This window comes from Arthrobacter sp. AQ5-05, assembly GCF_003287975.1.
Taxonomy (GTDB): Bacteria; Actinomycetota; Actinomycetes; order Actinomycetales; family Micrococcaceae; genus Paeniglutamicibacter.
In genome coordinates, this window is record NZ_QMKQ01000010.1 from 1 (window position 1) to 115,343 (window position 115,343).

The following is a 115,343-nucleotide window of genomic DNA, read 5'->3' on the forward strand; positions in this document are numbered from 1 at the left end:
CGATCACGAAGTCCGCTCCTGCGGCCGCCTCATCGAGGTCGGTGCTGTAGGCCAGGGCGCCCAGGGCCGCGGTGGCGGCATCCTGCTCCAGCTTGCCCTTGGCCACCCGGGAGGCGGCCCAGCCCTCGAGTTCGGTGCGTGCCGCGGCCAGGCCCTCGGCGGAAATGTCCTGGATGGTGGTGGAATACCCGGCCAGGGCCGCACTCATGGCGATCTGGCGTCCCATGGTTCCGGCGCCAATGACCAGGATGTTGGAAATGTTTTCGATGCCGATCTCTGTGCCCATTCTTGGCTCCGCGCTTTCATCAATTGTTCGCTGGCTCACGTTTGGTGCCCAGGCTCGATGTTCATCCTAGGCACCAGTCGGGGCGCCGGCCGCATCCGGTCCTGCCAGATGACGGCGGGTGCCCCGAACCGGGTGTTGCTAGGCCCCGCGCAGGTACACGGTGGTGGTGTGCGTGAAGAATTCCTTCGCTGCGCCGCCTTGTTCCTTCGGGCCGTAGCCGCTCTTCTTGGCCCCGCCGAAGGGCACATGCGGATCGGCGCCGGCCGACTCGGAGTTCACGTGCAGGATCCCCACGTCAATGGACTCCATGGCGGCCAGGGCCTGGGTCAGGTCCCGGGTGAACAGGGCGCAGCTCAGGCCGTATTCCGAGTCGTTAGCCAGCTCAAAGGCTTCCTCGGTGGTGGCCACGCGGCGTACCGCGAGGACCGGTCCGAAGAATTCCTCGCGCCACGCGTCGTTGCCCGCGTCCGGGACCTCGAGCACGGTCGGGGCCACGAAGGCATCCCCGAGGGACGCAACGTCGCCCTCGAAGCCCACGGTGGCACCCTGGGCGATCGATGCGGCAACGCCGTCGCGGATCTGCTGTGCGGCGGCCGGGGAGACGACCGGGCCCATGTGCACCGACGGATCGGTCGGATCCCCGGTCTTCCACTGGCCCAGGCGCTCGCGCAGGCGTTCCAGGAATGCGTCGGCGATGGATTCCTGCAGGATCAGCCGCGAGGTCGCGGTGCATTTCTGCCCGGTGGAGCGGAAAGCGCCAAAGAGCACCTGTTCGGTTGCGAGGTCGAGGTCTGCATCTTCCAGCACGACAGAGGCGTTCTTGCCGCCCATCTCGGCCTGGATCGGCACCCCGGCGCCGGCGGCCAAGGCGGCGAGCTTGCGCCCCACACCGGTCGATCCGGTGAAGGTGAGCCCGTCCAGGTCCGGGTGGTTGACGATCTCGTTGCCCAGCGCACCGGATCCGATGACCAGGTTCAGCACGCCGGCCGGCAGGCCCGCCTCGACGAGGGCCTGGGCCAGGCGCATGGCCAGCAGCGGCACCGCGGAGGCCGGCTTCCACACCACGGTGTTGCCGAAGACCAGCGCCGGGGCGATCTTCCAGGCCGGGATTGCGATGGGGAAGTTGAAGGGCGTGATGACACCCACGACGCCCAGCGGCTTGCGGGTGACCAGGATCTGCTCGCCGCGGCGCGGGGAGGAGAAGACCTCTCCGGCCAGCCGGTCGGACTCGGCCGAGTAATAGGTGAGGATCTGCGCGGCGCGCAGCACCTCGCCGCGGCCCTCGGCGACGGTCTTGCCCTCCTCACGTGCCAGCTCGGTGCCCCACGCATCGGCGTTGGCGGTGACGATTTCAGCGGCGCGGGACAGGTATCCCCCGCGTTCGGCCATCGGGGTCGCGGCCCAGCCCGCGGCCGCGGCTCGTGCTGCGGCCATGGCGGTGCGCACGTCGTTCACGGTGGCTGTGCCTCCGGCTGCGACAACCCGCCCGGGGTCGGTCGGCGAAGCGGATTCGAGGTCCGTGCCGGTGCCCTTGATCCAGGCACCGTCGATCAGCAGGCGCAGCGGGACGGTTTCGGTGTGCGTCATGGTTTCGGTCATCTCAATGCTCTCGATTCAGGGGTGCCGGGGGTTAGCGGAAGGCCGGGACGCCGGTGAGCTTGTTGCCCAGGATCAGGGTGTGGACCTCGTCGGTGCCCTCGTAGGTGCGCACCGATTCCAGGTTGTTGGCGTGGCGCAGCGGCGAGTAGTCCAGGGTGATGCCGTTGCCGCCCAGGATGGTGCGGGCCTCGCGGGCGATCTTGATGGCCTCACGGCAGTTGTTCAGCTTGCCGACCGAGATCTGGTGCAGGTCAAGGGTGCCGGCATCCTTCATGCGTCCGATGTGCAAAGCCAGCAGGTAGCCCTTGTTGATTTCCAGGGCCATGTCCACCAGCTTCTGCTGGGTCAACTGGTAGCCGGCCAGCGGCTTGTCGAATTGCAGGCGCTGCTGCGAGTAGGCCAGCGCGTCCTCGAAGGCGTCGCGGGCAGCGCCCATGGCGCCCCAGATGATGCCGTAGCGGGCCTCGTTCAGGCAGGAGAACGGTCCCTTGAGTCCCGTGACGTTCGGCAGCACCGCGGAGCCCGGCAGGCGCAGCTCGGTCAGTTCGATCTCGCACTGGATGGAGGCCCGCATCGAGAGCTTCTGCTCGATCGGGGTCGCCTTGAAGCCGGCGGTCTGCGTGGGGACCACGAAGCCGCGGATGCCCGCATCGGTCTGCGCCCAAATGACCGCAACCTGCGCGACATTGGCCAGGCCGATCCAGCGCTTGGTGCCGTTGATGACCCAGTCGTCCCCGTCGCGTCGGGCGAAGGTCTTCATGGCGGAGGGATCCGAGCCCGCTGTCGGTTCGGTCAGCCCGAAGCAGCCGATGGCTTCGCCCGCGGCCATTTTCGGCAGCCATTCGTTCTTCTGCTCCTCGGAGCCGTGCTTGTAGATGGCGCTCATGGCCAGGGATCCCTGCACCGAGACGAAGGTGCGCAGGCCCGAGTCGCCGGCCTCCAGCTCGCTGCCGGCGATGCCGTACTCCACGGCGCTGGCACCGGCGCAGCCATAGCCCTTCAGGTGCATGCCCAGCAGGCCGAGCTTGGCCATTTCCGGGACGATTTCCAGCGGGAAGACCGCGTCGGCGTACCAGCCTGCGATGTTGGGTTTGATGGCTTCGTTCACGAAGCTGCGGACCTTGGCGCGCAGCGCGAGTTCCTCGGCGGAAAGCAGCGCGTCGAAGTTGATCAGGTCGGCCGGGTCCAGCTGGTGGGATTCGTGGGTGGTGATGGTCATGGAATGCTCCTTGGAGAAAGAGGGTCGGGAAGTCCGGGTGCCGGGCAGGCTACTTGGCGGCGTCGGCAATGGCCCGGGCCAGGACGTTCAGTCCGTCGCGCAGCAGTTCTTCGCCGATGACCAGCGGAGGCAGCAGGCGCACGACGTTGCCGTGGGTGCCGCAGGTCAGGGTCAGCACGCCGGCGGCGTGGCAGGCCGCGGAGATCTCCTTGGCCAAATCCGCGCGCGGTGCCAGGGTTGTGGCATCGGCGAGCTCGATGGCGAGCATGGCGCCGCGGCCGCGGACCTCGGCAACGATGGAAGTGGAGGACAACAAGGGCTCCAGGATCTCGCGGGCCACGGCCTCGATGCGCTTGGCCTTGTGAAGCAGCGTGCCGTCCTCGAACTGTTCGAAGACCGCCAGTGCGGCCTCGCAGGCCAGCGGGTTGCCGGCGTAGGTGCCGCCCAGCCCGCCGGCGTGCGGTGCGTTCATCAGCTCTGCGCGTCCGGTGACCGCGGAGAGCGGGACGCCGTTGGCCAGTGCCTTGGCGGTGAGGATCAGGTCCCCGGCGACACCCTCGTGTTCGGAAGCGAAGAGGGTTCCGGTGCGGCCCATGCCGGCCTGGATTTCGTCGATGACCAGCACGATGCCGTACTTGTCGGCGAGTTTGCGCAGGCCCGGGATGAATCCTTCGGCCGGGACGATGAAGCCGCCCTCGCCCTGGATCGGTTCGATGACCATGGCGGCGAAGGTTTCCGCGCCGTGCTCGAGGATGGTGGCTTCGACCGATTCCAGCGCGGTCTCGGCGCCGGCGGCCAGTCCCTGGGCGGGACGCAGCGGGTTGGCGGAGGCCGCGCGGATGATCTCGGCCGGCAGCGGGCCGAAGTTCAGCTTGTAAGGGTTGACCTTGGCGGTCATGGCCATGGTGAGCAGCGAGCGGCCGTGGTAGGCCTCGTCGAAGACCAGCACGTTCGCGCGTCCCGTGGCGGCGCGGGCGATCTTGATGGCGTTTTCCACGGCCTCGGCACCGGTGGAGAACAGGCCGGTGCGCTTCTCGAAGTCGCCCGGGGTGTTCTCGTTGAGCCACTTGCAGACCTGGGTGAAGGATTCGTATTCGGTGACCATGAAGCAGGTGTGGGTGAAGGCCTCGAGCTGCGCCGCGACGCGCTGCGCCACGCGCTTGTTGCTGGCGCCCAGCGAGGTCACAGCGATGCCCGAGGCGAAGTCGATGAGCCTGTTGCCGTCGACGTCCTCGATGATGCCGCCGTCCGCGCGGGTCACGAAGACCGGCAGGGCGATCCCGAAGCCGTTGGTCACCTGTTCCGTGCGTTCGGCGTGCAAGGCGACCGAACGCGGGCCGGGGATGGCGGTGGCGAGGTGGCGGGACTGGGCAATGGTGGCGGCATCGACGGCCGGGAGCGTTTCGGTCATGCGCTCCACGTTATGCCAGGGCGTGACACGCGTCATTGGATGATTTGCCCAAGGAGCCCGTACGTGTTGGATAATTCAACCCATGATCTCCTTGTTGCAGATGGGTGCCGAGCTCGGGCCCGAGCTGGTGCCCGCCCCTGGCGCGCAATTCAGCGCCAAACCGGTGACCGGCGTGCACGTCTCCGAGCTGGAGGACCCGACCCCGTACCTCGAGGGCGGTGAGCTGCTGCTGACCACCGGCATGCCCTTTGCCAAGTCCGCGGCGCTCTCCGTCGCCTACATGGCCCGGCTCGGCGCAAACGACGTGCGGGCCGTAGGCCTGGGCCTGGGGCCGTGGCTCACCGAGGTGCCCGGGCACGTGCTGAAAGCAAGCCGGGCTGCGGGCATCGAGCTGGCGATCGTGCCCGACGGGGTGCCGTTCCAGCACGTCTCACGCGCCTATTGGCGTCTGTCCGCCCGGGACGACACCGCCAACCTGATGGATTCGCTGGGTACGCAGACCGCACTGGCCCGGGCGGCGATGCGTCCGGATGCCACCAACGCGGTGGTGCGCGGGCTGGCCCAGGCGCTGGGCGGGTGGGCAGCGTACCTTCCGGCGGATGCCGGGGCCGAGACCGTGTGGCCGGCCTCGGCCGGTTCGCTGGTGGGGCACCTGCGCGCCGAATCGATCCGCTTCAACAAGGCCGGGGTTCCCTCGGCCGCCACCTTCGAGGTGCAGGGCCAGCCGGTGGTGCTCTACCCGATCCTGCTGGGCACCCGGATCCACGGGTTTCTGTGCATCGGCTCGGGGCGCACGCTGACCCGCGCCGACCGACAGGTCATCATGACCGTCTCCACGTTGCTGGCCCTGCGGGCGAGGCAACGGGAGGTCGTGGTGGGCACCACCCACGCACTGGGCGCGGCGACCACCAAGCTGTTGCTGCACGGGCAGACCGAGGCGGCCCACATGGTGGCCGAGGATGTGGGCCTGGCCGAGCTTCCCAACCGGGTCCGGCTGCTCGGGGTCCGGCTCTCCCCCGGGGACGATCCGGGACTGGCGGCGCGGGCCGCCGCGAAGCTGGTGGCCGATCCGGGATTGCCCGATTTGGCCGCCGCGGTGGACGCCTGCACGCTGCGCCACGTGCAGGACGAGATCCTCTACCTGGTGCTGCCGGCCTCGGGGATCGGCAGCAGGCCGGCGGACGGGCGCGGGCGGTCCCTGGAGGAAGATGCGCTGCTGGGGATCGCCGGGGCTGCCGAGCCGGAGGACTTTGGGTCGCTGGCCGCGGCACTGGGTGATCCGGTGTCCCTGGGCGAGATCCCGGGGAACCTTGCGGTGTTGCGCCGGGCCGTGCTGCAGGCCCCGGCCGGGCACCTGGTGGCGGTGGACGCCAGCGAGGACGCCAAGGCCGCCGGCTGGGTGCGGGCGCTGGCGCAGTATCCGCGCGCCGACCTGCTGGCCACCGTGCGTGCCTACCTCGGGGCCCGCGGCACCTGGGAAGACGCGGCGAGGGCCCTGGACATCCACCGAAATTCGCTGCGCCACCGGATTTCGGTGGCATCCGGCCTCCTGGGCGTGGACCTGGACGATCCGGATGTCGCCGCGCACCTGTGGCTGGCGTTGCGCCGCGAGGAATCAGGGGTTCAGCTGCGCCACGCCCCGTGAGCCGGGGACGGGTTCGGTAGTGCTTCCCAGCCAGGCGCGGATGCTCTCGGTGTGCTCGCCCAATTGCGGCGGGGCCAGGGTGGGGGCATCGAGCTCCGGGGTCCAGGTGATCGGATGGCGCACCTGCTTCCCCGCGGGGATGCCCGCGGCGGTGTGCACCTCGATGACAGGTTCCAGTCCCAGGGACTCGGCATAGGCCAGGCCCTCGTCGATGCCCGCGACCTTTCCGGCCGGCACCCCGATGCCGGTGAAGCGGGACTGCCAGTTGGCGCCGGTGTCGGCACCCAGCGCGTCTTCGAGCAGCGGGATGAGCACCTCGCGGTTCGCCACGCGGGCCGAATTGGTCGCGAAGCGCGCATCGGAGGAAAGCTGCGGTTCCCCGATCTCGGTGCAGAGCCTGGCGAACTGGCGATCGTTGCCGCAGGCCACGGCGACGGATCCGTCGGCGCACGCCAGCAACTGGTAGGGAACGATCGAGGGGTGCTCGTTGCCCATGCGCGTGGCGACCTTGCCCGCCCCCAGGTACGCCTGGCCCTGGTTGGCCAGGGCTCCTTGCAGGCTGGAGAGCAGGTTGACCTCTACGTGCGCGCCGTGCCCGGAGGCGTTTCGGGCTGTCAGTGCCGCGAGGACCCCGATGCTTGCGTCCTTGGCGGTGAGCACGTCCACCAACGCGACCCCTGCCTTCATCGGGTCGGCGCCGGCCTCCCCGGTGATCGACATGAGCCCGCCCAGGGCCTGGACGATGAAGTCGTAGCCGGGCAGGTGGGCTCCCCCGGTGGAGCCGAAGCCGGAGATCGAGGCGTAGACCAGTCCGGGGTTCTGCGCGGAGAGCTCCGCGTAGCCCAGGCCGAGCTTGTCCATGCCGCCGGGCTTGAAGTTTTCCACCAGCACGTCGGCACGCAGCGCCAACTCCCTGGCCACGTCCCTGTCCGCGGGGTCGGAGAGGTCCAGGGCGACCGACTGCTTGTTGCGGTTCACCGATTCGAAGTAGGTCGAGCCGGTGGCCGAGAAGGGCGGCCCCCAGCTGCGGGTGTCGTCCCCGGTTCCGGGGCGCTCGACCTTGATGACGGTGGCACCGAGGTCGGCCAGCGTCATGGTGCACAGCGGGCCCGCCAGGACCCGGGAGAAGTCGGCGACGATGATTCCCTCAAGGGGGCGGATCCTGCTCATGCGCGTTCGGATTCCTTCACGTTGTTTTCGGCGGGGACAATCTGCGGGGCTTGCCCGAATACTGCCTTGGCCTTGGCCGCCTTGCGCATTGCCAGGCGGGCCAGCAGTTCGTCCTCGGCGTTGATGCCCGGTTCGATGCCGCGCGGCACCCGCACCAGGAAGGCGAAGCCCATGGCCCACCAGGCACCGAAGAGCAGCCACGGCTGGATCCCGATGGCAGCGGGCATGCCCGGCAGGTAGAGGCTGATCAGCCCGGCACAGAAGATCACCGAGGTGATGCCGATGGCCTTGCCGAAGTTGCCCTTCCCGCCGATGCGCAACGGGCGCTCCATCATCGGTTCGCGCTTGCGCAGGATCACGAAGGCGACGCCGACCAGCAGGTAGGCGATCACGATGGACGGGGAGCCGGAGTCGACCAGCCAGCCGAGCATGGCCGAGCCGAAGAACGGGGCCAGCACCGAGAGCCCGCCGATGAACAGCAGCGCGTTGACCGGGGTGTGGAATCTTGGATGCAGCTTGGCGAACCAGGCCGGCAGCATGCCGGAGGCGGCCATCGCATAGAGCAGCCGGGAGGCGCCCATGAGCAGCGAGTTCCAGGAGGTCAGGATGCCCGCGATGCCGCCGGCGATCAGCACCTTGGCCATCATGGCCGAGCCGAAGAGCGCGCCCATCGCATCGGCGGTGGCCAGGTCCGAGGTGGCCAGGGCCGCGGGACCCATGCCGGAGGAGGTCGCCAGGATGACCATGACGTACCAGGCGGTGGCAATGAGCACGGCGATGACGACGTACTTCCCGATGCGCCTTGGCTCGATGTCGCATTCCTCGGCGGACTGCGGGATCACGTCGAAGCCCACGAACATGAACGGGACGATGATCATCACGCCGAAGAACCCGGCGACGCCGTTGTTGAAGAACGGCTCCATGGTTTGCGTGGAGCCGCCGGTGAAGGACCCGAAGAGCAGGACGGCGCCGATGGCGAAGAGGAAGAGCACCACGAAGGTCTGCACGACCCCGGCGGTCTTGATGCCGCGGATGTTGATGGCCGTGATGGCCACCCCGCCCAGGACGCCGACCAGCGCCCAGGTCAGGTAGACCTCGGATCCGGCGATGTCCCAGAGGTGGACCTTGTTCAGGTCGGGGAAGAGATAGAGCGCGGTCTTGGGCAGGGCCACGGCCTCGAAGGCGACGATGGTGATGTACCCGCCCACGATGGCCCAGGATCCGGCGAACGACCAGCGGGCGCCCATGGCCCGCAGCAGGTAGTTGTGCTCGCCACCGGCCCGCGGCATCGCTGCCACCAGTTCCGCGTAGGTCAACCCGACCACGGCCATGATGCCGCCGCCGACGACCATGGCCAGGGATGCGCCCAGCGGGCCCGCGGTGGTGATCCAGTCGCCGGTGAGCACCACCCAGCCGAAGCCGATCATGGCGCCGACGCCGATGGCGAGGGTGTCCCATCGGCCCAGGACCTTCTTGAGCGCGGGTGCTGCGGTGCTGCCTTGCGTGGGGGTGCTGGTCATCGCGGTTCCTTCCGTGGGTACGACGCAGCTCACATTACGCAAGGGGCGTGACCGAAGTCTCGGATACACCATCCAAAGCCCGGGTCACTTCATCCGAAACGACCGGTCTTTGCCCACGTCAACCAGCGATAACACATTTACACGGTTCGGCGCAGCGGCACTTCCTTGATGAACAGGATGCACACCAGGCCGACGACGGCGACGATGGCCGAGGTCATGAACACCACGCCGGTGGCATCGCCGAGCGCGTTTTCATACATGAGGCGCACCGCCGGCGGCATCTCCGTGAGATTCAGCGAGGTTCCCCCTGCCGCGACCCCCGTGGAACCGTCCGGCGAAACCAGGTGCGCGGATTTCAACGCATCCAGCACCAGCACCGAGACCTTGTCCGAAAGCATCGCACCGAGCACCGCCACGCCGGCGGCGCCCCCGACGGCCCGGAAGAAGGCCACCGAGGAGCTGGCGGTGCCGATATCGGTGACCTTCACGGTGTTCTGCACCGCCAGGACCAGGTTCTGCAGCATGAACCCCATGCCCAGGCCGTTGAAGAACATGCCGGTGGCCAGGATCCAGTAGTTGGTGTCGTGGGACATCATGCCCAGCAGGCCCAGTGCGCCGACGTTGAGGATGGCGCCGATGACCAGGAAGATCTTCCAACGCCCGAAGCGCGAGATCAGCTGGCCGGAAAAGACCGAGCCGAAGAGGTTGCCGGCGATCATCGGCAGGGTCATGACCCCGGCCAGGGTGGGGCTCGCCTCGCGGGCCACCTGGAAGTACTGGCCCAGGAAGGCACCGGATCCGAACATGGCCACGCCGATGGAGATCGAGGCCAGGATCGCCAGGGCGGTGGTGCGGGTGGCGATGATGCGCAGCGGGATCACCGGCTCCGGGACCCGGCCCTCGACCCAGAGCAGCAGCGCGATGAGCACCAGCGAGCCGCCGACCATCGCGTAGGTCTGCCAGGAGTTGAACTCGTAGAAGCCCTCCTTGCCCACGTAGGACACCCAGACCAGCAGCACGGAGACCGAAATGGTCACCAGCACCGCGCCGGCCCAGTCGATGTAGACCTTGCGCGGGATGTGCGCGATGTGCAGGGTCTTGTGGATCAGCCACATGGAGATGATGGCGATGGGGATCCCGATGAAGAAGGTCCAGCGCCAGCCCAGCGGGGAATCGACGATCAGGCCGCCCAGCAGCGGTCCGCCGGCCGTCGCGGCCGCCATCACCCCGCCGAAGTAGCCGGAGTACTTGCCGCGCTCGCGCGGCGGGATGACTGTGCCGATGACCGCCATGCCCATGGCGGTCAGCCCTCCCATGCCGATGCCCTGGATGACGCGGGCGCTCATGAGCATGGGGATGTTGATGGCAAATCCCGCCAGCATGGAGCCGGACACGAAGATGACGATGCTGATTTGCAGCAGCTTCTTCTTGTCAAAGAGGTCGGCGAGCTTGCCCCAGATCGGGGTGGTGGCGGCGTTGGCCAGCAGGGCCGCGGTGATGACCCAGTTGAAGTCGGTCTGTGTGCCATCCAGGGCATCCATGATGGTGGGCAGGGCGATGGCAACGATGGTGGTTGCCAGCATGGCTGCGAAGAAGGACGCCAAGACACCGGTGATGGAGCGCAGCACTTCCTTCTGGCTCATCTGCGCTTGGTCGCCGTGGCGCTCCCGCGTCAGGTCGACCGACTGCTGCTCAGACATTGGGGTTCTCCTCTGGGCCCCGCGGGGCCATGGTGGTCTTGCCGCCACGGGCATCCAGGCCGGCGCGAAGCACGCCCTGGATTTCGTTCACGGTGGCTGCGGCAGCGGAGATTTCCGCCTCGTCCCAGTCCTTGAGCAACCCCGCGAGCAGGCCGGCGCGCCTGATGTAGGCCTGTCCGATCTCTTCCGCACCCCTGGGGGTGAGCGAAATCAGCTGGGCCCGGGCGTCGGTGGGGCTCGGCGCGCGCACGAGCAATCCCGCACCCTCGAGTTCGGCGACCTGACGGCTCAGCGCTGCGGGACCGATGCCGATCCATTGGGCGACGTCGGTGGCACGGGTGGGCTGGTGGCGCTGGATGTAGGCCAGCACGCCCAGTGCGGCAAACCCCAGGGATCCGTTGGCCTCCCCCGCGTGCTCGACGCATCGCAGCGTGCGCCGCAGCGCCATGAGGCTTTCGACCAGTTCAAGGGTTGGTGTTTCGCCGCGCGACAAGGAATCGAGCTCCTTCAAGAATATGGTTGACCAAGGCAAATGTTGCCCGGGGCAACCATATTGGCAATTTAGTTGCCTAGTCAAACTAATTTGATGCTTCTCACAGCGGCGCTAGGCTGGTGGATCGTGAGCACCGCAAACTTCAGCACCTCCGATATCGACCTGGCCGCACGATTGCGCACCATTGCACTGGACGCCGCGCGGCTGGCCGCACCGATCCTGCGCGAGGCGTTTCGATCCGGGGTGGAACGCGAGAACAAGACCAACGCCCATGACCTGGTCACGGCCTTCGACAGGCGCAGCGAGGCGGTGATCCGCGAACACCTCCTGGCGGCCGAACCCGACTCCTGGGTGCTGGGCGAAGAGGGCGGTCGCACGGGCACCGGCTCCATCCAGTGGATCGTGGACCCCATCGACGGCACCAGCAACTTCACCCACGGAGTCGCCTTCTTCTGCATCTCCATTGCCGCGGCCCGCAACGGGGAACTGCTCGCCGCCGTCGTGCTGGACCCGATCGCCGACTTGGAGTTCACCGCCGATGCCGAGCATGCCTACCTGAACGGGAGCATCCTGGCCCCCTCGCCCAGGCCCGAGCAGCGGCACGCGAACATCATGACCGACTACCCCTCGGCCGAGGCAATCGCCCGCGACGGGGAATCGGCCCTGCGCGAGTTCGGCTCCTGGGTCTCGTCCTTTGCCACGGTGCGCCGAAAGGTATCCGCGGCCCTGGCGCTGGCCCACGTGGCCGCCGGATGGTGCGATGCAACCATCGGCTTTGACACCAGGGCCTGGGATGTCTCCGCCGGCGCACTGCTGGTGCGCCGCGCCGGCGGTCGATACCGGGGCTTCCGCTACGACGGGCTCACGCTCCCGGACCACGAGGCCCCGTGCTTCATGGCGTTGGGACCCGGTGCCGACTACCCGGTGCTGGATCTCTCGATCCGCCGGGTCATCGAGGCCCGCAAGAACCGGGACGCCGGAAAATAGTCAGTCCAGCTCGCGCGCGTTGACCTGGTCGGGAAACTGGATGTCCTCGACCTTGCGCACCAGCACATCACTGAGCTCGCATACGGCCACCGCATGGGGGCCGGATTGTGCGTCCTCCACCAGCAGGTTTCCCGCCGTGTCGTGGATCCGGCAACTGACGTCCTCGTCGCTGCCTCCCGGGTTGGTGGCGGTGATGCCGCCGAAGAGCGTGGAGGCTTCCACCGTCTGCGCGTAGGTCCCGCGCTGGTTGGTGGTTTCCGGCGGGTCCGCGGTCTTCGCCACGGTGATCTGGTATTCCCCGGTCCCGTTGGCGCTGAATTCAAAGCTTTGGGTGTTGTCGAAGTACGAGAGCATCGTGGAGAACAGCACCGCGTAAAGGATCGACACCAGCAACGCGAAGGTCCCTGTCACCAGGGCCGTGACGCTGAAGCCGCGGCTGCTGATCCGCTTGGCGATGCCCACGATGCCCAGCACCATCGCCAAGGGTCCCAACACAAAGGATACAAAGCCCACAAAGGGGACCAGCGAGAGGACCGCGGCCACGATGCCGGTGACCATCGCGAAGACCGTCATCCCGTGCGTGCGCGGGGGCAGGTAGCCGCCGACGGTGCCGTGGTGGCCCCGGGGAGGGTAATGCCCCGGATAGGGCTGCTGGTTCTGGGCGTATTGCCCCGGGTGCCCGCCGGGGGTCGGCCACGATCCATGGCTCGGATCGCCACCGGGGCGGGCATAGGGGTCAGACATGGGGCTCCTGGAACGCGGGGACGGAAGGTGGCAAATGCCGGAAACCGTTCACAAAGAAATTACCCCGTGGGGACGGTTGACACAATTTCCACTCCTAATCGGAGCCGTCGGCCAAGCGATACACCGAGCCATCCGGCTGGCGCAGCAGCATCCCGTGGTCGACGAGGTAACGGCGCAGCAACACCGGGTTGTCGGTGAACTCCGCCAGCCTGGCGGTCAGTTCCACCTCGGTGAGTTGCTGCCCGTGGACCATGACCTTGCCTGCCACCACGCGCAGCAAACCCAGGCGCTCCTCAAGGTTCTTGGGGTAGCGATCGATGCGTCCGGCGGCGTCGAGGAAGCGGTCGGTCCCTTCCTTCGGGGCCTTCCGTGCGCCGGAGGCCAAGACGCGCGCAAACAGGCGGTTATCCACCGCTCCATCCCCGTCCAAGAGTCCCGCGTTGGCGAGATTGGCCCTGGCCTTGGCCGCGCGTTCGGGCCGCAGGTCGCTGTCCAGGCCCAGGACCTGCTGGGCGTAGTAGCGGCGGGTCTCCTCGTTGGCCAGGGCACCAAAAACCTGGCGCCAGTCACCGGTCGTTGCCTGCATTGGATCCTTCATGATTTCTTCCCTCGTATTTCCCGGTTCTTCGGCCTACCCTGAGGTTATGGCTACTCTATTTCATCGAAATGTACAGACTGCCGTGCACCACCACGGCGGCGGATCGATCATCCTCGGCGGCATCCTGGCGACATTGCTGTTTACGACGTTCGCCGTCTTCTTGATTGCCGTCCAGGGGACATGGGCACCGATGATGATCGGCGTCGCGTTCAGCGTCTCGGCGGTGCTCTTCGGAACGGTGTACCACTTCACGCACTGACCGTTCCGCCCACCCTCGAGCCACCGGCTCCCAGCACCTTCAAGGGGATGTTGGTGGCTCGACCCATGCCCGCGCCTGGGCCGCTGCTGCATGCCGGCCGGCAGCCCTTCCGCTGAAGAGGCATCCGCCCAGGAACGTTCCCTCCAGCGCACGGTAGCCGTGGTATCCCCCGCCGCCGAATCCCGCGGCTTCGCCCGCCGCGTAGAGCCCGGCGACCCGGTTCCCCGCAGCGTCCAGCACCCGCGAATCCAGGTCGGTCTGGATGCCTCCGAGCGACTTGCGCGTCAGGATCCTCAGCCGCACCGCAACCAGCGGACCGGCCTGGGGATCGGTGATCCGGTGCGGCTTGACGCTGCGGACCAGCTTGTCGCCCAGGTACTTCCTGGCCGAGGTGATGGCCGCGATCTGTCCGTCCTTGCCGAAGGGGTTTGCCACCGCCGAGTCCCGGGCCTTGAGGACCTCTGCCACCTTGACGGGATCCAGGAGGCCGGAGCCGGTGAGCCGGTTCATCTTGGCCACCAGTTCGTCGATCGTCGACGCCTGGAGAAAGTCTTCCCCGTGGTCCAGGAACGCCTGGACCGGACCGGGAACATCCACGCGGGCCCGTGCCAGCACCGCACGGATGTCCTTGCCGGTGAGGTCCGGGTTCTGTTCCGATCCGGAAAGCGCGAATTCCTTCCCGATGATGCGCCGGTTCAGGATGAACCAGCTGTGGTCGTGCCCGGTGGCGCGCAGATGCTCCAGGGTGCCCAGGGTGTCGAAGCCCGGCCACAGCGGATCGGGCAGCCGCTTGCCGGTTGCGTCCAGCCACAGCGAGCTGGGTCCGGGCAGGATGCGGATCCCGTGGTTCTCCCAGACGGGGTTCCAGTTGGCGATGCCCTCGGTGTAGTGCCACATCCGGTCCTCGTTGACCAGCCGCGCGCCGGCCCTTTGCGCGATGTCCAGGCCACGCCCGTCCACGTGGGCGGGCACCCCGGACACCATGGCTTCGGGAGGGGTTCCCAGCCGCTGCGGCCACGCGGCGCGCACCTTGCCCAGGTTTCCCCCGATGCCGCCGGTGGCGATAACAACCGCCGGGGCGAAGTACTCGAAGTCCCCGGCCTTGATGCGGTTGCTGGCCATGCCCCGAGGTGACGGGTCTGGTTCCAGCACCGTGCCTCTCACCCCGGTGACGGCTCCGTTTTCGGTGTCCAGCTCGTCGAGCCGGTGGCGCCAGAGCATCGTCAGCTGGCCCTTGGCCTCGGCCGTGCGGGCGGCCCGGATGAAGGGCTCGAGCAAGCCGGGCCCGGTGCCCCAGGTGATGTGGAAGCGCGGCACGGAGTTGCCCGGGCCCTGGGCACCGGCCCCGCCGCGTTCGGCCCATCCGACCACGGGGAAGAAGCGGATGCCACGTTGGTGCAGCCATTCGCGCTTGCCGCCGGCAGCCCACCTCACGTAGGCCCGCGCCCATTTGCGCGCCCAGTCGTCCTCGGCACGGTCGAAGCCCGCGGTGTTCTCCCAGTCCTGCAGGGCCAGGTCCTCGGAGTCCTTGATGCCCAGCCGGCGCTGTTCCGGCGAATCGACCAGGAAGATGCCGCCGAAGCTCCAATGTGCCTGGGCCCCGAGGTTCGTCTCGGGTTCCTGGTCCAGCAGCAGCACGCGCGCTCCGGCCGCCGTGACTTCGGTGGCGGCGACGAGCCCGGCCAGGCCGGCGCCGACGACGATGACATCGAAGTGTTGCGAATGCGGGGTGTTCGACATGGATCCACACTATCGCCGAAGTGGTCCGGACCACACCGGTCGCAGCGCAAGCCGCGCCCGATACACGGAACCATGAATACAGGTTTCGGTGTACTACCGGCTCATGGAAACCCCGATGCACGCCCCGGTCCCCGCATAGCGCGACGCCCCGGCCTGCCCGGCGGGCTGCTAGCGTGCAGGGGTGCACTTTGTCGAGTTTGGCTCCGGAACACCGATCCTCATGATCCACGGACTGTGCGTGGACCACCGGCTGCTGCTCGGGCTCGACCCGGTGCTTGCCGCGCGGGGCACATGGCGACGGATCTACCTCGATCTGCCGGGAATGGGCCGTTCCGTTGCAGGGCCGCAGATCCGCAGCTCCGACGCGGTCGCCGAGGCCGTGGTGGACTTCGTCCGCGAAAATCTTGGAGGCCAGCACTTCGCGGTCCTGGGCAATTCGTTTGGCGGAATGCTTGCCCGCCACCTGGTGGCCGAATTTGGCCACCGGGTCATGGGCCTGGGGCTGCTGTGCCCGGTGGTCGTGGCCGAGAAGTCCCGCCGCACACTGCCGCCCCGGAGGATCCTGCACGCCGACCCGCACCTGTTGGCATCCTTGGACCCGGCGGACGCGACGGACTACGCGGAGCTGGCGGTCATCCAGTCCCGCGGGAACTGGGAGCGCTTCCGCGATTGCGCGCTTCCGGGACTGCGCGCCTTTGACCGCAGGGCCGTCGGCCGGATAGCCGGGAACTACCCGTTGGCCGTCGAACCCGAGGATCGGGTGTCGTCATTCGGCGGACCCGTGCTTCTCATCGCGGGCCGCCAGGACCACGTGGTGGGGTTCGAGGACCAGCTGGCGCTGGCGGGGCGCTATGGCAACTGCACGGTATCGGTGCTCGAGGAGGCCGGCCACAACGCGCACCTGGACCAGCCCGGGCAAACCGGCGCGCTGCTCGATGGGTGGCTCGCGGACATGGAAGACATCCGGCGCCCGGGCGCCGCCGGAGCGCACCGGGCGCCGTGATTCAGGGCTTCGTGCCCCGGGCCGCCAGCGCCCCGGCCAGGGACCCGAACGAGGAGAAGTCCTTGTGCCCGGCTTCGCCCCAGACCACCAGGACGCGCAGCACGCCGTCCCCGGTGTTGCGCAGATCGTGCTCCACGCCGGCCGGGGCCAGGACGCTGTCCCCGGCACGCAGCTGGTGGTGCTCGGCCCCGACCTGCATCCGCGCGGTGCCCTCGAGCACCAGGTAGAACTCCTCCAGCGCGATCGTTTCCGGGTCGTGGGAGTGCATGCCCTCGTGTCCCCCGGGGTCCAGTTCCCAGGTCTGGATGGCCACCGGCATGGCCATGGAGTCGGCAAAGTGGAATTGCATGCGCGTCGGCGTGCCTTCGTGCAGCGAGTAGTCGAAGGTGTGCGCACCACGTGGTTCAAACATGACAGGTTCCCGTCCCTAGGTCACCTGGGCGCCCAGGCGAAGGCTGATTTGCCGTGCGTTCCGCATGCAGGCGGCACCGAGCTGCTGGAGTTGTTCCTCGGAGACCCGGTAGTACGGGGCGGCGATCATGGCGCTGGCGACCACCGCGCCGCGGTGGTCGAAGATCGGGGCGGCCACCCCCACCTCGTCGGGCGAGGTCTCCCCGTGGTTGGCCGCATAGCCGCGGCGGCGCACGGCCTCGAGTCGCGTGAGGTAGTCGGCGCGGGCGCGGGCGGTGTTCTGGGGCAGCACCACGGCCCCGGATTCCAGCAGCGCCGCCGCGCGCCCCGCTTCCTCATGGGCCAGGAAGACCTGCACCGAGGCACTGAGCGCGGTGTTGTAGCGGCTGCCCATGGCCGAGGTGTGCTTGACCTGGTGGAGGCTGGGGATCTGTTCGACCGAGACGGATTCGAGCCCGTCCCAGATGGTCAGCACCGCGGTCTCACCGGTGCCCAGCGCCAACTCGTTCAGGAAGGGGAAGGACACCCGGCGCACGTCGAGGTTGGCCAGCAGCGGCCCGGCCACCGCGATGAGTCCCAGGCCCAGGGAGTACTTGCGGGTGGCCTCGTCGCGGGCCACGATGCGTTCCTGCTCCAGGGTGGCCAGGATGCGCGAGACGCTGGATTTGTGCAGTCCCACCTGCGCCGCGATCTCGGTGACGCCCAGCACCGGGTGCTCCACGGTGAAGCAGCGCAGCACGTCGACGACGTTGACAATGACCGAGGCGCCGCGCGGTTCCGCGGCGGGGGTTTCGGTCGTTTGGGCAACCATGGGGATTCCTCCGGTGGATGGTGTGTTGGTGGATGCGTTCACAGTTGTACGCTACTGCGCCTCGTCGACGCCGATGTCTTCGTTCCACAGTCCCGGGTTCCGGGTGGTGAACTCTTCCATCAGTGCGGTGGCCCGGGGATCGTCGATGACCACGACCTCCACGCCGCGGGACCGCAGCAGCTCGAGTTCCCCGGGGAAGGTCCTCTCCTCCCCGACCACGACACGCCGGATGCCGAAGAGGATGATCGATCCGGAGCACATGGCGCAGGGCGCCAGCGTGGAATACAGGGTGGTCCCGGCGTAGGAGGCACGGCGTCCGGCATTGCGCAGCGCATCGATTTCCGCGTGCGCCGTCGGATCCCCGTTTTGCACGCGGCGGTTGCGCCCGGCCCCCAGCATCACGCCGTTCTCGAAGATGCTCGATCCGATGGGCACCCCGCCCTCGCCTGCACCCAGACGGGCTTGTTCAAGGGCGGTGGCGTATCCGGCGCGGTCGTGTTCGTCCAGGATCATGGCGTGGGGCTCGATTCTTCGTCGGATGCAGAAATGACTGCGTAGCGGAAAGGGCGGTGGGGTGCACGCATGCATCCCACCGCCCCATCATGCCAGTTCGAGGCTAGGCATCGATGATGTTGTTCTCCGGGCCGAAGCCGAACTTGGTGATGTTCTCCACGCCGCCGTCCTCGCCGATGACCAGGATGTCGTGCTCGCGGTAGCCACCGGCACCCGGCTCGCCGTCGGCGATGGTGACCATCGGCTCCATGGAGACCACCATGCCCGGCTCCAGGACCGTGTCGATGTCCTCGCGCAGCTCCAGGCCCGCCTCGCGGCCGTAGTAGTGCGAGAGCACGCCGAAGGAGTGGCCGTAGCCGAAGGTGCGGTTGGGCAGCAGTCCGTGGCCGATGAAGATCTCGTTGAGCTCCGCGGCGATGTCCTTGCAGACCGCTCCGGGCTTGATCAGTTCCAGGCCGCGCTTGTGCACCTCGACGTTGGCGTTCCACACCTGCAGCGAGCGGGCATCGGGCTCGCCGAGGAACAAGGTGCGCTCCAGGGCGGTGTAGTAACCGCTGGTCATCGGGAAGCAGTTCAGCGAGAGGATGTCCCCGCGCTCCAGCTTGCGGGTGGTGGCCCAGTTGTGGGCACCGTCGGTGTTGATGCCGGACTGGAACCAGACCCAGGTGTCGCGCACCTCGCGGTGCGGGAAGGTCTTGGCGATCTCGTGGACCATGGCCTCGGTGCCGATCAGGGCCACCTCGTACTCGGTGATGCCTTCGCGGATGGCTGCCTTGATGGCCTCGCCGCCGAGGTCGCCGATGCGGGCGCCGTGCTTGATGACCTCGATCTCTTCGGCGGACTTGATCATGCGCTGGCGCATGGCATCCTGCGAGACATCGACCAGGGTCGCGCCGTCGAAGGTGGCGGCGATGGCCTGGCGGGTCAGCAGCGGCAGGGCGTCGTCTTCGACGCCGAGGCGCGCGGCCTTCACGCCGTTGCGCTTCAGGGCCTCCTGCAGGCCGTAGTAGAAGTTGTCGCGCTTCCAGTCGGTGTAGACGATGTTGTCGCCGTAGCTGGTGCGCCACGGCATGCCGGCGTCGATGTTCGCGGTGATGGTGGTCGAGCTGTCGGCGGTGACCACCAGTGCGTAGTTGCGGCCGAAGGTGGTGTAGAGGAAATCGGAGTAGTACTTGATGCCGTGGTAGCTGGTCAGGATGACCGCGTCGAGTTCCTTGGCGGCCATGATCCGGCGCAGGCCGGAAAGGCGGCGCTCGAACTCGGCGTCGGAGAAGGTCAGCTGCTGCTTGGTGCCGTTGTGCAGGGTCTTGAGGCGCTCAAGCTCGGAAACGTTGGTTGCATTGGCCGGGGTATCGGTCATGATGGTGTCCTTATGGCTGGGGCATTGCGGGGTGGGTGGATATGCGAATGGGTGCCGGCCGTCAGGCCAGGGCCTTCTTGCTGGTTTCCGCCGAGAGCGCCACGGCGACCAGCGAGATCACTGCGGCGGCCATCAAGTACCAGGCAGGAGCCAGGACGCTGCCAGAGGTGGCGATCAGCACGGTGGCCACGAACGGGGCGGTGCCGCCGAACAGGGCGTTGGAGAGGTTGAAGGACACGGCGAACCCGGTGTAGCGGACCCTGGTGGGGAACATCTCGGCCAGGTAGCTCGGCAGCGTGCCGTCGTTGAGGGTGAGCATGCCTCCAAGCAGGATCTGCACGAGCACGATGACCAGGAAGTTGCCGGTGTCCAGAAGCATGAAAGCAGGAACCGTGAGCACCACGAAGGAGATCGAGGCGCTCAAGAGGACCTTTTTGCGTCCGAAGTGGTCCGAGAGCATGCCGGTGAGGAAAATGAAGCCGATGTAGGTCGTCAGGGCCACGGTGGTCGCCACGTAGGATGCGGTTTCGTCCAAGCCCAGTTCCTGGGACAGGTAGGTGGGCATGTAGCTGAGGATGACGTAGAAGCCCACCGCGTTCAGCAACACCGCGCCGACCGCCTGGATGAGCTGGCGCCAGTGGTTCGTGAACAGCGTCTTGACGGGTGCCTTGATGACATTGTCTTCATTGGCAAGTTCCTTGAAAACCGGGGAATCCTCAAGCTTGGTCCGGATATAGCGACCGATCAGGCCCATGGGTGCTGCCAGCAGGAACGGCAGTCGCCAGCCCCACGACTGCATTTGCTCGGCATCCAACAATCCGGTCAAGAGCGCCGCGAGCAGTGAGCCCAGCAACAGGCCGGTGGCGGTGCTGGCCGGAACCACTGCCGCGTAGAGGCCGCGGCGGTTGGCCGGGGCGTATTCGACCAGGAAGGCCGAAGCCCCCGCATATTCCCCGGAAGCCGAAAATCCTTGGACCACGCGGATGATCAGCAGCAGGATCGGGGCCCAGACGCCGATGGTGTCGTAGGAAGGGATCAAGGCGATGCAGAACGTGGCCATCGACATGATCAGGATCGACCAAGACAAAGCTGTTCGACGACCGATCTTGTCACCCAGGTGCCCCCAGACGAATCCACCCAACGGACGGACGAAGAAAGAGACAGCGAAAAGAGCGAAGGTGAGCATCAAGCCGGTGGCCGGGTCGGAGTCGGGGAAGAAGACCGCGGTGATGGTGACCGCCAGGTAGCCGTAGACCGCATAGTCGAACCACTCGACGAAGTTGCCGATGAAGCTTGCGGCGATGACCTTTTGACGGGTCTTCTTGCCGACCCCGCCGGGGTGGGGACGTTCCTGGCCGCTGAGCGTGGGGCCCAGGTCCACACCCCTTCTTGCTGCGTGCGAGGTCGCACCGGCATGCTTCTCGGGAAATTCGCCGGTTGGAGTGTTGTTGCTCTGATTCATTGGGCTACCACCAGAATGAACAGGAGTTGCACTGATTGCAACTCGATTGCACTAGTATCTCCGTGTGACGGTCCTCACGTCAAGCTTTTACGTGGGCATCTTTCCAGAAACGCCCCCACCCAAACAAGCAGCCTCCGATACCCGCCCAACCCCCGGTCGCGTCCGAGGACCCTGACGCAGACCTGCCCGCTCATTTCGGCTCCAATGCTGCGCACGGGAGGCTTCACTGCAGTGCCGGCACCATCACCGGATGGATAGACCGGTACCCGCACGCCACGAGGGCGCCGAGGACGCGTTGCCGCGGGGCGTCCGGGGAATTCCAGACTTCCCGCCAGGGTATCCGTGTCGTCGGCCGATCCGATAAGGACGGTGGACGGTGGGGACCGGGACCAGCCATGCGGCTCCCAGTGCCCAGGCAGAAAGTAACTCGGTGAACCAGTGTCGTCCGAGGCAGACCCTGCCCGATGAGGCCGGGATCGGCTTCGGCCTCCGCAGGCACCCGGCCTTCGTGGGATCAAATGGCCAGGCAGGTGGCGGCCGTGACGACGCCGAAGCCCTTCATCCCAGGCAGCGGTGCGGCCTCGATGACCTTGACCGGTTCGGTGATCCGCGTGTTGTTGCCGGCCAGGTCCTTGTCGAGCTCACCGATCCGCTTCGCCAGCCGGACGACTTCGGCACTGGCCACCGAGAGCACCGGCTCCTCGTCGCGGGCACGCCACCGGGACACCTCGGCAATCTGCGCGGCGCTCAGGGCCTCGCAGGCGTCCAGGCCAGGCTCGTTGAGACGTACCAGCGCGGTCAACGCATTCACATCCCAGGTGAGTTCATTGGTCATCGAATCAAGTACAGGCACCAAGGACCGCACCAACGTCGCCAGCCTGCCGTGGGCGGCGCAATTGCTTGATATCCAGCGGGAGCACGCCCCGACGGCCCCTGGGCATCGATTTCGACTTGTTCGACGCCGGGGTACGTCCGGGCATCCATACATGCCGCCTTGAAGACCGGGCACCCCTCGGAGGCCACGGCACCGGCGAGGGCCGTAGGAGCCTAACTCTTCGATCCGGCGCGCAGCGAAGGCGGGGACGGTGCGCGGGACGCCCAGTCAGCGGCGCGGCTGGTTCCGGCGCTGGAGGCGGGGAACCACTTGGTGTCGATGAGCTCACCGGAGCAGGCCGCGAACATGGCGCAGAGGTGGCTGCGTGCAAGCATGTGAACGCCCACGGGAAACCCATGAGGAAGCGCGACGATGGGCCGACAGACCACTCGACCGCACCTCTTCAATGAGATGGCCATGGCCGCTGTCGGCCGGCTTCAGCGCTGGTAGTGGTTGCTTCGGAAAAATACTGTGACGAGCTCACCCCCCGGGGGAAGGCCAATCTCCCGGTCGGGCCTCACAGCGGTTGATGTTCCTCGGCGCGGGGTTCAGGCCCCGGCATCCTTCCCGTCCCAATTCGAGTTGACGAGGTTGCCATTGGACAGGAGTTGAATCATCTTCTGCGTCAAAGGACTTTCGCCTGCAAGCAAATTCCCATGCCGGGCGCATGGCAAAGGGCGGTGGGTTGCACGCATGCATCCCACCGCCCCATCATGCCAGTTCGAGGCTAGGCATCGATGATGTTGTTCTCCGGGCCGAAGCCGAACTTGGTGATGTTCTCCACGCCGCCGTCCTCGCCGATGACCAGGATGTCGTGCTCGCGGTAGCCACCGGCACCCGGCTCGCCGTCGGCGATGGTGACCATCGGCTCCATGGAGACCACCATGCCCGGCTCCAGGACCGTGTCGATGTCCTCGCGCAGCTCCAGGCCCGCCTCGCGGCCGTAGTAGTGCGAGAGCACTCCGAAGGAGTGGCCGTAGCCGAAGGTGCGGTTGGGCAGCAGGCCGTGCCCGATGAAGATCTCATTGAGCTCCGCGGCGATGTCCTTGCAGACCGCACCGGGCTTGATCAGTTCCAGGCCGCGCTTGTGCACCTCGACGTTGGCGTTCCACACCTGCAGCGAGCGGGCATCGGGCTCGCCGAGGAACAAGGTGCGCTCCAGGGCGGTGTAGTAACCGCTGGTCATCGGGAAGCAGTTCAGCGAGAGGATGTCCCCGCGCTCCAGCTTGCGGGTGGTGGCCCAGTTGTGGGCACCGTCGGTGTTGATGCCGGACTGGAACCAGACCCAGGTGTCGCGCACCTCGCGGTGCGGGAAGGTCTTGGCGATCTCGTGGACCATGGCCTCGGTGCCGATCAGGGCCACCTCGTACTCGGTGATGCCTTCGCGGATGGCTGCCTTGATGGCCTCGCCGCCGAGGTCGCCGATGCGGGCGCCGTGCTTGATGACCTCGATCTCTTCGGCGGACTTGATCATGCGCTGGCGCATGGCATCCTGCGAGACATCGACCAGGGTCGCGCCGTCGAAGGTGGCGGCGATGGCCTGGCGGGTCAGCAGCGGCAGGGCGTCGTCTTCGACGCCGAGGCGCGCGGCCTTCACGCCGTTGCGCTTCAGGGCCTCCTGCAGGCCGTAGTAGAAGTTGTCGCGCTTCCAGTCGGTGTAGACGATGTTGTCGCCGTAGCTGGTGCGCCACGGCATGCCGGCGTCGATGTTCGCGGTGATGGTGGTCGAGCTGTCGGCGGTGACCACCAGTGCGTAGTTGCGGCCGAAGGTGGTGTAGAGGAAATCGGAGTAGTACTTGATGCCGTGGTAGCTGGTCAGGATGACCGCGTCGAGTTCCTTGGCGGCCATGATCCGGCGCAGGCCGGAAAGGCGGCGCTCGAACTCGGCGTCCGAGAAGGTCAGCTGCTGCTTGGTGCCGTTGTGCAGGGTCTTCAGGCGCTCGAGCTCGGAAATCTGGGTTGCGCCAGCGGTGGTGTTCGACATGTTTGACTCCTTGGATGAGTTTTTTGTGATTGTTGTTTGGGAAGGAAGTTTGGTGTGGCCTAGGCCAGTGGCTTCTTGCTGGTTTCCGCCGAGAGCGCCACGGCGACCAGGGAGATCACTGCGGCCGCCATGAGGTACCAGCCGGGGGCCAGCAGGGATCCGGAGGTGGCGATCAGCACGGTGGCCACGAACGGGGCGGTGCCGCCGAACAGCGCGTTGGAGAGGTTGAAGGACACGGCGAACCCGGAGTAGCGGACCCGGGTCGGGAACATCTCGGCCAGATAGCTGGGCAGGGTGCCGTCGTTGAGGCTGAGCATGCCTCCAAGCAGGATCTGCACGAACACGATGACCAGGAAGTTGCCGGTGTCCAGCAGCATGAAAGCCGGAACCGTGAGCAGCACGAAGAGGATCGACGCCGTCATCAACACCTTCTTGCGGCCGTACTTGTCCGAAAGCATGCCGGTGACGAAGATGAAGCCGATGTAGGTGGCCAGGGCCACGGTGGTCGCCGCATAGGAGGCCGCCTCCGCCAGACCGAGCTCCTTCGACAGGTAGGTGGGCATGTAGCTGAGGATGACGTAGAAACCCACCGCGTTCAGCAACACCGCGCCGATAGCCTGGATGAGCTGGCGCCAATGGTTCTTGAACAGCGAGCTTACCGGGGTCGCCTCGGCCGTCTCCTGCTTCGCCAGCTCGGTGAAGACCGGAGATTCCTCGAGCCTGGTGCGGATGTAGCGGCCGATCAGGCCCATGGGAGCGGCCAGCAGGAACGGCAGCCGCCAGCCCCACGATTCCATCTGCCCCGCATCCAGCAAACCGGTAAGCACTGCAGCCATGAGCGAGCCCAGCAACAGGCCCGTGGCGGTGCTGGCCGGGACGACGGCGGCGTAGAGGCCGCGTCGGTTGGCCGGGGCGTATTCGACCAGGAAGGCCGTGGCGCCGGCGTATTCGCCCGACGCGGAGAAGCCCTGGACGACGCGGATGATCAGCAGCAGGATCGGGGCCCAGATGCCGATGGTGTTGTAGGAAGGGATGAAGGCCATGCAAAATGTTGCGGCCGACATGATCAGGATCGACCAGGAAAGCGCTTCGCGCCGCCCGATCTTGTCTCCCAGGTGTCCCCAGACGAATCCGCCCAGCGGGCGGACGAAGAACGACACCGCGAAGAGCGCGAAAGTGAGCATCAAGCCCGTCGTCGGGTCGGACTCGGGGAAGAAGACCGCAGTGATGGTGACAGCGAGGTAACCGTAGACCGCATAGTCGAACCATTCCACGAAATTGCCGATGAAGCTTGCGGCAACGACCTTGTTGCGCGTCTTGCTGTCGATGCCGGCGGGACCCGGTCCGCCCGATTGGAGTCCCGAGTCGATGGTGAGCGTACTCGTGGCAGAATCCGCGTGGACACCACTGCCGCCCGCGGAGTTTTTGCGCTGAATCATTTTTGAACCACCAGAAATGTTTTTGAGTTGCATTGCCTGCAACGCCGTTGCACCAACTGTATTTGTGCCCTGCATCACTGTCAAGGGCTTCGACCTCCTCGCGTCACACTCACTTCACGAAGGGGTCCAGCGCACCACCAGGCCCACCGCGACCGGACCCCGGGTAAATGCATCGCGGGGAACGCGCCCCACTGCCCGGAGCCGAGTTGACCGATACCCTGGACCCAAGATGGTCAACACCGGGACGACCCCTGATCAGGGACAATGAGGCTCGCCGCGGCTACGGCGTCCGACTGAAAAAGGCAGCGTCCCCGACGAATAGCATCTTCGCGCCTGGCCCAACCAAGGAAGCTGCCGGCCCCGGTCGCCACGACATGCAGAAATGCCTCCCAGGGTCGTCACGCAAGGACCCGGCACAACAACATAGGCCTGCCTCTGCGGCCGCGAGCGCTTGCAAAGCCCGCGACGGACCGACGGGACACCTAATGACAAGTGACGGGAAAGACATTGTCATCGGGCAGGTCAGAAAAGTTCCGATTCACGCCCGGCTCATGTGGGTCACCCCTGGCAGCCAGCTCCACGCTTGCCACAACCATTAGAAAAAATTACGGGCACGGGATTCGTTGCGGGGAAACCCCGGATGCGATCCCGGCCACCCAGGCGGCTACCCGTCCGATCGCAGGCACATGTTCTGCAGCTTCCAGGGTCGTGGCTACCCTGCACTGAGGGGCTCGCCACAGGGTATAAAGTCAATACCATCGTGGCGTCGCGAAAATCCTGCCGTCGCTCCCGCAGCAGGGTAGCCCGTGCCAGACACTCCCGTCGCCCCCTTGGGCCGGGCAAGCGCAGCGGACAGTGTCCCACCTATCCCCTCCAAGGCCATGAAGAGAGACGCTCTCGAAGGCGAAATCGATTCCGGGGCGCGGCAGGACACGCCGAATCCGGCGGACACACTCAGCAACATGGCTGCAACAGCCCCACGGTCCGCGCCTGCCTTGGGCCTTGCCTTGGGTTGTTTCCACTTGCCCAGCCGCGCTTCCGGGTCGCCCAGTACGGTGGGCCTGCAACCGCGGTTCTCCGTCCACTGGAGCTCCCAACCCAACGGCCACATGCTGGCCGCGATGCATTCCAACCTGTCGATGCCGGGCACCTGCCCCTTTCTGCCGGAACAATCCCCGGCCTGCAAACACTCAGGAGAGAGGCTCTCCGGAATGAGCGCGGTGTGCCGCCTGCGACTTCTGGTGCGCAGGGTGGACCTGGACCACGCCGCCGTACTTGGCATGGGCTACCGCTCGATCGAGCTACGGCATCCGGTCACGGTAAATGCAAATGATTCCTCATGCTGGTTCCCTGCGGCCAACCGGGTGCCAGCCCAGCGGATGCAGTGCACGCCGAAGGCCCCGGCGGACCGCAGGATCTGCGGTCCGCCGGGGCCTTCGGCACCCTCTTAGCGAGAAATGCTGCGGTTAGCCGCGCCCGGAAGGATCCGTCTCCGACGCGACCCCTGGCCCCGATTCGCTGACCAGCACGGCCTCCCCGCTGGGCAGGAATTCCACGCGCTTGGTCGGGCTGGGATCGTTGACTTCCTTTTCCAGCCGCCGGATGCTCTTGTCTCGCTTGATGAGCCGGCGGATGAGATTGGCAATCATCAACAAGATCACGAAGGAGAACGGGAAGGCACCGATGATGGTGCCGGTTTGCACCGTGTCGACCACCGCGGTTCCGCCCAGCGTCAGCAGGACGATGGTGACAGCGGCGATGCTGGCCACCAAGACCACACGGAACCCCGGACCGGATTTCTTGGGCGAGGAGACGAATTCCGCCAACGCGTAGGTACCCGAGTCCAAGGAGGTTACATAGTAGGTGGCCACCAGGACCGTGGCCACCACCAGCAGCAGGCCACCGACCACGGGGATGGACTGGAGCATCACGAACAGCCCGCTGGAGGTCTCCTCTGCCACCGAGGAGGAAACTCCCCCGCCGGACTTGTCATCGTAGTAGATGGCAGAGGACCCGATCACTCCGATCCAGATCATCACGATCAGCGACGGAATCACTGTCACGCCGATGACGAATTCGCGGATCGTGCGCCCGCGGGAAATACGGGCAATGAATCCAGCCACGAACGGCGAGAAGGCGATGACCCAGCACCAGATGAATACGGTCCACCAGCCGTTCCAGCTGTCCTGCCAGGATTCCAGCGGTTGGGCCGTGGTCGAAACGTCGGTCCAGAAGCTCATCGGGATGAAGTTGGTAAAGAACGAGCCGAAGGTCTGGGACAGGTTGGAGATGATGAACAACGTCGGGCCGAAGACGAACACGGCTATGACCAGCACGATGCTGAGAATCGAGTTGGTTTCACTGACGCGTCGCATGCCCTTGTTGATGCCGAAGAATGCCGAGACCGCGGTCAGCGAACCCAAAGCGAGGATCACGATCAGCCAGGTCACCGGGCTGGAAACCAGGCCAGTGAACGAAGTGATTCCGGAGCTGAATTGCATGGCGGCGAACCCGAAGGAGGTTGCCAGGCCCAGCACCGTGGCGATGATCGCCAGCAATTCCACGATAACACCGGCACCGCGCTGCGCCCACTTGGGCAGGATGTCGACAGTTGCCTCGCGGAACGTCAGGGTCTTGCCCAGGTTATGGTGCGAGTAGGCCAGGCAGACCGCCACCACGCAGTACATGGCCCAGGCGGTGAGTCCCCAGTGGAAGTAGGACCAGACCATGGCGCCTTCTGCCGGGCCCGCGTCACCGACGGGAATGACGGGGTTCTCCTCGCGAAGCATGATCGGCTCGGCCACCGACCAGAAAATCAGGCCAATGCCCTGCCCGCAAGCGAAGAGCATGGAATACCAAGCGAACTTGCTGTGCTCCGGCTTGGATTTCGGTCCCCCCAGACGGATCTTGCCGACCCGGCTGGTGGCGAGCCAGATGCATACAACTACCGCAATGACCGAATACAGGATGAACAGCCAGGTGAACTTGCCGGTGACAAAGGTGCGCATGTCGGAGATGACGTTTGCCGCGCCCTCGGGATTGAGTATCACCAAAAGGATCACCACGGCAATCAGCACCGGCGGGATGATCTTGATGAGCAGCCGGTCCACCGACGGAATGTTCCTCCCCATGAACCTCGGGACCTCAACGGGATCTGGCGCCACCTTGTTTTGCTGGACCCGGGTGTCGTTTGGGTTGTCGACCGACATCACTTCACCTCCAGTGCTGCCACGGGCAGCGAGTATTCGGCTTCGATGGCGCGAGCCACGCCATTGACGACTGCATCTAGCAAGAGCTGTCCGCGTTCGGCACTGGCACCCACCGGCGATGACAGGCATCCGCTGTCCGGGGTGCGTGCGGGATCTTCGGGGAAGATGTCATAGGGTTTTAGCTGCGCCGGCGGATGGCTCAGGGCACGGGACATATCGACTTTCTCCGGGTGTAGCAGCAACATCAGTGAAGTCTCCAGGACGCCCCCGTGCTCGATGTCCCAGCCAAGGAACCCGTCGGGGAAGACCCTCTCCAGGGTGCCCTCGTCAACGAAGTCCCAATAGGACAGCAGCATCGCACGCGCCTCGGAACCCGATTCCCGGGCACGGCCAACGGCGATCTCCAGGCCCTCATAAATGAACTGGTAGTTCTCGAAGTGTCCGTTGAGGATCACCACGTTGTTGAATCCCTGACCCATGAACGACCGGGAAATGTCCTCGACCTGGCCCGTGACGGTGGCCCCGCTCAGGCTCGTGGTGCCGATCCGGTGGTTTCCGCCTCCGGAGCGCGGTTGCGACTTGTAACCGTAGGCCAGCGTCGGGGCAACCAAAGCCCCCAGCCTCGTGGCGACGGCACCGGCAATCGCGCGCGAAAGCATCGCGTCGACACCCAGCGGCATGTGCGGCCCGTGCTGCTCCGTGGCTCCCGCGGGAATGATCACCGTGGCGTGGGATTGCGCCAGATAGTTTGCATAGCTCTCCGCATCAATCTCTTCCAGAAAGACCGATCTCATCTAGTGCTCCTTGCATTCGTGGGAGGAGGCGATTCCCTGTCGGATCACCCGATGTTCCGTGCTTGAGGCCTTCGCCAAGTAGTTGCAGTTAACGCAACTTCGTTGCATATATCATGACAGTGACCTGGCTCACGGTCAAGGGTTTTTCGTGATTCGTCCTTTATGACAAGTCTCGGTAATGCACCGCGGGCCACTCCACATGGGGTTGGGCCCGCGGCGAAGGTTATCGCCGCGGGCCCACAGAGTCATGCATGGCTAATGGTCGGTCTTGTGCCTGTCTAGTGGGGGCATCTCAGCAGGAGGCAAGTCTCCGGTCGCCGCCACGTCACCGATGCGCTGTTCGGCAAGCAAAAACTCGGCGCTACCGTGCTCACGGATGAATTGCGCGTCGGAGTAGTCCAGTTTCAGCCCCAAAGGCACACCTTGCTCGATGCGCGTGTTGAATCGACCGTATCCCAGTGCGTAGTAGATGCCCGCACTGGTGGCGGTGCCCGCCAGCCAGGAGAAGTCGATCCCGCCAACCGCTGTTGCAATGGGGCCCTGCAGCTCCGGAATCGAACCGTACATGCACATCCAGGTCATGAAGATGCCGCCGGCGAAGGCAAGGAACGCCGCGGGGTTAAAGGCCTTGAGCTTCGTCGACTTCGGGTCAAGGAAGAGGTAGGAGAAGTCCTTGTGGCGCCTCTCAAAGACGAAGTAGTGCACAGCCATGATTCCGCCCCACGTGGCCACCCAGGCGGCAATCGCAATGATCCAGTTGTGCAGGACCTCAGCGAAGTCGGTAGCGAAAAGGAAGGCAATGACCGCGGCCATGGACAAGACCCCGACGGCAATGGACAGCTTCTTGCGGGAGACATTGATGTCGAGGGCCTGTGTGGCGACGCCAAAGGTGTACATATTGATGATGTTGGTGGCGATTGGTCCGTGGATGACCAAGAGAATCACCGGTATGGATAGGGTCCCGAAGCTTTCAACAATCAGCTGCCCTGGATCGGCGGTGCCGTTCTTGGTGGCAAGGCTGGCGCCAAGGATCCCCAGCCACACAACGGGGAGGAACTGCCCCAAGACGCTGACAATGTAGAGTTTGTGCGGCTTGATGCGCTTGGAAACGAAACGGGAGTAATCCGGAGCGTAGGTGAACCAGCCGATCCCCCAGCCGATTCCAATAGCGGTCATGATCGAGGACATCGCCGCGATGCGCGGCATGCCGGTGAGCACTTCGCCGACCGGGCCCTGGTAGCTCCAATCGATATCCAGCTGCGTCCAAGCGAGGATCGACATGGCAATCAATACAATGATGGTTGGTGGCATCGTGATGCGTTCGAAGCGGGCGATGGCCTTGTAGCCACGGTAGCAAATCGCCACCTGGATGCTCATGATGACTGCCGCGGTGGCAATGCGCCAGCCGATGTTGCTGGCCGTAGGATCGACCCATCCGATCATGCCAAACAGTGCCATGATCAAGTCGAGGATGACCCAGGTGTTGACCGCCGACCAGCCAATGGCTATGACCGCCTGGATGGCGGCCGGCAGGTACGCGCCCCTTCGGCCGAATGCGCCTCGTGCCAGCAACATTCCGGTTGCGCCGGTCTTCTGGCCCAAGATGACGAAGAAGCCGAAGCCCAGCATGCCAATCACGTTGCCGGCAATCAGGACCGTCAATGTGTCGGCGAGGCCCAAGCCTAGGTGGATTCCTAGCGCCCCAAGGATCCAGTTGATGGGGGCAACGTTGGCCCCCGCCCAGATCCAAAACTGCCCGGACAGCTTGGTTGTTCTGGCGGACTCGGGAATCGGCTGCAGGGAGTCTTCGACTTCATGGGTCACCGCCTCTGACGAACTTGCTACATTTCTACTCATTTGTTTGCTTTCTTGGCTGCGAGGGTACTACAGGAACCTACCCGTTAAGCGTAAAAGTGATCCGCGCCACCCCGTATACTCAAAATGTATATTTATCCGATTAAGAAAACGACAGATCGTCATCGCCGGTCACGAGGAACCCTCCATGCTGCTGAACCTCAAAGACATTCTGGCCACACCCCTGTTCCTGAAGGCCAGCCCGCGGGTCGTGGCGGGGGCAGCAAACGTCGAGACCAGCAAGGTCCGCTGGGTACACTCCAGCGAGGTTTTGGAAATCGCACCCCTGTTACGGGGGGAAGAGTTGCTACTCAGCGGCGGGCAGACGTTGCTGGCCCTTCGGCCCGAGGCGCAGATCCACTACGCGCGCAGTCTAGCGGAGCGGAACGTTGCCGCCTTGGTGGTAGAGATCGCTGACCCAAACAAGGCGCTGTCCCCCGAACTCATTCGAGCCGCCGATGATGCGGGGCTGCCGTTGATCGAACTCCGCGTCACGGTTCCCTTCGTCGAGTTGGCCGAGACCATCAACCGCGAAATCGTTTCTGCCCAGGCCATGGCGTTGCAGCGCGCCGACGCAATATCGCAGCAAATGGCACACCGGATTGCCACTTCGGGGCCCGACTTGGTTCCGCTCTTGGCGCTCATCGCCCAAAGGATGGAGGTAAACGCATCAATGGCAGATATGGAGGGCATCACTCTGGCAAGGAGTGGCGACCTTCTGGAAGAAGAAACCGAAACAGAAGTCATAACAGACATCTATTTCGGCGATGTGGTCGCTGCGAGGCTTCACTTGCATGGACGGCACTCAACCGAACAGGAGCTACTGGCCACGGTTGCCGAGCGTCTCGGAAGCATCCTGGCCCTGGCCCTGGCCCAGCACCACCGTCCGACCCGAACGCAAATTGCCGATTCGGCTCTCATGCAGGCCATTCTCCGCGATGCCGGGGCCCGCGAAATCAGGGATATGTGCGCGCAGGTTGGCCTTGAACCAGGCACGCCCGTGGCCATGCTGGTGTTTCGCGGCGTCGAACTTGGCCGGGTTCGCAGCGCGCTGGAACGCATCTTGCGGCGCAACAGCCCCTCCATCAAAACCTATCTCAACGCCGAACACCTCTACGCCTTGGTCCCGGTCAAGGGCATCTCACCTGCCCAGGAGCGCCGAAGGATATTGGAGGGCATGCGCAAGGACGTCCTGCCCGTGGCCGTGCAGGGCACCATGGGTCCGTGGGCAACGGATGCCACACAGGCATCTTGGTCATTGCGCGAGGCCTTGCTGACCGAACGGCTTGCGCTGCCAGTTCCGAGTACCGGCGTGCTTCGGGATTCTGAGGATGCCTGGTTGGAACGCCTCTGTGTGCGTGAACTGAAACCGAAGTACGCGGAACGCTATATCCGTGAAATCCTTGCGGACCTGATCGCCCACGATGCGGTGCGTGGCGGCGACCTCGTAAAGACCCTCGATGCCTGGCTTACATCCGGCTGCAATTCCACCGCCACGGCAGCGTCCTTGTTCATGGAGCGTCAGACGCTGCACAAACGTCTGACCAAGATTTTCGACCTCATGGGCGGTGACCCGCGCGGCTCGTCGCGCCTCGCGGCCTTGCATCTTGCAACTCGTCTGGCAACCATGAACCTGACAGCAGATAAGTAGCGGATGCTGGACACCCTTGAGGGGCTTTGGCCTTCGAAGGTGTTCCGGTGTCCGCTGTCCCTCGATGGGGTGAGGGTCTCGCCCTTCCGGCAAGTCCCTCGTGTCCCGCCCGAGGCGGACTCCTATGCCCCCGGGACACTTTCTCGCAGTCCGCCCGACAGAGAATGCCTCGGCCTGTGGCATGATTTTATCGCGGTGGCTTCAATCTCCAAACGGCTCGCGCCAGCGGCCGGGATCCGAGCAGCAGGTTTCGCCCATGGCGGCGGCTGCGACAACAAGCTGGAGCACAAACAAAAATATTTCCGTCGAAGCTTTCCGACCGTGCTGCGTCGAATATCCACACGCCTCGGACCAACGTTCCACGGGCCACTCCGTTGGCCCCGGCGACGAGGCCAAAGCTGCTCTTGGCAGGCGCCAAAATTCCAGTCCGAAAGACGTTGATGACCCGTTTTGGCCTCCTCAAGCTCGAGTGTCCTTCCATGCTGGTCGTCTTCTCTTCCGACTTCGATGCCGCCCAGGTGAACCCATGACGAAGCGCCACCACGACGTGGTCCACCAGAAGCAACGCACGATGGACCAATCCGGGGCACGCCCCACAAAGCCGAGACCGACGAGTCGAACCTGTGCGACGCACGACCGGGCCGAGTGCCACGGGAATTATTCCGAACAAGGGACCTCGCATTCGGTGCACGTGCATCGACCATGAGCCAGGCGGGGTCCACCAGGGGGCAACCGAAGTCTCCTGACCCACGCTGCCTGTCGACCCTGAAGGTCGATGCAGCGTCGGTGAGGAAATTCTTCGCAGGACCGGGACCCGACGGAAAGACCTGAACCGACAGGAATCTCCATCGCGATTTTCCAGACACCCGCGTAGATCCATCCATGAAATCGACGTCGTGGAAGCTCAACAGCGCATGCAGGGAAAATGGCTTGCGGGAAGTTCTCCGCGCCAGCGGTCGTCCCGCCAAGCACTTCTTCGAAAGCATCGGGCAGCGCCAAGGCAGGGGCACCACGTCTGCCTCGCGCGGGATAGCTGGGGCGTCAGGCGCGGTTTCAGGAATGCCCCAGGGATGGTGTGCCGCGGAACGTGGCACAACCTGGAACTCAGCGCGGGAGCCGACCTGCGCACCGATGACCGGCGGGCGGGAGCAAACCTTGGGAACACCATTTCACCACGAGGCCGCAATGCCAGCTTCTTGGCCTGGTTTCCGAACTTTCTCCAAGGCCCAGGATTTCAAAGCACCCGGAATCTGCTGGGAGCCCATTGCCGAGGCCTATTTGTCGCGCCGGCCTCTGCCATGAGTTCGACCCAGCGTTTCACCGCAGCAATCTGCTGCCTGAACCTCCGGCTTGACGCGATGCGAATCCAGGTCGAACGGTGCTTGACGGTAAATTGGCCCAGATTTCCCCGTTCAGCTTCTCTAGGCGTGCCGCCGATTCAGTGTATCCCCGGTGGCACAGCGGGGACCGTCGTTTTCCGCCGACGCCATTTCCGTTTCCTGCTACGAAGCCGCGCTGAACGACGATGGTGGCCACGCTGGACCTTGGGAAGCGATGAGACCACCTTGTGCGGGATCACACGGCTTGGCCGCCGGTGGGTTACCCCTCGGATCAACCGCGGGCAGGAGGGATGACGCGGCACACCTTTGGCTATAGAACGGCGCGAATGGTCTGTTCAAAACTGACGATATGCGCCAGCGCCATGGCCTCGGCCGCTTCCGAGTCCCCCTCCACGATGGCATCGAGCAGCTCCACATGCTCCTCAATGTGTCCGGCCACCGATGGCACCTTGTCCAGTACCAGGCACCAGATGCGCGTGGCCAGGTTGTCCAGGCGAATCAGCGTTTCCTCGAGGTGGGGGTTCCCCGCCGCGCGATAGATCAGCCGGTGGACACTGAGGTCATATTGCATCAGCCCACGCTTGTCGACCTTCTTGTCCCCCAGTCGTTCGATATCACGGGCCAGGTCACGCAGTGCGTCACGATCAGCGTCAGAGGCACTGAGCGCCGCCTTGCGGGCGGCCAGGGGTTCGAGCGAACGGCGCAGTTCAGAGACGTCGGCCAGCTCGGTGATATCCACGATCGTGGCAAAGGTTCCGCGACGCGGATAGGAGATGACCAGGTGGTCTATTTCCAGGCGCTTGAGCGCCTCGCGCACCGGGGTGCGCCCGACCCCCAGCTCAAGCGCGAGCTGCCCGTCATTGATGGGTTCCCCGGGGTGGATATCCAGCATGATCAACCGGTCCCGGATGTCCCGGTAGGACTGTTCGGCCAGTGAAATGGGCTCGGCCAGCAACCCCGGGCCTACGGAGACTGCGCTCATGTGATTTTCTCCTTGCTGTCGCCGATCAACCTTAGTTCGACCGGCATGGCGACTCATTTCAGGCGGCTGTTGACACCGTGTGATCCTCATCATAACATTGTGTGTAGTTCTGATATATCAATCAGCAACAACTTGTACTTCAAGGAGTGAATACTGGATGACGGCCACGAACACCACGCTTGTCGAGTCGACGTTGACTGAAAGCATTGCCACCCTGGATCCGGAGATCGCGCAGCGCATCGACGCGGAGCTGGCCCGCCAGCAGCGCGGCCTGGAGATGATCGCCTCGGAGAACCACACGGCCCTGGCCGTGATGCAGGCGCAGGGCTCGGTGCTGACCAACAAGTACGCCGAGGGCTACCCTGGCAAGCGCTACTACGGCGGCTGCGAGGAGGTCGACGTCGTCGAAACCCTGGCCATCGAACGCGTCAAGGCCCTGTTCGGCGCGGCGTTCGCCAACGTGCAGCCGCACTCCGGCGCGCAGGCCAACGCCTCGGTGATGCACGCGTTGATCCGCCCGGGCGACACCATCATGGGGTTGAACCTGGCCCACGGTGGGCACCTGACCCACGGGATGAAGATCAACTTCTCCGGCCGCCTGTACAACATCGTCCCGTACGGTGTTGAGGAGGACTCCCTGGTCATCGACATGGACAAGGTCGAGGCCCTGGCCATCGAGCACCAGCCCAAGATGATCGTGGCCGGATGGTCCGCCTACCCGCGCGAACTTGACTTCGAGCGCTTCCGCGAAATCGCCGACAAGGTCGGCGCGTACCTGTTCGTCGACATGGCCCACATTGCGGGCCTGGTCGCCGCCGGCCTGCATCCTTCCCCGGTGCCGCACGCCCACGTGGTCTCCTCCACCACGCACAAGACCCTGGCCGGTCCGCGCGGCGGGATCATCCTCACCAACGATGCGGACATCGCCAAGAAGATCAACTCCGCGGTGTTCCCCGGGCAGCAGGGCGGCCCGCTGGAGCACGTGATCGCCGGCAAGGCCGTCGCGTTCAAGATCGCCGCGACCGAGGAGTTCCGCGAACGCCAGGCACGCACCATTGCCGGGGCCAAGATCCTGGCCGAGCGCCTCACCGCGCCGGACGTGGCAGCCAAGGGCATTTCCGTGCTCACCGGCGGCACCGACGTGCACCTGGTGCTGGTGGATTTGCGCAACTCGGAGCTGGACGGCCAGCAGGGCGAAGACCTGTTGGCCAAGGTTGAGATCACCGTGAACCGCAACGCGGTCCCCTTTGACCCGCGCCCGCCGATGGTCACCTCCGGGCTGCGCATCGGCACCCCGGCACTGGCCACCCGCGGCTTCTCCGAAGCCGCCTTCGTGGAGGTCGCGGACATCATCGCCGAGACCCTGATCGCCGGCACCACGGAAAACAACCAGGACACCCTCGCGGCCCTGAAGGACCGCGTCACCGCCCTGGCCAACGCCCACCCGCTGTACCCGAATCTCGCCCCGATTGGAGCATAAGAACATGGCTGACATCCTCCCCGAGCACCCGGAGTTCCTCTGGCACAACCCGGACCCCAAGCCGTCCTACGATGCAATCATCGTCGGCGGCGGCGGGCACGGCCTGGCCACCGCCTACTACCTGGCCAAAAACCACGGCATGACCAACATCGCGGTCCTGGAGCGCGGCTGGCTTGCCGGCGGCAACATGGCCCGCAACACCACCATCATTCGCTCCAACTACCTCTGGGACGAATCCGCTGGCATGTACGAGAAGTCCCTGAAACTCTGGGAGCAGCTCCCCGAGGAACTGGAATACGATTTCCTCTTCTCCCAGCGCGGGGTCATGAACCTCGCCCACACCCTGGGCGACGTCCGCGAATCCATGCGCCGTGTCGGGGCCAACCAGCTCAACGGCGTCGACGCCGAATGGATCACCCCCGAGCAGGTCAAGGAACTGTGCCCGATCATCAACATCGGTGACGACATCCGGTACCCGGTCATGGGTGCCACCTACCAGCCGCGTGCCGGCATCGCCAAGCACGACCACGTCGCCTGGGCCTTCGCCCGCAAGTGCGACGAAATGGGTGTCGACATCATCCAGAACTGCGAAGTCACCGGCTTCATCAAGGACGGCAACCGGGTCACCGGGGTGAAGACCAACCGCGGGACCATCAATGCCGGCAAGGTCGCATTGTGCGGCGCCGGGCACTCCTCGGTGCTGGCCGAGCAGGCCGGCTTCGATCTGCCAATCCAGTCGCACCCGCTGCAGGCACTGGTATCCGAACTGCACGAGCCGGTCCACCCGACCGTCGTGATGTCCAACCACGTCCACGTCTACGTTTCCCAGGCGCACAAGGGCGAACTGGTCATGGGCGCGGGCATCGACACCTACAACGGCTACGGCCAGCGCGGCGCCTTCCACGTGATCGAGGAGCAGATGGCAGCTGCCGTGGAGCTCTTCCCGATCTTCGGACGGGCCCACGTGCTGCGCACCTGGGGCGGCATCGTGGACACCACCATGGACGCCTCGCCGATCGTCTCCAAGACCCCGATCGACCAGCTGTACGTGAACTGCGGCTGGGGCACCGGCGGGTTCAAGGGCACACCGGGCGCCGGTTTCACCTTCGCCCACACCATTGCCAACGACGAGCCGCACGAACTCAATGCAGGATTCAGCATTGAGCGCTTCGAGACCGGCCACCTCATCGACGAACACGGCGCCGCAGCCGTGGCCCACTAGAAAGGGATCCACACAACCATGATGCTCATCGAATGCCCCTGGTGTGGGCCCCGAAACGAGACCGAATACGGCTACGGCGGAGAAGCCCACGTGGCCTACCCGGCCGACCCGAATGCACTGACCGACAACGAATGGGCCAAATTCCTGTTCTACCGCAAGAATCCCAAGGGGCTCTTCGCCGAACGCTGGGTCCACTCCGCAGGCTGCCGCCGCTGGTTCAACGCCGTGCGGGACACCCTCACCTATGAATTCAAGGCCGTCTACAAGCCAGGCGAACCGCAACCCATCGCCACCACCAACGCACCAGCACAGGGAGGAACCAAGTGAGCACCACTTCTTCGCACCGACTCGGCGCAGAAGCATCGGCATCCGCCCGCATCGACCGCGGGCGTGAAATCGCCTTCACCGTTGATGGCAAGGAACTTTCCGGTTTCGCCGGGGACACCGTGGCCTCCGCCATGTTGGGAGCCGGGCTCAAGGCCTGCGGCCCGTCGCTGTACCTGGACCGCCCGCGCGGCATCATGTCATCCGGCGTCGAGGAATCCAACGCGCTGGTCAAGATCGGCGCCCGCTACGCAGGGCACGTGAACGAATCCATGCTCCCGGCCACCACCGTGGAGTTGACCGACGGCATGGAGGTGACCCTGCTTTCGGGCCTGGGCCAGCTGGATCCGCGCACCGACGAGGCCATCTACGACCGCAAGCACGTGCACACCGACGTACTTGTCGTCGGTGCCGGCCCCGCCGGGCTGGCAGCTGCGCGCGAGGCCGCCAAGTCCGGTGCCCGCGTGATCCTCATCGACGAACAGCCCGAAGCCGGCGGTTCGCTGCTTTCGGCCTCGACGGAAACCATCGACGGCCAGCCGGCCGCGCAGTGGATTGCCGAGACCCGCGCAGCCCTGGATGCGGTCGAGGAATTCACCTACCTGGCACGCACCACCGCATTCGGCAGCTACGATGCCAACTACATCCTGGCAGTCCAGCGCCGCACCGACCACCTGGGCGGCGAGCTGGGTGCCGGGGTGTCCCGCGAACGCATCTGGCACATCCGTGCCGCACAGGTCGTGCTGGCCACCGGCGCGCACGAGCGTCCGCTGGTCTTCGAGAACAACGACCGCCCCGGCATCATGCTGGCCGCCGCCGCCCGCTCGTACCTGAACCGCTACGGCGTCCAGGTCGGCCGGCAGATCGTCGTGGCCACCACCAACGATTCCGCATACGCCCTGGTCGAAGACCTGTTGGCCGGTGGCACCAGCGTGGCTGCCGTCGTCGACGCCCGCGAGGAGCCCTCGATTCGCGCGACGGAACTCTCCGCGCGCGGCGTCCGGGTCCTGACCGGCTCGGTGGTCGCCAACACCGCGGCAGGCGCCGACGGTGCCCTGGCCTCGGTGACCGTCAGCGGCATCGACGCCCACGGCGCCCTGACCGGCAGCGTCGAAACCATCGACGCCGATGTGCTGGCCGTTTCCGGCGGCTGGAACCCGGTGGTGCACCTGCACTCCCAGCGCGAACGCCGCCTGGGCTGGAACGAGGCCCTCTCCGCGTTCGTCCCGACGCACCCGGTGGCCAACCAGCAGACCGCCGGCGCCATGAACGGGCGTCTGGAGCTTGCCTCCGCGCTGGCCGAGGGCGCCCGCGCCGGAGCCGACGCGGCAACGGCCGCCGGGTTCTCAAGCACCGCTTCGGTGCCCAGCGCCCCGGTGGAGACCCCGGGCGCTTCCCGCGCCCTGTGGCTGGTGCCTTCGCTTGACGGCGAAGCCGCCGACTACAAGAACCACTTCGTGGACTTCCAGCGCGACCAGACCGTCGCCGATGTGCTGCGTTCGGTCGGCGCCGGAATGCGTTCGGTGGAGCATGTGAAGCGCTACACCTCCATTTCCACCGCGAACGACCAGGGCAAGACCTCCGGGGTCAACGCCATCGGCGTGATTGCCTCCGCCCTGGACATCAACGACGTGGCCGGCATCGGCACCACCGCGTTCCGCGCCCCCTACACCCCGGTGGCCTTCGCGGCACTGGCGGGGCGCGAACGCGGGGAGCTCTTCGATCCCGCGCGCCTGACCTCCATCCACCCCTGGCATGTGGAGCGCGGTGCGCTGTTCGAGGACGTGGGACAGTGGAAACGCCCCTGGTACTACCCGCTGGAAGGCGAGGACATGGACACCGCGGTCTACCGCGAGTCCAAGGCCGTGCGCGATTCGGTGGGCTTCATGGATGCTTCCACCCTCGGCAAGATCGAGATCCGCGGCAAGGATGCCGGCGAGTTCCTGAACCGCATGTACACCAACGCTTTCAAGAAGCTCAAGCCCGGGCTGGCCCGCTACGGGCTGATGTGCAAGGCCGACGGCATGATCTTCGACGACGGTGTGACCCTGCGCCTGGACGAGGACAGGTTCTTCATGACCACCACCACCGGCGGTGCCGCCGGCGTGCTGGATTGGCTGGAGGAATGGCTCCAGACCGAATGGCCGGAACTTGACGTGAAGTGCACCTCGGTCACCGAACAGTACTCCACCGTTGCAGTGGTGGGACCCAAGTCCCGCGCCGTGCTGGCCAAGCTGGCCCCCGAGTTGGACCTGGACAACGAGTCCTTCCCGTTCATGGCCTTCAAGGAGACCGTGCTGGCCTCGGGCATCGCAGCCCGGGTCTGCCGCATCTCCTTCTCCGGCGAACTGGCCTACGAGATCAACGTGCCGTCCTGGTACGGGCTCAAGGTCTGGGAAGCAGTGGCCGCGGCCGGGGAGGAATTCAACATCACCCCGTACGGCACCGAAACCATGCACGTGCTGCGCGCCGAGAAGGGCTTCATCATCGTCGGCCAGGACACCGACGGCACGGTAACTCCGCAGGACGCCTCGATGGAATGGGTCGTCTCCAAGGTCAAGGACTTCGTGGGCAAGCGTTCCTTCGACCGCGTGGACAACAAGCGCGAGGACCGCAAGCAGCTGGTCACGGTGCTTCCGGAAGACAAGACCCTGCGGCTGCCGGAGGGCACCCAGCTGGTCAACTACGGAACCGCGCTGACCCAGGCCACCGAGCCGGTGCCAATGGAGGGGTTTGCGACCTCCAGCTACCACTCGCCGGCGCTGGGCCGCAGCTTTGCCATGGTCATGCTCAAGAACGGCCGGGCCCGCATCGGTGAAAAGCTGCAGGCCTTTGTCGATGGAAGCCTCGTTGATGTTGTAGTTTCCGAAACCGTACTGTTTGATCCCGAAGGGAGCCGTCGAGATGGCTGAGCAAGTTTTGACTGATATTTCCGCATTGCGCACCAGTCCGTTGGCGCACATGGCATTCGCGCTGCAGCAGGGCGCGGTGGCCGGGGAACGCGGTGTGAGCGCACGCGAGCTTGCGTTCACCACGCAGATCGGCCTGCGCGCCGAGCCCGGTTCCGAGGCCCACGCGGCCCTGGCTGCGGCAACCGGTGTCGGCCTGCCCGCATCGGTGGGCGAGGTCGCCGGGAACGCGGAGGGCACCGCCGTGCTCTGGAGCGGTCCGGACGAGTTCCTGGTGGTGGCGCCGGAAGGCACCGAGCTGTTCGACGACTTGGTTGCGGCGCTGGGCCAGTCCGCGGGCCAGGTCGTCGACCTCTCGGCAAACCGCACCGTCGTCGAACTCTCGGGCCCCAGTGCCCGGCTCGTGCTGGAAAAGGGCTGCCCGGCGGACCTGCACCCGCGCAGCTTCGGCGTGGGAACCGCGATCGCCACGGTGCTCGGCCCGGTGCCGGTGTTGCTGTGGAAGACCGCCGAAGACACCTTCCGGCTGCTGCCGCGTGCCTCCTTCGCCGATTACACGGCACGCTGGCTGCTCGACGCCATGACGGAGTTCGCTTCCCCAGAGGTCGACTAATGGCACTAAGTGCACTGGACCTGTTTTCCATCGGCATCGGCCCCTCCTCCTCTCACACGGTGGGGCCGATGAAGGCGGCGAAGCGGTTCACCGATGGTTTGCTGGCAGGCGGGCGCCTTACCCAGGTCGCCCGCCTGCGGGCGGAGCTTTTCGGTTCGCTGGGCGCCACCGGCCTGGGACACGGCAGCGACAAGGCCGTCATCCTGGGCTTGCAGGGACACGACCCGGCAACCGTGGACACCGCACTGGCCGATTCCTTGGTTGCGCAGTCCATTACGGCGGGGACCCTGCAGCTGGCAGATGGACACCGCATTGGGTTTGACGACGAAAAGGACGTCATCCTGCACCGCCGCAAGGCGCTGCCCGGGCACCCCAATGCCATGACCTTTGCTGCGTTCGATGCCGCGGGCACGCTGCTCCAGGAGCAAACCTACTACTCCGTCGGCGGCGGGTTCGTGGTGGACGAGCACGAATTCGGGGCCGAACGCATCGTGAACGACGATTCGGACCTGCCCTACCCGTTCACCACCGGGGCACAGCTCTTGGCGCATTGCTCCACCGAAAACAAGTCCATTGCGCAAATCATGCTGGCCAATGAACTCACCTGGCGCAGCGAGGCGGAATTGCGCGGACAGCTACTGGAGATCTGGGCCGTCATGGAAGCGTGCGTGGAAAACGGTTGCACCCGCACCGAGGACCTGCTGCCCGGCGGGCTCAAGGTCCGCCGGCGGGCACCGGCGCTGCGCGAGAAGCTGCGGGCCACCGAGGCCGCAGCTGCCGGCCAGGTCCCTGATCCGTTGTGGGCCATGGAATGGGTGAATCTCTATGCGTTGGCGGTGAACGAGGAGAACGCTTCCGGAGGGCGCATCGTCACGGCCCCCACCAACGGTGCCGCGGGCATCATTCCGGCGGTGATGCATTTCTTCATGCGCTTCATGCCGGGCGCCAGCCAGGACAAGGTGGTGGAATTCCTGCTCACCGCCGCGGCCATTGGGATCCTGTTCAAGGAGAATGCCTCGATTTCAGGGGCGGAGGTCGGCTGCCAGGGCGAGGTCGGCTCGGCCTGCTCGATGGCCGCCGGTGCGCTGTGCGCGGTCCTGGGCGGCACCCCGGCCCAGGTGGAGAACGCCGCGGAGGTCGGGATCGAACACAACCTTGGATTGACCTGTGATCCGATCGGCGGGCTCGTGCAGATCCCCTGCATCGAACGCAACGCGATCGCCAGCGTGAAGGCCATCAATGCGGCGCGACTCTGCTTGCAGGGCAACGGGGAGCACAAGGTGTCCCTGGATGCGGCGATCGAGACCATGCGGCAGACCGGCGCCGACATGAAGACCAAGTACAAGGAAACCTCGCGCGGCGGACTCGCCGTGAATGTAACGGAGTGCTGAGATGGATACGAAGTCCGAAGTTGAACACGTCCTGACCGTCGCCTGCCCCGAGCGACCCGGCATCGTCCATGCGGTGACCGGGTTCCTGCTGGACGAGGGCCGCGACATCGTCGAGCTCAAGCATTTCGGGGACCGCCGCGCCGGGCAGTTCTTCATGCGCATCGACGTAGCCGGCCCCGACGCGGAGGGCCTGACCGAGCGCATGCGCGGCGGATTCGAGGCGCTGGCCGCCGAGTACGGGATCACCTGGACGCTGGTCCCCAAGGGCACCAGGAAGCGGGTGCTGATCATGGTCTCCAAGTTCGACCACTGCCTCAACGACCTGCTGCACCGGGCACGCCTGGGCGAGCTGCCGATCGACGTGGTCGCGGTGGTCTCCAACCACACCGACCACCAGTCCCTGGCGCAGTGGCACAATGTGCCGTTCTTCCACGTGCCGGTCACCCCGGAGACCAAGCCGGCCGCCGAAGCGCGTCTGCTTGAACTGATCGACCAGTTCGATGTGGAGCTGGTGGTCCTGGCCCGCTACATGCAGGTGCTCAGCGACGAACTCAGCGCCAAGCTCTCCGGCATGACCATCAACATCCACCACTCGTTCCTGCCCTCCTTCAAGGGCGCCAAGCCCTACCACCAGGCCTGGGACCGCGGGGTCAAGACCGTGGGCGCGACCGCCCACTACGTCAACGCCGAGCTCGACGAGGGCCCGATCATCTCCCAGCAGGTCCAGGACGTCGACCACACCTACTCCCCCGCGGACCTGGTGGCTGCCGGGCGCGACACCGAGTGCAAGGCGCTGTCCAACGCGGTGAAGTGGCATTCCGAGGGCCGGGTGTTCCTCTACGGCAACCGCACCGTGGTGCTGCGCTAGGCATCCTTCGCACGTGATTCGCTTTCCGGCTTCGGGCCGGCGGGATCCCTTCCGGGGTTCCGCCGGCCCGAAGCCGTTTAATCGGCGGTCCTGCCGGCTCCCGCCTACTCCAAGCCGAAACACTGCACCACCCCTTGATCTATACCCCTACGGGGTATAGGTTATGGGCATGAACGATCACCAGCGCCACACAACCACCCCGAGGGAAGCCGGGCCCCGCCCACCCGGCGGGGGGACGCACGCCGCACACCCGGAACCCGGGCACACCGGCATGGACCACACGACACACGCGGGCCACGTCGCGGTCTTCCGGAAACTCTTCTGGACCATGCTTGCCCTCTCCCTGCCGGTGCTGGCCTTCAACTCCATGTTCACCATGCTCATCGGCGTATCCCTGCCCGAGAACCCCTGGATCCCCTGGGTCTCCCCCCTTCTGGGTACCGTGATGTATTTCTGGGGCGGGCGCCCCTTCCTGTCCGGGGCACGCGACGAGCTGGCGGCCCGCAAGCCGGGCATGATGCTGCTGATCGCCCTGGGCATCACCGTGGCCTTCGCGTCCTCCTGGGGCGCAAGCCTGGGGATCCTGGACCACGGCCTGGACTTCTGGTGGGAGATGGCCCTGCTGGTGGTCATCATGCTGCTGGGCCACTGGATCGAGATGCGCTCGCTGGCCCAGACCACCTCCGCCCTCGATTCCCTGGCCGCGCTGCTGCCGGACACCGCCGAACGGATCGTGGACGGAGTCGCCGAACAGGTCTCCCCCGGCGAGTTGGCCGTGGGCGACATCGTCATCGTCCGTCCCGGCGGGCGCATCCCGGCCGACGGGATGGTCACCGAGGGCACCGCCGAACTGGACGAATCCATGATCACCGGCGAATCCCGGACCGTGTCCCGCGGCCCCGGCGCCCGCGTGGTGGCGGGAACCGTCTCCGCCGACACCGCGATCCGCGTGAAGGTCACCGCGACCGGCGCCGACACCGCCCTGGCCGGCATCCAGCGCCTGGTCTCCGAGGCGCAGGCCTCCAGCTCGAAGGCACAGCGCATTGCCGACACCGCGGCCGGCTGGCTGTTCTGGTTCGCCCTGGGAGCCGCCGCCATCACCGCCACCACCTGGTCGCTGCTGGGCGATCCGGACGCCGCGGTCATCCGCACCATCACCGTGCTGGTCATTGCCTGCCCGCACGCCCTGGGCCTGGCCATCCCGCTGGTGGTTTCCATCGCCACCGAGCGCGCCGCCGCCGGCGGGGTGTTGGTCAAGGACCGCCTGGCCCTCGAGGGCATGCGCCAGGTGACCTCGGTGCTCTTCGACAAGACCGGCACCCTGACCGTGGGCAAACCCGTCGTCACCGCGGTGGCCACGGTGCCCGGCCACGACGAGGAACAGATCCTCGCCCTGGCTGCCGCGGCCGAAGCGGACAGCGAACACCCGCTGGCCAGGGCCGTCGTGCGGGCGGCGGCCGAACGCCCACTGGTTCTCTCCCCCGCCACCGGGTTCCGCTCGGCCGCTGCCGAGGGCGTGCGGGCCACCGTCGAGGGCATCGACGTCGGGGTCGGCGGCCCGCACATGCTGGCCAACCACGCGCTGACGCCGCTGGCCGCCAGCGAGGCCTGGAAGAACGACGGCGCAACCATCCTGCACGTGATCGCCGACGGGCGCATCATCGGCGCGCTGGCCCTGGGCGATGAGATCCGGCCCGAGTCCCGCATGGCCGTGGACGCGCTGCACGCCCGGGGCATCGAGGTCGTCATGATCACCGGCGACGCGGCCGCGGTGGCCGAATCCGTGGGCAGGGAGCTGGGCATCGACAGGGTCTTTGCCGGCGTCCGGCCCGAGAACAAGGCCGCCAGGGTCGCCGCCCTGCAGGCCGAGGGCCAAAAGGTCGCCATGGTCGGGGACGGTGTGAACGACGCACCTGCACTCGCGCAGGCCGATGTCGGAATCGCGATCGGCGCGGGCACCGACGTGGCCATCGCCTCGGCCGGGGTCATCCTGGCCAGCGACGATCCGCGCTCGGTGCTCTCGGTCCTGGACCTCTCCAACGCCAGCTACCGGAAGATGAAGCAGAACCTGTGGTGGGCCGCCGGGTACAACCTGATCTCGATCCCGCTGGCAGCCGGAGTGCTGGCCGGGGTCGGCTTCATCCTGCCGATGTCGGTCGGCGCGGTGCTGATGTCGATCTCCACCATCGTGGTCGCGCTGAATGCGCAGCTGCTGCGCCGGCTGGACCTGCGCCCCGGCGCCGGCTTCGAGACGGACCGCGGGTAGGCAACCGCCCGGGCCCGAACCGCCCGCGCCGCCCCTTGACATTGACGTTGCGTCAAGCTTTACCGTTGATTCCATGGAACGCTCGATTCAAGAGGTTGCCAAGCTCGCCGGCACCACCAGCCGCACGCTGCGACACTACGACGACATCGGATTGCTGCCGCCCAGCCGCATCGGACACAACGGCTACAGGTACTACGACGAGTCCGCGCTCATCCGCCTGCAGCGCGTGCTGCTGCTGCGCGAGCTGGGACTCGGCCTGCCGCAGATCGCCGAACTCATCGCGGCCGAGGCCAACGAGTCCCGGGCCTTGACGACGCATCTTTCCCTGTTGCGTGCCGAACAGGACCGCCTGGCCCGGCAGATCGCCGCGGTGCAACACACCATCAATTCGATCCAAGGAAGCGAAAAGCTCATGGCACAAGACATGTTTGACGGATTCGACCACACATTGCACCGGGACGAAGTGGAGCAGCGTTGGGGCAAGGAGGCCTACGCCAGCTCCGACGCCTGGTGGCGCGGGCTCGGCAAGGAAGGCCAGGACGACTGGAAGCGCCGGGCGAAGGAACTTGGCAAGGACTGGATCGCCGCGGCCCGCGATGCCGGGACCACCCCGGGTTCCCCGCGGGCCCAGGACCTGGCCCGGCGCCACGTCGAGTGGCTCACCGGCATCCCGGGAACCCCGGCCGCCGGCTCCCCCGAACACACCAGGGCCTACGTCCTGGGCCTGGCGGAAATGTATGTGGCCGACGAGCGCTTCGCGGCGAACTACGGCGGAACCGAGGGCGCATCCTTCGTGCGCGATGCATTGGGGGCCTACGTCAAGACCATGCCGTAGTCTGGCCGCATGGAAAGCCACACGTACACGCTGCAATATGCCGGCCAAGAGTTCACGCTCACCGAGGCCGACCACAAGAAACTGTCCAGGATCCACGGTTCGTGACTGTCCATCAGCAGCGTGTTGTACCGGTTCACTCCTTTGGGAGAGGACGGCGAGGTGGCCATTGCCGTGGGTGCCGGCGCGCAACCCTTGCTCCGGAAAAGCATCCCGGCGTAGGACCTCGGCCCAACACGCCGCACCCGCGTGAGACGGTGCGGATGCGGCGGGGGGTCCCAAACCACAGGTGCGTCGGCGCGAACATCTTCACCAGCGCCTGCAGCACCACGAAGTTCGGGCCCCGAATTGCCGGCGCACGCGCCGTCGAACCAGGACTCCGGCGGACCCTTCGCCAGCTGATGAGGGATTCCAAGACACCTGAAGACACCGCACGCGCCGGACGCCAGGCGCCTGCGGGACGGAGAAACAAGTCTGGCCATGGCGGGGATGCAATGTCATCCTTGAACACGACATTCCGCCGCTCCAAGGCATGGCCGAAACGTCGATCGCGCGATCTGCGGGAGGTTGGAAGCAATGACAAGTGACAAACGTCGGCGGCAGCTGGGCGACAACGAGGCCCCGGTTGAGGAGGAAATCGAGGAGTCCTTCGACCGAATCGTCGAGGAAGGCGCCCAACGCCTGGCCCGCTCCTGGACGACGATGCTGGTCACCGGGACTTTCGGCGGGCTGGAAATCGGCGTCGGCGTGATGGCATACCTCGCGGTCATGCACGAAACTCACAACCACCTGCTGGCCGGGTTGGCCTTCGGCATCGGCATGGTTGCCCTGCTGCTGGCAAAAAGCGAGCTGTTCACCGAGGGATTCCTGGTGCCGATCGCCGCGGTCGCCGCCAAGGAGGCCAGCGTCGGCCAGCTGATCAAGCTGTGGGGCTCAACCCTGGTGATGAACCTCGTCGGCGGATGGGTCTTCATGTGGATTGTGGTGAAGGCCTTTCCCCAATGGAGGCCCGAGCTGGACGACGCGGCCCGGCACTTCGTGGAGGCCGGGTTCACCTGGCAGTCGGTCTGCCTGGCCGTTCTTGCCGGCAGCAGCATCACGCTGATGACGCGAATGCAACAAGGCACCGACTCCGACGTGGCGAAAATGGCAGTGGCCATGGCCGACGGCTTCATCCTCGTCGGACTGCAGCTGTTCCACTCGGTGCTGGATTCGCTACTCATATTCGGGGCCATCCATGCAGGGGTCCCCATCGGCTACGAGGATTGGCTGGGCTGGTTTGGCTACACGGTGCTGTTCAACATGGTCGGTGGCCTGCTACTGGTCACGGCGCTGCGGATGGTGCGCAACAAGGACCTGATTCGCGAACGCCGGGAGGACGCGCCGGAAGATCCGGACGCCGCCCGGTAAAGATGCCACGAGCCGTCCCTCGCCCTGGCGTCTCGGCGCAAAGGCCCACAGACGCGACAAGTGACCCGGTTCCATGAATGAACCGGGCCCCTTGTCCCTGCAGGCGGCCGGAAGCCGGCCGCCTACAGGTGCGTCGGGGCGAACATCTTCAGCAGCGTCTGGACCACCACCACGTTTGGTCCCTGCGCGGCGAATGACTCCTCGAGCGCCTCGCGCACATTCTCCGGCTCCGCGTACCGGGCCGGCACCCCGAAGGATTGCGCCAGCGCCACGAAGTCCGGGCGGGCCAGCTCGGTGGCGGTGGCCTTGCCGAAGGCGCCCTCCATGTACTCGCGCAGGATCCCGTAGCCGCCGTCATCGACGATCAGCCAGGTGACCGGCGCGTTGTGCTGCTTGGCGGTGGCCAGCTCGGCGATCGAGTACATGGCCGAGCCGTCACCGGAGACCGCCAGCACGCGTTCGCCCAGCCCCAGCGCCCCGCCGATGGCGGAGGGGAACCCGAAGCCGAGCCCGCCGGCGCCCTGCGCGGAATGGAATTCCCCTTCCCGCGCGTCCCAGCAGCTCCAGCCCCAGTAGGCGGAAATGGTCATGTCCCAGAAGGTCTGCATGTCATCGGGCACGGCTTGACGGATGTCGGCCATGAACGTGCGTTCCTTGGCCAGGTCCTGGGCGTCCAGGCGTGCCATGACCTTGGCCAGGGTGTCGGCAACGACCGCTTCGGGCCCCTGCCCGTGCCAGTCGGCCTCGGTCCCGCCCTCGAGCTTGCCCAGGGCCTCGCCCAGGTATTCGAGGGCGGCCTTGGCGTCGGCCCGGATGCCCAGGGCCGGGCGGTTGGATTCGAGCACGCGCGGCTCGGCGTCGATCTGGATCAGGTGCCCGCGCGGTTCCAGGGTGAAGTAGTTGCTGGTGACCTCGCCCAGCGCCGATCCCACCACGATCAGCACGTCCGCGTCCTCCAGGACCTCGGTGACATGCCGGTCCTCGACCCAGGACTGCAGGGACAGCGGGTGGTTCCAGGGGAAGGCACCGTTGCCGCCGGGCGAACAAACCACCGGCGCGCGCAGTGTTTGGGCCACGGCCAGCAGCGCATCCTGCGCCCCGGCCCGGCGCACGCCTCCCCCGGCCACGATCACCGGACGGCTGGCCTTGGCCAGCCAGCGGACCGCCTCGTCGATGAGTTCCACGCGCGGGGGATGCTCGTAGGCCTCGGCCAGCGCGTCGATGACCGGCGGGACCAGCACCGGGGCGAGCAGCACGTCCTGGGGCACCTCAACCCAGACCGGGCCCTGCGGCACCGTGATGGCGTCCGCCCACGCGTCCTGGATGGCCGAGGGGATGCCGGAGGCGTGGTGGACGGTGCGCTGGGACTTGGTGACGTTGGCCGCGGAGGCCTTCTGGTCATCGAGCTGGTGCAGCATGCCCTTGCGGCGGGCGCCGAGCCCGTCCAGCGGGATCTGGCTGGCCACCACGACCATCGGCACGCTCGTGGCATAGGCTTCCTGCAGCCCGGCCAGCGAGGTCAGCGCGCCGGGACCGGTGGACAGGAAGAGCACCCCGACCTCGCCGGTGGCCCGCGCATAGCCGTCGGCGGCAAAGGCGGAGTTGTTTTCCACGCGGGAGGAGACGAAATGCAGCTTCGAGCGCGAGAGCGCGTCGAACAGCCCCAGCGCATGCTGGCCGGGGATGCCGAAGACCGTGTGGGCACCGAGCGCCTCGAGGGTCTCGATGACCAGGTCCCCGCCGTTGCGCGTGCCCACCTCGGCGATGTCGTTCTGGCTCATGCCTGGCCCGCCTTGTCGTTGGCGCGCTTGTCGGCGATCAGCGAGATCAGGTCGTAGGCGACGTGCGAGGCGGCGACGCCGGTCATTTCGGCGTGGTCGTAGGCCGGGGCGACCTCGACGATGTCGGCGCCGACGATGTTCATGCCGCGCAGCCCGCGGATGATCTCGAGCAGTTCGCGGCTGGTGATGCCGCCGGCCTCGGGGGTTCCGGTGCCCGGGGCGTGGGCCGGGTCCAGCACGTCGATGTCCACCGAGATGTACAGCGGGCGGTTGCCGATGCGGTCCCGCAGCTTGTCCACGATCTCGCGCACGCCTTGGTAGTAGACATCCGAGCTGGTCACGATGCCGAAGCCGAAGCGCTTGTCGTCTTCGAGGTCCTTCTTGCCGTAGAGCGGGCCGCGGGTGCCCACATGTGAGATGGCCTCGGTGTCGAGGATGCCTTCCTCCACGGCGCGGCGGAAAGGGGTTCCGTGGGTGTATTCGGCGCCGAAGTAGGTGTCCCAGGTGTCCAGGTGCGCGTCGAAGTGCAGCATGGCCACGGGGTTTCCCGCGCGTTCGGCGGCGGCGCGCAGCAGCGGCAGCGCGATGGTGTGGTCCCCGCCCAGGGTCACCAGGGTGGAGCCGTCGGCGGTGAGGTCCAGCGCGTTTTGCTGGATGGTCTCGATGGCTTCGTTGATGTTGAACGGGTTCACCGCCATGTCCCCGGCGTCGGCGACCTGGGTCAGCGCGAACGGCGAGACATTCAGGGCCGGGTTGTACGGGCGGATCAATCGCGAAGACTCGCGGATGTGGGTGGATCCGAAGCGCGCACCGGGCCGGTAGGAGACCCCGGAGTCAAACGGCACCCCGACGACCTTGATGTCCGCGGAGGGCACCTGGTCGATGCGCGGGAGCCTGGCATAGGTCCCCAATCCGGCGAAACGCGGAATCTTGGAGGCATCGATGGGCCCGATGTTTCCGTTGTCTTCAATGCGGATTTCTTCCACGATCTTCTCCCTCAGGGGTTTCCGGCAGTACCTGCCGCCGGCCACGTCTTGTTGCTCAATATGAAACAACCGTTGCCCTGTATGCTATTTGTGGCGCGGCTTACAGTCAAGGCTCCCGCGCGAAACCCCGCACTACATCTCCTGCTCGAGCATGGCCCGCAGCGCCGCCACGTGCCCCACATAGGCCCTGCGGCCCTCCACGGCCAGTGCGACCCTTACATGGCTCCGGCCGCCCCTGGTGAAGCGCTCGACATGGGCATAGCGGGCATCGACCAGCTGCTTGAGGTGCTTGCTCAGCACCGAGTCGGCAACACCGAGCGCATCGCGCAGCTGGGCAAACTCGGCCCACTGCACCGGGGCCAGGGAAGCGCAGATGCGCAGGCGCACCGGAGCATGGATCAGCTCGTCAAACGCGGCCGGGTTAGACGGGTCGCTCATTGGCGTCCTTGAGTCGGTTCCTGATCGCGGAAGTCCGCATGCGGCACATGGCGTACCAACAGATGGCAAACACGACAACCCACTTGGCGGCAACCTCCCACCACGATCGGGGCTCCCAGAACCGGCCGGCCTGCATGACAAACACGAGCAGGAACGCATTCAACACGTAGGGCCCGGAATGGCTCAGGATGGGGCGCGGCTTGGGCCGCTTGCGCATCACCAGCAGGCGCCACGCAAGCAGGGGCACAGCGAGGGTCCCGACACCCAGGAGGATCGGCCACGAAGCAACTCCGAGCAGCGCCATGACGGTGGACATGACCAGCACCAGGGCAAGCACGAAGCCGCGGGGAGCTTCCGTGGAGTGCACCATGGCACCGGAGGCGCCGTCGACCTCGGCGAGCGCCTCGCGCGGATCAATGCCGGCTGGCCAGGATTTTTCGTCGGACATGCAAGTCCTCACTTTCCATTACGGAAAGTCTCGTCTTTCCATTATGGAAAGTCAAAGGTCAGGATGCCGGTTTGGGATTCCGCGGTCTTGCAAATGAGGCAAACAGGGCGCGGTCGGCCCCGTAGATGCAGAGGGAAATACCCGCGGACAAGGACAGGGCCTTGATGACGATCTCTTGCGGGTTTGCCGGCAGGAGCATCACCTGAACGGGCCCCACGAGGAAAACCAGCAAGACCATCCACAACACATACGACAGGGACACCGGCGGTTCGAGGGCCTCGGGATGAAATTGCCTGCGCATGATCGTGGCCACGGTGATGAAAAGAACGATCAGGGCCAGGGCGATGGCCCCGGGAATCACGAATTCCCTGTAGGCGCGCAGCAAGGTCAAGGTGGCGCCCATTGCCCCGCCCAACAACATGGCCAGCCACCAAGGTGCCCAGAGCCGCTTGGGTCGCCAAGGAACCGCAGCGGAATCTTCGGGCAGGGAACTCACAAGCAATGTCCTTAAACGAGCGGGCGCGAACCAGGAAACGACTTCCCTGCGTATCCCGCTACAAAATGGTTGCTTTTCGCCAGCTAAATGTCAAAGTAGACCCTGTCAGGCATGTCACTAAAAGCACTTGTCCCAAGGTATATCCAGTGATGCTCAACCAGGAGTAGGGTTCACACTCGTGAAGAAAACAACGGGCCCCAAATACCCCGTCCAGCCCCCGCGCCGAGCGGGCGGGACGAAGCTCATTGCAGCATGGCTCAAGGACACCGACATCGGCCAGGAACACAGCCAGGAGGTTGCCGCCAAGCCGACCGGACACCGCTGGTGGCAGGTCATGTGCCTTTCGGGCCTGGACTACTTCTCGACCCTGGGCTACCAGCCGGCCATCGCGGCCCTGGCCGCCGGCGCCCTGGCCCCGCTGGCCACCCTCATGCTCGTTGCAGTCACCCTGGGGGCGGCGCTGCCGGTGTACCGCCGCGTGGCCAACGAATCCCCGCACGGGCAGGGGTCCATCTCGATGCTCGAACGCCTGCTGCCGCATTGGAAGGGCAAGCTGTTCGTGCTGGTGCTGCTGGGCTTCGCCGCGACCGACTTCATGATCACCATCACCCTTTCCTCGGCCGACGCCTCGGCACACATCATCGAGAATCCCTACACTCCCGATTGGTTCAACGGGCAACAAATCATCATCACGCTCGTGCTGATCCTGCTGCTCGGGGCCTTGTTCCTGCGCGGCTTCCACGAGGTCATCTGGCTGGCCGTGGGGCTGGTGGCCACCTACCTGCTGCTGAACGTCGTGGTGATCGCGGTGGCCGTGGCCTCCCTTGTCTCCGATCCGGCACCCGTGGACCACTGGTGGCTGAACCTCACGGCCACGCACTCCAATCCGTGGATGATGATCGCGATCTCACTGATCGTGTTCCCCAAGCTGGCCCTGGGCCTGTCCGGATTCGAGACGGGAGTGGCCGTGATGCCGCAGATCCGGCCCACCCCCGGGGACACCGAGGCCAACCCGCGCGGACGCATTGCCGGGGCCCGGAAGCTGCTGCTCACCGCCGCACTGACCATGAGCGTGTTCCTGGTGTTCTCCTCGGTGGTCACCACCTTGCTGATTCCCGCCCCGGAGTTCCAACCCGGGGGTGCAGCCAACGGGCGGGCCCTCTCGTTCCTGGCGCATTCGATGCTTGGCGACGGGTTCGGCAGCATCTACGACCTGTCCACCATCCTGATCCTGTGGTTCGCCGGGGCCTCCGCCCTGGCCGGGATGCTCAACCTGATCCCCCGGTACCTGCCGCGCTTTGGCATGGCACCCGAGTGGGCCCGGGCCATCCGCCCGCTGGTGCTGGTGCTCATCGGCATCGCCGTGGTCATCACCATCGCCTTCGAGGCCAGCGTCGATGCCCAGGGCGCCGCCTACGCTACCGGCGTGCTGGTGCTCATGGCCTCAGCCGCGGTCGCCGTGACCATCTCCGCCAAGCGCCAGGGCCAGCGGTGGCGGGCCATCGGGTTCGGCACCGTGTCGGTCATCTTCGTCTACACCACCGCGGCCAACGTCGTCGAGCGCCCCGACGGCATCCGGATCGCGGCGTTCTTCATCGCCGGCATCATCGCCGTCTCCCTGATTTCCCGATTCCGCCGATCCACGGAACTGCGGGCGACTTCGGTGACCCTGGACTCCGCGGCCCTGGAGATCGTCAAGACCTCCACCGAGGATTCGATGGTGCGGATCATCGCCCACGAACCGGTGCGCCTCTCGGCCGCCCGCTACCGGCACAAGCTTGCCCACGCCAAGATGGCCAGCCACCTGCCCGAGGATGCCCGGGTGCTTTTCATCGAGATCAAGGTGTCCGACTTCTCGGACTTCGCCCAGGACATCAAGGTTTGCGGGGTCACCCGGCACGGCTACAAGATCCTGCAGGCCGAGGCCCCCTCAATCCCCACCGCCATTGCCGCGATCTGCCTGGAAATCCGCGACGTGACAGGAGTGATGCCGCACATCTACTTCCGCTGGACCGAGGGGAACCCGGTGCGCAACCTGCTGCGCTTCCTGTTCCTTGGCCAGGGCGAGATCGCGCCGCTGACCCGCGAGGTGCTGCGCGAGGCCGAGCCGTCGATCGCCCGGCGGCCCTGGGTACACGTGGGCTAGGGCGCGCTGCCTCGCATGGCTCGCACCGCCGGTGGCGGGCCAGGACCCCCTCGTCATGACTCGGGTCTGCTCGATCGGGACAGTGTTCGCACTTCTTTGGCCGGGATCTTCGTTGCTTCTGCGCTGCGCCATGCGCCACCGCGGGATGTCGCGGGGACCTCCATCCAACCCATGCCGGAGCATGAAGCCGGGCAAATCCTTCCCGTCGGCCGCGGATCACACCAGGGGAGTTGATCGGTTCCTCCCGCGTGCCGCATCCACGGGGTTTGGCAGCTTGTCCTAGCGCGAAGCGGCCGGCACCAGGGTCCAGGTCACCACGGCTTCCTCGCCCGTCGGGTTGAGCCAGCTGTGCGGCTCCCGGCCCGGAAAGGTCACGGTGTCCCCCGCATCCAGGTCAAAGCGTTCGTTGGCGAAGATCAGCACGAAGCGCCCGGAGAGCACGTGGAGCACTTCCACCTCGCAATCCACGGCGTAGAGCTCCTTTTCGCCCTCGCCGTGCGGGGCGATGACCGCGCGAATGACCTGCAGGCGCCGCTCGGAGCGGGCCGTCACCAATTGCTCGACGATGCCCTCGCCGCCCAGCGAGATCCTCGGGGCCTCGGCGAGGCGCACCACGTGGGTGTCCGGAGCCGTAAACAGCTCGCCGACCTCCATCGAGAGCACCTGGCACAGGGTCACCAGCGAGGCGACCGAAGGGCTGGTCAGGTCGCGTTCCACCCGGGACAGGAAGCCCTTGGTCAAACCCGTGGAGTCGGCGACCTGGTCGATGGTCAGTCGCTGGGCGTGCCGGGCCGCACGGATCCGCGAACCGATGGCCAATGCGGCACTGCTGGGTTCGACGGGCAGGGCTTTCATGGGCAAGGCTCTCCAGGGGTGCTCAAAGAAATATTTGGTCTGTCCAGCTTAGGGCAATTGACGTGTAAGGCATCTCACATTAGCCTATGAGTCAACAAATGTTTACTAACAGGCATCACCTGATGTCTGTTGGCCCCGCTCCCGAAGCAAAGGCATCCCCTTAATGGAATTCATCAATGGCACCATCGTCGCCGTCTACCTGGCGGCAATGCTCATCTTCGGCTGGTGGGGCAAATCGCGCACCAAGAACAGCAGCGACTACCTCGTTGCCGGCCGCCGGTTGGGACCTTTCCTCTACACCGGGACCATGGCCGCGGTCGTTTTGGGCGGCGCGTCCACCGTGGGCGGCGTGGGACTTGGCTACAAGTTCGGCATCTCCGGCATGTGGCTGGTCGTGGCGATCGGCACCGGAGTCATCCTGCTCTCGCTGCTCTTTGCGCCCACCCTGCAGCGGCTGAAGATCTTCACGGTCTCGCAGATGCTCACCCTGCGCTACGGCAGCAAGTCGGCCACCAACACCTCGGGCATCGTCATGCTGGCCTACACGCTGATGCTCTGCGCCACCTCCACCAGCGCCTACGCAACGATCTTCGTGGTCCTCTTCGGCTGGGAACGCTGGATGGCCATCGCCATCGGCGGGGTCATCGTGGTCATCTACTCCACCATCGGCGGCATGTGGTCGATCACCCTGGCCGACCAGGTGCAATTCGTCATCAAGACCGTGGGCATCTTCTTCCTGATGCTTCCCTTCGCGCTGAACGCCGCCGGCGGCATGGGCGGCATCCGCGAACGCGTCGGTGCCGAGTTCTTCACCTGGGACGGCATCGGCGTCCAGACCATCATCACCTACTTCGTGGTCTACACCCTGGGCCTGCTCATCGGCCAGGACATCTGGCAGCGCGTCTTCACCGCGAAGACCCCGACCGTGGCCCGCTGGGGCGGCACCACCGCCGGCATCTACTGCGTGCTCTACGGCGCGGCAGGTGCCGTGATCGGCCTGGCCGCACGCGTGGCACTGCCGGAGATCGATGTCGCCAACCTGGGCAAGGACGTCGTCTACGCCGAGGTCGCCACGCAGCTGCTGCCCGTCGCGATCGGCGGCCTGGTGCTGGCCGCGGCGGTTGCCGCAATGATGTCCACCGCCTCGGGTGCCTTGATTGCCGCTGCCACCGTGGCCCGCACCGACGTCACCCCGTTCGTGGCCAGCTGGTTCGGCAAGCAGGTGCAGGTGAACACCAACGAGAATCCGGAGCACGACGTGCGCGCCAACCGCATCTGGGTGTTGCTGCTGGGCGTGGTCGCGATCGTACTGGCCATCATGGTCTCCGACGTGGTCGCGGCCCTGACCATCGCCTACGACATCCTGGTCGGCGGCCTACTGGTGGCCATCATCGGCGGGCTGGTCTGGAAGCGCGGCAACGGGTTGGGCGCCGCCGCTTCCATGGCCGCCGGAACCATCGTCACGTTGGGCACCATGATCACCCTGGAGATCCAGGCGGAGAACCGCTTCGACGGCATCTACGCCAACGAGCCGATCTACTTCGGCCTTATCGCCTCGGCACTGGTCTACGTGGTGGTCTCGCTGCTGACACGGCCCACCGAGCCGTCCGTCATCACCAACTGGAACGCGCGGGTCGCCGGGCAGGGCGACACCGAGGGCGCGGACCTCAACGAGTTCGCCGGACGCTAGGCGGCCTTCCCCGCACGGCACCACCGACGGCCCCCTTTGGCGCACCGCGCCGGAGGGGGCCATTCCCCACCGGGCCCCGCGCTCCTAGGCTGGGGGCCATGGACGATCTCAAGGACCACCTGGCGACCTACCTGGACAATTCCCGCGACGCCATGCTCTGGAAGGCCGAGGGTCTCAGCGACGGGGAACTGACCCGGCCGATGGTGCCCACGGGCACCAGCATCCTGGGCCTGATCCAGCACCTCGGGTTCGTCGAGTACGGCTACTTCGTCCAATGCCTCGGCTTCACGATCGAGGACGAGCACTACGCGGCGCTGGAGGCCGATGCGGATGACGGCGCAGACATGTGGGTTGCGGCCGATGTCCCGTGCGCCGAGGTCCTGGCCTTCTACCGGCGGGCCATCGAGGCGGCAAACCGCAATATCGCCGCGCTGTCCCTGGATGCCCCGGCAACCGTTCCGTGGTGGCCCGGGGAACGGCGCCACACCACGCTCGGGCGGCTGATGCTGCACATGAACGTGGAAACCGCGCGCCATGCGGGGCATGCCGACATCGTGCGCGAGCTCATCGACGGGTCAACCGGGATGCGCCGGGACAACGACAACATGCCGCCCTATGACGGCCCGGCATGGAACGAACTGCACGAAAAGATCTTGCGGGCCTCCGAATCGCGGTAATGTGGGACACAGCTTCACGAGACGCGTCGGCAAGCTCCGACTAAGACGCGCACCAACCCCAGGTTCATGGGTGGTTCGGATGAAGAAGCGGCCGCGGTCCACTTGGCCCCGGCAAGAGCTAGTGAAAGGCCGTCCCTTCCCGCCATGGCACCTTCCATCCCCGTCCTGCCCCTGCTCGATGTCCACCGCGAGGTCCTCGAATTTCGCATCCGCGGCACCTGGCAGCGTTTCCACGTCGCGGACGCCGATGCCCTCGCCGCGGCCCTGGCCAACGCGGTCGCCTCCCCGCGCTGGGACCCCGACGCCCGGGCGCTGGTGGTGCGCATCCCGAAGGCCGGTTGCGCCACTGGCCAGGCCCGGATTTTTAGCCTCAGCGAATTCTCTCGGACGCTCCCGAACGTTACACTCGTGGGTTGAAGGGGAGTAGTTCCCAGACCCGCCGGCAGCGGCGGGACAGCGGTGCGTCGACATACTGGTTACAACGTGGTAACCCGGCAATCCACCTAGGGCCAGGGGCGGCAACGCCCGGTCCAGGCGAACGAGACCTTCGGTCCACACACTGGTGGCCCGAGGTCCAACGCACCCAAGAAACAATCCCGCTGGGCCTCCCCATCGCATGGCCGTCTTAGGCCGTGAACGCCCACACGAGGATGAGAGCATGACGCCACAAGCGCCGACCCCCACCCCAGCCCAGATCAAACGCTGGCGCAAGTACCTGGCCGACGAAGTCGCCGAGGGCGCGGTCTACCGCGAACTGGCCAACAACCGCCAAGGCGAAGAACGCGCGGTCCTGCTGGGACTGGCCGAGGCCGAAACCCGCCACGAGGAACACTGGCGCACGCTGCTGGGCGAACATGCCGGCAAGCCCATGAGCCCCTCGATCCGCCGCACCATGCTCCGCTTCCTGGCCCGGCACTTCGGTTCGGTCTTCGTGCTGGCCCTGGCCCAACGCGCCGAAGGCAACTCCCCCTATGCCGGGGACACCGACGCCAGCCGCCAGATGGCCGCCGACGAATTGGTCCACGAGGAGGTCGTGCGCGGCCTGGCCACCCGGGGCCGCAACCAGCTTTCGGGCAACTTCCGCGCAGCGGTCTTCGGCGCCAACGACGGCCTGGTCTCCAACCTCGCCCTGGTCATGGGCATCGGCGCCACCGGGGTGGCCACCTCCATGGTGCTCTTCTCCGGCATTGCCGGCCTGCTGGCCGGCGCCCTGTCGATGGCCGCCGGCGAGTACGTCTCGGTGCGTTCCCAGCGCGAGCTCCTCTCCGCGTCCAAGCCCACCCAGGTGACCCTGGCCGCCGCCCCGGACCTGGATTTGGACGCCAACGAGCTGGTGCTGGTCTACAAGGCCCGAGGCATGAGCGACGAGGACGCGGCCCACCGCGCCGCCGAACGCATGGGCATCTACTCCTGCGACTGCAACCCCTCGCTGTCGCTGCAGCCGGAGCTGGCCGATATCGCCGAGGCGCAGGAACACGAGGAAATCGGTTCGGCCATGGGCGCGGCTTCTTCCTCGTTCTGCTTCTTCGCCTCCGGCGCGGTGATCCCGATCCTGCCGTTCATCGTCGGTATGGGCGGCACCCCTGCCATCATGCTCTCCGCCGTGCTGGTGGGCATCGCCCTGCTGCTCACCGGCGGGGTGGTCGGCCTGCTTTCCGGCGCCTCCCCGACCAAGCGCGGGCTGCGCCAGCTGGCCATCGGCCTTGGCGCCGCCGGCATCACCTACGCTCTGGGCCTGCTCTTCGGCGGTTCCGTGGCTTAGCGGTTTCCCCGCAAAAACGACGGCAAGGTGCCGCCATCCCCCGGTATCCGGGATCCGGCGGCGCTTTTCCTCGCTGCGGCCCCGCAGAGTGGCATCTGCGGGGAAGGGCAGTCGCCCATGAAGCACAATGGAACATATTTTCGATCTTCCTTGAACAACTGTTTCATTTCTCGATGTCCGGTTCTACAATGGAGGCATGGCAACGACGTCATCGAGCGGCATCCCTTCAGCCGGCACCACCACAGGTGGAGCCGGGAAGGATCTGGGCTACGACGCGTTGCTGGCCGACGGTGCGGATATGGATGCATTGGTCGCCGAACATCTGGCCCGCACCGGCACCGAGGGGATCCTGTCCCTGGCCACCGCCGTGAACGCGGCCCCGGTGCTGACCGGAACCCATGATGCGGTGGCCGCTGTTGGCGCCCTCGAGACCTTGAAATGCGCCGCCACGGCGAAGCAGGCCGACCACAGTGTCGCCTACCAGGACTGCCTGGTTGCCGATCGGAAGCGCGCCGGGATCAGGGAGAAGAACCCCGCCTGGGGTTCCAGCGGGGACGTTGCCCTGGCACTGCACCTGTCCCCGACGGGCGGGACCAACCGCACCAACGACTTCCGACTCCTTGCCGAAGATCTGCCCCGCTGCCACCAGGGGCTGCGCCGGGGCATCCTGACCTGGGACCAGGTACACGTGGTCATCAGCGGCACCCGGAACCTCAAGATCGAAAACCGCAGAATGCTCGATTCCCTGCTGTGGGAGGACACCCACACCTGCTTCGTGGCAGGGATTGCGACGCTGCGTGAGTTGGTCGAATACTGGGCCCTCATCCTGGAACCGGAAACCGCCGAAAAGAAGGAAGAAGATGCTGCCGACAAGCGGTATGCCAGCGGCTACCAGCTGAATGAAAACACCGTGCGGATCGTCGGCGAGTTCCCGCTGGACCAGGGCATCCCCATCCTGCAGGTCCTCAACCGCGAGATGGAACGTCCCCGGGAGCCCGGGGACGAGCGCACCAATGCCCAGGTCGCGGCCGACACCGTCTTCGAGGCGATGACCGACACCTCGGCCACCGGTTCCAGGCCCGTGGCGCTGTTCCTGATCATGGAGCCGGAGAGCCTTACCGGCGACAGCGACGAACCGGCGCTGATCCCGGGCCACGGCTACATCAGCGCCACCAAGGCACGCTCCCTGGTGGCTGGCGACCCCGCGCACCCGCTGAACACCTGGTACCGGCGCCTCTACGCCGCCCCGGAAACCGGCAAGCTTGTCGCCATGGACTCCGCGGCCCGCCGCTTTGCCGGAAACCTCAAGCGCTTCATCAGCCTCCGCGACCAACGCTGCCGCACCCCGCATTGCAACGGCCGCATCCAGGAACTCGACCACATCGTGCAGGTGCGCCGCAACGGCAAGACCACCGAGAACAACGCCTCGGGTCGATGCAAAACCTGCAACAAGACCAAGGAAGCGCCCGGCTGGCACGAGGAACCGCTGTCCGGGAAGGGCCGGCACTCCTTCAAGATCACCACCCCCAGCGGCCACAGCTACATCTCCACGGCTCCGCCACTGCGGCCCGGCACCGGCATGGACCGGCCACCCCAGCGAAAATAAACCCACACACCTACACCACGGGGGATGCATCCACGCATCCCCGGAACACCCATGCGCCCAGGGGGTGCAGGAGGCCGAGCATCAGTCGGCGAGCGCCCGACGAGCCAGGTCTGCGGCACCCACCAATCCCGCATCAGCCCCCAGTTCTGCACGAGCAACTTCCGCAAAGGGCCGATAGCCGCGCCCGCTCAAGTTCTCCCGGTATGTGGCTTCGGCGGTTTCCACCAACAACGGCACCGCAGCACCCAGCCCTCCGCCAATCACGAAGATTCCCGGGTCCAGCACCGCCGCCAAGTTAGCCAACCCACGCCCCAGCCATTGGCCGGCCTCGATGATCAATTCACGGCAGGCCGGGTCCCCGTCGGCGGCAAGGGCGGTGACAAGCTCACCGGTCACCAGGTGCGGGTCGTTGCGCGCGGCCTCGCGCAGCGCAAAGGCCACCGGCGAGTGCACTGCCATCAGGCTGCGCCCCTCCCGGGCCAGGGCATTGCCCGAGGCATATTGCTCCCAGCATCCACGGTTCCCGCAGGCGCAACGCTGCCCGCCGGGAACAATGGTTTGGTGGCCGAACTCCGAGCCCACCCCGAACCTACCGCGCTGCAGCAGCCCGTCAACGACGATGGCGCCGCCGATCCCGGTGCCAAGGGTCAGGCAGACCACGTGGCTGTGCCCTCGAGCGGCACCGAATCGGTATTCGGCCCAGCCGGCGGCATCCGCGTCGTTGCTCAACAACACCCGGCGTCCCGTGGCGGCCTCGAGCTTGGCGCGCAGCGGTTCGTTGCGCCAGGCCAGATGCGGGGAGAAGAGCACCGAGCCGCCGTCCGGGTCCATCCATCCGGCCGCACCCACGCCCACCGTTGCCTCCGGGGCATCAGCGCCGAGCTCGGCGATGAGCGATGCCACGGTGTCCAGCACCGCGGCCGGGTCATGCCCGAGCGTCGCGTACCGAAGGTGCCGAGAGACCTTCCCGTCCGAGCCAACCAAGCCTGCGGCGATCTTGGTGCCACCGATGTCGATGCCGATGGCAGGGGAACCTGCACTCATGCCAGTCCCCGGACCCCGGAGATCGAGCCGTCGTTGAACTCCACCAGGATGCGCACCGCTTCGGCCGCATCCTCGACCAGGAAGATCTTCTCCTCCATGGCCCGGCCGCGGGCCAGGTCGGCCAGCAGCGGGTAGGCCGGCAGCGTCCGGGTCCAGTGCTCGATGCCCACCAGCACCATCGGGCTGATGCTGCCTTCGGCCCCGTAGAAGTTCTCGCAGGCGTCCTGGAAGATTTCCTGCACGGTCCCGGCTGCGCCTGGCAGGAACACGATGCCCCCGGGGCAGCTCTTCAGCAGCACGGCCTCGCGTGTGGCGTTGGCGAAGTACTTGGCGATGTGGGTGGCGAACATGTTCGGCGGCTCGTGTCCGTAGAACCAGGTGGGGATCCCCAGGTTCGCCAGGCCCGCGGGCCAGCGTTCGCGCACGCGGGCCGCGGCCCGAGCCCAGCGGGTCACCGACGGGGCGAACCCCGGCTCCTCCGCCAGCATGCCCAGCGCCTCGGCCAGGTTCTCGGTGCTGCCCGACCCCAGGTAGGCGCCCAGGTTCGCGGCTTCCATGGCCCCGGGCCCGCCTCCGGTGGCGACGATGAACCCGGCCCCGGACAGGGCATGGCCCAGCCGTGCGGCCCGCTCGTACCCCGCCGATCCCCGTTCCTGGGCGTGCCCGCCCATGACCCCGACCAGCGGTGCGTGGGACAGCGCGCCGTCGCGTATCTGCGAATCCAGCCGCGAACCGATGGCGTGGTCGTGCAGGGTGGTGGACAGCGCGGCGTTCAAGGCGTCGTGGGCGCCGGCGCCGTAGCGGTGCGAGGCCCAGGCGTAGATCCGGGCATCGGTCACCGATTCGTAGGACCCGGCGTCCAGGCCCGCGTAGAGCTCGCTCCCGGAATACAGCTCACCGCGGTAGGGGTCGAAGGGCAGTCCGGGGATCTCGGGGAAGACCAGTGCCCCGCCCCCGCGCAACCGGCGCTCGATCTTGCCCTCGATGTCGCAACCCATGAACACCGAGCCTGCCGAGCGCAGCTTTTCCAGCACCGCGCTGCGTGCGCGCAGGTCCACCGACTGCACGTGCCAGCCGTGCATGGAGGCCGCCAGGCGCTTGTCCGTCAGCGCCAGCGCGGTGGCCGCATGCCTGTCGAAGTCGCCCAGCGACGCAATCTCAATGATGCGCGGGAGCGGATGCAGGGCCGGAGTGCTGTTCATGACACCTAGGCTAGCGACTTTCGGGTCCCCGGACCGTATTCTTCGGCACGGTGACCCTCCCGGGTTAGGGCTGGAGGTGCTGAACGTGAAACGATGGGAGGATGACCGAATCTGCTTTTCCCATGGTCGATGCGCGTGAAATCCTGCGTGTCGTCGGCGGTGTCTCCTTCACCCGCGGCAAGGTGCTGGCCACCGACGCCGCGCTGAGCGGGTTCGCGTGGGATCCGGTCGACCAGGCCATGTCCGCCACGGTGTCCGAGGATTCCGAGCCCGCCCACGAGGTGCGCATCGCGCTGGCCGCCAAGAAGGGCGAGCGCGTCATCGACGATGCCGCCTGCCCGTGCGGGGCCGCGCCGGCCTGCCGCCACGTGGCGGCCGTGCTCATTTACTCGAACTCCATGCACCTGCGTGCCAAGGACGTGGTGTACCGCAACACCGCCGTGGCCGTTCCGGCTTGGCAGCAGGCGCTGCAGGAGCTGCTCGCCCCGGCCCCTGCCACCCCCACGTCCCTGGGCGGGGCCAACTCCAAGCACCCGGTGCTGCAGATGGGCCTGCAGTTCGAGCTGCAGGACACCACGCTCTCGGCGCACCAGCAATGGGCCCCCGGGTCCGGGGTGGGGCAGCTGAAGGTCGCCTCGAGGCGCTGGCGGCTGGGCGTGCGCCCGGTGGTGCGTTCGGGGTCCGACCGCTGGGCGCGGTCGAACCTGCGCTGGAACACCATCAGCTTCAAGACCTTCGGGCTGAACCTGGACATCGAGCAGTACCGCTGGTTCTGCCAGTTCGTGCCGCTCTACCGGGCCAAGGGCGAGCTCTACTTCGGCGAGGACAACGACTGGCTCTACCTCGACGAATACGCCTCGGCGCTGCTCTGGGAACTGCTGCCCACGGCCAAGGCCCTGGGCGTGGCGCTGGTGGGCATGCGCACCAACACCCGGATCCTGCTCTCCTCCCCCGCCCACGTCGCCCTGGGCGCGCGGGCCGGGGAAGACGGACTGGCGCTGGCACCGTCGCTGTCGATGGGCGGGCACCGCTTCATCCTTGACGCGCATTCGCCGGCCGGCTCCATCGGCAACCACGGCGTCTATGCCGCCACCGAGGACCAGAACGAGATCTTCCTGGGCCAGGTCCCCGGCGGGCTGAGCCACACCGAGCTGTCGATGCTGCACCACCCCGAGACCCTCAACGTCCCGGAGGCCGAGACCGGGGAATTCTTCTCCCGCGTCTACCCGCGTCTGGCCCGCAAGCTGCGGTTCACCAGCCCCGACGATTCCGTGGCGCTGCCGGCGGTGCTGCCGCCCAAGCTGGTGGCCAGGATCCGCTACGGCACCGGCGAAACCGTCGACGTGGACTGGGTCTTCGACTACCAGGGCATGGTCGTGGACGCGGCGGACCGCGACACCGCGGTGGAATCCGCGCTGGAATCCGAAGTGCTTCAAATCCTGAACCAATACCCGGCCTTCGAGTCAACGGTGCTGGGCCCCAAGCACCTGGCGGGCCTTGAGGTCATCGACTTCGTGCGCCGCGTCCTTCCGGCCCTGGCCGGGATCAAGGACCTGGTGCTCAACGAGACCGGCACCCGCCCGGTGTTCCACGAGCTCACCGAGGCCCCGGAGCTGGTCATCACCACCGTGGAATCGGACCGCCGCGACTGGTTCGACCTGGGCCTGCTGATCTCCATCGGCGGGCGGCAGATCCCCTACGCCGACATCCTGCGCGCCCTGGCCCAGGGCCAGACCAAGCTGCTGATGCCCGACCGCACCTACTTCTCCCTGGAGGATCCGCTCTTCGCCAAGCTCCGCGCCCTGGTCGCCGAGGCCAGCGGGCTGCGGGACATGAAGGACAAGGAAGCGGACATCTCCCTGACCCAGTACCAGTACGCCCTGTGGGAGGAACTGGATGCGCTGGCCACGCACATCGAGGGCCCGGACCAATGGGTCAGCGCACTGAACTCGCTGGTGGATTTGAAGACCACCGCGGTCACCGACCTGCCCGAGACGCTGAACGCGACGTTGCGCCCCTACCAGGTCGAGGGCTTCGGCTGGCTGGCCACGCTGTGGCGCAACGGGTTGGGCGGGGTGCTGGCCGATGACATGGGCCTGGGCAAGACCGTGCAGACCCTGGCCCTGATGCTGCACGCCCACCAGGTGTGGGCCAACCCCGAGGCCTTTGAGGGCATCACCGCCCAGGCCAAGGTCCGCGCCCCGTTCCTGGTGGTCGCCCCGACCTCGGTGGTGTCCAACTGGAAGGACGAGGCCGCGCGCTTCGCCCCGAGCCTGCGGGTCGTGGCGGTCACCGACACCGAGTCGCGCGCCGCAGCCTCGCTGGCGGCCCTGGCCAAGGAATACGACGTCATCGTCACCTCCTACACGCTGCTGCGCCTGGACGACGACGCGTACGCGGACATCAACTGGGCCGGTTTGATCCTGGACGAGGCGCAGTTCGTGAAGAACAAGGCGACCAAGGCGCACCACGTGGCCCGGGACATGCCCGCCCGCTTCAAGCTGGCGATCACCGGCACGCCCATGGAAAACAACCTCATGGAGCTCTGGTCGATCTTCGCCATCGTCTCCCCCGGGCTCTTCCCCTCGGCGGTGCGCTTTGCGGAGAACTACCAGCGGCCCATCGAACGCCAGGGACTACCCGAGCCGCTGGTGCGCCTGCGCCGGCGGATCCGCCCGTTCATGCTGCGCAGGACCAAGGACGCGGTGGTCACAGACCTGCCGCCGAAGCAGGAGCAGGTGCTGCACGTGGAACTGGGCGAGGCGCACCGGAAGGTCTACGACACGCACCTGCACCGCGAGCGGCAGAAGGTGCTGCGCCTGGTCGACGACATGGACAAGAACCGGTTCACGATCTTCCAGTCGCTGACCCTGCTGCGGATGCTGGCCCTGGACGCCTCGCTGGTGGATCCCGACTATGGCGACGTCCCCAGCGCCAAGCTGGACGTGCTCTTCGAGCAGCTCGAGGACGTGCTCGCCGAGGGCCACCGCGCGCTGATCTTCTCCCAGTTCACCTCCTTCCTGAAGAAGGCCGCGGACCGGCTGGATGCCGCGGGGGTGCCGTACGCCTACCTTGACGGCTCCACGCGCAAGCGCGCCGAGGTCATCAACTCGTTCAAGTCGGGTCAGGCCCCGGTGTTCCTGATCTCGTTGAAGGCCGGCGGCTTCGGGCTGAACCTCACCGAGGCCGACTACTGCTTCCTGCTGGATCCCTGGTGGAACCCGGCTGCGGAATCGCAGGCCGTCGACCGGGCGCACCGCATCGGGCAGACCCGCAATGTGATGGTCTACCGGATGGTCGCCAAGGACACCATCGAGGAGAAGGTGGTGGCGCTGCAGGATTCCAAGCGCCAGCTGATCTCCTCGGTCATGGACGAGGGCGCGGGCTTCGGCAAGGTGCTGAACGCGGACGACATCCGCGAACTGCTGCGCTAGGTGGCCGCCGCCGTCGAGGCGGCCTGGAGGGCGAATCCCGCCAGCAGGATCTCCAGGCCGTACTCGAAGGTCCGCTGCGCGCGGTCCCCGGACCCCAGGCCCGCAGCCAGCGCCTCGCGCCAGGGGCCTGCCGCGTCATCGCCGGCCTCCCACACCTGCGCCGGAGCCGCTGCGTCCAACGCGGAGCCGAGCACGAACGAGTCCAGCACCGTGATCGCGGCCAGTGACTGTTCGGGGCCGAAACCGCCGGCGGACAGGGCGTCGGCGAGCAGCTCATAGACCCGCAGCGTCGCCGCGTCGCGGACCGTGTAGGCGGTCAGCAACGGGATCAGCTTCGGGTGCCTGGCATAGGAGCGCATGTAACCGGTCGCGATCCGCCGCAGCGTGTCCACCCAGTCGGTGCCCGGTTCGGGCAGCTCGATCTTCCCCATCGCCTCACCGCGCATCAATTCGATGATGTCGGACTTCGACGCCACGTGGTTGTAGAGCGAGGAGGGGCTCACGCCCATGGCCCTGGCCAGGGCCGGGATGGTGAACTCCCCGTGCGCGTCGACCAGTTCCAGGGCAGCGGCGGCAATCGCGGAGACGGAGAGCTTGGGGGTGCTGGGCCGTGCCATGGATGGCTCCTGGAAGTGGGGGGGTCGGGGACCTGTTCACAAAAGTCTAACGAACTACATTCGTTTTGCCCCTTGCGCCACGTGACCCAAGCCACCATAATAAAACGAACGACATTCATTTATGTGACGGCGATCTCCGCGCGTGACCTTCCATCTCGATCGCTTCCCACACACCCAGCACCTTGCAGGAGTCAGACATGAACTGGATCATGCCCGCCGAGACCTCGGCCCAGAAACGCGTGTGGATGGCCTTTCCGCACGAGGGCTACACGCTTGGCGACACCGAGGCCGAGGCCCACGCCGCGCGCTCGACCTGGGCCAACGTCGCCCATGCGGTGGCCGAGTTCGCACCGGTTTCCATGGTCGTGGACCCGGCTGACACGCAGATCGCCGCGCGCTACCTCGACGAGCGGATCGAGATCCGCACTGCCGAGCTCAACGACGCCTGGATGCGCGACATCGGCCCCACCTTCGTCACCAATGACGCCGGCGAACTCGCAGCCGTCGACTGGGTCTTCAACGGCTGGGGTGCCCAGGACTGGGCGGCCTGGGACAAAGACGCGTTGATCGGTGCCGCGGTCGCCGAATGGGCCGGGGTGCCACGCATCGCCTCGAATCTTGTCAACGAGGGCGGAGCCATCCACGTGGACGGCGAAGGCACGGTGCTGGCCACCGAGTCGGTGCAGCTGGACCCGGGGCGCAACCCCGGGATCACCAAGGAGCAGGTCGAAGCGGAGTTCGCCCGCACCTTGGGTGCCACCAAGGTGCACTGGCTTCCCCGCGGGCTGGCCCGCGACACCGAGGAGTTCGGCACCCGCGGACACGTGGACATCGTCGCCACCATCCCCTCCCCCGGCACCGTGCTGGTGCACAGCCAGCAGCACCCCGGGCACCCGGACCACGCCATTTCCCGGGAGCTGATTGCCACCTTCCGCGGCGCCACCGACGCGAGGGGCCGCGAATTCAACGTCATCGAGGTCCCCGCCCCGACCGTGCTGCGCGACGCGGATGGCTTCGTGGACTACAGCTACATCAACCACCTGGTGGTCAATGGCGGCGTGGTGGCCTGCACCTTCGACGACCCGAACGACGAAGCCGCCCTTGCCGTGCTGGCCGCGGCCTACCCGGGGCGCAAGGTCGTGGGCGTGGATGCCCGCGAGCTCTACGCCCGCGGCGGCGGCATCCACTGCATCACCCAGCAGGAACCCGCAGCCGGGGGCAGGCCATGAGCCTGTCCACCGCCCGTCGCACCCAGGCTCCCGTCCCTTCATCCGGCACCGGGCCAATCCGGTCCAAGGGCCTGGCCTCCGGCCAGCTGGGGCTCTTCGCCGCCGTCATGATCGGGATCTCGACCATCGCCCCGGCCTACGTCCTGACCTCCTCGCTTGGCCCGACGGTCCAGGCCATCGGAACCCAGCTGCCGGCGATCTTCATCATCGGATTCATCCCGATGTTCCTGGTGGCGCTGGCCTACCGCGAGCTGAATGCCGATACCCCGGATTCGGGCACGACCTTCACCTGGGTGGCCAAGGCCTTCGGCCCGGTGCTGGGCTGGCTGGGCGGCTGGGGCCTGCTGGCCGCCAACATCATCGTGCTCTCCAACCTCGCCGGGGTCGCCGTCGACTTCTTCTACCTGTTCCTGGCCCAGGCCACCGGCAACCCGGCCCTGGCGGAGCTGGCCGACAACAGGCTCATCAACGTCGCCACCTGCCTGGTTTTCGTGGCGGCCGCGGTGTTCATCGCCTGCCGCGGGCTGAGAACCACGCGCATGGTGCAATACGTGCTGGTCGGGTTCCAGCTGGCGGTGCTGGCCTGGTTCACGATCAGCGCCATCTCCAAGGCCGCGGACCGGCCCGGGAACCTGGCCTTTGACGCCTCGTGGTTCAACCCCGTGCACATCGATTCATTCTCCGCCTTTGCCGTGGGCCTGAGCCTGTCGATCTTCGCGTTCTGGGGCTGGGATGTCTGCCTGACCATGAACGAGGAGACCAAGAACGGCGAGAAGACCTCCGGCATGGCCGCGGCGCTGACCGCCATCGGCGTGCTGGCGATCTACCTGGCGGGCTCCGTCGCCACGCTCATGTTTGCCGGCGTCGGGGACACCGGGTTGGGCCTGCGCAACCCGGAGAACGCGGAGAACATCTTCACCGCCATCGCCGCGCCGGTCATGGGCCCGTTCGCGATCCTGCTCTCGCTGGCGGTGCTCTCCTCCTGTGCGGCATCGCTGCAGTCCACCATGATCTCCCCGGCCCGCTCGCTGCTGGCAATTTCCCACCACGGGGCGTTGCCGAAGCAGTTCACCAGGATCAACAGGTTCCAGTCCCCGGCCTTTGCCACCATGGTTGCCGGAGGCGTCTCGGCCGGCTTCTACGCGCTGATGCGTGTGCTGAGCAACAACGTCCTAAACGACACCATCCTGGCCCTGGGCATGATGATCTGCTTCTACTACGGGCTCACCGCCCTGGCCTGCGTCTGGTACTTCCGCCGCACGGCACTGGACTCGCTGCGCAACTTCGCCCTGCGCCTGCTGGCCCCGCTGTTGGGTGGCATCGCACTGGTGGCCGTCTTCATCCAGACAGCCGTCGATTCCTGGGACCCGGCCTACGGGTCGGGCTCCCAGCTCTTCGGGGTCGGGCTGGTCTTCGTTTTGGGCGTGGGCATCATTGCCCTCGGCGCGCTGTTCCTGGTGGGGGCCGCGGCACGCCGTCCGGAGTTCTTCTCCGGCCGCTCCCTGCCCCGAAGCGTTCCGGCCTCCGGGCGCGAGCGCGTGTAGCGTCTCGTCGATGGCCGCCAGGCGCGTCGGCAGCCATCGGGGGTTCCCGGTGGCTCGCGGCCCGCTGGTGCGTCAGGGCGTCGAGGCCCGGGTCTTCGAATCCAGCGGGACGCGCAGGGAACCATATCGTTCCATCCGGTGCCAGCGCAGTCGCACGCCGGCCAGCGCGGTGACCACCGACTGGATCACCACCAGGTACATCAGCTGCCGGTACACGAGCTGCTGCAGCGGCAGGGTCCACAGGGCGCGCAGCGGCTCGCGGTCGAGCCGGAACGCGTAGGCGGCCATGATGAACTGGATCAGCAGGAAGATTCCCCAGAGAACGGCGATCCGCACGGGATCCAGGAACACCAGGCCGTAGATGGCGAACACGTCCACGACGGGCGCGAAGAGCGGAAGCAGCACCTGGAAGACCAGCAGGTAGCCAAGCCCCCGGCGTCCCAGCTTCCCGGCCGCGCCCGACTGCGCGACGGCCCCGCGGTGCTTCCACATGGCCTGCAGCGTGCCATAGCACCAGCGGTAGCGCTGCTTCCACAGGGCCCCGAGGGTTGCCGGTGCCTCTGTCCAGGCCAGGGCGTCGTCCTCGTACACGACCCGCCAGCCGTCGCGGCACAGGGCCATGGTCAGGTCGGTGTCCTCGGCCAGGGTGTCGTTGCTGACCCCGCCCACCCGGGCCAGGGCCTCGCGGCGGAATGCGCCGATCGCACCGGGGACCGTGGGCATGCATTCGGCGACGTCGAACAGGCGGCGGTCCAGGTTGAACCCGACGACGTACTCGATGTGCTGCCACGCACCGAGGATGCCGCCGCGGTTGGCGATCTTGGTGTTGCCCGAAATGGCGCCGACCCGTGGATCGGAAAAGCGCTGGATCAGAACGTGGACGGTGTCGGGCTCGAAGACGGTGTCCCCGTCGACCATCACCACCAGGTCGTGGCGGGCCGCGGCGATCCCGGCGTTCAGGGCCGAGGGCTTCCCGCCGTTCTCCTTGCGGATGGTTTCGACATTCGGCAATCCGAGCGCCTCGACGATGTCGGCGGTGCCGTCCGTGGAACCGTCGTCGACGACGATGACCTGCACCGGATGGGTCGAGGCGGCGATGGACCGCACGGCAGCCTCGATGCCGGCCGATTCGTTGTACGCCGGGACGATCACGCTGACGGGCTCGAGGACCTCGGTGCGCATCGGCGCCGAGAACCAGGCCCGGTCCCGCTCGGCCGCGCGGGTTCGCCGCACTGCCCTGCTGTGCCGGAAGGCGACAACCATCACCAGCGCCGCCCTCCCCAGCGTCAGGACCCCGGCCGCGACCAGGCCCCACGAGATGGCCGTGGCAACGGCATCGGTGAACCGGATGCCGAAGACGAACGCGGTCCCGATCAAGGAGTCGGCGAAGGACGCCTGCCGGGTGCTGTCCACGCCGATCGAGTCGCCGACCGTGGTGAAGCGGTGGCCGGACGCGGCCTGCTTCCCAAGCGCCGCGGACAGCGCCTCGACGGTCTGGGACCGGTTCCCCCCTCCGTCGTGCATCAGGACCACCTGGCCACGGGCCCCGGGCTGCAGCAATCGTCCGATGACCACCTCGGCGCCGGGGGCGTTCTCGTCTGCGCTGTTGTGCGTGCTGAGCACGGTGAGAAAGCCCTCGTCCGCTGCCGTGTCCATGGCCGACCACTGGCCGTCGGTGGTCGACGCATTGTCTGTGCTGTGCGGCGGGCGCAGCAGCGACGGCGATAGGCCGGCGATCCCCGCTACGACCTTCTGGGCGCCCCTGATCTCGAGCTGGCGCCGCCATGCGGGGGCCGCGGAGAGATCGGCATGCGTGAGCGTCTGGATGCCGATCTCGTGACCCTCGGCGACCATGCGCCGCAGCAACTCGGGGTGCTTGATCGCCAAGGTGCCGGTCACGAAGAAGGTGGCGTGGACCCCGCGCTCCCGCAGGACATCGAGGATCTTCGGCGTCCAGGCCGGGTCGGGCCCGTCGTCGAAGGTCAGGGCCACGGTGTGGCCGGAGGGGCTGGCCGTGAGGACCTCCTCCCCGCGCGCATCAATGATCGGTCCGCCAGAAGAGACCGCCGCGGGAACGTTCCCGGTGGCGTGGCTCGCGGGCGCGGGGCGATCGTTGATTCCCGCAAGGTGGTTCATATATCCCTGGACGGCCAGCGACAGCCCTAGCGTCAGCACGACGACGAGCATGAGGAACCAGTGAGCCCCGATGCCGCCGGTGCGGGCGGCCCGGCGTCCGGTGCTCACGGGCGGGTTTCCCGGGTGGGTTTGGCCGGTCCGGCGTCGCTGTGTCCGGGGGCGGTTGCATTGCGACCGGGTGCGTCCCGGCTCTTTCCGCGGGTGGCCGGATCACTGCCGGGGGTCGGTGTGGCACTTGCCGGAGCGGTGCTCGGCGTGGCCTGCGGGCCAGTGGTTTCGCGGGGAACGGCCGAGCTGGAGGGGGCGGCGGATTCGGTTGCGGAAGAAGGCACGGCGGGGGCGGCGGTCCGCTCAGGGCTGTTTGTGGCCGCCTCGGTGCTGTCGGCTGCACCGGGTGGCGCCACGGGTGGTTCCCCGGCGCGCTCCGATACCGGGCCAGGGGTTGGTTGCGGTTTCGTCGGGGCTTCGGGCCCGGCCGCGACCACGGGCCGGCCCCCGGGAACCGGCAGCATCGGTGCCGCAATCGTGGAGCCGCCGAGGAAGGCGACCAGGAGCAGCACCACGTACAGCGTCATCAGGCCCAGGGCCACCATGCCGGCTTTCTTGAGTCGTTGCAGGCGCCTGCCAGACGGGTCGACGAAAACGGGGTCGGTTGCTGCGGTGGAGAATCCTCGGACGGGGGTTTGGCTGAAAGCTGGCATCGGTGACCAACGATAACGCATGCCCACAAAGGTCACAAAATGGTCACGATCGATGGTGTCGGCGTACAGGCTTTGCCATGTGGGCCCCGACATCGCCCGTTAGGGAACCAGCATGACCTTGATGGAAGTTCTCTCGTCCATGGCCCGGTAGGCCTCGGGCGCCTGCTCCAAGCCCATGACCGTGTCGAAGACCAGGCCGGGGTTGATCCCGCCGGCCAGCACGTCCTCGAGCAGTTCGGGCAGGTAGGCCCGGGTGCTTGCGGCACCGCCTGCGACCGAGATGTTCTTGGAGAAGAGCACCGAGATCGGCAGCCCGTCCTGGCCGTGCGGAACGCCCACGAAGCCCAGCGAGCCGCCGGGCCGGGTGCAGCGCAGCGCCTGGTCCATGGCCTCGGCGGTGCCCACGCATTCGAGCACCGAATCCGCCAGCACTCCCCCGAGCAGTTCGCGCACCTTCACGGCGGCCTCGGCACCGCGTTCGGACACCACATCGGTGGCCCCGAATTCGCGGGCCAGCGCCGCGCGGTCGGCGTGCCGGGACATCGCGATGATGCGTGTAGCACCCAGGCGCTTGGCGGCAAGCACCCCGCACAGACCCACGGCGCCGTCGCCGACGACCACGACGCTGCGCCCGGGCGCCACCCTGGCACCGAGGGCGGCATGGTGCCCGGTGCCCATCACATCGGAAAGTGCCAACAGCGACTTGGACAGTGCCTCGTCCGGTTCGCTGACGCCCGGGACCGGAACCAGGGTGCCGTCGGCGTTGGGGACCCGCACCGTTTCACCCTGCCCACCGTCCACCGGCAACCCGTTCTCGTCGTTCCCGCCCCAGGACGCCCGGTGCTCGCAGGCGACCTGGACGCCGTTGCGGCACGGCGGGCAGGTGCCGCAGCTATTGGCCCAGGGGGCCACCACGAAGTCGCCGACCTTCAAGGTGGCGACCTTGCACCCAAGCGCCGTCACGGTTCCGATGAATTCGTGGCCGATGCGCCGGGGCTCCGGGATCGGGTTGACGCCGCGGTAGGGCCAGAGGTCCGAGCCGCATACGCAGGCTGCGCCGACCTTGACGATTGCGTCGGTGTCGGCGAGCAGAACGGGATCGGGGCAGTCCTCGACGCGGATGTCCCGCGGTCCGTGGATCAGGGTGGCGCGCATGTTTGCCTCCGTAGGCCGGGATTGGTGTTTTCGCTTCCCAGCCTATGCTTGTTCGTTGGGAACGGACATCGCGAAACGATCCATATTCCGGACGCCCGGTGCATGTGACCCTTTGTTGCCCCCCTTGGACCTGTGGTGGCAAAGAGTCCCCGGTTCAACGTAGGGTTGACACAGCTTCACGAATTCTGGCTGCCAAATAGGCAAGGCTCCGACCTGCAAACCAGATACCAACCCCATAGTTGCACGGCGGGTGGTTCGGATGACGAAGCGGCCCTTTCGCGCATCCCGCACGCAGGGGCAAGGACAACGATTCTCCAAGGACGTGTGCATCATGTACAGCCCCACCCTGGCCACCGCTTCGCCCGCCAATCCCCTGCCGCGCTTTTCCGGCGACTGGATCACCGCGTGGCTCGATGTCGACAACGACACCAGCTTGCTGCACGTGGGCGCCGGGCCCGACGAGTGGATCCTCGAAGCACTCGCCCCGCACAAGCTCTCGGCAGCGCTGGAAGGCCGCGGGCCCGTCGAGGTCCAGTTCAACCCCGAGCTCCTGGTGGTGCTGCTGCCCGGGGCCCACGAACTGGTCGGCAATTCGTTCTTCCGCCTGCGCGCCTGAGGTCGTTGGCCCCGCAGCAGCTCGCTAGATGTCCAGGATCATGCGCAACCCCTTGCAACGGGACACGCAGATCATCATGGTGTCCCCCGCCTGGCGTTCCTCATCGGACAGCAGCGAGTCCCGGTGATCGATATCCCCCGAGACCACCGGGGTCTCGCAGGTCCCGCAGATCCCCTCCCGACAGGAGTTCAGCACCGGCACCCCGGCCTCCGCGAGCGCATCCAGGATGCTGGTGCCCACCGGCACCTGCACCTCGACGCCGTCGGTGGTTTCCACGGTGAACTCGTGGTCCCCTGCCGCCGGGGCGGTGGCGGTCGGGTCGGCCACGAACCGCTCGAAGTGGAACCGGGCCTTGTCTTCCCAACCGGCGGCCAGCGACGCAATGAAGTCCAGCAGCGGGCCCGGGCCACAGGCGTAGGTGTGGAACGCTGCGTCCGCGTCCCCCAGCAGCTCCTTCAGCGGATAGAGACCGGCGGTGTCATCGGCATGCACCTGCACCTTGTCCCCGTAGCGCGCCAGCTCGGCGGTGAACGCCATCGACTCCAGACTCCGGCCAAGGTAGAGCATTCGCCACGGGATCCCGGATTCCTCCGCCGCGGCGAGCATCGGCAGGATCGGGGTGATCCCGATGCCCCCGGCAATGAACAGGTATTCCGGGGCCGGCTGCAGCCCGAAGTTGTTGCGCGGTTCTCGGACCTTGACCCGGGCACCGGGCCGCAGGTCGTCATGCACGTAGGCGGAGCCGCCGCGGCCGGCCGGCTCGCGCAGCACCCCCAGCCGCCAGCGCCGGGCCCCGGCCTCGGAACACAGCGAGTACTGGCGCAGCAACCCGTTGGGCAGCAGCACGTCGATGTGCGATCCCGGGGTCCAGCCCGGCAGTGGCCGGGCTGCCGGGTGCGCCAGGTGCAAGGAGAGCACGCCCGAGGATTCGGTGCGGATCTCGGCGACCTCCATCTCGAAGAAGCCGTCCGTCCCGATGCCCAGGAGGGCCCCGGAATCAGGATCCAGTCCGCTGTCTATTGTCATGGTCACGATGCACCTCCGGTGCTGTGATGTGTTTCCGCGGACGATGCCGCGCTGTGCGAAGCCGGGATGCCCGGCAGGGAAGGTTCCAGCGAGTCGACGGCGGCCAGCACCGCGTCGGAGGCCTCGCGCACGGAGATGGTCACCCGCACTCCCGAGCCGGGGAAGGCACGAACGGAGACGCCGTGGGCCACGCAGGCGGCCTCCAACTCCAACGAGCGCGGTCCGGCGGGAATCCATATGAAGTTCCCGCCGCTGGGCGGGACCGGCAGCCGGCGGGCGAGCAACCCCTCGTGCAGGTAGGCACGCTCGGCCACGACCCCGGACACCGTGGCGGCCAGGTGGGCGTTGTCGGACCAGGCCGCGACCGCGCCGGCCTCGGCCAGCGAACTGAGCCCGAAAGGCGGGGCCACGGCACGGATATCCGCCGCGATGCCCATGCCGGTGAGCAGGTAGCCGGCCCGGGCCCCGGCCAGTGAGTAGGCCTTGGAGAAGGTCCGCAGGATGACCAGGTTCGGGTGGGACTCCAGCAGGTGCCGCGAGTCGGTTTCGGCGTCGGCGAACTCCCGGTAGGCCTCGTCGAGCACCACCAGCACGTGCCGCGGCATGCGGTCCAGGAATGCCGTGAGCTCCGCAATCTCCAGCACGGTGCCGGTGGGGTTGTTCGGGTTGCACAGCAGCACCATGCAGGTCTTTCCGGTAACCGCCTTGCCCATGGCGTCCAGGTCGTGCCGGTGGGCCGGGTCCAGGGGCACGGGAAGCGATTCGGCGCCGGCCAGGGCAATAAGCATCGGGTATGCCTCGTAGCTGCGCCATGCGTGCACCACGGTGGATCCGGCCGGAGCGTAGGCATCGAACAGCTGTCCCAGCAGGGCCAGTGATCCGCCGCCCACCACGACCTGTCCCGGGTCCAGGTCCAGCCCGGAAGCGATTGCCGCGACCAGCTCGCCACCGACGATGCCCGGGTACCGATTGGCTCCGGCCGCGGCGTCGGCCATCGCGGCAACGGCCGCCGGGGACGGTGCGGTGCACGATTCGTTCGAGGACCCCACCCAGCGCACGGTGTCCAGGCCCGCCGCCCGCGAGTACCTCGGCAGCGTGGCCACGATCGCGCGCGGCACCGGGCCTGCGCACATGCCGGTATGCATGCTCACTGTTTTGCTCCGTTCAGGGGGGTTGTCTTGGTGGTGTGCCCGAGCGGGCTAGGCCAGGACCTTGGAGAGGAACGCCTGGGTGCGTGTCTCACGCGGATTCCCCAAGACCTGGGTCGGGCTGCCTGATTCGACCAATTGCCCGTCGGCCATGAAGTGCACGACGTCGCCGACCTCTTTTGCAAAGCCCATTTCGTGGGTGACCACGATCATGGTCATGCCGGAGGCGGCCAGCGAACCCATCACGTCCAACACCTCCCCGACCAGCTCCGGGTCCAGCGCGCTGGTCGGCTCGTCGAAGAGCATCAGCCGCGGCTTCAGGGCCAGCGCGCGGGCGATCGCCACGCGCTGCTGCTGGCCTCCGGAGAGTTGGGCGGGGTAGTGCTTGTACTTGTCGGCCAGCCCGACGCGGTCCAGCAGTTCCATGCCCTCGCGCAGCGCCTGCGCCTTGTTGCGCTTCTGCACCACGACCGGTCCCTCGATGACGTTCTCCAGGGCCGTGCGGTGCGGGAACAGGTTGAACTGCTGGAAGACCATGCCCACTGCGGCGCGTTGCTTTGCCGTCTGGTTTTCCTTCAGTTCGTGCAGCTTGTTCCCGGAACGGCGGTAGCCGATGCGTTCCCCGGCCACCCACAATTCCCCGTCGTTGATCTTCTCGAGGTGGTTGATGCAGCGCAGGAACGTCGATTTGCCCGAGCCCGAGGGGCCCAGCAGGCAGGCGACCTGCCCGGCCTGCACCTCCAGGGAGATGCCCTTGAGGATTTCCAAGTGCCCGAAGGACTTGTGGACGTTGCGTGCCCGCAGCATGGGTTCGCTCATTTGGTGGGCTCCAATTCCGGTTCGTTGGCCTGGGCCGCGGCGGGTTCCGCGGCGGACGGAACCACTGTCTCGGCGGTTCCCGGGGTGGGCGGCTTCTTGCCCTTCATCGGGGTGAAACCGCGTTCGAAGTGCCGCTCGATGAAGTGCTGTCCGACCGAGAACACCGCGGTGACAGCCAGGTACCAGATCGCCGCGACGATCAGCAGCGGAATGGTCTGGAAGTTGCGCGAGTAGATGATCGAGACGCTGGTGAGCAACTCCGAGTAGCCGATCACGATGACCAGCGAGGTGTACTTGAGCATGCCGATGGTCTCGTTGCCGGTCGGCGGGATGATCACCCGCATGGCCTGCGGCAGCACGACCCGGCGCATGGTCTGCAGGCGGGACATGCCGATGGCCTTGGCGGCCTCGGTCTGTCCCGGCGAAATCGCCCGGATCCCGGAGCGCACGATCTCGCCCATGTAGGCGCCCTCGTTCAGGCTCAGGCCCAGCAGGGCCGCGGTGAACGGGGAAATGACCGAGTTCGTGTCGATGCTCAGCAACTCGGGCCCGAACGGGACGCCGAGGCCGATGGTGGGGACCAGCGCCGCCAGGAAGAACCAGAACAGCAGCTGCACCATCAGCGGGGTGCCGCGGAAGAACCACGAGTATGCCCAGGCGGCGGTGGACAGGATCGGGTTGCTCGAGAGCCGGCACACCGCCACCACGATGCCCAGCAGGACTCCGATGAGCATCGAGATCCCGGTGAGCATCAGCGTCTTGCCCAGGCCCGAGATCACCGGTGCGGCGAAGAGGTACTCCCCGACCACGTCCCAGTGGAAACGCTCGTTGGTGAACATCGCGTAGATGGTCATCGCCAGGATGCCCAGCACGGCCACGGCAGCCACCCAGCGGCCCACGAAGCGGGCAGGAACGACCCGCAGATCGGCTTCCTCGTTGCGTCGACCTTCGACGACGGCTGCCACCTGGGTCATTCCTTGACCCCGTTGACCTCAAAGGTTTCCATGGAGTGCTCGGCCATGTCGTAGTCGGCCAGGATCTTGTCGTAGGTCCCGTCGGCCTTGATGGCCTCCAGACCCTTCTGGATCGCTCCCATCAACTGTTCCTGGTCCTTGGGAAAGACGATGCCGAAGGCCAGGTCCTGGTAGCGCTCGCCCATGGACAGGGCGCCCTTGGATTCTGCGGCGATGACCGAACCCGAGGTGGAGTCGACCAAAAACGCCTCGACGCGTTCTGACTGCAGGGCCAGCACGGCCTGGTTCTGCCCGGCGAAGATGGTGACTTCGATCTTTTCCTTGCCTGCTTCCTCGCACTTCTTGGAGGCCGCGGCTGCGTCGGCGTCCTCGGTGGTGCCCTTCACGATGCCCACGTGGGTGCCGCAGAGGTCGTCGAGGGTCTTGAGCTTCTCGGCGTTGGCGGCAGTGGTCATCACGCCGCCGCCGGCGGAGAAGTAGTCCAAGAAGTTCACGGCCTTCTGGCGTTCGACGGTGTCCGACATCGCCGACATCGCCATGTCGTAGCGGGCGGAGGAAAGTCCGGGGATGATCGCGTCGAAGGCGATGTTGTCGAAGTCCATGGTGACCCCGAGCTGCTTTTCCAGGGCGTCGGCGATCTCACGGTCGATGCCGATGATGGTGGTGCCGTCGGTGTCGTAGGACTCGAACGGCGGGTATTCCACGTTGCTTGCCACGTTGATGGTCCCGGATTCCTGGACTTTCTGGGGCAGTTCCTTGAACAGCGGGGCCGAGGTGTCGGTGGCGGCGGGCTTCTCGGCCTCGGCGGTTCCGCCGCAGGCGCTGACGCCAAGCAGGGCGGCAATGGCCAGTGCGCCGAGGGCGGTGGAACGGATGGTGCGATTCGTGTTCTTCATGATGCGAACTCCCTTGTGCTTGCTGCTCGTGGAACTTCTTTTCAGGGGTCCCGTCGTCTTTGGCGGGATGTTTTTGGGTGCACCCATCCAACCCACCGGCAAGGTGCCGGTGGACCGGGGTGTGGTTGTCGTACGGTGGCGCGCTTCCGGCGTCAGCCGGCAAGCGCCTGGTTGACCGTGTCCACCACGGTTCCGTCATGGACCAGTTCCAGGGCCTTGCGGATCCTGGGGTACATGACGACGTCGGCGCGGATGTGGTCGATGGGCCGTCCGTCGTCTGAGGCGGTTCCGCGGACCAGGGCCAAGGCCGCGGCGGCGGCCGGGCTCAGGCGGGCATCCGCGGTGGCCTCGAGTCCCAGGCGCAGCTCGAGGGCCTGGGCGGCCATGAGCAGCTCGATGCCGACCACCGATTCGATGTTGGCCACGATTTGCCGGGTGTGGCGTCCGGCGTTGTTCGCCATCGACACGTGGTCTTCCTGGTTGGCGCAGGTCGGGATGGAATCCACCGAGTCCGGGTGGGCGAGGGTCTTGCAATCGGAGACCAGTGCCGCGGCCAGGTACTGCGGGAGCATGTAGCCGCAGTCCATGCCGGTCTGCTCGGAGTCGATGAGCATGTCCGGAAGCCCGCGGTTCAGCGTACCGTCATCCAGGCGGAAGAGCCGGCGCTCGGTGATGGAGCCTATCTCGGTGACCGCGATCGAGATGAAGTCGGCGGCGAAGGCCACGTACTCGGCGTGGAAGTTGCCTCCCGACACGGCCTTGAGTTTGCGGGTGTCGGGCAGCGCGGGGAAGATCAGCGGGTTGTCGGTGGCCGCGTTGATCTCGTTTTCCAGGATGCCGGCGGCGAAGGCCAGCGTGTCCTTGACCGGGCCGAAGACCTGCGGGACGCAGCGCAGCGAGTAGGCGTCCTGCGGGGGCTGGCGCACCGGGTCGGTGGCGGCGTTTCCGTCGATCAAGGTGGAGCCGGCCAGCAGCTCGCGGATGCGGGCGGCGACCTCAATCTGGCCGCGCTGGCCGCGGGCCTGGTGCAGTTCGTCGATGAATGCGTCCCCGAAGCCCATCAGCGCCTCGATGCTCATGGCCGCGGTGATCTGTGCGGTCTCCAGCAGGTTCTGCGCGTCATAGAGGGCCAGTGCGGCCTGGGCGGCGGAGAAGGACGTGCCGTTGAGCAGTGCCAGCCCGTCCTTGGCCCCCAGCGGCAGGCGTTCGATCCCGGCCGCTGCCATGGCCTTGATCCCGGAGACGATCTTGCCCTCGAGCATCGCCTCGCCCGAGTCCAGTTCGATGTCCTCCCCGGTGTGCGGGCGGGACATCACGATGGCCACGTGGGCCAGCGGAATCAGGTCCCCGGAGGCACCAAGCGAACCATACTCGGGGATGGCCGGGCAGACCCCGGCGTTGAGCATGTCCACGAGCGTGGTGACGATTTCCGGCCGGATGCCGGAGAAGCCCTGGGTGAGCGAAACGATACGGATGAACATGGTCGCGCGGACCACCTCTTCGTCGACGTAGCAGCCCACGCCGGCGGCGTTGGAAAGCACAAGACGGCGCGACAGCTCGGCGGCGTCGGCCGGTTCGGCGAAGGCGCGGCGTCCCGCCAGGGAACCGAAACCGGTATTGATGGAGTAGATCGGCGGGGTGTCCTTGCCCGGGCCCATCGAATCCACGACGCCCTGCAGCCAGTTTCGGGACGGTTCCATGACCTCGAAGACCGCTTCGTCGATGGCCACCGGGCGGCGGTGGCGGGCGACCTGGATCAGGTCCTCAAGGGTCGTGCGCTGGATACCGATCCGCACCGGCGCGGTCTCAGGCAATACTGCTGTAGTCATCAAGGGTCTCCCTGGTTGATTTGTTCGGGGTGCTGGCTTGCAGCAAGTCGGTGAGGTCTGCGGCCGCGTCGCGCATGACCTTCAGCGTCGAAGCGATCCACAGCTTGGATCCGCAGCGGCCCTCGGGGCCGGCCACGTTCAACGAGCAGACCACTTCGCCGCGGCTGAACACCGGAATGGCGACGGACACCGATCCCTCGTCGAGCTCGCCCCTGGAAAGGACAACCCCGGAGGAACGGATCTGCGGGATGCTGGACAGGATTTGTTCCGGGCCCAGGGTGTTGGGGGTGAAGCGCGTCATCGGTCCGGCGAGGACCTGGCGCACAACTTCCGGGGGCGCCCAGGCGAGTATCATGCGTTGCCCGGCCCCGGCGTGAAGTGGCAGCAATTCGTTGATCGCGAACGTGTACTTCAGCGATTTGTCCGGTTCGGCACGGCGCAGGCACATCGCATGGTCACCGATGCGCACGATCATCACCGCGGTTTCACCTACCTTCTCAACGATCGAACGCAATACCGCGTTGCCGACCTCGGCCAGGTGGGACTGGGCCAGGTGTTGGCCGGACATGTGCAGCAGCGCGCGGCCCGGGCGGTAGCGCCCGTCCTCCTCGGACACGAACTCCTGCTCGCGCAGGACCTTGAAGTACCGATATGCGGAGCTGGAGGGAATGCCCAGCTTGAGGGACACGGCATCGACCGTGGTCTCGCCGCTGGCGGTGATCTCCGCCAGAATTTTCAGCCCGCGCTCAAACGAGGATGACATGTCCGCTCCCTTCCCCCAATCGAATGTGATGGTCCGCACATTCCGGCTCCACGGGATAGATATTCCATGGTTCATCCGGGGAGGACAATCTTGATTCTCGCATAGTGGGAATCGAATTAACTCGCGTTCCCGCGCCTCGCTAGGTTGGGTGTCATTCACCCCTACCCGCAGGAGGCACCCATGGAATCCGTCCTTGCCGCATCGACGGTCCCGGTCTTCACCCAAGACCCCTACGCGCCGGAGCACCTGGCCGACCCGTACCCGCTGTTCGCGAAGATGCGCGCCGCGGGCCCGGTGGTCATGATGCAGGAGCACGGCCTGCACGCGGTCACGCGTTTCGCCGAATGCAAGGAGGTCCTGGACGACTACCGCACCTACATCTCCGGGGCCGGGGCCGGGCCGAAGAACCTGCACCACGAACCCAGCTGGCGCGCCCAGGGCATCATGGAGTCCGACCCGCCGATCCACACCGACATGCGCCATGCCATGGCCGGGGTCATCTCCCCGCGCGGGGTCCGCTCGCTACGCGCCGGCTTCGAGGCCTACGCCACCGAACTGGTCGACTCCCTGCTGGAGGCCCGCAACGTCGACCTGGTCAAGGACATGGCCGAGGTCTTCCCGCTGCGTGCCTTCGGCGACGCCGTCGGCATCCCGCGCGAGGGCCGGGCCGAGAACCTGCCGGCACTGGGTGCGGCGAACTTCTCCACGTTCGGCCCCGACACCCCCCTGGCCCGCGAACACTTCGCGGCCGGTTCCGGGATGAACGACTGGGCCATGGCCAATACGGCCCGCAAGAACCTGTCCCCCGGATCGCTCGGCGCGCAGATCTGGGAGTATGCCGACCGCGGGGAGATCAGCACGGACCAGGCCGCGTTGCTGGTCCGTGCGATGCTTTCGGCAGGACTGGACACCACCATCTTCTCCCTGGGCGCCACGCTGCTGGCACTGGCCAGCAACCCGGGCGAATACGCCAAGGTCCACCAGAGCCCGAAGCTGGTGAAGTTCGCCATCGACGAGGCCTTCCGCTACGAGTCCCCGTTCCAGTCCTTCTACCGCACCACCTCGCGGGCCACCGAGCTGGGCGGGGTGGAACTGCCGGCCGACACCAAGGTCGCGGTCTTCGTCGGCTCGGCCAACCGCGACGCCGAACGTTGGGGCCCGAGGGCCGACGAGTACGACATCACCAGGTCCGCCGGCGGGCACCTGGCTTTCGGTATGGGCATCCACCAATGCGTCGGCCAGCCGCTCTCCCGGCTGGAAATGGAGGTGCTGCTCACCGAGTTCACCAAGCGCGTGAAGTCGGTGGAGCTCACCGCCGAGCCCGAGCAGTTCCTGCACACCACGCTACGCGGCTGGTCCTCGATCCCGGTGTCCATCACCCCGGCCTGAGTGCGCAGGCGGCAGCGATTCCGGTTCCGGGGTGCGTCCGCGGGAGCGCCGGACCACCAGTTCGGCGGGGAACTGCCGGTGTTCGCGCGGCCCGCCCTTGGACCGGAGGGTCTTGGCCGCCCACGGTGCGCCAGCCTTCAGCGGGACCTGCCTTCGCTCCGCACCGTGCGGCCAGCGGCTCTTGATTAAGAAACCGGTGGCCGGTCCCCCGCGTTGCGGGGAACCGGCCACCGGTTTGGTGCGCTCTAGGGAATTAGAGGGCGGCGTAGACTTCGCGCAGCAGCGTTGCGGTTTCCGACGGGGTCTTGCCGACCTTCACGCCGGCAGCCTCGAGTGCTTCCTGCTTGGCCTGTGCCGTACCGGCCGAGCCCGAGACGATGGCGCCAGCGTGGCCCATGGTCTTGCCCTCGGGAGCGGTGAAGCCTGCCACGTAGCCGACGACCGGCTTGGTGACGTGGGCCTTGATGTACTCGGCGGCACGCTCTTCGGCGTCGCCGCCGATTTCGCCGATCATGACGATGGCCTTGGTCTCCGGGTCCGCCTCGAACGCAGCCAGGGCGTCGATGTGGGTGGTGCCGATGACCGGGTCGCCGCCGATGCCGATGGCGGTGGAGAAGCCCAGGTCGCGCAGTTCGTACATCATCTGGTAGGTCAGGGTGCCGGACTTGGAGACCAAGCCGATCGGGCCCTTCTGGGTGATGTTGTTCGGCGTGATGCCGACCAGTGCCTCGCCCGGGGTGATGATGCCGGGGCAGTTCGGGCCGATGATCCGGGTGACCTGGTTGCCGTTGGCGTCGACCTTGGACTGGGCCAGGGCCCAGAACTCGGCCGAGTCCTGTACCGGAACGCCCTCGGTGATGACCACAACCAGGCCGATGCCTGCCTCGATGGCTTCAACGACTGCATCCTTGGTGAAGGCAGGCGGCACGAAGACGATGGAAACGTCCGCGCCGGTCTCGGCCATGGCTTCCGCCACTGCGCCGAAGACCTTGATTTCCTTCTCGCCGTGCAGCACGGTGGTGCCGGCCTTGCGGGCGTTGACGCCACCGACGATGTTGGTGCCGGCCTTCAGCATCAGGGCGGTGTGCTTGGTACCCTCGCCACCGGTGATGCCCTGAACGATGACCTTGGAATCCTTGTTAAGGTAAATGCTCATGTTCGCGTATCCCTACTTACTTCGCTGCGTTGGCGAGCTCGGCGGCCTTGTCGGCGCCCTCGTCCATGGTTGCTGCCAGGGTGACCAACGGGTGGTTGGCCTCGGCAAGAATGCGGCGGCCTTCTTCGACGTTGTTGCCGTCCAGGCGTACGACCAGCGGCTTGTTGGCTGCGGAACCGAGCTCGGCCAGTGCGCCGACGATGCCCTTGGCAACGGCGTCACATGCGGTGATGCCACCGAAGACGTTCACGAAGACCGACTTGACCTGCTCGTCGTTCAGGATGACGTCCAGGCCGGCGGCCATGACCTCGGCGGAGGCTCCGCCGCCGATGTCCAGGAAGTTGGCGGGCTTCACGTTGCCGTGGTTTTCGCCGGCGTATGCAACGACGTCCAGGGTCGACATGACCAGGCCTGCACCGTTGCCGATGATGCCCACTTCGCCGTCCAGCTTGACGTAGTTCAGGTCCATGGCCTTGGCCTTGGCCTCGAGCGGATCCGCTGCTTCCTTGTCCTCGAGCTCGACGTGGTGCGGGTGGCGGAATTCGGCGTTCTCGTCGATGGAGACCTTGCCGTCCAGTGCAACGATGTCACCGGCGCCGGTGCGAACCAGCGGGTTGACCTCGACCAGGGTTGCGTCTTCCTTCTTGAAGACGTCCCACAGCTTCAGGATTGCCGCGGCGACCTTTTCGGTCAGTTCCGGTGCGAAGCCTGCTGCTGCGACGATCTCGTCGGCCTTGGCCTGGTCGATGCCCACGGCCGGGTCAACGGCGATGCGGGCCAGGGCCTCGGGACGCTCGACGGCGAGTTCCTCGATTTCCATGCCGCCTTCAACCGAGCACATGGCCAGGTAGTTGCGGTTCGCGCGGTCCAGCAGCACGGAGAAGTAGAACTCCTCGGCGATGTCGGCACCCTGGGCGATCATGACCTTGTTCACGGTGTGGCCCTTGATGTCCATGCCGAGAATGTCGGATGCGTACTTGAACGCCTCGTCGGCGGTCTTTGCGACCTTCACGCCACCGGCCTTGCCGCGGCCTCCGACCTTTACCTGGGCTTTAACGACCACGACGCCGCCGATTTTCTCGGCTGCGGCCTTGGCTTCTTCAGGTGTGTAGGCAACGATGCCGGCCAGCACGGGTACACCGTGCGACTCGAACATATCGCGCGCCTGGTATTCATACAGGTCCACGGGCTTGTGTCCTTCTTGTCGAAGTCTATGCTGACTCAAGGCACGGCTCCGTAAACACGGTTCCATGCATTGAGGGGGAGAGTCCGTCCTGGAAACAGGGCAGGCTCCATTCCACAGCCTAGCGCCTTGGCGCCCAATGGCACAGTTCTACAAACGGTAGAGCCCGAGGGGCCGTGACACCCGCCACAGGCCCCGCAAACATGGCGTTCGCGGGAGTATCCTCACGCTCGGCAACGCAGCTAGTCAAGCTTGGTCAGCGGGGCGTACCGCAGCAATAGCCGTTTCTCCGCGTCCGCGAACTTCACCTTGGCCACGGTCTTGTCACCTGCACCCTCCAAGGCCAGGACCACGCCCTCCCCGAAGGTGCCATGGCTGACCTTGTCCCCCACCGACAGGGAGATGATTTCCTTGTTCGGCTGCACCCGGCCCTTGGCCCGTGCCATGGGCGCGGTGCTCAGCGTGTGGATTTCCGGGGCGCCGGAGAGCCTGCCCCCGCCGCCGGATCCCGTGCCGGCACCCCAGTAGGAGCCTGACTCGTAGCGGCTGGTGGCGAAGTTGCTGCTCCCCCCAAAGGACTCGAAGCTGGAGCGCTTGGTGCCCTCGCGCTTCCACTCCACCAGGGTTTCCGGGATTTCCTCGAGGAACTGGCTGGCGGGGTTGTACTGCGACTGTCCCCACAGGCTGCGGTACTCGGCGCGGGTCAGGTACAGGCGCTGGCGTGCCCGGGTGAGCCCCACGTAGGCCAGCCGGCGCTCCTCGGCCAGCTCCTTCCCATCGGTCAGGGACCGCTGGTGCGGGAAGATGCCGTGTTCCATGCCGGTGAGGAAGACCACGGGGAATTCCAGGCCCTTGGCCGTGTGCAGCGTCATCAACGTGACCATTCCCTCACGGTGGGCCATGTCCACGCCCTCCGCATCGGAGGGTGCGTCGGGGATGGAGTCGGCGTCCGCCACCAGCGCCACGCGCTCAAGGAAGTCGGTGAGCGTGCCGTCGGGGTTCTCCTTCATGAAGTCCCGGACCACCGCCACCAGCTCGGCAAGGTTTTCCACTCGGGACTCGTCCTGCGGGTCGCTGGAGGAGCGAAGCATTTCCAGGTATCCGGTCTGCTCCAGCACCGCTTCAAGCGCCTCGGCCGGGCCGGATCCGTCGGCGACCACGGCCAGGTCGTCCATGATCTTCACGAACGCGCCGACCATGTTCTGGCCGCGGGTTCCCAGCCCCGGCGCGTCATCGGCACGCCGCAGCGCCTCCATGAAGGAGATCCGCTCGCGTTCGGCCAGCGCGGCCACCGAGTACTCGGCCCGGTCCCCGATGCCGCGCTTGGGCTCGTTCAGGATCCGGCGCACGTTGATGTCGTCCGCGGGGTTCACCAGCACCCGCAGGTAGGCCAGTGCGTCCTTGACTTCCTTCCGGTCGTAGAATCGGGTTCCGCCAATGACCTTGTACTTCAAGTCCACGCGGATCAACTGCTCCTCGAGGGAACGGGACTGCGCATTGGTGCGGTAGAAGATGGCAACATCGCCGGGACGGATGGACTCCTCGTCGTTCAGGCGCAGGATCTCCTCGGCGATCCAGCGGGCCTCGTCCGACTCGGACTCCCCCACGTAGCCGATGATCTTCTCGCCGTCGCCCTCGGCGGTCCACAAACGCTTCTCGGGCCGGTCCGGGTTTCGCTTGATGACCTCGTTGGCGGCCGAGAGGATGGTCTGGGTGGAGCGGTAGTTCTGCTCGAGCTTGATGGTCACAGCGTCCGGGTAGTCCTTGGCGAATTCGACGATGTTGCGGATGTCGGCCCCGCGGAAGGCGTAGATCGACTGGTCGGAGTCGCCCACCACGGTCAGTTCCCCGCCCGGGGTCGGGCCGTCGGGCCCGGTCAGTTCGCGCACCAGGGCGTACTGGGCGTGGTTGGTGTCCTGATACTCGTCGACCATGACGTGGCGGAAGCGCCTGCGGTAGTTGTCCGCCACCGCCGGGAAGGCACGGAAGATGTTGACCACGTGGGCAATGAGGTCATCGAAGTCCAGGGCGTTGGCCGCGCGCAGCCGTTCGGTGTAGCCCCGGTAGACCTGGGAGACCGCCGAGGCGAACGGGTCGTTGGAGGCAACGGTCGCAGCATACTGCTCGTCGTCGATGAGCTCGTTCTTCAACGCGGAGATCTTGTGCGCCATGGACTTGGGCGTGAACCTCTTGGGGTCCAGTTCCAGGCCCTTGGACACCAGCGTGATCAGGCGCAGGGAATCGGCGGAGTCGTAGATGGAGAAGGTGGACTTCAGTCCCACCGAGGCCGCCTCGCGGCGCAGGATCCGCACGCACGAGGAGTGGAAGGTGGACACCCACATCTTCTTGGCAACGTCCTCGCCCACCAGCGCGGAAATACGTTCACGCATCTCGGCTGCGGCCTTGTTGGTGAACGTGATGGCCAGGATCTCGTGCGGGCGCGCCCTCCCGGTGGCCAGCAGGTAGGCCATGCGGTGCGAGAGCACACGCGTCTTGCCGGAGCCGGCGCCGGCAACGATCAGCAGCGGGGACCCGGAGTGCTTGACGGCCTGCTCCTGCTGGGGGTTCAGCCCGGCAAGCAGCGCCTGGGCATCTGGGAGGGGCGGGGCTTGGGCGGGCGCGACGAAGTCATCGAAAAGAAAATCCATGATGGCCCCAGTCTACGGCGGTGCGCCCACCGGTTGGCCTGGCCCGGATCATTTGGCGGCATAATTGGGGTCATGGCCAAGTCACAGAAGAAAAAGAAGCAGTACAACCGCCCCGCCCCGGCAGCGCCGGTTCCCAACCCCTCGACGCAGCGCTCCCCGGAGAAGGCCGCCAGCAACGGGGGCCTGATCCTGGTTGCCGGGTTCGTCGTGGTGCTCTTCCTCTTTTGGTACTACCACCTGCTCGTGCTGAACCAGATGACGGACCTGTCCAACGGGTTGGCCATGCCGGACCAGATGGTTGGCGGCTACTCCGCCGAGCACATCGAGGCGTTGCGCCAGGCCATGGATGCGGATGCCGTCGGGCAGCTGAACTACGTGCACAAGACCGCCGGCCTGCTTTTCCCGCTCTTCCTGGCGCTGGTAACCATGCTGGCGGTGAACATCAACACCTCCCGCGGCATTGGCCGCTGGATCCTGTGGGCGGTGCCCATGCTCTTCGCCGTCGTTGACCTGTGGGAGAACCGTGCCATCGATGCCCTGTTCACCGGTGCGCTGGACCCGGCCGCCGTGTCCCTGGCTTCCACGCTGACCACCACCCGCTGGATCCTGCTCTTTGCCACCGCGGCAATCCTGTTCGGGGTGCTCATCGCCTCGCTTGTGCGCACGTTCCGCGAAAAGTGGGAGTTGTCCAAGAAGGGCCTGCTCTAGGGCCTGGGAGTACGCGGCAGTCAAACGGCGCGCTGCGCCACATTGACCAAGCTTCGCCAAAAAACCGTTAGGATTGATCCGGATCGTTTTTGGCGAAACGCGCCCCTGTAGCTCAGTTGGATAGAGCGACTCTCTCCTAAAGAGTAGGCCATCGGTTCAATTCCGGTCAGGGGCACCAAGCGAGAGCGCGACCTGCAAATCTGCAGGTCGCGCTCTTGTCGTTGGGGCCGTTTCGGGTGTGCCCGGACGCCTTGGCCCTGCTGCGGGTTGGACAAGCGGCACGTGGGTGCATGCCCTGGCGATGCCCGGTTCCCACGGCTTGGCAAGTGCAGTCCATGGTCGTCGTGGCATCCATCGCCCTGTGCGGTTTCGGGGCGCGCCACACACCTCGGCGTTAAGAAAAAAGGTGCCGTCGACCGGTGAAACCGTGGGATAACTCCCATTACATCCCACGGCACCGGTCGACGGCGTCAAGAGCCGGGTCCCCAGCAGCCGACCTGCCGTTCCCCCACGCGTTAGCTTTGCGGAAAATCAAGACTGTCACACAAACAACGGTGGGCAGCTCGGATGCAACCAACTCTTACCGGTCATCTAAATCCATTAGAGATAGATTGTCAACCGACCCATCAGTAGTAAGACAATGGGTCGTCAGATAGTCACATCCGACGACCCATTGACGCAATATTTGACCGCTTAGCGCAACAACAGCGCCGCGGCCTTGGGAGAAAGGCTCGCGTCCATGATGGCGCAGGCACCGCCAATCGCCCCCACCTCATGGCCCAAGGTCGAGGACCGGACCTCGACGGCATGGACGTTCTTGGAGCTGAAGCGTTCGTTGATGATTGCCCTCACGTCCTCCAGGCACCACTGGCCGACTTCGGACCACAACGGACCGGCAAGGACCACCAGCCCGACGTCCAGGGTGTTGCACAGTTGTCCGGCGACCTGGCCGACGTGGCCCATGCATTCACGGATCAGTTCCACGGCGGTTTCGTTGCCGGACTTCGCCAGGGCCACGATTTCGCCCATTCCGGCAGCGCGCTGTTCCGCGGTGCCGTCGTCGGGCACCGTGAGGCTCAGGCCGCGTGCGCGGGCTTGCTGCGCAATCAGGTTGAATGACAAGGAGGCGTGCAGGCAGTCGTTGCGGCCGCAGATGTCGCACTCCTGGGCAACGACACCGGTGGAGTAGTGCCCGATCTCGCCGGCGTTGTTGCTGATGCCACGGTGGATTTCGCCGTCCAGGACCATGCCTGCACCGATTCCGGCACCCACATACATCGTGACGAAGTTGTCGCGTTCGGCGTCATTGCCCTTCCACTGCTCGGCAATGGAAACGGCAATGGTGTCTTTTTCGATGACCACGTCGAGCTTGAGCATGCGGTGCAGCGGCTCGACCATGTCGACATCTTTCCAGCCGTCGAGCAGTGGCGGGTCGACCATGACCCCGCGATCGGGATCCAGTGGTCCGGGGACCACCACGCCCACGCCGAGCACGTTGCTGCGCGGCACGCCGGATTCGGAAATGATCTCGTCCACGGTCTGCGCCATGGTCTCGATGGTTTTCTCCGGAACCTCGACGGCAGGGATATCCAGGCGACGCGAGTGCATGATCTCGCCACGGAGGTTCAGCATGACCACGGTGATGACTCCCGGGTCAAGATGGATGCCCACGGCCACCATGCGGTTGGCCTCGAGTTCCAGGACGGTGCGGGGCTTGCCCGGACCGGAAACAATCGTGCGGTCCTCGCGGACGAGCCCCTCGTCCAGAAGACGGCGCACGACGTTTGAAATGGTCTGCGGGGAAAGCCCGGTTGAGCCGGCAAGCTCTACACGGCTGACCCCGTCGACTGCACGGCGGATCGATTCAAAGATGACCGCCTGATTAAAATCCCCGAGTCGACCTAAGTTGGTGCCCCGCTGCATCAATTCTCCATTTGTAGATCCACTTTTGATCCCCCGTTGGCCTTGCCCGAACCGCTAGCCCCCAATGACTAGGACGGTTCGTCGGACGTGGCATCTGGCCGAATTGACTCCAGTATCCACCGTTAAATGGAAAAACGCGCGCCGAGGCCTGTCCACAAAGCACGTTATCACTCCCGCCTGTGCTTTGAATGGTTGTTAAGCTCAAGTTGTGCCAAAGATTCTTACCATCGCCGCCCTGCAATTGCTCGACCCCTCCGGACGCATCCTTTTGGTGCGAAAACAAGGCACCGTGATGTTCATGCAACCCGGTGGCAAGCTCGAGCCCGGCGAAAGCCCCATGGCCGCGGTATTGCGCGAGGTCAAGGAGGAACTGGGCCTTGCCTTGCCACCTGGCCAGGTCGAAGCCCTGGGCCTGTGGAAGGGTCCGGCGGCCAACGAGGCCGACACGGACATCCATGCGCACCTCTTCGGGGCCAGTACTTCCGATACGCCCAGGATCCAGGCCGAGATCGAACAGATGCTCTGGATCGACCCGGCGACAGCACTCACCCGCGGCGACATCGCCCCGCTGCTGCGGGACAAGGTGCTGCCGGGATTGCTGGGCCGTTGAGCCCGGGGATCACTGCGCGAACTGGGTGTCGTGCAGCTCGGCGTAGCGCCCGCGCACGGCCATGAGCTCGGAGTGGGTGCCGCGCTCGGCGATCCGCCCGTCCTCGATGACCAGGATCAAGTCCGCGGAGCGGATGGTGGAGAGCCGGTGGGCAATCACCAACGCGGTGCGGTCCTGCAGGGCCTCGGCCAGGGCTGCCTGCACGGCGGCCTCGTTGGCCGAGTCCAGCGCCGCGGTGGCCTCATCGAGGATGACCACCTGCGGGGCTGCCAGCAGCAGCCGGGCGATGGTCATGCGCTGGCGTTCCCCGCCCGAGAGCCGGTAGCCGCGCTCCCCAACCACGGTGTCCAGTCCGTCGGGCAGGGACGCGATGGTCGGTTCCAGGCGTGCCCTTTCCAGGGCCTGCCAGATCTCCGCGTCGCTGGCGCCGGGCTTCGCCAGGCGCAGGTTCGAGCCGATGGTCTCATGGAAGAGGTGCCCGTCCTGGGTGACCATCGAGACCGTGGAGCGCAGCGAGTCGAGCTTGAGCTTGCGGATGTCGACCCCGGCCAGTTGCACGCTGCCGGAATCCACGTCGTAGAGCCGCGCCAGCAGCGAGGCGATGGTGGACTTTCCGGCACCCGAGGAACCGACCAGGGCCACCGTGGAGCCGGCGGGGATCTCGAAGTCGATGCCGTGCAGCACGGTTTCCCCGCCCCGGGTGTCGAGCACCGAGACGTCTTCCAGCGATGCAAGGGACACCTTCTCGGCGCTGGGGTAGGCGAAGGAGACGTTGGTGAACTTCACCGACACCGGACCCGCATCCAGCACCCTGGCGTCGGGGGCATCGGTGATCAGCGGCTTGAGGTCCAGGATCTCAAAGACCCGGTCGAAGCTCACCAGTGCGCTGGTGATCTCCACCCGGGCGTTGGCCAGGGCGGTCAGCGGGGCATAGAGCCGGGTCAGCAGCATCCCAAGGACCACCACGTCGCCGGCGGCCAGTTCCCCGCGCATCGCGTAGACCCCGCCCAGCCCGTAGACCAGGGCAAGGGCCAGTGCGGCCACCAGGGTGAGCATGGAGACGAAGAAGAACTGGCGCATGGCCATCTTCACCCCGATGTCCCGCACCCGTCCGGCGCGCAGCCCGAATTGGGCCGATTCCTCGGCCGGGCGGCCGAAGAGCTTGATCAAGGTGGCGCCGGGCGCGGAGAAGCGTTCGGTCATCTGGGTGCCCATGGAGGCGTTCAGATCCGCCGATTCCCGGCGCAGCAGCGCAATGGACTTCCCGAAGTGCCGGGCCGGGAGCAGGAAGATCGGCAGCAATACCAGCGCCAGCGCGGTGACCTGCCAGGAGGTGGAGAACATGACCCCTGCGGTGAGCACCAGGGCCACGGTGTTGGACACCAGTCCCGAGAGCGTGCCGGCGAAGGCGGACTGGGCGCCGATCACGTCGTTGTTCAGTCGGCTGACCAGCGCGCCGGTGCGGGTGCGGGTGAAGAAGGCCACGGGCATCTTCTGCACGTGGTCAAAGACCGCGGTGCGCAGATCGAAGATGATTCCCTCACCCAGGCGCGAGGAATACCAGCGCACCACCAGCGAGACGATGGCATCGGCGACGGCCACGATCGCGATGATTCCGGCGATCTTCAGCACCACCTGGACCCCGGACTGGGCCACGATGGCATCGACCACGCGCCCGGCCAGCACCGGGGTGATCACCGCCAGCACCGCGGAGAACACCGAGAAGAGCACGAAGACCAGCAACCTGTTCTTGTAGCTCGCCGCAAAGGACAGCACCCGCCGCGGGGTCGTATCCGCGTAGGCCTTGCCCTTGTCGCCGGACATCCGCCACAGCGAATGCCAGGCCGCGTTTTCCATGCTCATGTGGTGCTCTTTTCATGCTGACGGGGCCATGAAGCACGCAACGGGGATCCCGGAAGCCTGCCACTGGCCGATACTAGTCGGCAGGCATACCGCCGACTGTGGTTCCAACCGATTCTGCCTCGTTTTTCTTCCCCTGTTCGCCACCGGCACCCCGACCCGCCCGCGGCCGGCGCGGGCCGAGCGCGGCCGGCGCGGGCCGAGCGCGGCCGGGCACATGGCGGCAAGCACGATCACGATCCCCACGACCGTCCGCACGTAGATGGCCGTGCCGTCGGCGGGCAGCAGCATGTCAAGCAGCAACGCACCGATCAGCTGGCCGGCAATCAGGCCCAGCCCGGTGACCAGGATCCCGATATGCCGTGTCAGGATGGCGGAAAGGATCAGGTTCCCGGCCCAGGGCACCGGGCACATACAGCCACGGCTCGGGGGCAGTAACGGGACGTGGCCGCCGAGGGCCGGCTTCAGCAGCCATGCCGCCAGCAGGACGACAGCTCCGAGGGTGTGGTTCACCAGGGCACCGGGCAGCGGGAAACCCACGCCCGCGGCCACTGTCCCATTGAAACCGTGCTGGGGACCCATGATGACGCCCGAGGCAAACACCGCCAGGATGGGCACCACCGGGGCAGCCGGGTCGGCCGGCCCGGCCGCGACCCCGTCCTGGAGCCGAATCCCCATTTCCCCGTTGATGCGGGCCTGCAGGGACATTGCGTGGCCCGCCAGCACGGCCGGCAGGACGCCGGCAACCATGATCGTGCGCGGGGAATACCTGGTGGACACGTGTGTACCTTTGGCGCTTTGGGCTGGACGGCTCGATGAACCAGCGGGCCTATCCATCCCCGGTCCGGCACTGGGCCAACATTCCCAATGGATGGGGTTGTCGGTGCGGGCCCTGCCGACCGGCGCCGGCTTAGCCGACCGTTACGGCGTCCTCGTCGAACATCCGCGCGGCCTGGCGGGTATGAGGCACGAAGCGCACCGTGATGGCCTTGAACCCGGGGGTGTTGGACTCGCGGGCCACCAGGTCCCGGTGCACCAGCGCGTTTGCCTCCGGGAAGTAGGCCGCGGCGCAGCCCTTGGCGGTCGGGTAGGAAACCAGCCGGAAGCGGTTGGCGCGGCGCTCGGTCCCGCCAAAGGTGGAGATCACATCGACCAGCGACTTGTCTTCCAGGCCCAGCTCGGTCAGGTCCTCCGGGTTGATCAGGATGACCCGGCGCCCGTCCTTGATGCCGCGGTACCTGTCATCAAGCCCGTAGAACGTGGTGTTGTACTGGTCGTGGGACCGCATGGTCTGCAGGATCAGGTGCCCTTCCGGGGCCGAAAGCGCCTCGAACGGGGAGACGGTGAACCTGCCCTTGCCGATGTCGGTGGCGAAGGAGCGGGTATCGCGCGGCGGGTTGGGCAGCACGAAGCCGTTGCGCCCGCGAACCCGGCGGTTGTAGTCCTCGAAGCCCGGCAGCACCCGGGAGATGTGGTCGCGGATGACGTCGTAGTCATCGGCCATGGCCTTCCAATCCACCACGTGGTCCTCGCCCAGGATGGCGGTGGCCATGCGGGCAACGATGACGGGTTCGGCCATGAGGTGCTCGGAAACCGGCTTGAGCCGGCCCTGGGTGGAGTGGACGACGGACATGGAGTCCTCCACGGAGAGGAACTGGGGCCCGCCGGGGTGCTTGTCGTCGCGGTCGGTGCGGCCCAGGGTGGGCAGGATCAGCGAGGTTTGCCCGTGCACCACATGGGAGCGGTTGGGCTTGGTGGAGATGTGCACGGTCAGCTTGGCCCGCTGCATGCCGGCTTCCAGTGCCTCGGTCTCCGAATTGGCCAGGGCAAAGTTCCCGCCCATGGAGACGAACACGTCGACGGTGTCGTTTTCGAAGGCCACCAGCGCCTCGGTGGAGTCATAGCCGTGGGCCCGCGGGGAGTCGATCTTGAACTCCGCATCCAGGGCCGCCAGCAGCCCCTCGCCGGGCTTCTCCCAGATGCCCATGGTCCGATCGCCCTGGACGTTGGAGTGCCCGCGCACCGGGCAGGCACCGGCGCCGGGCTTGCCGAAGTTGCCCTGCAGCAGCAGCAGGTTGATGATTTCCTTCAGCGTCGGCACCGAGTGCGGCTGCTGGGTCAATCCCAGGGCCCAGCAGAAGATGGAGGCCTTGGATTTGATCAGCAGGTTGGCCACCGTGGTGATCTCGGCGCGGGTCAGCCCCGTGGCTTCCTCGGTGGCTTCCCAATCCAGGGTGGCGCGGGCTTCCTTGTAGGCGTCGTAGCCGTCGGTCACCGAGTCGATGAATGCCGCATCGATCACGGTGCCGGGGTTCTTGGCCTCTGCCTCGAAAAGCAGGTGGCCGAAGGCCTGGAAGAGCGCCAGGTCACCGCCGACCTTGATCTGCAGGAAGTGGTCGCTGATGTCATCGGCCTTGCCGAGCATGCCCCGCACGGCCTGCGGGTCCTTGAACCCGAAGAAGCCGGCCTCCGGCAGCGGGTTCACCGCAACGATGTGCGCCCCGCGCTTGCGCGCATCGGCCAGGGCCGAGAGCATCCGGGGGTGGTTGGTTCCGGGGTTCTGGCCGATGACGAAGATCAGTTCGGCGTGCTCGAAGTCCTCCAGGGACACTGTGCCCTTGCCGATGCCGATGGTGGGGTTCAACGCGGAGCCGGAGGATTCGTGGCACATGTTCGAGCAGTCCGGCAGGTTGTTGGTGCCCAGCGAGCGGGCCATCAACTGGTACATGAACGCTGTCTCGTTGGCGGTGCGCCCGGAGGTGTAGAAGACGCATTTGTCCGGGGTGGTGGCCTTGACGTGCTCGCCGATGGTGGCAAAGGCGCGGGCCCAGGTGATCGGGGTGTAGTGGCTTTCGCCCTCGCGGATGATCATGGGCTCGGTGATCCGGCCCTGGGAGCCGAGCCAGTACTCGGTCTTCTCGCGCAGCACGCTGATCGGGTGCTTGGCCCACCACTCGGGGGTGACGGTGCGGGCACTGGCCTCCTCGGCAATGGCCTTGGCGCCGTTTTCACAGAACTCGGCGGGCTTGCGGGCCCCGGTGATGGACTCGGGCCAGGCGCAGCCCGGGCAGTCGAAGCCGCCACGCTGGTTGATGCGCAGCATCGAGCGCAGGGTCCTGCTCACCCCGGCCTCGGCAAAGCCGCGCTCCAGGGACACCATCACGGCCTTGACCCCGGCCGCACTGCGTTTTGGCTCGGTGACTACCAGGTCGTCTTCATTGATGTCCTGCGTTGGGGCTGGCCGATGCATGTGTCCTCCACGTTCAACAACGGTATCGCGGACCGCGGCCGCTCGCGTGCCCTGACGGGGAAACCCGTTTCCGGATGGTTCCTAGGAACCGGATCCAACCCTGTCGGCATGCGTATATATGTTTACCGTACTACCCCGGGAGAATGCCGCAAGTGTCAACCCGGTTTCATCGGCCAGTTCCACTGCCAGCGAAGAAGGAGCACTGACGGCCGACAGCACCGGAATCCCGGCCATCGCGGCCTTTTGCACCAGTTCGAAAGAGGCCCGCCCGGAGACTTGCAGGACGGAGTCATGAAGCGGTAATTTATGCTCGCGCAGCGCGGCCCCGACGACCTTGTCCACGGCGTTGTGCCGTCCCACGTCCTCGCGCAGCACCAGCAGTTCCCCGGCGGTGGTGAACAGGCCTGCGGCGTGCACTCCCCCGGTGGCGGAGAACAGTTCCTGGGCCTCGCGCAGGGTGTCGGGCATCTTCAACAGCGTCTGGACCGGCAGGTGGCCGCGGGCCGGATCCAGCGGGTAGGAGGACTTCTTGGCGACCTCGTCGATGGAGTTGGTCCCGCAGATCCCGCAGGCGGAGGAGGTCACCACATGCCGTGCCGCGGACAGGTCCGGGGACTGTGCCCCGAAGCCGAGCTGCACGTCAATGACGTTGAAGGTTTGGTTGCCGTCCTCGTCGGTGCCGGCGCAATAGCGCATGGACACCAGGTGCTCGGTGCGGCTGATGAGGCCCTCGGCCAGCAGGAAACCTGCAACCATGTCGAAGTCGTCGCCCGGGGTGCGCATTGAGGTGGTGAAGGAGGTGCCGTTGAAGCGTATTTCCAGCGGCTCCTCGACGGCAAGCTTTTCCTCGCGGGCGAGCCGTGCCCCGTCCAGTGTTGCCCTGGTGATGCGCCTGCGGACTATTTTCCGTCCCATGTCCTTCTCTTGCCTTTCCGGCCTTGGCTGTTGTTTCTACGAGTTGCCGGGCCAGCTACCACGGTAACCGAAGGTAGGAAACCGGGGAGCCGGCATTCGCCCCGTCCTGCCCGACCACCAGGATCGCATCGGCCGCGGCCAGCCCGCGCAGCATCGCCGGGGAGACATGCTCCGCCGGGGCCAGGGCATCGGGCCCTGCGGGACCGGGGATCCAGCGGGCCGGGACCAGGCGGGTGCGCCCGGGCAGCGGGGCGAAGTCCGCGGCGAAGGTCGCGGAGCGCAGCCTGGCCGTTTCGCGCCCGGTGGCCCCGCGCAGCAGCGGGTCCAGCAGCGTGGCGACGGCCATGAGCGCGGCCAGCGGGTTTCCGGGCAGGGCGACCAACAGCCGGTTTCCGGGCAGTGTCGAAAGCATCGAGGGGTGGCCGGGGCGCATGGCGATGGAGGGGACCACTTCCGTTCCGCCCACTTCGCGAACCGCGGCGCGCACGAAGTCCCGATCGGAGAACCCGGTGCCGCCGGTGGTGACGATGATGTTCGCCGCCCGGGCCGGTGCCGAGTCGATCGCCGCCACCGTGGCTTCGAGGCTGTCCCCGATGCGCACCGCGCTGCCGACGGTGCCGCCCAGGGCGGCCACGACCTGGGGCAGCACCGGGGAGAACCCGTCGCGGACCTGTCCGGGGGCCGGGTGCCCCACAGCGATGACTTCGTCGCCCGTGAACACCAGGTGCACCGAGGGGGTTGCCGCCACCAGGAGTTCGTCGTGGCCCGAGACCGCCGCCGTGGCGATCACCCCTGCCCGCAGGGGGGTTCCGGAGCGGGCCAGCAGCTCGCCCTTGGCGGCTTCGGTTCCGGCGGGGCGGATGTCGGCCCCGAGGCGCAGTTGGCGGTCGCCGTGGAGCAGCCCGCCTTCCAGCCGGGAGTGCTCGACGCGCAGGATGGCTGTGGTGCCTTCGGGAACCAGCGACCCGGTGACCACCGCGGTGGCTTCTGAGGAGCCAAGCACCAGGTTTTCGCCCGCGCCCGGGTTGCCGGCCAGCGCCCTGAGCAGCTGCCAGGGTCCAGTGCCGTTGACCGCGTATCCGTCCATGGCGGAGGTCGCGCAATGCGGCATCGGGTAGGCGGTCACCAGGTCGGCGGCGAGGATCCGTCCTGCGGCAAGGTGCAGGGGAACCGTTTGGGGCGCGGCGGCGATCCGGGTGCCCAGCCGGTGGGCCTCGGTGCGGGCGCCGTCCCAGGATTGGTCTTTCAACGCGGCGCGGCTCAGGCGTCGTCGGTGGAGGCGGGGCGTGCGGCCAGCACTGTCCGTGCCAGGGAGTCGGCCGACTCCATCGCCGGTTTCGTGCCGGCCCGGCCGCTGCCCACGGCAAGGCCTGCCACATAACCGGCCACGTAGGTGGTCAGCGGGGCGGCGGGGCGGACGATGGTGTGCGCGGCAACGCCGGCCAGCGAGAGCACCTGGTCGATGTCGATTTCGGTGTCGTTGAGTTCATACGCCGCCAGGAGTTCCCTGACCCATTGATCGAGCTGGGCTTCCGGCATGATGCATTCTCCTTGTCAGTGGCCGTTGGCCACCGCTATCCCGTGCCGCCCGGCATCCCCGGGCGTATCGATGTCGCTGAAGTCCGCGTCGGGAAGCTTCAGCCGTTCCATCTGCACTGTAGCAAGCAGACGCATCATTGACGCATTCTCGAGACTTCCGCGGGGTTCGGAGGCCCGGCTGATGGCTTCGCGCAAGGAGGAGGTTAGGACAGCGCAGGAGAGCGTCTGCAGCACCCCGGAGGCATCCTGGGGCACCCATGCCTCGGTTCCCTGAACCGGGTTGTCGGTGGCGGCCAGCAGTGCCGCGACCACCGGGCCCGGATCCAGGAGGTCGGAGGCCAGCACGATGGTCAGCTCGGAAGCCTCGTTTTCGCGCTGCGCGCTTTCGTCGTCGGGTCCGTCGTCCAGGGCGGCCCGTCCGGCGGCGACCGCCGCGGCGGGGCCCGCAAAGGTTGGATACTCGCGGGTGATGACCACGCGCTGGTGGTCCGGGGCACAGTCCATGTACCGGGTGACGGCTTCGGCCAGGGCATGGGCGCCGACCACGGCGATGGCCTGGGCGTCACGGACGGCGTTGAGCGAATGCTCCAGCAACGTCTCGCCGCGGTGTTCAAGAAGGGGCTTGCTGACCCCGCCGAGCCGGGACCCACGGCCACCGGCCACGATGATCGCATCGAATTTCATGCTGCACTCCGTAAAAAGGGACTCCAAGCCTCTGCGGGGCGTTCCAGTTCGGTGATGAACCATTGGGCGCCTCGCGGTCGGCTCGGGGCGAACCGCAGCTTCCAGCCCAGCTGTGCCAGCGTCCGGTCTCCCTTGGCGCTGTTGCAGCCTTGGCATGCCGCTACTAAATTCTCCCATGAATCCTCGCCGCCGCGGCTCCGCGGCACGATGTGGTCGATCGTGTTGGCGCTTCGTCCGCAGTACGCGCAGCGGTGCCCGTCGCGGCGCAGCACCCCGCGGCGCGAGACATTGGCCACGGAGCGGTACGGCAGGCGGATGTAGCGGTTCAGCAGGATCACCGTGGGCCTGGGCACCACCTGGTTGACCCCGACGACCGGGTCCCGGTCGTCATCGGCAAGGACGGTGGCCTTTCCGGTGAGGACAAGGAGAAGTGCCCGGCGGAAGGTAATGACCGCCAGCGGTTCAAATCCTGCATTCAGTACAAGGGTTCGCATGTGCGCATCCTCTGTTCCTGACCCGGCGCAACAGAGGGACCCGTCCACGACGGAAATCCCTCACGGTGGCGCACGCGGCACTCGGCTTTGGCTCCTGTGCCCTAGCCTAAGACAATGGATGACTGTTTTGCTCGCATTTGTCGGCAACTGGTTAAAAAATCCACCGAAAATTTGCCCGCGGTACACCCCTGGAAGGGTGTTCCGGCCGTTCCCGGGGTATCCGGCGCGGGCCTCACGGGCCGTGCATGCCGTCCCGGGCAGACCCCTGTTGGCGGCATCAACCACAAAGGCCCCGGTGGATCCTTGCGGATCGACCGGGGCCTTGGAACGCTTGTGCTTAGCCCTTGAGGGTGTAGTACCCGTAGAGCGGGTTGCGTGTCACGTCGTGGATCATGGTGTCGACGGTCGGGTTCTGTGCACCGATCATCTTGCCGCCACCGAGGTAGATGCCAACGTGGCCGCCACCGTTCTGGAACACCAGGTCGCCCGGCTTCGGGCTGGAGGTGCGAACGAACTGGCCCGAACCACGGATGGCCGAGGTGCCGCGGGCGATGTTGATGCCGTGCTGCGCGTAGACGTACTTGACGAAGCCGGAGCAATCCCAGCCCGACGGGGTGTTGCCGCCCCATACATACGGAACGCCCACGTACTTGGCAGCGGTAGCCGCGATGCCGGAGAGGTTGGCGGTGTTGACCGAGTCGCTCTTGACCTTGGGGGCCGAGGAGGTGGACTGGGTGGTGCCGCGGTTCGAGCGGGTTACCGGCGCCAGGGCATCGGCATTGCTGGAACGCGTCGAAGAAGTGGTGGAGCGCGGGGTGACCTCGTTGGCCACGGCGATCACGACGGGGGCCGGAGCCGGCTTGGAGGTGAACGCTGCACGCTCGATGTTCAGGTCCTTGGCGCGTTCGGTCGAGACCGAGACTGCCTTGACTGCTACGCGCTCTGCGGAAAGGCCTTCAACGGGGACGGCGCTTGCTTCGCGGGATACGTTGCCCTGGGCTGCGGGAACGCCCAAGGTCAATACGAGACCTGATGCGGCTGCAATGACTGCTGCCTGGCGGCCAACCGATCCAGCGTTCGAGGCTACGGCCTTCGAGATGGATTCTAACGGGTTGGTCCGAACCGGGGTCGCGCGGTGGCGGCCCAATGCTTGACGTGTAGTCACGTAGTAATGCCTCTCCTGATGCCTGCGAGGTGAGCTGTCGGGTTCGAGTGGGAGTCACTCGGCAATCCGGCCGCCAGGCCGAACCACTTAACCCCAAGGCTTCCTGGTGTGGAAACCGAAAGTGGGTCCCCCGCCACTGCCAAACGAGTTCTTGAACGGACACCGTGGGCTGGCAGTGCTCGGCACTTCCCGCGGCGGTGATCAGGGTTGGTCCCTGAGCACTTACTTAGAATATATGAAGCGAATCCAAAAGTCACGTTCTGGTCACGGAACGGTGACAATTGCCGTTATAACCAGCCCTCGGGGTTTACCCACTTGCCGTTGACGATGACCTCGAGGTGCAGGTGCGGGCCGGTTGAGTTGCCCGTGCTGCCACTGAGCGAGACGACGTCTCCACGCTTGACCTTTTGTCCCACGGTGACCTTCAAGGCCGAGTTGTGGTTGTAGCTGGTGTGCAGGCCGTTTCCGTGGTCGATCTCCACGCGGAAGCCGGAGTGGCCCGCCCAGGCTGCCTGCACGACGGTGCCGGCGGCGCTGGCCTTGATCGGCGTACCCATGGGAACTGCGTAGTCCAGACCGTTGTGGTTCATGTAGCCGGGGCCGGTCGGATTCTTGCGGTGGCCGAAGCGCGAAGTCAATCGAATGCTGTCCACCGGCTGGGCCAGTACACCGCTCGTGGCGATCTTGGTGACATCCCCGCCTGCGGCGGTCATGACCGTGGCCAGCTTGTCTTCCTTGGTGAATTCGCTGGTCAGCGAGGCGCGCTCGATCTTGACCGCGTCACCAGTCGGGGCCTGGACATCGACCACGACCGACTGGGCGACGCGCTGGGCGTCGGCGACGGCGCTCTCGGGCTCCTGTCCGGGGGATGCGGCGGCGAAGGCCAGGCCGGAAACGGCAGCAACCGCGGCAATCTTGTGCGTGAACCCCAAGCGGGCGCGCTGCGGCCGGGGAACGAACTTGATGACGTTGTCCAGCTCGTCGGCTTCGGCCGGGGCGGCCAGCGGGGCCGCGGGGGCGGCCAGTGCCACGGGAATCTCGGTGGCGGCAATGGCTGCCGCGTCCGGGGATGCGCCGTAGCGCAGGCCCGCATCGAAGCGGCGGCCGGTGTACTGCAGGGAACCAGTTGACTCGACGGATTCGGGGACCACGCCCAGTGCGCGGCGGCCGGGACGTCGGGAAGTGTTTTCACCACTCAGGGCGGTGTCTACGATCTGCTCCAACGAGCCTTCAGCAGGCAAAGCATCAACGGGTCCGGACGCACGGCGGCGGCCGGAAGTGTGCTGCTGAGTCAAATGGTCAACCTCTCATGTATCGCCTGCGAAGTTAGCTGTCGGATTCGAGTCATGAGATCAACTCGGCCGAGCCCACCTAGGCGGACTCAACTTCACCCCAAGATCCTTGGCCACTGGCCAGGAACGGTTGAAATGGGTCCTCCGCCCCTACCGGGAATTCTTGCTCCTGGATCCGCCGGTAGGGTTATGCGAACCGGATCAGGACTGGATTGCCTAAGTGCAACCCAACGAGAAACCCTACCGGGGTTTATGCCAAAGTTACAATTCCGTTATCAATCCATGCGGCGGACAAACACATGCGCGCTGACTTCGGTCGGAAGCTCCAGGGCGCCCTCAATGCCTTCGACCCGCACCACCACGTACTCCCCGGCCCTTTCTAGGGTGACTAGGGCACCTGGGCGGATGCCGCCCTCATCGAGCTGAACCAGCAGCTCGGGTTCCACCTGGATGGTTTCGGCCAGGCGCTCGATGCGGACCGGGCCGAGGTTGCCGTCCAGCAGGGCCGAATCGAGATTTTGGACACTCACGGAGATCTCGGCCAACCCGGGCCCTCCCAGCGCCTCGAGCCCCGGGATCGGGTTGCCGTACGGGGAAGCCGCCGGGTGGCCCAGCAACTTGTACAGCCGCTGCTCCACGCGCTCGCTCATCACGTGCTCCCAGCGGCAAGCTTCCTCATGGACGTACTCCCACTCCAGGCCGATCACGTCGGCAAGCAGGCGTTCGGCCAGGCGGTGCTTGCGCATCACGCCGGTGGCGACTTCCGCGCCATGTTCTGTCAGTTCGAGGTGGCGATCGGTGGTGACAACGACCAGCCCGTCGCGCTCCATGCGGGCCACCGTCTGCGAAACCGTGGGCCCGGAGTGCCCCAGGCGCTCGGCAATACGTGCGCGCAGGGCGACGATGCCCTCCTCCTGGAGTTCCAGGATGGTGCGCAGGTACATTTCGGTGGTATCGATCAGGTCTGACACGTTTGCAGCTCCCGCATGGGTTGATTTTTACAAGAGATCACTACGCTTCCCACTCTACCTGCGTTCACATTTCCGACTCGCTATTACGCATTGGGCGTCCGAGTGCGGGATTATTGAACAACTGGGCATCCCCGAATCGCATCAGACAACGGATGCGAGGGTGTCAAAGCGTAAAACCCCCTTTATGAGGAGCAACATGAGCACCGGCCTGACCATTCCCCAAGACCTCTTGCCCGTGGACGGCCGATTCGGTGCCGGACCTTCCAAGGTCCGCCCCGAACAGGTCCAGGCACTGTTCGAGGCAGGCACTCGGCTCTTGGGCACCTCGCACCGCCAGGCCCCCGTGAAGAACCTGGTCCGCGAGATCCAGGAGGGCCTCAAGGCCTTCTTCAACGCCCCGGCGGACTACGAAGTGGTCCTGGGCGTTGGCGGATCCACCGCTTTCTGGGACATCGCCGCCTTCGGCCTGGTCCGCAACAAGGCCCAGCACCTGTCCTTCGGCGAATTCGGCTCGAAGTTCGCCGCCGCGACCAACAAGGCCCCGTTCCTGGAGCCGTCTTCAATCATCACCTCCGAGCCCGGCTCCCGCCCGGTTCCCGTGGCCGAGGTTGGCGTGGACGTATACGCTTGGCCACAAAACGAGACCTCCACGGGCGTCGCCGCCCCGGTGCACCGCGTCGAAGGTGCCGATGAGGGCGCCCTGGTCGTCATCGACGCGACCTCCGCCGCCGGCGGACTGGATGTGGATGTCTCGCAGGCCGATGTCTACTACTTTGCCCCGCAGAAGAACTTCGCCTCCGACGGCGGACTGTGGATTGCGCTCTTCTCCCCGGCCGCAATTGCCCGCGCCGAGGAAATTGCCGCCTCCGGACGCTGGATACCGGACTTCTTGAACCTGAAGACGGCGATCGACAACTCGCGACTGAACCAGACCTACAACACCCCGGCCCTGTCCACCCTGGTATCGCTCAACGCCCAGGTGCAGTGGCTCAATGCCAACGGCGGCCTGAAATTCGCCGCAGCACGCACGGCCGACTCGGCTTCCCGCATCTACGACTGGGCCGAGGCCTCCGAGGTCGCCACCCCGTACGTCGTCGCACCCGAAGACCGCTCCAACGTCATCGCCACGATCGACTTCGACGATTCGATCGATGCCGCCGCGGTGGCCAAGACGCTGCGCGCCAACGGCGTGGTGGACGTGGAGCCGTACCGCAAGCTGGGCCGCAACCAGCTGCGCGTGGCAACGTTCGTGGCCATCGAGCCCGAGGATGTCTCTTCGCTGCTCAAGTGCATCGAGTACGTGCTGAAGAACAGCTAGGTTCTTCGCAAAGCATCCGGGCGGCGCCCCGGCACGGGTCAACACCGCGTGCCGGGGCGCCGCCTTTTTGGCGTGGACTCCAATGCCGACGGGCAACCCCGGCAAGGCCCGCCGCGCACGGGAAAGGGGGCTGGCGGTGACCATTCGGTCATCGCCAGCCCCCTCCAACCCTCCAGGGGACAAGTCCCCTGGTTTACTATTCGACTACCTGGCGTCCGGGTCCTCGGAATCCTGCGTTTCGGCGTCCTCGGGCGTTGCGGCCTCGTCGGTCGCCTCGCCGTCCGCGGGCGCCTCGGCATCGGCATCGCCGGATTCCTCGCCCGGGGCCTCAATGCCGGCTTCTGCGGCAGCGGCCTCCTCGGCGGCGCGACGCTCGGCGTCCATTTCCTCCGGGCGGACTCGTTCGGCCCAGGGAACCCAGGCCGGGGCCAGCAGTGCATCCTCGCCGGGAAGTATCCCGACCTCGCACACCGTGATGTCCTTGGCCTGGGCGCGCGGGATGCGGGTCAGCGTCGCGAACCAGTACCATCCCTCGTAGCCGATGCGCAGCGACTCAAAGCGATGGGTCACCAGGCGTTCGCCGTCGTTGACCGCCTCAAGGTACTCGCCAATCATCGCTTCGTCGGTGATCTCCAACAGCGCGGCGCGTGCCTGGTCAACGGCCTTGGCCAGGGTTGTGTCCAATATCGGTTTGCGTGCCATGTGATCAGGCGTCCAAGTCGTCGGCTACGGCGCGCAGCACGGCTGCGATCTTGGCGCCATGGGCTTTTTCCGGGTAGCGGCCGTGGCGCAACCCGTTGGAGACGGAGTCGAGCACCTTGATGAGGTCCTCGATCAGCACTGCGGTGTCAACGGCCGGCTTGCGCTTGGCACGGGCCACCGAGGGTGCATCTTCGAGGATGCGCACGCTGAGCGCCTGCGCGCCCTTGCGCCCCTCGGCAATGCCGAATTCCATGCGTGTGCCTGCGCGCAGCTCGGTCACGCCCGCGGGCAGCGCCGAGGCGTTCAAATACACTTCCTGGCCCTCGTCGGTTACCAGGAACCCGAACCCCTTGGAGGGTTCGTACCATTTCACTTTGCCGGTTGGCACGTCTAGCTACCTCGTCCTTGCGTCACAATGGGCCAACCGCGGGGGTCGAAAACCGTTCCGCGTTCCCATTTTCTGGCGATCTCCCGGCGCGAAACCACACAACCCGGCCCCCGATGGGGGCTTGTGGGCGGGCTCTTGCGTCCGGGGAAGTCTATATCTTCTAGGGTACGACATCAGCGCCTTGCCCCCTTCCATGGCCGGAGTCCGATCCCGATGTGGCTCTTTGCCCGGTGCGCGGTAGTTTTAAGGGGTGAACACCACCGCCCCGACCTCGGCTTCCCAGCGCATCCTGACCTTCCTGTCCGGAGGCATCGCCGTCCTCTCGCTGGCAGCACTGGCAGTGATCCTCATCCAGTACATGATGCAGGTCGCCCCGGCGCCGGCATTCCTGGCAGTTGCGCTCTACGGCTTGCCGCTGGCCTTCATCCTGCTCATGGTGGTCCTGGTGCTGAACTTCCGCGAGCGCCGCCGCTCCCGCTAGCGCCGTCCTCCCTGCGCTTCGGGGCCCGTCTCCGGCAAATTCCGGGTACCTTGGCGGCGTTCGTGCTGCGAAGCACCCTTGCATGCACAACGAACACACAGGGTTCTTACAGATAGCGGTTGCAGACTGGTACCCATGAACGCCAAAACCCCCGAAGCAAAGCTCCTGGTCGTCGACGACGAACCAAACATCCGCGAATTGCTTTCCACCTCCCTGCGCTTTGCAGGCTTCGAGGTGGTGGCGGCGGCAAACGGCCGCGAGGCCCTGGCTGCCGTGGAGGCAGATACCCCTGACCTTGCGGTGCTCGATGTGATGCTCCCGGACATGGACGGTTTCACCATCACCCGCCGCCTGCGCGCCGCAGGCAAGCACTTCCCCGTGCTGTTCCTCACCGCACGCGACGACACCGAGGACAAGGTCACCGGACTGACCGTCGGCGGGGACGACTACGTCACCAAGCCCTTCAGCCTCGACGAGGTCGTGGCACGCATTCGTGCGGTGCTGCGCCGCACCCAGCCTGCCGAGGAGGACAGCGCGGTCATCCGCGTCGATGACCTCGAGCTCGACGACGACGCGCACGAGGTCCGCCGCTCCGGCGAGGTCATCGAGCTCTCCCCCACGGAATTCAAGCTGCTGCGCTACCTGATGATGAATCCCAACCGGGTGCTGTCCAAGGCGCAGATCCTGGACCACGTATGGGAATACGACTTCAACGGCGACGCCTCCATCGTGGAGTCGTACATCTCCTACCTGCGCCGCAAGATCGACTCCCGGCCCGAGTGGCCCTCGCTGATCCAGACCAAGCGCGGTGTCGGCTACCTGATGCGAACCGCCGACCGCCGCTAAGACGAAAGACCGGTTCCCCCACGTGGAAAGCGCCCGCAGGTTCTGGCGACAGGTGTCGCTGCGCACCAAGCTCGTGGCCCTCATGAGCTCGTTGATGATCTTGGGGATCGTGGTCACCGCTGTCGGCTCGGCCCAGTCCCTGCGCCTGATGCTCACCGCGCAGCTGGACACCGACCTGAAGTCCAACACCGCCACGATCACCGCCACGATGCTCAACGACTATGCGGGCATCGCCTCCATCAACCCCAAGTCCAACGGGCTTGCCCGGTTCTACGGGGACTTGCGCAACGAGTCCGGGGACATCCTCTACACCATGCCGCGCAAGGCGGCCGCGGACAACAAGCCGCTGGATGCCCCGGACGTCGACGCCCAGGCCCTTGACCGGCTGCGCGGGGAACCCGCCGCCTCGCTGACGGTGCGCGGCACCAGGCTCGGCTCGGCCGGCTGGCGGGTGCGCATCGTGGATCTGCCGCGCACCGACTACGACCTGGTCTATGCGCTGCCGATGACCTCGGTGCAGGACACCGTCACCAAGGCCACGATGCTGGTGATGTCCACCGGCATGCTCGCCACGCTGCTGATGTCGATGATCGCCTACGGGATCACCACCCGGGCCCTGCTGCCGCTGCTGCGCGTCGAACGCACCGCGGCGGCCATTGCCGCCGGCGACTTGTCCCGGCGCGTGGAGGATTATCCGCCGGAGACCGAGGTCGGGCGGCTCTCGCGCTCGCTGAACGCGATGCTGGCGCACATCGAGCATGCCTTCCGGGGCCGTGCGGCCTCCGAGCGCAAGATGCGCCGCTTCATCCAGGACGCCTCCCACGAGCTGCGCACCCCGCTGGTGACGATCCAGGGGTATTCGGAGTTCTACCGGCAGGGCGGGCTGAACGACCCGGAGATGCTACGCACCGCGATGGGGCGCATCGAGGCCGAGTCCAAGCGCATGGCCCAGCTGGTCGAGGACCTGCTGACCCTGGCACGGCTGGACGAGCAGCGCCCGCTGGAACGCAAGCCCATCGACCTGCTGCTGCTGGCCGGGGACGCTGCCGAGGACACCCGGGTCAACGCCGTGGACCGCAGGGTGCGGCTGATCGGGCTGGATGGCGGGGCCCCGCAACCGGCGCCCACCAGCGGGGACGAGGCAAGGCTGCGCCAGATCGTGGCCAACCTGATGACCAACGCCCTGCGCTACACCCCCGAGGGCACCGACATCGAGATCGCCGTGGGCGTCAAGCCCGTCATCGATGGACGCTCGGATGCGGTGCTGGAGATCCGCGACCACGGGCCGGGCATCTCCGAAGAGGACGCCGGACGGGTGTTCGAGCGCTTCTACCGCGCCGATTCCTCCCGCCAGCGGGAGACCGGCGGCACCGGGCTTGGCCTGGCCATCGTCGCGGCGATCGCCGCGCAGCACGACGGGTCCATCAGGCTCAGCGACACCCCCGGCGGCGGGGCGACCATGTCGATCCACCTGCCCTACGTCGCACCCGAGGCAGATCCCGAGGACGACGAGCAGGACTAGGGCCAAGCTCCCCACGCGTTGTCCACACCCCGTTGCGGCCCAGCCCGCAGCGGGGTGTGCCGCTTCTAGCCTGAAGACGGAAGCACGCAGCGAACACAGCGGCGAGCTTCCCGCCGGGAACCGACGGGGGCGAACCCCGTTTGCACGGCCCCGGCGCCACGGAACCCATTGCACGGGAGTGAAAAGCAACATGAGCACGTTTGCCGCCAACACCAACGAGATGCAGGCCCGGTCCATGAACCTGCATGCCACCATCGAGCGCGTCCGGGCGGAGGTGAATTCGTTGACCTCCTCGCTGCAGGACCTGCAGGGCACCTGGCAGGGTGCGGCCTCGGCCAATTTCCAGTCCGTGGTCGCCGACTGGCGCAACACCCAGGCCCGAGTGGAGGAATCGCTGTCCTCCATCGGCACCGCGCTGAACCGCGCCTCGGTGCAATACGACGAGGCCGAGGCCGCCAACGCCTCGCTGTTCACCTACTGACAGCCCTCGGGTGCCGGAGCCGGTGCGTGGTCCGGGCGCGTATTAGTCTGGGGACGTGTCCATCCTCATTGATCCCCCGTCGTGGCCGGCCCACGGAACGTTCTTTTCGCATCTTGTCTCCGATGCGTCCCTCGGCGAGCTCCATGGCTTTGCCCGGGCCCAGGACCTGCCGGAGCGCGCCTTCGACCGCGACCACTACGACGTGCCGCAAAGTCGCTACGCCGACCTGGTCGTGGCCGGAGCGCTCCCGCTCCCGGCCACCGAGCTGGTGCGCCGGCTGATTGCCTCCGGGCTGCGGGTGCGCGCCAGGGAACGCCCCGAACGCCTCGACGCGGTGCTGCTGGCCCGCTGGGAGTCGCTGGGACTGGGCGCGCCGGGAATTGAACGAGAACTGCTGGCCCGTTGGTCCGAGGAACGGCGGGTCTACCACGACCGGGCGCACCTGTTGGCGGTGCTCGCGTCCCTGGACACCTTGGCCGGTCCGCACCGGCAGGACGCCGGTCACCTACCCGTTTACCTGGCCGCGTGGTTCCACGACGCCGTGTACCGGGGCACAGCAACCGACGAGGAGGATTCCGCCGCGCTGGCCGCGGAACTGCTGCCGGGCGTTGGCGTTGGCGCACCGGTGGTGGACGAGGTGGTTCGACTCGTCCTGCTGACCACGACCCACAAACCCGCACCCGGGGACCACGCCGGGGCGCTGCTCTGCGACGCGGACCTAGAGGTGCTGGCACGCAGCGCCGCGGCCTACCGTCGTTACGCCGCGGCGGTGCGCCGCGAATACGCCCACGTCTCGGATGCCGACTTTGCCCGCGGACGTGCCGCGATCCTGCGTGGGTTGTTGGCGGGCGGGTCGCTGTACTCCAGCGATCGCGGCCGGGAATTGTGGGAGGAACGGGCCCGAGCCAATCTGGAGGCCGAGCTGGCGGAGCTGGAGCCCATGGGTCGATAGGTTCGGGCCGAAACGCCGGAACCGGGGTGCCTACGCAGTGCTTGGACCCAAAGGCTTTCAGGTTCCTTCACGAACCGCGTGGCCCGCGCCCAATGTTCCCCGTGCCCGTCCACGGACATCCGCCCCCAAGGCTGGGCGTCGCCGCGATGGGATTCGCGCAGGAAGTCATGCATGGCCTGTGTATGCGCTCCCATGGCCCGCGGCAATGCGGCGCGCAACCCGGCAGCGGCGTCGTAGCCCTCGATGACCAATACGCGCAACCGGGAGGCCGCCTCGCCCGGGTCTTGGCCGTCATTGAAGAAGGCAAAGGACTGGGCCGCATATGCCAGGTCCCACAACTGCGTGCTGGGTCCGGCACCATCCCAGTCGATGAAGGCCGGTTGGCGGCCCGTGACAAGGTTCCACGGTGCCAGGTCGTTGTGGCAGACCAGCTCAGGGCTCTCGACCGGGATCAGGGTGTTCCAGGTCTTCTCCGGGGACACCTGGAACGTTTCGGCCACATCATGGATCCGCCGGATCCGGCGCCCGATTTCCCGCAGGGCATCCCCCGGCAACGGCCGGTCATTCGGTGCCGGGATTCCAGGCACAAATTCAACCACTTGCCGGCCCGGTGCGTCCCGGCCTCGAGGTTCCGGGGCCTCCCCAAGGCCTTGTTCCCGCAGATGGGCCATGAACCTGTGGACCGATCCGGTGCAGGATTGCCAGGGCTTGCGCACCGTTGCTCCACTGCGGACCACCGCCGCGGCGGCATTCCCGCCCTCCAGCGGCTCTTCGATTTCAGGCATGGCCCCAGGGTGGTCCGGCGCCATCGAATGTCCTCGTGTTAACGCCGCGGGCCGCCCTCCCATGCGGCGAACCTCCTCCGCAAGGGAAGTGGTGCACCGCCGGGAAAGCGGCCCGTGGTTTTGGCTGGTGAAGCCTACGCGCTAGGCGTGGGGTGTTGCAGGGGGATTAGAATCCGCCCATGCCGCCCATGCCACCCATGTCGTCGCCACCCGGTGCTGCTGCGCCGGCCGGAACCGGCTTGTCGGCGACAACGGCTTCGGTGGTGAGGAACAGGCCGGCGATCGAGGCGGCGTTCTGCAGTGCAGAGCGGGTCACCTTGACCGGGTCGTTCACGCCGGCTGCCAGCAGGTCGACGTATTCGCCGGTTGCAGCATTCAGGCCGTGGCCTGCGGGCAGGCCCTTGACCTTGTCGGCGACAACGCCCGGCTCCAGGCCGGCGTTGAAGGCGATCTGCTTCAGCGGGGCTTCGATGGCAACGCGCACGATGTTTGCACCGGTTGCCTCGTCGCCTTCGAGCTTCAACTTGGCAAATGCGATGGCACCGGCCTGGATGAGGGCCACGCCGCCACCGGCGACGATGCCTTCTTCGACTGCTGCCTTGGCGTTGCGCACTGCGTCTTCGATGCGGTGCTTGCGCTCCTTGAGCTCAACCTCGGTTGCGGCACCGGCCTTGATGACTGCAACGCCGCCGGCCAGCTTGGCCAGGCGCTCCTGCAGCTTCTCGCGGTCGTAGTCCGAATCGGAGTTCTCGATCTCGGCGCGAATCTGGTTCACGCGGCCGGCGATCTCCTCGGCGTCGCCAGCACCCTCGACGATGGTGGTCTCGTCCTTGGTGACAACGACCTTGCGGGCGGAGCCCAGCAGGTCGATGGTGGCGTTTTCGAGCTTCAGGCCGATTTCCTCGGAGATGACCTGGCCACCGGTGAGGATGGCGATGTCGGCCAGCATGGCCTTGCGGCGGTCGCCGAAGCCCGGTGCCTTGACGGCGACGGACTTGAACAGGCCGCGGATCTTGTTCACGATCAGGGTTGCAAGGGCTTCGCCTTCGATGTCCTCGGCGATGATCAGCAGCGGCTTGTTCGACTGCATGACCTTCTCAAGGATCGAAACCATGTCCTTGACATTGGTGATCTTCGAGTTGGCGATCAGGATGTACGGATCCTCAAGGACCGTTTCCTGGCGCTCGTTGTCGGTGACGAAGTAGGCCGAGATGTAGCCCTTGTCGAAGCGCATGCCCTCGGTGAGCTCAAGCTCGAGGCCGAAGGTGTTCGACTCCTCGACGGTGATGACACCTTCCTTGCCGACCTTGTCAAGTGCCTCGGCGATCAGGGCGCCGATTTCGTTGTCGCCGGCGGAGATCGATGCGGTGGCAGCGATCTGCTCCTTGGTCTCGATTTCCTTGGCGGAGGCGAGCAGCTCCGCGGTGACCGCGTCGACTGCCTTCTCGATGCCGCGCTTCAGGGACAGCGGGTCGGCGCCGGCAGCAACGTTGCGCAGGCCTTCCTTGACCAGGGCCTGGGCCAGAACGGTTGCGGTGGTGGTGCCGTCGCCTGCGACGTCATCGGTCTTCTTGGCAACTTCCTTGACGAGCTCGGCACCGATCTTCTCGTACGGGTCCTCGAGCTCGATCTCCTTGGCAATGGAGACACCGTCGTTGGTGATCGTGGGGGCGCCCCACTTCTTTTCCAGAACGACGTTGCGTCCACGCGGGCCAAGGGTGACCTTGACGGCGTCGGCCAGGATGTTCAGGCCGCGCTCAAGGCCTCGGCGTGCTTCCTCGTCAAATGCAATGATTTTGGCCATAGCGGCTTATGTCCTTTCGGGACGTTCATGCGTATCTACGACCTGAGGCAACGCCCGCGACGGACGAAGAATCCACGATGTCATGGGACGATCGCAAAAGCTTCTCGCTGCCTTGGTCAAGGACTCACTCAAACAACATCCCTAAACCGCACGGATCCGGTCGAAACTTCGATCGAGTTAGCAGTCGGGACGTGTGAGTGCTAATACAAATCTTGGCACTCAACCACCCGGAGTGCAAGCTGTGGGTCTTTGCCGAGAGCGTAGTTCGCCACGCTTCGGCCTAGCGGTAGTTGCTTCCCAGCACGATGGCGATATTGCCCGGGATGTTTGCGCTCTGCATGATCGAGGTGATGCCCAGTTCCCCGGCCGCTGCCTCCGCGGTGGCCCGCTGGGTCTCGGATCGGTAGTAGACCGTGGAGTAGGTGACCTTCTTGGTCCAGTTCGATGCCGAGACATTGCTGAACCCGGCGTTCAAGAGCTCGGTGCGGGCCTGGCCGGCAAGTCCGCCGACCTTCGCCCCGTTGTAGACGCCCACGACCATGGTCGTGTCGACGTCCTCCGGCAGCCCGCTTTCGCTGGCGTCGGTGGACTCGGAAGCTTCGGTCGACTCGCCGGGGTCCGTGGAACCGCTTTCGGAAGGCGTTTCGCTGGGATCCTCGGTGGTGGTCGGCGATTCGGAGGCGTCGGAGGAAGCCGGGGCCGAAGTCGTGCTCGGGGAGCTCGCGGCCACCGGTGCGGGGTCGTTCGAGGTGCCCATGAGCTTGGGCAGGACCATGAAGGAGAAGAGTCCCACCACCAGGGCAAGCGCCCCGAAGACCATCAGCCAGCGCAACCCGGATCGGGCTCCGCCCACGGATGCGGCGGCAGCCCAGCCGTTTTCGCGGTGCGATCCGCTACGGTTGCTGAACTCAGGGACGCGATCAAATTCATCGCGCGGATAGTTGGTCATGCCCGTCCTCGGTGATGTGTCTTGCAATGTGGGCATGCGCGGGTGCAGGAACACAAGCGCTTCCGGGCCCCGAAACGCCCGACGTGCGTTGCAATCATGCCTCGGATTCGAGCCGTTTCGCCGACCGAGCGCGATGCCTCGTCGTTCGTAGTCTACGCAATCGCTTGACCAGCATGGGGTCATGGGCCAGCGCCGCGTCCGTGTCGATCAGCGTGTTCAACAACTGGTAGTAGTTGGTTGGCGAGATGGAAAACATCTCTGAGATGGCTTGTTCCTTGGCGCCGGCATACTTCCACCATTGGCGTTCCAGTGCGAGAATCCGCTGGGAACGCTCATCCAGCTCGCTGGATTCATCAAGCTCAAACTCGAGCCCAAGTGCCTCGGATGACATTGCACTTCCCTCAACAATCCAGTTCCCGGTCCACGGCGAACTACCGGGCAATCTGCCTCAACTGTAACTATTCTAACGTGTCTCCCCGACACTTCGGCTGTCCAACCGGGCCGGCATCTGCCCACAATGGATCCCATGGACACGCACGAAACACCCCTGTTCGAGCTCCCCGCCCCGGCCGTCGACACCGCCCCATTCCCGTTTGCCAACGGGCTTGCACCCGCCGTGTCCGGAGGATTCGTGGCCGAGGACTGGGCGCAGGCGCTGGCCCCGGTGGAGGGCACGCTGGTTGAGATCGCCCGGACGCTGGAAGCCAGACGCGCCTCCGGCGAGCGCATCCTGCCGGCGCCGGGGAACATCCTGCGGGCCTTCAAGCGCCCGCTGGCCGAAGCCCGGGTGCTGGTCATGGGCCAGGACCCCTATCCCACGCCGGGGCATTCCATGGGGCTGAGCTTTGCCGCGCTGCCTCAGGTGCACCCGTTGCCGCGCAGCCTGAAGAACATCTATGCCGAGCTGCACGAGGATACCGGCGTGCCGGTCCCGTCG

The 115,343-nt window shown here is 66.4% G+C and carries 98 protein-coding genes, 1 tRNA gene, 1 pseudogene and 3 riboswitches (1 of these 103 running past the window's edge); of the genes and pseudogenes, 36 read left to right on the forward strand and 64 right to left on the reverse strand.

The genetic code is table 11. The features are described 5' to 3' along the window. The 4 genes from DQ353_RS10430 to DQ353_RS10445 all read right to left on the reverse strand — a co-directional run. The coding region (locus DQ353_RS10430; RefSeq protein WP_286166743.1) for a 3-hydroxyacyl-CoA dehydrogenase NAD-binding domain-containing protein at positions 1-286 on the reverse strand (286 nt) is incomplete at its 3' end. A gap of 138 nt (positions 287-424) precedes the next feature. Continuing rightward, positions 425-1,885, reverse strand: coding sequence for an aldehyde dehydrogenase family protein (locus tag DQ353_RS10435; RefSeq protein WP_113762701.1), 1,461 nt, complete (start codon positions 1,883-1,885; stop codon positions 425-427). Positions 1,886-1,916: 31 nt separating this feature from the next. Then, positions 1,917-3,104 carry an acyl-CoA dehydrogenase family protein gene (locus DQ353_RS10440; protein ID WP_113762702.1) on the reverse strand — a complete coding sequence of 396 codons (1,188 nt, stop codon included), beginning with the start codon at positions 3,102-3,104 and terminating at the stop codon, positions 1,917-1,919. Positions 3,105-3,153: 49 nt separating this feature from the next. Beyond that, positions 3,154-4,515 (reverse strand): aminotransferase class III-fold pyridoxal phosphate-dependent enzyme, encoded by a 1,362-nt coding sequence (locus DQ353_RS10445; RefSeq protein ID WP_113762703.1) that lies wholly within the window; start codon positions 4,513-4,515, stop codon positions 3,154-3,156. 82 nt (positions 4,516-4,597) lie between these two features. Here DQ353_RS10445 and DQ353_RS10450 point away from each other — a divergent pair, with 82 nt between their 5' ends. Beyond that, a complete protein-coding gene (locus DQ353_RS10450) occupies positions 4,598-6,160 on the forward strand; it encodes a PucR family transcriptional regulator (protein WP_113762704.1) in 1,563 nt (520 codons plus the stop codon). On the opposite strand, the gene DQ353_RS10455 is transcribed toward DQ353_RS10450, so the two are convergent. The 4 genes from DQ353_RS10455 to DQ353_RS10470 all read right to left on the reverse strand — a co-directional run bounded on the left by DQ353_RS10455 (position 6,131) and on the right by DQ353_RS10470 (position 11,043). After that, positions 6,131-7,330 (reverse strand): CaiB/BaiF CoA transferase family protein, encoded by a 1,200-nt coding sequence (locus DQ353_RS10455; RefSeq protein WP_113762705.1) that lies wholly within the window; start codon positions 7,328-7,330, stop codon positions 6,131-6,133. The genes DQ353_RS10450 and DQ353_RS10455 overlap by 30 nt on opposite strands. Beyond that, the gene (locus DQ353_RS10460; RefSeq protein ID WP_113762706.1) at positions 7,327-8,850 is read right to left on the reverse strand and encodes an APC family permease; all 1,524 of its coding nucleotides are present in this window, start codon (positions 8,848-8,850) and stop codon (positions 7,327-7,329) included. The genes DQ353_RS10455 and DQ353_RS10460 overlap by 4 nt, the downstream gene beginning before the upstream one ends. 137 nt (positions 8,851-8,987) lie before the next feature. Then, positions 8,988-10,550: an MFS transporter gene (locus DQ353_RS10465; RefSeq protein ID WP_113762707.1), complete on the reverse strand. Its 1,563-nt coding sequence runs from the start codon at positions 10,548-10,550 to the stop codon at positions 8,988-8,990. Beyond that, positions 10,543-11,043: a MarR family winged helix-turn-helix transcriptional regulator gene (locus DQ353_RS10470; RefSeq protein WP_113762708.1), complete on the reverse strand. Its 501-nt coding sequence runs from the start codon at positions 11,041-11,043 to the stop codon at positions 10,543-10,545. The genes DQ353_RS10465 and DQ353_RS10470 overlap by 8 nt, the downstream gene beginning before the upstream one ends. A 126-nt stretch (positions 11,044-11,169) precedes the next feature. On the opposite strand from DQ353_RS10470, the gene DQ353_RS10475 reads away from it, so the two are divergent. Next, complete coding sequence (locus tag DQ353_RS10475) at positions 11,170-12,030, forward strand: inositol monophosphatase family protein (protein WP_113762709.1); 861 nt, start codon at positions 11,170-11,172, stop codon at positions 12,028-12,030. Here DQ353_RS10475 and DQ353_RS10480 read toward each other — a convergent pair whose 3' ends face one another. Then, the gene (locus tag DQ353_RS10480) at positions 12,031-12,774 is read right to left on the reverse strand and encodes a DUF4190 domain-containing protein (protein ID WP_113762710.1); all 744 of its coding nucleotides are present in this window, start codon (positions 12,772-12,774) and stop codon (positions 12,031-12,033) included. A 94-nt stretch (positions 12,775-12,868) separates the two neighbouring features. Next, on the reverse strand, positions 12,869-13,372 hold the full coding sequence (locus DQ353_RS10485; protein ID WP_113762711.1) for a DUF2087 domain-containing protein: 504 nt from the start codon (positions 13,370-13,372) through the stop codon (positions 12,869-12,871). 46 nt (positions 13,373-13,418) lie between these two features. Here DQ353_RS10485 and DQ353_RS10490 point away from each other — a divergent pair, with 46 nt between their 5' ends. Further along, positions 13,419-13,631, forward strand: coding sequence for a hypothetical protein (locus DQ353_RS10490; RefSeq protein ID WP_181578333.1), 213 nt, complete (start codon positions 13,419-13,421; stop codon positions 13,629-13,631). Positions 13,632-13,670: 39 nt separating this feature from the next. Here the strand turns inward: DQ353_RS10490 and DQ353_RS10495 are convergent, their stop codons facing one another. Then, complete coding sequence (locus DQ353_RS10495; protein ID WP_113762713.1) at positions 13,671-15,371, reverse strand: FAD-binding dehydrogenase; 1,701 nt, start codon at positions 15,369-15,371, stop codon at positions 13,671-13,673. 181 nt (positions 15,372-15,552) lie between these two features. Between DQ353_RS10495 and DQ353_RS10500 the strand changes: the two genes are divergently transcribed. Then, positions 15,553-16,374, forward strand: a complete 822-nt coding sequence (locus tag DQ353_RS10500; RefSeq protein WP_113762714.1) for an alpha/beta fold hydrolase — start codon at positions 15,553-15,555, stop codon at positions 16,372-16,374. A 1-nt stretch (position 16,375) separates the two neighbouring features. Here DQ353_RS10500 and DQ353_RS10505 read toward each other — a convergent pair whose 3' ends face one another. The 12 genes from DQ353_RS10505 to DQ353_RS10555 all read right to left on the reverse strand — a co-directional run bounded on the left by DQ353_RS10505 (position 16,376) and on the right by DQ353_RS10555 (position 31,088). After that, positions 16,376-16,786: a cupin domain-containing protein gene (locus DQ353_RS10505; RefSeq protein ID WP_113762715.1), complete on the reverse strand. Its 411-nt coding sequence runs from the start codon at positions 16,784-16,786 to the stop codon at positions 16,376-16,378. A 15-nt stretch (positions 16,787-16,801) separates the two neighbouring features. Next, the gene (locus DQ353_RS10510; RefSeq protein ID WP_113762716.1) at positions 16,802-17,596 is read right to left on the reverse strand and encodes an IclR family transcriptional regulator; all 795 of its coding nucleotides are present in this window, start codon (positions 17,594-17,596) and stop codon (positions 16,802-16,804) included. A 51-nt stretch (positions 17,597-17,647) separates the two neighbouring features. Further along, positions 17,648-18,109, reverse strand: coding sequence for a nucleoside deaminase (locus DQ353_RS10515; protein ID WP_113762717.1), 462 nt, complete (start codon positions 18,107-18,109; stop codon positions 17,648-17,650). A 103-nt stretch (positions 18,110-18,212) separates the two neighbouring features. Next, positions 18,213-19,469 (reverse strand): aminopeptidase P family protein, encoded by a 1,257-nt coding sequence (locus DQ353_RS10520; RefSeq protein WP_113762718.1) that lies wholly within the window; start codon positions 19,467-19,469, stop codon positions 18,213-18,215. A gap of 61 nt (positions 19,470-19,530) precedes the next feature. Then, positions 19,531-20,931: an MFS transporter gene (locus tag DQ353_RS10525; RefSeq protein WP_286166745.1), complete on the reverse strand. Its 1,401-nt coding sequence runs from the start codon at positions 20,929-20,931 to the stop codon at positions 19,531-19,533. Between the two features lie 514 nt (positions 20,932-21,445). After that, entirely contained in the window at positions 21,446-21,766 is a 321-nt protein-coding gene (locus DQ353_RS10530; protein ID WP_113762719.1) for a hypothetical protein, read from the reverse strand. Between the two features lie 212 nt (positions 21,767-21,978). Further along, on the reverse strand, positions 21,979-22,140 hold the full coding sequence (locus tag DQ353_RS21655; RefSeq protein WP_181578334.1) for a hypothetical protein: 162 nt from the start codon (positions 22,138-22,140) through the stop codon (positions 21,979-21,981). A 392-nt stretch (positions 22,141-22,532) separates the two neighbouring features. Continuing rightward, on the reverse strand, positions 22,533-23,789 hold the full coding sequence (locus DQ353_RS10535; RefSeq protein ID WP_113762720.1) for an aminopeptidase P family protein: 1,257 nt from the start codon (positions 23,787-23,789) through the stop codon (positions 22,533-22,535). 59 nt (positions 23,790-23,848) lie between these two features. Next, complete coding sequence (locus DQ353_RS10540; protein ID WP_113762721.1) at positions 23,849-25,228, reverse strand: MFS transporter; 1,380 nt, start codon at positions 25,226-25,228, stop codon at positions 23,849-23,851. A gap of 1,466 nt (positions 25,229-26,694) precedes the next feature. Further along, the gene (locus DQ353_RS10545) at positions 26,695-28,359 is read right to left on the reverse strand and encodes a BCCT family transporter (protein WP_286166746.1); all 1,665 of its coding nucleotides are present in this window, start codon (positions 28,357-28,359) and stop codon (positions 26,695-26,697) included. Between the two features lie 77 nt (positions 28,360-28,436). Continuing rightward, the gene (locus DQ353_RS10550) at positions 28,437-29,231 is read right to left on the reverse strand and encodes a creatininase (protein ID WP_113762723.1); all 795 of its coding nucleotides are present in this window, start codon (positions 29,229-29,231) and stop codon (positions 28,437-28,439) included. A gap of 255 nt (positions 29,232-29,486) precedes the next feature. After that, positions 29,487-31,088, reverse strand: coding sequence for a purine-cytosine permease family protein (locus DQ353_RS10555; protein WP_113762724.1), 1,602 nt, complete (start codon positions 31,086-31,088; stop codon positions 29,487-29,489). A gap of 145 nt (positions 31,089-31,233) precedes the next feature. Here DQ353_RS10555 and DQ353_RS10560 point away from each other — a divergent pair, with 145 nt between their 5' ends. Then, entirely contained in the window at positions 31,234-32,736 is a 1,503-nt protein-coding gene (locus tag DQ353_RS10560) for a PucR family transcriptional regulator (RefSeq protein ID WP_113762725.1), read from the forward strand. A gap of 1,650 nt (positions 32,737-34,386) precedes the next feature. Here the strand turns inward: DQ353_RS10560 and DQ353_RS10565 are convergent. After that, positions 34,387-35,058: a GntR family transcriptional regulator gene (locus DQ353_RS10565; RefSeq protein WP_113762726.1), complete on the reverse strand. Its 672-nt coding sequence runs from the start codon at positions 35,056-35,058 to the stop codon at positions 34,387-34,389. Between the two features lie 157 nt (positions 35,059-35,215). Between DQ353_RS10565 and glyA the strand changes: the two genes are divergently transcribed. The 10 genes from glyA (at position 35,216) to DQ353_RS10615 (ending at position 48,373) form a co-directional block, all read left to right on the forward strand. After that, positions 35,216-36,538 (forward strand): serine hydroxymethyltransferase, encoded by a 1,323-nt coding sequence (gene glyA / locus DQ353_RS10570; protein ID WP_113762727.1) that lies wholly within the window; start codon positions 35,216-35,218, stop codon positions 36,536-36,538. Positions 36,539-36,542: 4 nt separating this feature from the next. Continuing rightward, positions 36,543-37,760, forward strand: coding sequence for a sarcosine oxidase subunit beta family protein (locus DQ353_RS10575; RefSeq protein WP_113762728.1), 1,218 nt, complete (start codon positions 36,543-36,545; stop codon positions 37,758-37,760). A gap of 18 nt (positions 37,761-37,778) precedes the next feature. Beyond that, on the forward strand, positions 37,779-38,087 hold the full coding sequence (locus DQ353_RS10580) for a sarcosine oxidase subunit delta (protein WP_113762729.1): 309 nt from the start codon (positions 37,779-37,781) through the stop codon (positions 38,085-38,087). After that, complete coding sequence (locus DQ353_RS10585) at positions 38,084-40,996, forward strand: sarcosine oxidase subunit alpha family protein (RefSeq protein WP_220094005.1); 2,913 nt, start codon at positions 38,084-38,086, stop codon at positions 40,994-40,996. The genes DQ353_RS10580 and DQ353_RS10585 overlap by 4 nt, the downstream gene beginning before the upstream one ends. After that, entirely contained in the window at positions 40,989-41,606 is a 618-nt protein-coding gene (locus DQ353_RS10590; protein WP_113762730.1) for a sarcosine oxidase subunit gamma, read from the forward strand. The genes DQ353_RS10585 and DQ353_RS10590 overlap by 8 nt, the downstream gene beginning before the upstream one ends. Beyond that, entirely contained in the window at positions 41,606-42,997 is a 1,392-nt protein-coding gene (locus DQ353_RS10595) for an L-serine ammonia-lyase (RefSeq protein WP_113762731.1), read from the forward strand. Before DQ353_RS10590 ends, DQ353_RS10595 begins: the two co-directional genes overlap by 1 nt. A gap of 1 nt (position 42,998) precedes the next feature. Beyond that, positions 42,999-43,865 (forward strand): formyltetrahydrofolate deformylase, encoded by an 867-nt coding sequence (gene purU, locus DQ353_RS10600; protein ID WP_113762732.1) that lies wholly within the window; start codon positions 42,999-43,001, stop codon positions 43,863-43,865. Positions 43,866-44,034: 169 nt separating this feature from the next. After that, on the forward strand, positions 44,035-46,131 hold the full coding sequence (locus DQ353_RS10605; protein WP_113762798.1) for a heavy metal translocating P-type ATPase: 2,097 nt from the start codon (positions 44,035-44,037) through the stop codon (positions 46,129-46,131). Between the two features lie 73 nt (positions 46,132-46,204). Then, positions 46,205-46,966 carry a MerR family transcriptional regulator gene (locus DQ353_RS10610; RefSeq protein ID WP_113762733.1) on the forward strand — a complete coding sequence of 254 codons (762 nt, stop codon included), beginning with the start codon at positions 46,205-46,207 and terminating at the stop codon, positions 46,964-46,966. A gap of 573 nt (positions 46,967-47,539) precedes the next feature. Beyond that, entirely contained in the window at positions 47,540-48,373 is an 834-nt protein-coding gene (locus tag DQ353_RS10615; RefSeq protein WP_113762734.1) for a formate/nitrite transporter family protein, read from the forward strand. 122 nt (positions 48,374-48,495) lie between these two features. Here DQ353_RS10615 and DQ353_RS10620 read toward each other — a convergent pair whose 3' ends face one another. The 5 genes from DQ353_RS10620 to DQ353_RS10640 all read right to left on the reverse strand — a co-directional run bounded on the left by DQ353_RS10620 (position 48,496) and on the right by DQ353_RS10640 (position 52,522). Then, complete coding sequence (locus DQ353_RS10620; RefSeq protein ID WP_113762735.1) at positions 48,496-50,154, reverse strand: thiamine pyrophosphate-binding protein; 1,659 nt, start codon at positions 50,152-50,154, stop codon at positions 48,496-48,498. Then, complete coding sequence (gene speB / locus DQ353_RS10625) at positions 50,151-51,140, reverse strand: agmatinase (RefSeq protein ID WP_113762736.1); 990 nt, start codon at positions 51,138-51,140, stop codon at positions 50,151-50,153. Before speB ends, DQ353_RS10620 begins: the two co-directional genes overlap by 4 nt. Positions 51,141-51,272: 132 nt before the next feature. Continuing rightward, positions 51,273-51,578: a transcriptional regulator gene (locus DQ353_RS10630; protein WP_113762737.1), complete on the reverse strand. Its 306-nt coding sequence runs from the start codon at positions 51,576-51,578 to the stop codon at positions 51,273-51,275. Continuing rightward, positions 51,562-52,026, reverse strand: a complete 465-nt coding sequence (locus DQ353_RS10635; RefSeq protein WP_113762738.1) for a hypothetical protein — start codon at positions 52,024-52,026, stop codon at positions 51,562-51,564. Before DQ353_RS10635 ends, DQ353_RS10630 begins: the two co-directional genes overlap by 17 nt. 58 nt (positions 52,027-52,084) lie before the next feature. Further along, on the reverse strand, positions 52,085-52,522 hold the full coding sequence (locus tag DQ353_RS10640) for a hypothetical protein (RefSeq protein WP_113762739.1): 438 nt from the start codon (positions 52,520-52,522) through the stop codon (positions 52,085-52,087). Positions 52,523-52,856: 334 nt separating this feature from the next. Here DQ353_RS10640 and DQ353_RS10645 point away from each other — a divergent pair, with 334 nt between their 5' ends. Next, positions 52,857-54,668: an APC family permease gene (locus tag DQ353_RS10645; protein ID WP_113762799.1), complete on the forward strand. Its 1,812-nt coding sequence runs from the start codon at positions 52,857-52,859 to the stop codon at positions 54,666-54,668. Between the two features lie 279 nt (positions 54,669-54,947). On the opposite strand, the gene DQ353_RS10650 is transcribed toward DQ353_RS10645, so the two are convergent. Then, positions 54,948-55,523: a helix-turn-helix domain-containing protein gene (locus DQ353_RS10650; RefSeq protein ID WP_113762740.1), complete on the reverse strand. Its 576-nt coding sequence runs from the start codon at positions 55,521-55,523 to the stop codon at positions 54,948-54,950. A 163-nt stretch (positions 55,524-55,686) separates the two neighbouring features. On the opposite strand from DQ353_RS10650, the gene DQ353_RS10655 reads away from it, so the two are divergent. The 5 genes from DQ353_RS10655 to DQ353_RS10675 all read left to right on the forward strand — a co-directional run bounded on the left by DQ353_RS10655 (position 55,687) and on the right by DQ353_RS10675 (position 61,258). Next, positions 55,687-57,213 carry a sodium:solute symporter family protein gene (locus DQ353_RS10655; protein ID WP_113762741.1) on the forward strand — a complete coding sequence of 509 codons (1,527 nt, stop codon included), beginning with the start codon at positions 55,687-55,689 and terminating at the stop codon, positions 57,211-57,213. Positions 57,214-57,311: 98 nt separating this feature from the next. After that, positions 57,312-57,890, forward strand: coding sequence for a DinB family protein (locus DQ353_RS10660; RefSeq protein WP_113762742.1), 579 nt, complete (start codon positions 57,312-57,314; stop codon positions 57,888-57,890). 12 nt (positions 57,891-57,902) lie between these two features. Further along, a riboswitch (SAM riboswitch) is annotated at positions 57,903-58,014 on the forward strand. Between the two features lie 20 nt (positions 58,015-58,034). Further along, the gene (locus tag DQ353_RS10665) at positions 58,035-58,307 is read left to right on the forward strand and encodes a hypothetical protein (protein ID WP_113762743.1); all 273 of its coding nucleotides are present in this window, start codon (positions 58,035-58,037) and stop codon (positions 58,305-58,307) included. 241 nt (positions 58,308-58,548) lie between these two features. After that, positions 58,549-59,652: a VIT1/CCC1 transporter family protein gene (locus tag DQ353_RS10670; RefSeq protein ID WP_113762744.1), complete on the forward strand. Its 1,104-nt coding sequence runs from the start codon at positions 58,549-58,551 to the stop codon at positions 59,650-59,652. 196 nt (positions 59,653-59,848) lie between these two features. Then, positions 59,849-61,258, forward strand: coding sequence for a DUF222 domain-containing protein (locus DQ353_RS10675; RefSeq protein WP_113762745.1), 1,410 nt, complete (start codon positions 59,849-59,851; stop codon positions 61,256-61,258). Positions 61,259-61,339: 81 nt separating this feature from the next. On the opposite strand, the gene DQ353_RS10680 is transcribed toward DQ353_RS10675, so the two are convergent. Together DQ353_RS10680 and DQ353_RS10685 are read right to left on the reverse strand one after the other, a co-directional pair. After that, entirely contained in the window at positions 61,340-62,302 is a 963-nt protein-coding gene (locus tag DQ353_RS10680) for an ROK family protein (protein ID WP_113762746.1), read from the reverse strand. Continuing rightward, a complete protein-coding gene (locus DQ353_RS10685; RefSeq protein ID WP_113762747.1) occupies positions 62,299-63,504 on the reverse strand; it encodes an LOG family protein in 1,206 nt (401 codons plus the stop codon). Before DQ353_RS10685 ends, DQ353_RS10680 begins: the two co-directional genes overlap by 4 nt. A 101-nt stretch (positions 63,505-63,605) precedes the next feature. Between DQ353_RS10685 and DQ353_RS10690 the strand changes: the two genes are divergently transcribed. Continuing rightward, positions 63,606-66,938: a DEAD/DEAH box helicase gene (locus tag DQ353_RS10690; RefSeq protein WP_113762748.1), complete on the forward strand. Its 3,333-nt coding sequence runs from the start codon at positions 63,606-63,608 to the stop codon at positions 66,936-66,938. Here the strand turns inward: DQ353_RS10690 and DQ353_RS10695 are convergent. Then, positions 66,935-67,555 (reverse strand): TetR/AcrR family transcriptional regulator C-terminal domain-containing protein, encoded by a 621-nt coding sequence (locus DQ353_RS10695; protein WP_113762749.1) that lies wholly within the window; start codon positions 67,553-67,555, stop codon positions 66,935-66,937. The two genes, DQ353_RS10690 and DQ353_RS10695, sit on opposite strands and share 4 nt — an antisense overlap. A 197-nt stretch (positions 67,556-67,752) precedes the next feature. Between DQ353_RS10695 and DQ353_RS10700 the strand changes: the two genes are divergently transcribed. Further along, complete coding sequence (locus tag DQ353_RS10700) at positions 67,753-68,784, forward strand: agmatine deiminase family protein (RefSeq protein ID WP_113762750.1); 1,032 nt, start codon at positions 67,753-67,755, stop codon at positions 68,782-68,784. Continuing rightward, a complete protein-coding gene (locus DQ353_RS10705) occupies positions 68,781-70,328 on the forward strand; it encodes an APC family permease (protein WP_113762751.1) in 1,548 nt (515 codons plus the stop codon). The genes DQ353_RS10700 and DQ353_RS10705 overlap by 4 nt, the downstream gene beginning before the upstream one ends. A gap of 72 nt (positions 70,329-70,400) precedes the next feature. On the opposite strand, the gene DQ353_RS10710 is transcribed toward DQ353_RS10705, so the two are convergent. From DQ353_RS10710 to DQ353_RS10720, 3 genes are all read right to left on the reverse strand, one after another. Next, positions 70,401-72,572, reverse strand: a complete 2,172-nt coding sequence (locus tag DQ353_RS10710) for a bifunctional polysaccharide deacetylase/glycosyltransferase family 2 protein (RefSeq protein ID WP_286166748.1) — start codon at positions 72,570-72,572, stop codon at positions 70,401-70,403. Continuing rightward, positions 72,569-73,165 (reverse strand): hypothetical protein, encoded by a 597-nt coding sequence (locus DQ353_RS21660; protein WP_181578336.1) that lies wholly within the window; start codon positions 73,163-73,165, stop codon positions 72,569-72,571. Before DQ353_RS21660 ends, DQ353_RS10710 begins: the two co-directional genes overlap by 4 nt. A gap of 99 nt (positions 73,166-73,264) precedes the next feature. Next, on the reverse strand, positions 73,265-74,320 hold the full coding sequence (locus tag DQ353_RS10720) for a zinc-dependent alcohol dehydrogenase family protein (protein ID WP_113762752.1): 1,056 nt from the start codon (positions 74,318-74,320) through the stop codon (positions 73,265-73,267). A 331-nt stretch (positions 74,321-74,651) separates the two neighbouring features. On the opposite strand from DQ353_RS10720, the gene DQ353_RS10725 reads away from it, so the two are divergent. Continuing rightward, on the forward strand, positions 74,652-74,936 hold the full coding sequence (locus DQ353_RS10725; protein ID WP_113762753.1) for a hypothetical protein: 285 nt from the start codon (positions 74,652-74,654) through the stop codon (positions 74,934-74,936). Positions 74,937-74,960: 24 nt separating this feature from the next. Here DQ353_RS10725 and DQ353_RS10730 read toward each other — a convergent pair whose 3' ends face one another. The 7 genes from DQ353_RS10730 to DQ353_RS10760 all read right to left on the reverse strand — a co-directional run bounded on the left by DQ353_RS10730 (position 74,961) and on the right by DQ353_RS10760 (position 82,391). Further along, positions 74,961-75,962 carry a PDR/VanB family oxidoreductase gene (locus DQ353_RS10730; RefSeq protein ID WP_286166749.1) on the reverse strand — a complete coding sequence of 334 codons (1,002 nt, stop codon included), beginning with the start codon at positions 75,960-75,962 and terminating at the stop codon, positions 74,961-74,963. A gap of 2 nt (positions 75,963-75,964) precedes the next feature. Beyond that, positions 75,965-77,107 (reverse strand): aminotransferase class I/II-fold pyridoxal phosphate-dependent enzyme, encoded by a 1,143-nt coding sequence (locus DQ353_RS10735; protein ID WP_286166765.1) that lies wholly within the window; start codon positions 77,105-77,107, stop codon positions 75,965-75,967. A gap of 54 nt (positions 77,108-77,161) precedes the next feature. Then, the gene (locus DQ353_RS10740) at positions 77,162-77,929 is read right to left on the reverse strand and encodes an amino acid ABC transporter ATP-binding protein (protein WP_286166750.1); all 768 of its coding nucleotides are present in this window, start codon (positions 77,927-77,929) and stop codon (positions 77,162-77,164) included. Then, the gene (locus DQ353_RS10745) at positions 77,926-78,894 is read right to left on the reverse strand and encodes an amino acid ABC transporter permease (RefSeq protein WP_286166751.1); all 969 of its coding nucleotides are present in this window, start codon (positions 78,892-78,894) and stop codon (positions 77,926-77,928) included. The genes DQ353_RS10740 and DQ353_RS10745 overlap by 4 nt, the downstream gene beginning before the upstream one ends. Before the next feature lie 5 nt (positions 78,895-78,899). Then, complete coding sequence (locus DQ353_RS10750) at positions 78,900-79,799, reverse strand: ABC transporter substrate-binding protein (RefSeq protein ID WP_181578337.1); 900 nt, start codon at positions 79,797-79,799, stop codon at positions 78,900-78,902. 152 nt (positions 79,800-79,951) lie between these two features. Next, positions 79,952-81,628 (reverse strand): HAL/PAL/TAL family ammonia-lyase, encoded by a 1,677-nt coding sequence (locus tag DQ353_RS10755; protein ID WP_113762756.1) that lies wholly within the window; start codon positions 81,626-81,628, stop codon positions 79,952-79,954. Continuing rightward, positions 81,606-82,391: an IclR family transcriptional regulator gene (locus DQ353_RS10760; RefSeq protein ID WP_113762804.1), complete on the reverse strand. Its 786-nt coding sequence runs from the start codon at positions 82,389-82,391 to the stop codon at positions 81,606-81,608. The genes DQ353_RS10755 and DQ353_RS10760 overlap by 23 nt, the downstream gene beginning before the upstream one ends. A gap of 180 nt (positions 82,392-82,571) precedes the next feature. Between DQ353_RS10760 and DQ353_RS10765 the strand changes: the two genes are divergently transcribed. Further along, positions 82,572-83,780, forward strand: coding sequence for a cytochrome P450 (locus tag DQ353_RS10765; protein WP_113762757.1), 1,209 nt, complete (start codon positions 82,572-82,574; stop codon positions 83,778-83,780). Positions 83,781-84,033: 253 nt separating this feature from the next. Here the strand turns inward: DQ353_RS10765 and sucD are convergent, their stop codons facing one another. The 3 genes from sucD to pcrA form a co-directional block, all read right to left on the reverse strand. After that, a complete protein-coding gene (gene sucD / locus DQ353_RS10770; RefSeq protein WP_113762758.1) occupies positions 84,034-84,936 on the reverse strand; it encodes a succinate--CoA ligase subunit alpha in 903 nt (300 codons plus the stop codon). Positions 84,937-84,952: 16 nt separating this feature from the next. Further along, entirely contained in the window at positions 84,953-86,122 is a 1,170-nt protein-coding gene (gene sucC, locus DQ353_RS10775; RefSeq protein WP_113762759.1) for an ADP-forming succinate--CoA ligase subunit beta, read from the reverse strand. 239 nt (positions 86,123-86,361) lie between these two features. Next, complete coding sequence (gene pcrA, locus DQ353_RS10780; RefSeq protein ID WP_113762760.1) at positions 86,362-88,767, reverse strand: DNA helicase PcrA; 2,406 nt, start codon at positions 88,765-88,767, stop codon at positions 86,362-86,364. Between the two features lie 72 nt (positions 88,768-88,839). Here pcrA and DQ353_RS10785 point away from each other — a divergent pair, with 72 nt between their 5' ends. Together DQ353_RS10785 and DQ353_RS10790 are read left to right on the forward strand one after the other, a co-directional pair. After that, positions 88,840-89,475 carry a hypothetical protein gene (locus DQ353_RS10785; RefSeq protein WP_286166754.1) on the forward strand — a complete coding sequence of 212 codons (636 nt, stop codon included), beginning with the start codon at positions 88,840-88,842 and terminating at the stop codon, positions 89,473-89,475. Positions 89,476-89,576: 101 nt separating this feature from the next. Continuing rightward, a tRNA-Arg gene (locus tag DQ353_RS10790) sits at positions 89,577-89,653 on the forward strand. A 515-nt stretch (positions 89,654-90,168) separates the two neighbouring features. On the opposite strand, the gene DQ353_RS10795 is transcribed toward DQ353_RS10790, so the two are convergent. After that, positions 90,169-91,398, reverse strand: coding sequence for an ROK family transcriptional regulator (locus DQ353_RS10795; RefSeq protein ID WP_113762761.1), 1,230 nt, complete (start codon positions 91,396-91,398; stop codon positions 90,169-90,171). Positions 91,399-91,606: 208 nt separating this feature from the next. Here DQ353_RS10795 and DQ353_RS10800 point away from each other — a divergent pair, with 208 nt between their 5' ends. Continuing rightward, positions 91,607-92,008, forward strand: coding sequence for an NUDIX hydrolase (locus DQ353_RS10800; protein WP_113762762.1), 402 nt, complete (start codon positions 91,607-91,609; stop codon positions 92,006-92,008). Positions 92,009-92,017: 9 nt separating this feature from the next. On the opposite strand, the gene DQ353_RS10805 is transcribed toward DQ353_RS10800, so the two are convergent. The 11 genes from DQ353_RS10805 to DQ353_RS10855 all read right to left on the reverse strand — a co-directional run bounded on the left by DQ353_RS10805 (position 92,018) and on the right by DQ353_RS10855 (position 104,178). Continuing rightward, a complete protein-coding gene (locus tag DQ353_RS10805; protein WP_113762763.1) occupies positions 92,018-93,871 on the reverse strand; it encodes an ABC transporter ATP-binding protein in 1,854 nt (617 codons plus the stop codon). A 12-nt stretch (positions 93,872-93,883) separates the two neighbouring features. Beyond that, positions 93,884-94,648: a DMT family transporter gene (locus DQ353_RS10810; protein WP_181578338.1), complete on the reverse strand. Its 765-nt coding sequence runs from the start codon at positions 94,646-94,648 to the stop codon at positions 93,884-93,886. A 130-nt stretch (positions 94,649-94,778) separates the two neighbouring features. Further along, the gene (locus DQ353_RS10815; RefSeq protein WP_113762765.1) at positions 94,779-97,118 is read right to left on the reverse strand and encodes an FdhF/YdeP family oxidoreductase; all 2,340 of its coding nucleotides are present in this window, start codon (positions 97,116-97,118) and stop codon (positions 94,779-94,781) included. Between the two features lie 81 nt (positions 97,119-97,199). Further along, positions 97,200-98,033: a formate dehydrogenase accessory sulfurtransferase FdhD gene (gene fdhD / locus DQ353_RS10820; protein WP_113762766.1), complete on the reverse strand. Its 834-nt coding sequence runs from the start codon at positions 98,031-98,033 to the stop codon at positions 97,200-97,202. Positions 98,034-98,088: 55 nt separating this feature from the next. Further along, positions 98,089-99,282, reverse strand: coding sequence for a molybdopterin molybdotransferase MoeA (locus DQ353_RS10825; RefSeq protein WP_113762767.1), 1,194 nt, complete (start codon positions 99,280-99,282; stop codon positions 98,089-98,091). Positions 99,283-99,293: 11 nt separating this feature from the next. Next, a complete protein-coding gene (locus DQ353_RS10830) occupies positions 99,294-99,572 on the reverse strand; it encodes a DUF6457 domain-containing protein (RefSeq protein ID WP_113762768.1) in 279 nt (92 codons plus the stop codon). A 15-nt stretch (positions 99,573-99,587) separates the two neighbouring features. Continuing rightward, positions 99,588-100,256 (reverse strand): molybdenum cofactor guanylyltransferase, encoded by a 669-nt coding sequence (gene mobA, locus DQ353_RS10835; protein WP_071216356.1) that lies wholly within the window; start codon positions 100,254-100,256, stop codon positions 99,588-99,590. Beyond that, a complete protein-coding gene (locus tag DQ353_RS10840; RefSeq protein WP_113762769.1) occupies positions 100,253-100,750 on the reverse strand; it encodes an HNH endonuclease in 498 nt (165 codons plus the stop codon). The genes mobA and DQ353_RS10840 overlap by 4 nt, the downstream gene beginning before the upstream one ends. Before the next feature lie 337 nt (positions 100,751-101,087). Further along, positions 101,088-101,915, reverse strand: coding sequence for a C40 family peptidase (locus DQ353_RS10845; protein WP_113762770.1), 828 nt, complete (start codon positions 101,913-101,915; stop codon positions 101,088-101,090). Between the two features lie 5 nt (positions 101,916-101,920). Then, positions 101,921-102,075, reverse strand: a riboswitch (cyclic di-AMP (ydaO/yuaA leader). A 127-nt stretch (positions 102,076-102,202) separates the two neighbouring features. Continuing rightward, positions 102,203-103,138, reverse strand: coding sequence for a M23 family metallopeptidase (locus tag DQ353_RS10850; RefSeq protein ID WP_286166755.1), 936 nt, complete (start codon positions 103,136-103,138; stop codon positions 102,203-102,205). Between the two features lie 76 nt (positions 103,139-103,214). After that, positions 103,215-103,398, reverse strand: a riboswitch (cyclic di-AMP (ydaO/yuaA leader). A gap of 84 nt (positions 103,399-103,482) precedes the next feature. Continuing rightward, positions 103,483-104,178 carry an iron-dependent transcriptional repressor DtxR gene (locus tag DQ353_RS10855; RefSeq protein WP_113762772.1) on the reverse strand — a complete coding sequence of 232 codons (696 nt, stop codon included), beginning with the start codon at positions 104,176-104,178 and terminating at the stop codon, positions 103,483-103,485. Positions 104,179-104,374: 196 nt separating this feature from the next. Here DQ353_RS10855 and serC point away from each other — a divergent pair, with 196 nt between their 5' ends. Then, a complete protein-coding gene (gene serC, locus DQ353_RS10860; RefSeq protein WP_113762773.1) occupies positions 104,375-105,496 on the forward strand; it encodes a phosphoserine transaminase in 1,122 nt (373 codons plus the stop codon). A 204-nt stretch (positions 105,497-105,700) separates the two neighbouring features. Here serC and DQ353_RS10865 read toward each other — a convergent pair whose 3' ends face one another. Together DQ353_RS10865 and DQ353_RS10870 are read right to left on the reverse strand one after the other, a co-directional pair. Continuing rightward, positions 105,701-106,198, reverse strand: a complete 498-nt coding sequence (locus tag DQ353_RS10865) for a DUF3027 domain-containing protein (protein ID WP_113762774.1) — start codon at positions 106,196-106,198, stop codon at positions 105,701-105,703. A gap of 4 nt (positions 106,199-106,202) precedes the next feature. Then, positions 106,203-106,586 carry a cold-shock protein gene (locus DQ353_RS10870; protein WP_113762775.1) on the reverse strand — a complete coding sequence of 128 codons (384 nt, stop codon included), beginning with the start codon at positions 106,584-106,586 and terminating at the stop codon, positions 106,203-106,205. Between the two features lie 250 nt (positions 106,587-106,836). Between DQ353_RS10870 and DQ353_RS10875 the strand changes: the two genes are divergently transcribed. The 5 genes from DQ353_RS10875 (at position 106,837) to DQ353_RS10895 (ending at position 110,868) form a co-directional block, all read left to right on the forward strand. Next, a complete protein-coding gene (locus DQ353_RS10875; protein ID WP_286166756.1) occupies positions 106,837-107,067 on the forward strand; it encodes a hypothetical protein in 231 nt (76 codons plus the stop codon). Positions 107,068-107,202: 135 nt separating this feature from the next. Continuing rightward, complete coding sequence (locus tag DQ353_RS10880; protein WP_113762776.1) at positions 107,203-107,913, forward strand: response regulator transcription factor; 711 nt, start codon at positions 107,203-107,205, stop codon at positions 107,911-107,913. Positions 107,914-107,935: 22 nt separating this feature from the next. Continuing rightward, positions 107,936-109,435 carry a sensor histidine kinase gene (locus tag DQ353_RS10885; protein WP_113762777.1) on the forward strand — a complete coding sequence of 500 codons (1,500 nt, stop codon included), beginning with the start codon at positions 107,936-107,938 and terminating at the stop codon, positions 109,433-109,435. A 190-nt stretch (positions 109,436-109,625) separates the two neighbouring features. Next, positions 109,626-109,916 (forward strand): WXG100 family type VII secretion target, encoded by a 291-nt coding sequence (locus tag DQ353_RS10890; RefSeq protein ID WP_113762778.1) that lies wholly within the window; start codon positions 109,626-109,628, stop codon positions 109,914-109,916. A gap of 55 nt (positions 109,917-109,971) precedes the next feature. Next, entirely contained in the window at positions 109,972-110,868 is an 897-nt protein-coding gene (locus tag DQ353_RS10895; protein ID WP_113762779.1) for a DUF4031 domain-containing protein, read from the forward strand. Positions 110,869-111,101: 233 nt separating this feature from the next. Here the strand turns inward: DQ353_RS10895 and DQ353_RS10900 are convergent. From DQ353_RS10900 to DQ353_RS10915, 4 genes and pseudogenes are all read right to left on the reverse strand, one after another. Next, a pseudogene (locus tag DQ353_RS10900) lies at positions 111,102-111,716 on the reverse strand (phosphotransferase); the annotation flags it as partial. Positions 111,717-111,819: 103 nt separating this feature from the next. Next, positions 111,820-113,457, reverse strand: a complete 1,638-nt coding sequence (groL, locus tag DQ353_RS10905) for a chaperonin GroEL (RefSeq protein WP_071216369.1) — start codon at positions 113,455-113,457, stop codon at positions 111,820-111,822. Between the two features lie 280 nt (positions 113,458-113,737). Beyond that, on the reverse strand, positions 113,738-114,406 hold the full coding sequence (locus tag DQ353_RS10910) for a LytR C-terminal domain-containing protein (RefSeq protein WP_113762780.1): 669 nt from the start codon (positions 114,404-114,406) through the stop codon (positions 113,738-113,740). A 94-nt stretch (positions 114,407-114,500) separates the two neighbouring features. After that, positions 114,501-114,797 carry a DUF3263 domain-containing protein gene (locus DQ353_RS10915; RefSeq protein WP_113762781.1) on the reverse strand — a complete coding sequence of 99 codons (297 nt, stop codon included), beginning with the start codon at positions 114,795-114,797 and terminating at the stop codon, positions 114,501-114,503. 135 nt (positions 114,798-114,932) lie between these two features. Between DQ353_RS10915 and DQ353_RS10920 the strand changes: the two genes are divergently transcribed. Beyond that, positions 114,933-115,343, forward strand: the 5' portion of a protein-coding gene (locus DQ353_RS10920; RefSeq protein WP_113762782.1) for a uracil-DNA glycosylase. Its footprint extends 363 nt past the window's final position; the window shows 411 of its 774 coding nt (coding positions 1-411); the start codon lies at positions 114,933-114,935; its stop codon lies off the right edge, out of view.

Coding starts and splice junctions, on each gene's coding strand:
- DQ353_RS10440 (WP_113762702.1), bottom strand. CDS start 3,104: ATGACCATCACCACCCACGAATCCCACCAGCTGGACCCGGCCGACCTG.
- DQ353_RS21660 (WP_181578336.1), bottom strand. CDS start 73,165: ATGCCAGCTTTCAGCCAAACCCCCGTCCGAGGATTCTCCACCGCAGCA.
- DQ353_RS10645 (WP_113762799.1), top strand. CDS start 52,857: ATGTGCCTTTCGGGCCTGGACTACTTCTCGACCCTGGGCTACCAGCCG.
- DQ353_RS10630 (WP_113762737.1), bottom strand. CDS start 51,578: ATGAGCGACCCGTCTAACCCGGCCGCGTTTGACGAGCTGATCCATGCT.
- DQ353_RS10595 (WP_113762731.1), top strand. CDS start 41,606: ATGGCACTAAGTGCACTGGACCTGTTTTCCATCGGCATCGGCCCCTCC.
- DQ353_RS10840 (WP_113762769.1), bottom strand. CDS start 100,750: ATGCGAACCCTTGTACTGAATGCAGGATTTGAACCGCTGGCGGTCATT.
- DQ353_RS10655 (WP_113762741.1), top strand. CDS start 55,687: ATGGAATTCATCAATGGCACCATCGTCGCCGTCTACCTGGCGGCAATG.
- DQ353_RS10615 (WP_113762734.1), top strand. CDS start 47,540: ATGACAAGTGACAAACGTCGGCGGCAGCTGGGCGACAACGAGGCCCCG.
- DQ353_RS10445 (WP_113762703.1), bottom strand. CDS start 4,515: ATGACCGAAACGCTCCCGGCCGTCGATGCCGCCACCATTGCCCAGTCC.
- DQ353_RS10760 (WP_113762804.1), bottom strand. CDS start 82,391: ATGTCATCCTCGTTTGAGCGCGGGCTGAAAATTCTGGCGGAGATCACC.
- mobA (WP_071216356.1), bottom strand. CDS start 100,256: ATGAAATTCGATGCGATCATCGTGGCCGGTGGCCGTGGGTCCCGGCTC.
- pcrA (WP_113762760.1), bottom strand. CDS start 88,767: ATGGATTTTCTTTTCGATGACTTCGTCGCGCCCGCCCAAGCCCCGCCC.
- DQ353_RS10670 (WP_113762744.1), top strand. CDS start 58,549: ATGACGCCACAAGCGCCGACCCCCACCCCAGCCCAGATCAAACGCTGG.
- sucD (WP_113762758.1), bottom strand. CDS start 84,936: ATGAGCATTTACCTTAACAAGGATTCCAAGGTCATCGTTCAGGGCATC.
- purU (WP_113762732.1), top strand. CDS start 42,999: ATGGATACGAAGTCCGAAGTTGAACACGTCCTGACCGTCGCCTGCCCC.
- DQ353_RS10450 (WP_113762704.1), top strand. CDS start 4,598: ATGATCTCCTTGTTGCAGATGGGTGCCGAGCTCGGGCCCGAGCTGGTG.
- DQ353_RS10515 (WP_113762717.1), bottom strand. CDS start 18,109: ATGATCCTGGACGAACACGACCGCGCCGGATACGCCACCGCCCTTGAA.
- DQ353_RS10910 (WP_113762780.1), bottom strand. CDS start 114,406: ATGACCAACTATCCGCGCGATGAATTTGATCGCGTCCCTGAGTTCAGC.
- DQ353_RS10485 (WP_113762711.1), bottom strand. CDS start 13,372: ATGAAGGATCCAATGCAGGCAACGACCGGTGACTGGCGCCAGGTTTTT.
- DQ353_RS10685 (WP_113762747.1), bottom strand. CDS start 63,504: ATGAACAGCACTCCGGCCCTGCATCCGCTCCCGCGCATCATTGAGATT.
- DQ353_RS10880 (WP_113762776.1), top strand. CDS start 107,203: ATGAACGCCAAAACCCCCGAAGCAAAGCTCCTGGTCGTCGACGACGAA.
- DQ353_RS10575 (WP_113762728.1), top strand. CDS start 36,543: ATGGCTGACATCCTCCCCGAGCACCCGGAGTTCCTCTGGCACAACCCG.
- DQ353_RS10455 (WP_113762705.1), bottom strand. CDS start 7,330: ATGAGCAGGATCCGCCCCCTTGAGGGAATCATCGTCGCCGACTTCTCC.
- DQ353_RS10465 (WP_113762707.1), bottom strand. CDS start 10,550: ATGTCTGAGCAGCAGTCGGTCGACCTGACGCGGGAGCGCCACGGCGAC.
- DQ353_RS10725 (WP_113762753.1), top strand. CDS start 74,652: ATGTACAGCCCCACCCTGGCCACCGCTTCGCCCGCCAATCCCCTGCCG.
- DQ353_RS10495 (WP_113762713.1), bottom strand. CDS start 15,371: ATGTCGAACACCCCGCATTCGCAACACTTCGATGTCATCGTCGTCGGC.
- DQ353_RS10510 (WP_113762716.1), bottom strand. CDS start 17,596: ATGGTTGCCCAAACGACCGAAACCCCCGCCGCGGAACCGCGCGGCGCC.
- DQ353_RS10815 (WP_113762765.1), bottom strand. CDS start 97,118: ATGCATCGGCCAGCCCCAACGCAGGACATCAATGAAGACGACCTGGTA.
- DQ353_RS10545 (WP_286166746.1), bottom strand. CDS start 28,359: ATGGGGAGGAACATTCCGTCGGTGGACCGGCTGCTCATCAAGATCATC.
- DQ353_RS10735 (WP_286166765.1), bottom strand. CDS start 77,107: ATGCATACCGGCATGTGCGCAGGCCCGGTGCCGCGCGCGATCGTGGCC.
- DQ353_RS10705 (WP_113762751.1), top strand. CDS start 68,781: ATGAGCCTGTCCACCGCCCGTCGCACCCAGGCTCCCGTCCCTTCATCC.
- DQ353_RS10605 (WP_113762798.1), top strand. CDS start 44,035: ATGAACGATCACCAGCGCCACACAACCACCCCGAGGGAAGCCGGGCCC.
- DQ353_RS10580 (WP_113762729.1), top strand. CDS start 37,779: ATGATGCTCATCGAATGCCCCTGGTGTGGGCCCCGAAACGAGACCGAA.
- DQ353_RS10520 (WP_113762718.1), bottom strand. CDS start 19,469: ATGACCGATACCCCGGCCAATGCAACCAACGTTTCCGAGCTTGAGCGC.
- DQ353_RS10750 (WP_181578337.1), bottom strand. CDS start 79,799: ATGAAGAACACGAATCGCACCATCCGTTCCACCGCCCTCGGCGCACTG.
- serC (WP_113762773.1), top strand. CDS start 104,375: ATGAGCACCGGCCTGACCATTCCCCAAGACCTCTTGCCCGTGGACGGC.
- DQ353_RS10460 (WP_113762706.1), bottom strand. CDS start 8,850: ATGACCAGCACCCCCACGCAAGGCAGCACCGCAGCACCCGCGCTCAAG.
- DQ353_RS21655 (WP_181578334.1), bottom strand. CDS start 22,140: ATGCTTGCACGCAGCCACCTCTGCGCCATGTTCGCGGCCTGCTCCGGT.
- DQ353_RS10680 (WP_113762746.1), bottom strand. CDS start 62,302: ATGAGTGCAGGTTCCCCTGCCATCGGCATCGACATCGGTGGCACCAAG.
- DQ353_RS10700 (WP_113762750.1), top strand. CDS start 67,753: ATGAACTGGATCATGCCCGCCGAGACCTCGGCCCAGAAACGCGTGTGG.
- DQ353_RS10550 (WP_113762723.1), bottom strand. CDS start 29,231: ATGAGATCGGTCTTTCTGGAAGAGATTGATGCGGAGAGCTATGCAAAC.
- fdhD (WP_113762766.1), bottom strand. CDS start 98,033: ATGGGACGGAAAATAGTCCGCAGGCGCATCACCAGGGCAACACTGGAC.
- DQ353_RS10720 (WP_113762752.1), bottom strand. CDS start 74,320: ATGCGCGCCACCCTGATCCACGGACCGCGGGACATCCGCGTCGAGGAC.
- DQ353_RS10830 (WP_113762768.1), bottom strand. CDS start 99,572: ATGCCGGAAGCCCAGCTCGATCAATGGGTCAGGGAACTCCTGGCGGCG.
- DQ353_RS10690 (WP_113762748.1), top strand. CDS start 63,606: ATGACCGAATCTGCTTTTCCCATGGTCGATGCGCGTGAAATCCTGCGT.
- DQ353_RS10805 (WP_113762763.1), bottom strand. CDS start 93,871: ATGAGCATGGAAAACGCGGCCTGGCATTCGCTGTGGCGGATGTCCGGC.
- DQ353_RS10650 (WP_113762740.1), bottom strand. CDS start 55,523: ATGAAAGCCCTGCCCGTCGAACCCAGCAGTGCCGCATTGGCCATCGGT.
- DQ353_RS10555 (WP_113762724.1), bottom strand. CDS start 31,088: ATGAGTAGAAATGTAGCAAGTTCGTCAGAGGCGGTGACCCATGAAGTC.
- DQ353_RS10610 (WP_113762733.1), top strand. CDS start 46,205: ATGGAACGCTCGATTCAAGAGGTTGCCAAGCTCGCCGGCACCACCAGC.
- DQ353_RS10755 (WP_113762756.1), bottom strand. CDS start 81,628: ATGACTACAGCAGTATTGCCTGAGACCGCGCCGGTGCGGATCGGTATC.
- DQ353_RS10730 (WP_286166749.1), bottom strand. CDS start 75,962: ATGACAATAGACAGCGGACTGGATCCTGATTCCGGGGCCCTCCTGGGC.
- DQ353_RS10505 (WP_113762715.1), bottom strand. CDS start 16,786: ATGTTTGAACCACGTGGTGCGCACACCTTCGACTACTCGCTGCACGAA.
- DQ353_RS10525 (WP_286166745.1), bottom strand. CDS start 20,931: ATGAATCAGAGCAACAACACTCCAACCGGCGAATTTCCCGAGAAGCAT.
- DQ353_RS10490 (WP_181578333.1), top strand. CDS start 13,419: ATGGCTACTCTATTTCATCGAAATGTACAGACTGCCGTGCACCACCAC.
- DQ353_RS10785 (WP_286166754.1), top strand. CDS start 88,840: ATGGCCAAGTCACAGAAGAAAAAGAAGCAGTACAACCGCCCCGCCCCG.
- DQ353_RS10590 (WP_113762730.1), top strand. CDS start 40,989: ATGGCTGAGCAAGTTTTGACTGATATTTCCGCATTGCGCACCAGTCCG.
- DQ353_RS10865 (WP_113762774.1), bottom strand. CDS start 106,198: ATGGCACGCAAACCGATATTGGACACAACCCTGGCCAAGGCCGTTGAC.
- DQ353_RS10435 (WP_113762701.1), bottom strand. CDS start 1,885: ATGACCGAAACCATGACGCACACCGAAACCGTCCCGCTGCGCCTGCTG.
- DQ353_RS10660 (WP_113762742.1), top strand. CDS start 57,312: ATGGACGATCTCAAGGACCACCTGGCGACCTACCTGGACAATTCCCGC.
- DQ353_RS10530 (WP_113762719.1), bottom strand. CDS start 21,766: ATGACCAATGAACTCACCTGGGATGTGAATGCGTTGACCGCGCTGGTA.
- DQ353_RS10675 (WP_113762745.1), top strand. CDS start 59,849: ATGGCAACGACGTCATCGAGCGGCATCCCTTCAGCCGGCACCACCACA.
- DQ353_RS10540 (WP_113762721.1), bottom strand. CDS start 25,228: ATGATTCAGCGCAAAAACTCCGCGGGCGGCAGTGGTGTCCACGCGGAT.
- DQ353_RS10480 (WP_113762710.1), bottom strand. CDS start 12,774: ATGTCTGACCCCTATGCCCGCCCCGGTGGCGATCCGAGCCATGGATCG.
- DQ353_RS10695 (WP_113762749.1), bottom strand. CDS start 67,555: ATGGCACGGCCCAGCACCCCCAAGCTCTCCGTCTCCGCGATTGCCGCC.
- DQ353_RS10915 (WP_113762781.1), bottom strand. CDS start 114,797: ATGTCATCCGAGGCACTTGGGCTCGAGTTTGAGCTTGATGAATCCAGC.
- groL (WP_071216369.1), bottom strand. CDS start 113,457: ATGGCCAAAATCATTGCATTTGACGAGGAAGCACGCCGAGGCCTTGAG.
- DQ353_RS10620 (WP_113762735.1), bottom strand. CDS start 50,154: ATGAGCCAGAACGACATCGCCGAGGTGGGCACGCGCAACGGCGGGGAC.
- DQ353_RS10740 (WP_286166750.1), bottom strand. CDS start 77,929: ATGAGCGAACCCATGCTGCGGGCACGCAACGTCCACAAGTCCTTCGGG.
- DQ353_RS10795 (WP_113762761.1), bottom strand. CDS start 91,398: ATGCAGCGGGGCACCAACTTAGGTCGACTCGGGGATTTTAATCAGGCG.
- glyA (WP_113762727.1), top strand. CDS start 35,216: ATGACGGCCACGAACACCACGCTTGTCGAGTCGACGTTGACTGAAAGC.
- DQ353_RS10765 (WP_113762757.1), top strand. CDS start 82,572: ATGGAATCCGTCCTTGCCGCATCGACGGTCCCGGTCTTCACCCAAGAC.
- DQ353_RS10560 (WP_113762725.1), top strand. CDS start 31,234: ATGCTGCTGAACCTCAAAGACATTCTGGCCACACCCCTGTTCCTGAAG.
- DQ353_RS10535 (WP_113762720.1), bottom strand. CDS start 23,789: ATGTCGAACACCACCGCTGGCGCAACCCAGATTTCCGAGCTCGAGCGC.
- DQ353_RS10565 (WP_113762726.1), bottom strand. CDS start 35,058: ATGAGCGCAGTCTCCGTAGGCCCGGGGTTGCTGGCCGAGCCCATTTCA.
- DQ353_RS10890 (WP_113762778.1), top strand. CDS start 109,626: ATGAGCACGTTTGCCGCCAACACCAACGAGATGCAGGCCCGGTCCATG.
- DQ353_RS10665 (WP_113762743.1), top strand. CDS start 58,035: ATGGCACCTTCCATCCCCGTCCTGCCCCTGCTCGATGTCCACCGCGAG.
- DQ353_RS10635 (WP_113762738.1), bottom strand. CDS start 52,026: ATGTCCGACGAAAAATCCTGGCCAGCCGGCATTGATCCGCGCGAGGCG.